97 protein-coding genes and 2 pseudogenes (2 of these 99 cut by a window edge) are annotated in these 115,343 nt (G+C 41.7%); 46 read left to right on the forward strand and 53 right to left on the reverse strand.

The genetic code is table 11. The features are described from left to right. Nucleotides 1–2,012 carry the 5' portion of a prolyl oligopeptidase family protein gene (locus H5123_RS01765; RefSeq protein WP_182696820.1) on the reverse strand. It extends 82 nt beyond the left edge of the window, so the window shows 2,012 of its 2,094 coding nt (coding positions 1–2,012); it begins with the start codon at nt 2,010–2,012; the stop codon falls past the left edge of the window. A 332-nt stretch (nt 2,013–2,344) separates the two neighbouring features. Here H5123_RS01765 and H5123_RS01770 point away from each other — a divergent pair, with 332 nt between their 5' ends. Continuing rightward, nucleotides 2,345–2,623, forward strand: a complete 279-nt coding sequence (locus tag H5123_RS01770) for a peptidylprolyl isomerase (RefSeq protein ID WP_182696821.1) — start codon at nt 2,345–2,347, stop codon at nt 2,621–2,623. Nucleotides 2,624–2,755: 132 nt separating this feature from the next. Here the strand turns inward: H5123_RS01770 and H5123_RS01775 are convergent, their stop codons facing one another. Further along, nucleotides 2,756–3,478 carry an arginine N-succinyltransferase gene (locus H5123_RS01775; protein ID WP_182696822.1) on the reverse strand — a complete coding sequence of 241 codons (723 nt, stop codon included), beginning with the start codon at nt 3,476–3,478 and terminating at the stop codon, nt 2,756–2,758. Nucleotides 3,479–3,846: 368 nt separating this feature from the next. Here H5123_RS01775 and H5123_RS01780 point away from each other — a divergent pair, with 368 nt between their 5' ends. Continuing rightward, the gene (locus H5123_RS01780; RefSeq protein WP_182696823.1) at nt 3,847–5,418 is read left to right on the forward strand and encodes a S41 family peptidase; all 1,572 of its coding nucleotides are present in this window, start codon (nt 3,847–3,849) and stop codon (nt 5,416–5,418) included. After that, nucleotides 5,418–5,804: a hypothetical protein gene (locus H5123_RS01785; protein ID WP_182696824.1), complete on the forward strand. Its 387-nt coding sequence runs from the start codon at nt 5,418–5,420 to the stop codon at nt 5,802–5,804. Before H5123_RS01780 ends, H5123_RS01785 begins: the two co-directional genes overlap by 1 nt. Before the next feature lie 148 nt (nt 5,805–5,952). Here H5123_RS01785 and H5123_RS01790 read toward each other — a convergent pair whose 3' ends face one another. Continuing rightward, on the reverse strand, nt 5,953–6,690 hold the full coding sequence (locus H5123_RS01790; RefSeq protein ID WP_124015224.1) for a hypothetical protein: 738 nt from the start codon (nt 6,688–6,690) through the stop codon (nt 5,953–5,955). Nucleotides 6,691–6,969: 279 nt separating this feature from the next. Here H5123_RS01790 and H5123_RS01795 point away from each other — a divergent pair, with 279 nt between their 5' ends. After that, complete coding sequence (locus tag H5123_RS01795) at nt 6,970–7,221, forward strand: DUF2999 family protein (protein ID WP_124015225.1); 252 nt, start codon at nt 6,970–6,972, stop codon at nt 7,219–7,221. Nucleotides 7,222–7,778: 557 nt separating this feature from the next. Here the strand turns inward: H5123_RS01795 and H5123_RS01800 are convergent. Further along, on the reverse strand, nt 7,779–10,838 hold the full coding sequence (locus tag H5123_RS01800; protein ID WP_182696825.1) for a putative Ig domain-containing protein: 3,060 nt from the start codon (nt 10,836–10,838) through the stop codon (nt 7,779–7,781). 660 nt (nt 10,839–11,498) lie between these two features. Further along, a complete protein-coding gene (locus H5123_RS01805) occupies nt 11,499–11,987 on the reverse strand; it encodes a MarR family winged helix-turn-helix transcriptional regulator (protein ID WP_124015226.1) in 489 nt (162 codons plus the stop codon). Between the two features lie 145 nt (nt 11,988–12,132). Here H5123_RS01805 and H5123_RS01810 point away from each other — a divergent pair, with 145 nt between their 5' ends. After that, nucleotides 12,133–13,092, forward strand: coding sequence for a DMT family transporter (locus tag H5123_RS01810; RefSeq protein ID WP_259395567.1), 960 nt, complete (start codon nt 12,133–12,135; stop codon nt 13,090–13,092). Nucleotides 13,093–13,206: 114 nt separating this feature from the next. Here H5123_RS01810 and H5123_RS01815 read toward each other — a convergent pair whose 3' ends face one another. The 3 genes from H5123_RS01815 to H5123_RS01825 form a co-directional block, all read right to left on the reverse strand. Continuing rightward, nucleotides 13,207–13,728 (reverse strand): DUF1993 family protein, encoded by a 522-nt coding sequence (locus H5123_RS01815; RefSeq protein ID WP_182696826.1) that lies wholly within the window; start codon nt 13,726–13,728, stop codon nt 13,207–13,209. Nucleotides 13,729–14,038: 310 nt separating this feature from the next. After that, nucleotides 14,039–14,554: a hypothetical protein gene (locus tag H5123_RS01820; protein WP_182696827.1), complete on the reverse strand. Its 516-nt coding sequence runs from the start codon at nt 14,552–14,554 to the stop codon at nt 14,039–14,041. A 111-nt stretch (nt 14,555–14,665) separates the two neighbouring features. Next, nucleotides 14,666–15,052, reverse strand: coding sequence for a carboxymuconolactone decarboxylase family protein (locus H5123_RS01825; protein WP_182696828.1), 387 nt, complete (start codon nt 15,050–15,052; stop codon nt 14,666–14,668). A gap of 307 nt (nt 15,053–15,359) precedes the next feature. Here H5123_RS01825 and H5123_RS01830 point away from each other — a divergent pair, with 307 nt between their 5' ends. Beyond that, nucleotides 15,360–15,974 carry an excalibur calcium-binding domain-containing protein gene (locus H5123_RS01830; RefSeq protein ID WP_182696829.1) on the forward strand — a complete coding sequence of 205 codons (615 nt, stop codon included), beginning with the start codon at nt 15,360–15,362 and terminating at the stop codon, nt 15,972–15,974. 140 nt (nt 15,975–16,114) lie between these two features. On the opposite strand, the gene H5123_RS01835 is transcribed toward H5123_RS01830, so the two are convergent. Then, complete coding sequence (locus H5123_RS01835; RefSeq protein ID WP_182696830.1) at nt 16,115–17,122, reverse strand: AraC family transcriptional regulator; 1,008 nt, start codon at nt 17,120–17,122, stop codon at nt 16,115–16,117. Between the two features lie 176 nt (nt 17,123–17,298). On the opposite strand from H5123_RS01835, the gene H5123_RS01840 reads away from it, so the two are divergent. The 5 genes from H5123_RS01840 to H5123_RS01860 all read left to right on the forward strand — a co-directional run bounded on the left by H5123_RS01840 (nt 17,299) and on the right by H5123_RS01860 (nt 22,412). Continuing rightward, nucleotides 17,299–18,765 (forward strand): NAD(P)/FAD-dependent oxidoreductase, encoded by a 1,467-nt coding sequence (locus tag H5123_RS01840; protein ID WP_182696831.1) that lies wholly within the window; start codon nt 17,299–17,301, stop codon nt 18,763–18,765. Nucleotides 18,766–18,827: 62 nt separating this feature from the next. Continuing rightward, complete coding sequence (locus H5123_RS01845) at nt 18,828–19,598, forward strand: SDR family oxidoreductase (protein ID WP_182696832.1); 771 nt, start codon at nt 18,828–18,830, stop codon at nt 19,596–19,598. Between the two features lie 44 nt (nt 19,599–19,642). Continuing rightward, complete coding sequence (locus H5123_RS01850; protein ID WP_182696833.1) at nt 19,643–20,695, forward strand: alpha/beta hydrolase; 1,053 nt, start codon at nt 19,643–19,645, stop codon at nt 20,693–20,695. A 194-nt stretch (nt 20,696–20,889) separates the two neighbouring features. Then, nucleotides 20,890–21,168 (forward strand): DNA polymerase III subunit epsilon, encoded by a 279-nt coding sequence (locus tag H5123_RS01855; protein WP_124015235.1) that lies wholly within the window; start codon nt 20,890–20,892, stop codon nt 21,166–21,168. 362 nt (nt 21,169–21,530) lie between these two features. After that, nucleotides 21,531–22,412, forward strand: coding sequence for a hypothetical protein (locus H5123_RS01860; RefSeq protein WP_182696834.1), 882 nt, complete (start codon nt 21,531–21,533; stop codon nt 22,410–22,412). A 142-nt stretch (nt 22,413–22,554) separates the two neighbouring features. Here the strand turns inward: H5123_RS01860 and H5123_RS01865 are convergent, their stop codons facing one another. Continuing rightward, nucleotides 22,555–23,307: a class I SAM-dependent methyltransferase gene (locus H5123_RS01865; RefSeq protein WP_182696835.1), complete on the reverse strand. Its 753-nt coding sequence runs from the start codon at nt 23,305–23,307 to the stop codon at nt 22,555–22,557. Nucleotides 23,308–23,522: 215 nt separating this feature from the next. Here H5123_RS01865 and H5123_RS01870 point away from each other — a divergent pair, with 215 nt between their 5' ends. Together H5123_RS01870 and H5123_RS01875 are read left to right on the forward strand one after the other, a co-directional pair. Beyond that, nucleotides 23,523–23,996, forward strand: coding sequence for a hypothetical protein (locus H5123_RS01870; protein ID WP_182696836.1), 474 nt, complete (start codon nt 23,523–23,525; stop codon nt 23,994–23,996). 2 nt (nt 23,997–23,998) lie between these two features. Continuing rightward, nucleotides 23,999–24,508, forward strand: coding sequence for a hypothetical protein (locus H5123_RS01875; protein ID WP_182696837.1), 510 nt, complete (start codon nt 23,999–24,001; stop codon nt 24,506–24,508). A gap of 360 nt (nt 24,509–24,868) precedes the next feature. Here H5123_RS01875 and H5123_RS01880 read toward each other — a convergent pair whose 3' ends face one another. From H5123_RS01880 to H5123_RS01890, 3 genes are all read right to left on the reverse strand, one after another. After that, nucleotides 24,869–25,180 (reverse strand): hypothetical protein, encoded by a 312-nt coding sequence (locus H5123_RS01880; RefSeq protein WP_235781721.1) that lies wholly within the window; start codon nt 25,178–25,180, stop codon nt 24,869–24,871. A gap of 413 nt (nt 25,181–25,593) precedes the next feature. Then, nucleotides 25,594–26,955, reverse strand: a complete 1,362-nt coding sequence (locus tag H5123_RS01885; protein ID WP_182696838.1) for a malectin domain-containing carbohydrate-binding protein — start codon at nt 26,953–26,955, stop codon at nt 25,594–25,596. Nucleotides 26,956–27,209: 254 nt separating this feature from the next. Further along, nucleotides 27,210–27,635: a hypothetical protein gene (locus H5123_RS01890; RefSeq protein WP_124015239.1), complete on the reverse strand. Its 426-nt coding sequence runs from the start codon at nt 27,633–27,635 to the stop codon at nt 27,210–27,212. 435 nt (nt 27,636–28,070) lie between these two features. Here H5123_RS01890 and H5123_RS01895 point away from each other — a divergent pair, with 435 nt between their 5' ends. Continuing rightward, nucleotides 28,071–28,559, forward strand: coding sequence for a TIGR00645 family protein (locus tag H5123_RS01895; RefSeq protein WP_124015240.1), 489 nt, complete (start codon nt 28,071–28,073; stop codon nt 28,557–28,559). A 64-nt stretch (nt 28,560–28,623) separates the two neighbouring features. Here H5123_RS01895 and H5123_RS01900 read toward each other — a convergent pair whose 3' ends face one another. Beyond that, the gene (locus tag H5123_RS01900; RefSeq protein ID WP_182696839.1) at nt 28,624–28,860 is read right to left on the reverse strand and encodes a helix-turn-helix domain-containing protein; all 237 of its coding nucleotides are present in this window, start codon (nt 28,858–28,860) and stop codon (nt 28,624–28,626) included. A 289-nt stretch (nt 28,861–29,149) separates the two neighbouring features. Between H5123_RS01900 and H5123_RS01905 the strand changes: the two genes are divergently transcribed. The 5 genes and pseudogenes from H5123_RS01905 to H5123_RS20550 form a co-directional block, all read left to right on the forward strand. Then, entirely contained in the window at nt 29,150–30,199 is a 1,050-nt protein-coding gene (locus H5123_RS01905) for a nuclease-related domain-containing protein (RefSeq protein WP_182696840.1), read from the forward strand. A 34-nt stretch (nt 30,200–30,233) separates the two neighbouring features. Further along, nucleotides 30,234–30,962, forward strand: coding sequence for an NYN domain-containing protein (locus tag H5123_RS01910; RefSeq protein WP_182696841.1), 729 nt, complete (start codon nt 30,234–30,236; stop codon nt 30,960–30,962). A gap of 546 nt (nt 30,963–31,508) precedes the next feature. Beyond that, a pseudogene (locus tag H5123_RS20820) lies at nt 31,509–31,616 on the forward strand (helix-turn-helix transcriptional regulator); the annotation flags it as partial. Nucleotides 31,617–31,638: 22 nt separating this feature from the next. Continuing rightward, nucleotides 31,639–32,658: an HNH endonuclease signature motif containing protein gene (locus H5123_RS20825; protein ID WP_182696842.1), complete on the forward strand. Its 1,020-nt coding sequence runs from the start codon at nt 31,639–31,641 to the stop codon at nt 32,656–32,658. A gap of 10 nt (nt 32,659–32,668) precedes the next feature. Beyond that, nucleotides 32,669–32,935, forward strand: a pseudogene (locus H5123_RS20550) (IS4 family transposase); the annotation flags it as partial. A 31-nt stretch (nt 32,936–32,966) separates the two neighbouring features. Here the strand turns inward: H5123_RS20550 and H5123_RS20760 are convergent. The 3 genes from H5123_RS20760 to H5123_RS01935 all read right to left on the reverse strand — a co-directional run bounded on the left by H5123_RS20760 (nt 32,967) and on the right by H5123_RS01935 (nt 36,073). After that, nucleotides 32,967–33,683: a DUF1289 domain-containing protein gene (locus H5123_RS20760; protein WP_182696843.1), complete on the reverse strand. Its 717-nt coding sequence runs from the start codon at nt 33,681–33,683 to the stop codon at nt 32,967–32,969. 404 nt (nt 33,684–34,087) lie between these two features. Next, nucleotides 34,088–35,725: a chaperonin GroEL gene (groL, locus tag H5123_RS01930; RefSeq protein WP_124015244.1), complete on the reverse strand. Its 1,638-nt coding sequence runs from the start codon at nt 35,723–35,725 to the stop codon at nt 34,088–34,090. A 57-nt stretch (nt 35,726–35,782) separates the two neighbouring features. Then, nucleotides 35,783–36,073 carry a co-chaperone GroES gene (locus H5123_RS01935; protein WP_124015245.1) on the reverse strand — a complete coding sequence of 97 codons (291 nt, stop codon included), beginning with the start codon at nt 36,071–36,073 and terminating at the stop codon, nt 35,783–35,785. Nucleotides 36,074–36,285: 212 nt separating this feature from the next. On the opposite strand from H5123_RS01935, the gene H5123_RS01940 reads away from it, so the two are divergent. Then, nucleotides 36,286–37,737, forward strand: a complete 1,452-nt coding sequence (locus H5123_RS01940) for an MATE family efflux transporter (protein ID WP_182696844.1) — start codon at nt 36,286–36,288, stop codon at nt 37,735–37,737. 90 nt (nt 37,738–37,827) lie between these two features. Beyond that, nucleotides 37,828–38,187, forward strand: coding sequence for a hypothetical protein (locus H5123_RS01945; RefSeq protein ID WP_124015247.1), 360 nt, complete (start codon nt 37,828–37,830; stop codon nt 38,185–38,187). A gap of 140 nt (nt 38,188–38,327) precedes the next feature. On the opposite strand, the gene H5123_RS01950 is transcribed toward H5123_RS01945, so the two are convergent. After that, nucleotides 38,328–38,975 (reverse strand): FxsA family protein, encoded by a 648-nt coding sequence (locus H5123_RS01950; RefSeq protein WP_182696845.1) that lies wholly within the window; start codon nt 38,973–38,975, stop codon nt 38,328–38,330. 202 nt (nt 38,976–39,177) lie between these two features. Here H5123_RS01950 and cutA point away from each other — a divergent pair, with 202 nt between their 5' ends. From cutA to H5123_RS01980, 6 genes are all read left to right on the forward strand, one after another. Next, nucleotides 39,178–39,504 carry a divalent-cation tolerance protein CutA gene (gene cutA / locus H5123_RS01955; RefSeq protein ID WP_182696846.1) on the forward strand — a complete coding sequence of 109 codons (327 nt, stop codon included), beginning with the start codon at nt 39,178–39,180 and terminating at the stop codon, nt 39,502–39,504. Beyond that, the gene (locus H5123_RS01960) at nt 39,501–41,369 is read left to right on the forward strand and encodes a protein-disulfide reductase DsbD (protein WP_182696847.1); all 1,869 of its coding nucleotides are present in this window, start codon (nt 39,501–39,503) and stop codon (nt 41,367–41,369) included. The genes cutA and H5123_RS01960 overlap by 4 nt, the downstream gene beginning before the upstream one ends. Before the next feature lie 306 nt (nt 41,370–41,675). Further along, nucleotides 41,676–43,346, forward strand: a complete 1,671-nt coding sequence (locus H5123_RS01965; protein WP_182696848.1) for a cation:proton antiporter family protein — start codon at nt 41,676–41,678, stop codon at nt 43,344–43,346. A gap of 184 nt (nt 43,347–43,530) precedes the next feature. After that, nucleotides 43,531–44,673, forward strand: a complete 1,143-nt coding sequence (galK, locus tag H5123_RS01970) for a galactokinase (protein WP_182696849.1) — start codon at nt 43,531–43,533, stop codon at nt 44,671–44,673. 25 nt (nt 44,674–44,698) lie between these two features. Then, nucleotides 44,699–45,733 (forward strand): aldose epimerase family protein, encoded by a 1,035-nt coding sequence (locus H5123_RS01975; protein ID WP_182696850.1) that lies wholly within the window; start codon nt 44,699–44,701, stop codon nt 45,731–45,733. Beyond that, complete coding sequence (locus H5123_RS01980) at nt 45,723–46,136, forward strand: DUF2391 family protein (protein ID WP_124015254.1); 414 nt, start codon at nt 45,723–45,725, stop codon at nt 46,134–46,136. The genes H5123_RS01975 and H5123_RS01980 overlap by 11 nt, the downstream gene beginning before the upstream one ends. Before the next feature lie 118 nt (nt 46,137–46,254). Here the strand turns inward: H5123_RS01980 and H5123_RS01985 are convergent, their stop codons facing one another. Together H5123_RS01985 and H5123_RS01990 are read right to left on the reverse strand one after the other, a co-directional pair. Beyond that, entirely contained in the window at nt 46,255–46,692 is a 438-nt protein-coding gene (locus H5123_RS01985; RefSeq protein WP_124015255.1) for a hypothetical protein, read from the reverse strand. Between the two features lie 371 nt (nt 46,693–47,063). Continuing rightward, nucleotides 47,064–48,068 (reverse strand): NAD(P)H-quinone oxidoreductase, encoded by a 1,005-nt coding sequence (locus H5123_RS01990; protein ID WP_182696851.1) that lies wholly within the window; start codon nt 48,066–48,068, stop codon nt 47,064–47,066. 196 nt (nt 48,069–48,264) lie between these two features. Between H5123_RS01990 and H5123_RS01995 the strand changes: the two genes are divergently transcribed. The 3 genes from H5123_RS01995 (at nt 48,265) to H5123_RS02005 (ending at nt 52,197) form a co-directional block, all read left to right on the forward strand. Then, on the forward strand, nt 48,265–49,056 hold the full coding sequence (locus H5123_RS01995; protein WP_182696852.1) for an ABC transporter substrate-binding protein: 792 nt from the start codon (nt 48,265–48,267) through the stop codon (nt 49,054–49,056). Between the two features lie 169 nt (nt 49,057–49,225). Further along, on the forward strand, nt 49,226–51,682 hold the full coding sequence (locus H5123_RS02000) for a M1 family metallopeptidase (RefSeq protein ID WP_182696853.1): 2,457 nt from the start codon (nt 49,226–49,228) through the stop codon (nt 51,680–51,682). Beyond that, a complete protein-coding gene (locus H5123_RS02005) occupies nt 51,682–52,197 on the forward strand; it encodes a DUF6702 family protein (RefSeq protein WP_124015259.1) in 516 nt (171 codons plus the stop codon). The genes H5123_RS02000 and H5123_RS02005 overlap by 1 nt, the downstream gene beginning before the upstream one ends. Before the next feature lie 63 nt (nt 52,198–52,260). Here H5123_RS02005 and dauA read toward each other — a convergent pair whose 3' ends face one another. From dauA to H5123_RS02065, 12 genes are all read right to left on the reverse strand, one after another. Further along, nucleotides 52,261–53,982, reverse strand: coding sequence for a C4-dicarboxylic acid transporter DauA (gene dauA, locus H5123_RS02010; protein WP_124015260.1), 1,722 nt, complete (start codon nt 53,980–53,982; stop codon nt 52,261–52,263). Nucleotides 53,983–54,252: 270 nt separating this feature from the next. After that, nucleotides 54,253–55,509: a HAMP domain-containing sensor histidine kinase gene (locus H5123_RS02015; protein WP_182696854.1), complete on the reverse strand. Its 1,257-nt coding sequence runs from the start codon at nt 55,507–55,509 to the stop codon at nt 54,253–54,255. Between the two features lie 12 nt (nt 55,510–55,521). Beyond that, the gene (locus H5123_RS02020) at nt 55,522–56,205 is read right to left on the reverse strand and encodes a response regulator transcription factor (protein WP_123883122.1); all 684 of its coding nucleotides are present in this window, start codon (nt 56,203–56,205) and stop codon (nt 55,522–55,524) included. Between the two features lie 17 nt (nt 56,206–56,222). Further along, on the reverse strand, nt 56,223–59,384 hold the full coding sequence (locus tag H5123_RS02025; RefSeq protein WP_182696855.1) for an efflux RND transporter permease subunit: 3,162 nt from the start codon (nt 59,382–59,384) through the stop codon (nt 56,223–56,225). Nucleotides 59,385–59,387: 3 nt separating this feature from the next. Further along, complete coding sequence (locus tag H5123_RS02030; protein ID WP_182696856.1) at nt 59,388–60,596, reverse strand: efflux RND transporter periplasmic adaptor subunit; 1,209 nt, start codon at nt 60,594–60,596, stop codon at nt 59,388–59,390. Further along, the gene (locus H5123_RS02035; protein WP_182696857.1) at nt 60,586–61,989 is read right to left on the reverse strand and encodes a TolC family protein; all 1,404 of its coding nucleotides are present in this window, start codon (nt 61,987–61,989) and stop codon (nt 60,586–60,588) included. Before H5123_RS02035 ends, H5123_RS02030 begins: the two co-directional genes overlap by 11 nt. Nucleotides 61,990–62,190: 201 nt before the next feature. After that, entirely contained in the window at nt 62,191–62,643 is a 453-nt protein-coding gene (locus H5123_RS02040; protein WP_182696858.1) for a hypothetical protein, read from the reverse strand. 10 nt (nt 62,644–62,653) lie between these two features. After that, nucleotides 62,654–63,310, reverse strand: coding sequence for a molecular chaperone (locus H5123_RS02045; protein ID WP_259395568.1), 657 nt, complete (start codon nt 63,308–63,310; stop codon nt 62,654–62,656). Nucleotides 63,311–63,385: 75 nt separating this feature from the next. Further along, nucleotides 63,386–64,063, reverse strand: a complete 678-nt coding sequence (locus tag H5123_RS02050) for a DMSO/selenate family reductase complex B subunit (RefSeq protein WP_162024027.1) — start codon at nt 64,061–64,063, stop codon at nt 63,386–63,388. A gap of 15 nt (nt 64,064–64,078) precedes the next feature. Next, entirely contained in the window at nt 64,079–66,625 is a 2,547-nt protein-coding gene (locus tag H5123_RS02055; RefSeq protein WP_182696860.1) for a DMSO/selenate family reductase complex A subunit, read from the reverse strand. A gap of 32 nt (nt 66,626–66,657) precedes the next feature. Beyond that, a complete protein-coding gene (locus H5123_RS02060; RefSeq protein ID WP_182696861.1) occupies nt 66,658–68,652 on the reverse strand; it encodes an MtrB/PioB family decaheme-associated outer membrane protein in 1,995 nt (664 codons plus the stop codon). A 14-nt stretch (nt 68,653–68,666) separates the two neighbouring features. Next, the gene (locus tag H5123_RS02065) at nt 68,667–69,611 is read right to left on the reverse strand and encodes a DmsE family decaheme c-type cytochrome (RefSeq protein WP_182696862.1); all 945 of its coding nucleotides are present in this window, start codon (nt 69,609–69,611) and stop codon (nt 68,667–68,669) included. Between the two features lie 454 nt (nt 69,612–70,065). On the opposite strand from H5123_RS02065, the gene H5123_RS02070 reads away from it, so the two are divergent. Then, on the forward strand, nt 70,066–70,860 hold the full coding sequence (locus H5123_RS02070; RefSeq protein WP_182696863.1) for a Crp/Fnr family transcriptional regulator: 795 nt from the start codon (nt 70,066–70,068) through the stop codon (nt 70,858–70,860). Nucleotides 70,861–70,990: 130 nt separating this feature from the next. Here H5123_RS02070 and H5123_RS02075 read toward each other — a convergent pair whose 3' ends face one another. Both H5123_RS02075 and H5123_RS02080 read right to left on the reverse strand, forming a co-directional pair. Continuing rightward, nucleotides 70,991–72,370, reverse strand: coding sequence for a sigma-54 dependent transcriptional regulator (locus H5123_RS02075; RefSeq protein WP_182696864.1), 1,380 nt, complete (start codon nt 72,368–72,370; stop codon nt 70,991–70,993). Next, entirely contained in the window at nt 72,367–74,334 is a 1,968-nt protein-coding gene (locus H5123_RS02080) for an ATP-binding protein (protein ID WP_182696865.1), read from the reverse strand. The genes H5123_RS02075 and H5123_RS02080 overlap by 4 nt, the downstream gene beginning before the upstream one ends. A 401-nt stretch (nt 74,335–74,735) precedes the next feature. Between H5123_RS02080 and H5123_RS02085 the strand changes: the two genes are divergently transcribed. After that, nucleotides 74,736–76,526: a flavocytochrome c gene (locus tag H5123_RS02085; RefSeq protein ID WP_182696866.1), complete on the forward strand. Its 1,791-nt coding sequence runs from the start codon at nt 74,736–74,738 to the stop codon at nt 76,524–76,526. A gap of 289 nt (nt 76,527–76,815) precedes the next feature. After that, nucleotides 76,816–77,223, forward strand: a complete 408-nt coding sequence (locus tag H5123_RS02090; protein WP_124015268.1) for a VOC family protein — start codon at nt 76,816–76,818, stop codon at nt 77,221–77,223. A gap of 204 nt (nt 77,224–77,427) precedes the next feature. Here H5123_RS02090 and H5123_RS02095 read toward each other — a convergent pair whose 3' ends face one another. The 3 genes from H5123_RS02095 to H5123_RS02105 all read right to left on the reverse strand — a co-directional run bounded on the left by H5123_RS02095 (nt 77,428) and on the right by H5123_RS02105 (nt 80,817). Continuing rightward, nucleotides 77,428–78,681 carry an OprD family outer membrane porin gene (locus tag H5123_RS02095; protein WP_124015269.1) on the reverse strand — a complete coding sequence of 418 codons (1,254 nt, stop codon included), beginning with the start codon at nt 78,679–78,681 and terminating at the stop codon, nt 77,428–77,430. A gap of 65 nt (nt 78,682–78,746) precedes the next feature. Next, the gene (locus H5123_RS02100) at nt 78,747–79,103 is read right to left on the reverse strand and encodes a cytochrome c3 family protein (RefSeq protein ID WP_124015270.1); all 357 of its coding nucleotides are present in this window, start codon (nt 79,101–79,103) and stop codon (nt 78,747–78,749) included. Nucleotides 79,104–79,170: 67 nt separating this feature from the next. Further along, nucleotides 79,171–80,817, reverse strand: coding sequence for an FAD-binding protein (locus tag H5123_RS02105; protein ID WP_182696910.1), 1,647 nt, complete (start codon nt 80,815–80,817; stop codon nt 79,171–79,173). Between the two features lie 512 nt (nt 80,818–81,329). On the opposite strand from H5123_RS02105, the gene H5123_RS02110 reads away from it, so the two are divergent. Further along, complete coding sequence (locus tag H5123_RS02110) at nt 81,330–82,049, forward strand: FadR/GntR family transcriptional regulator (RefSeq protein ID WP_310736127.1); 720 nt, start codon at nt 81,330–81,332, stop codon at nt 82,047–82,049. 335 nt (nt 82,050–82,384) lie between these two features. After that, nucleotides 82,385–84,121, forward strand: a complete 1,737-nt coding sequence (locus H5123_RS02115) for a tannase/feruloyl esterase family alpha/beta hydrolase (protein WP_182696867.1) — start codon at nt 82,385–82,387, stop codon at nt 84,119–84,121. Between the two features lie 144 nt (nt 84,122–84,265). Here the strand turns inward: H5123_RS02115 and H5123_RS02120 are convergent, their stop codons facing one another. After that, entirely contained in the window at nt 84,266–85,012 is a 747-nt protein-coding gene (locus tag H5123_RS02120) for a DUF1499 domain-containing protein (RefSeq protein WP_235781718.1), read from the reverse strand. A 150-nt stretch (nt 85,013–85,162) separates the two neighbouring features. After that, nucleotides 85,163–86,743 carry a nitric oxide reductase transcriptional regulator NorR gene (norR, locus tag H5123_RS02125; RefSeq protein WP_182696868.1) on the reverse strand — a complete coding sequence of 527 codons (1,581 nt, stop codon included), beginning with the start codon at nt 86,741–86,743 and terminating at the stop codon, nt 85,163–85,165. 186 nt (nt 86,744–86,929) lie between these two features. Between norR and hmpA the strand changes: the two genes are divergently transcribed. Then, a complete protein-coding gene (gene hmpA, locus H5123_RS02130; RefSeq protein ID WP_182696869.1) occupies nt 86,930–88,111 on the forward strand; it encodes an NO-inducible flavohemoprotein in 1,182 nt (393 codons plus the stop codon). A 158-nt stretch (nt 88,112–88,269) separates the two neighbouring features. Here the strand turns inward: hmpA and H5123_RS02135 are convergent, their stop codons facing one another. From H5123_RS02135 to H5123_RS02175, 9 genes are all read right to left on the reverse strand, one after another. Further along, a complete protein-coding gene (locus H5123_RS02135; RefSeq protein ID WP_182696870.1) occupies nt 88,270–89,427 on the reverse strand; it encodes a PP2C family protein-serine/threonine phosphatase in 1,158 nt (385 codons plus the stop codon). A 10-nt stretch (nt 89,428–89,437) separates the two neighbouring features. Then, nucleotides 89,438–90,013, reverse strand: a complete 576-nt coding sequence (locus tag H5123_RS02140; protein ID WP_182696871.1) for a phospholipid-binding protein MlaC — start codon at nt 90,011–90,013, stop codon at nt 89,438–89,440. Then, the gene (gene mlaD, locus H5123_RS02145; protein WP_124015279.1) at nt 90,013–90,462 is read right to left on the reverse strand and encodes an outer membrane lipid asymmetry maintenance protein MlaD; all 450 of its coding nucleotides are present in this window, start codon (nt 90,460–90,462) and stop codon (nt 90,013–90,015) included. The genes H5123_RS02140 and mlaD overlap by 1 nt, the downstream gene beginning before the upstream one ends. A gap of 12 nt (nt 90,463–90,474) precedes the next feature. Beyond that, nucleotides 90,475–91,269: an ABC transporter permease gene (locus H5123_RS02150; protein ID WP_182696872.1), complete on the reverse strand. Its 795-nt coding sequence runs from the start codon at nt 91,267–91,269 to the stop codon at nt 90,475–90,477. Beyond that, entirely contained in the window at nt 91,269–92,066 is a 798-nt protein-coding gene (locus tag H5123_RS02155) for an ABC transporter ATP-binding protein (protein ID WP_182696873.1), read from the reverse strand. Before H5123_RS02155 ends, H5123_RS02150 begins: the two co-directional genes overlap by 1 nt. Beyond that, nucleotides 92,059–92,388, reverse strand: a complete 330-nt coding sequence (locus tag H5123_RS02160) for an STAS domain-containing protein (RefSeq protein WP_124015282.1) — start codon at nt 92,386–92,388, stop codon at nt 92,059–92,061. Before H5123_RS02160 ends, H5123_RS02155 begins: the two co-directional genes overlap by 8 nt. A gap of 6 nt (nt 92,389–92,394) precedes the next feature. Next, the gene (locus tag H5123_RS02165) at nt 92,395–92,796 is read right to left on the reverse strand and encodes an ATP-binding protein (protein WP_124015283.1); all 402 of its coding nucleotides are present in this window, start codon (nt 92,794–92,796) and stop codon (nt 92,395–92,397) included. A gap of 3 nt (nt 92,797–92,799) precedes the next feature. Then, complete coding sequence (locus H5123_RS02170) at nt 92,800–93,573, reverse strand: VacJ family lipoprotein (RefSeq protein ID WP_182696874.1); 774 nt, start codon at nt 93,571–93,573, stop codon at nt 92,800–92,802. Nucleotides 93,574–93,867: 294 nt separating this feature from the next. After that, entirely contained in the window at nt 93,868–94,086 is a 219-nt protein-coding gene (locus H5123_RS02175) for a DUF6500 family protein (protein WP_182696875.1), read from the reverse strand. A gap of 317 nt (nt 94,087–94,403) precedes the next feature. On the opposite strand from H5123_RS02175, the gene H5123_RS02180 reads away from it, so the two are divergent. Further along, nucleotides 94,404–95,150 (forward strand): phosphatase, encoded by a 747-nt coding sequence (locus H5123_RS02180; RefSeq protein WP_182696876.1) that lies wholly within the window; start codon nt 94,404–94,406, stop codon nt 95,148–95,150. 114 nt (nt 95,151–95,264) lie between these two features. Here H5123_RS02180 and ssb read toward each other — a convergent pair whose 3' ends face one another. After that, entirely contained in the window at nt 95,265–95,975 is a 711-nt protein-coding gene (gene ssb / locus H5123_RS02185) for a single-stranded DNA-binding protein (protein ID WP_182696877.1), read from the reverse strand. Nucleotides 95,976–96,040: 65 nt separating this feature from the next. Then, complete coding sequence (locus H5123_RS02190; RefSeq protein ID WP_124015288.1) at nt 96,041–97,408, reverse strand: MFS transporter; 1,368 nt, start codon at nt 97,406–97,408, stop codon at nt 96,041–96,043. Nucleotides 97,409–97,663: 255 nt separating this feature from the next. Here H5123_RS02190 and uvrA point away from each other — a divergent pair, with 255 nt between their 5' ends. The 4 genes from uvrA (at nt 97,664) to H5123_RS02210 (ending at nt 104,015) form a co-directional block, all read left to right on the forward strand. Beyond that, nucleotides 97,664–100,516, forward strand: a complete 2,853-nt coding sequence (gene uvrA / locus H5123_RS02195) for an excinuclease ABC subunit UvrA (RefSeq protein ID WP_182696878.1) — start codon at nt 97,664–97,666, stop codon at nt 100,514–100,516. Between the two features lie 41 nt (nt 100,517–100,557). Beyond that, nucleotides 100,558–101,541, forward strand: a complete 984-nt coding sequence (locus H5123_RS02200; RefSeq protein WP_182696879.1) for a M20/M25/M40 family metallo-hydrolase — start codon at nt 100,558–100,560, stop codon at nt 101,539–101,541. A 254-nt stretch (nt 101,542–101,795) separates the two neighbouring features. Further along, nucleotides 101,796–103,685, forward strand: a complete 1,890-nt coding sequence (locus H5123_RS02205) for a DEAD/DEAH box helicase (protein WP_124015291.1) — start codon at nt 101,796–101,798, stop codon at nt 103,683–103,685. 168 nt (nt 103,686–103,853) lie between these two features. Further along, nucleotides 103,854–104,015 (forward strand): hypothetical protein, encoded by a 162-nt coding sequence (locus H5123_RS02210; RefSeq protein WP_182696880.1) that lies wholly within the window; start codon nt 103,854–103,856, stop codon nt 104,013–104,015. Between the two features lie 14 nt (nt 104,016–104,029). Here the strand turns inward: H5123_RS02210 and H5123_RS02215 are convergent, their stop codons facing one another. Then, nucleotides 104,030–104,998 (reverse strand): DMT family transporter, encoded by a 969-nt coding sequence (locus tag H5123_RS02215; RefSeq protein ID WP_182696881.1) that lies wholly within the window; start codon nt 104,996–104,998, stop codon nt 104,030–104,032. 210 nt (nt 104,999–105,208) lie between these two features. Between H5123_RS02215 and H5123_RS02220 the strand changes: the two genes are divergently transcribed. Beyond that, complete coding sequence (locus H5123_RS02220) at nt 105,209–106,318, forward strand: phosphoribosylaminoimidazolesuccinocarboxamide synthase (protein ID WP_182696882.1); 1,110 nt, start codon at nt 105,209–105,211, stop codon at nt 106,316–106,318. Between the two features lie 171 nt (nt 106,319–106,489). Here the strand turns inward: H5123_RS02220 and exeM are convergent, their stop codons facing one another. Beyond that, on the reverse strand, nt 106,490–109,105 hold the full coding sequence (exeM, locus tag H5123_RS02225) for an extracellular exonuclease ExeM (protein WP_182696883.1): 2,616 nt from the start codon (nt 109,103–109,105) through the stop codon (nt 106,490–106,492). A gap of 461 nt (nt 109,106–109,566) precedes the next feature. On the opposite strand from exeM, the gene H5123_RS02230 reads away from it, so the two are divergent. Together H5123_RS02230 and rimO are read left to right on the forward strand one after the other, a co-directional pair. Beyond that, nucleotides 109,567–111,117 (forward strand): methyl-accepting chemotaxis protein, encoded by a 1,551-nt coding sequence (locus H5123_RS02230; RefSeq protein ID WP_259395570.1) that lies wholly within the window; start codon nt 109,567–109,569, stop codon nt 111,115–111,117. Between the two features lie 241 nt (nt 111,118–111,358). Further along, nucleotides 111,359–112,765, forward strand: a complete 1,407-nt coding sequence (rimO, locus tag H5123_RS02235; RefSeq protein ID WP_182696885.1) for a 30S ribosomal protein S12 methylthiotransferase RimO — start codon at nt 111,359–111,361, stop codon at nt 112,763–112,765. A gap of 379 nt (nt 112,766–113,144) precedes the next feature. Here the strand turns inward: rimO and pmbA are convergent, their stop codons facing one another. After that, nucleotides 113,145–114,524, reverse strand: coding sequence for a metalloprotease PmbA (pmbA, locus tag H5123_RS02240; RefSeq protein ID WP_182696886.1), 1,380 nt, complete (start codon nt 114,522–114,524; stop codon nt 113,145–113,147). A gap of 159 nt (nt 114,525–114,683) precedes the next feature. Here pmbA and yjgA point away from each other — a divergent pair, with 159 nt between their 5' ends. Together yjgA and H5123_RS02250 are read left to right on the forward strand one after the other, a co-directional pair. Next, nucleotides 114,684–115,217 carry a ribosome biogenesis factor YjgA gene (gene yjgA, locus H5123_RS02245; protein ID WP_182696887.1) on the forward strand — a complete coding sequence of 178 codons (534 nt, stop codon included), beginning with the start codon at nt 114,684–114,686 and terminating at the stop codon, nt 115,215–115,217. 45 nt (nt 115,218–115,262) lie between these two features. Beyond that, a protein-coding gene (locus H5123_RS02250; protein WP_182696888.1) for an Ig-like domain-containing protein crosses the window boundary here: on the forward strand, nt 115,263–115,343 show its 5' portion. It continues 2,397 nt past the right edge of the window; only the first 81 of its 2,478 coding nucleotides appear in the window; the start codon lies at nt 115,263–115,265; the stop codon falls past the right edge of the window.

The raw sequence follows: 115,343 nt of genomic DNA on the forward strand, positions 1-115,343 counted from the left end.
CCGCCTTCAATATTTTCGTAGTACAACACATCTATACCCATATCTTCCATTTTTGCGACCATTTTACGCGCATGTCCAGGATGAACCCGATCGTCGCGAGTTGAGGTGGTAAAAAACACTTTAGGGTATTTAACCCCTTGTTTTAAATTATGATATGGAGAATAGGTTTTAATGTATGCCCACTCTTCAGGAATATCAGGATTACCATATTCGCCCATCCAACTAGCACCGGCCAGTAATTTGTTATAACGCTTCATGTCTAATAACGGCACTTGGCACACGACTGCGTTATAGAGCTCAGGACGACGGGTAAAGGCCGCTCCCATTAACAAACCACCATTACTGCCACCTTGAATACCAAGATGTTTGCTTGAAGTAATCTTGCGAGCAATTAAGTCTTCGGCAATGGCTTCAAAATCTTCATACGCTTTATGACGATTTTGCTTCAATGCTGCTTGGTGCCAAGCAGGACCATATTCACCACCACCACGAATGTTAGCCAGTACATAAACACCGCCCTGCTCTAACCAGTTTTTACCAATAGTGGCCGAATAGGCTGGCAAACGCGACACTTCAAAACCGCCATAACCGTAAAGTAATGTAGGGTTACTGCTATCGAGTTTGATGTCTTTAGCCATCACCACAAAATAAGGTACATTAGTGCCGTCTTTTGACTTAACAAAGTACTGCTGGGTGACAAATTTATTAGCGTCAAATTGTTGCGGCATGGCTTTAATTTTATCGGCTTTTAAGCTCGCGCCATTTAAGCGATATAAACTGGCGGGTTCTAAAAAGCTGGTGTAATTAACAAAAAAGTCATCACTATCGCGTTCTACATCAAACACACTTAAGGTGCCATTGGCTTCAAATGGCACCGGCTTGCTTTGCCACTCACCTTTATCGTTTTGCATGTATCGGACGAGTTTACTTTTTACATCATCCAGCCAAGTCACAAAAATAGCATTCTGACTAAATGCTACTTGTGAAATTGAAGCGTGCGCAGTTGGCGATACCAGTTCACTAAACTCAGGTTTTTGCGCAATGAGCTTATCAACTGGCGTATAAACAATGGCACCTTGTTTGAACGTACCCTTTGAGGTGACTAAATCGCTTTTTAGCTCAATATATAGCTGACCTTTAAAGTAACCTTTCAAATCGGCATCTTCAGGAATAGGCAGCGACACTAACTGACTATCTTGATAGACATAATGTTTAGCGGTGTAGAAGGTTAAGCTTTCTGTGACGATATTGAGTGGGATTTTATCATCGAACATCACATAACCCGACACGGCTACTGACTTTTTATCCCCTCTAAAGACCAGTTTAGCGGCAGATAAAGGAGTGCCGCGCTTCCACAATTTAACCACACTTGGGTAGCCAGAGTCGGTCATGCTTTGCGCATCGCCAAAATCAGTACCAACAAACACAGTGTCTTTATCAATCCAGCTTAGCATCGACTTTGCTTCGGCCAACAAAAATGGCTTTTGAGCACTATCGACAAAGGCTTTCGTTGTTAAATCAAATTCGCGCACTTCAGCAGCGTCAGCACCACCACGAGATAATGAAACAAAACAGCGCTCGTTCTGTGGATATTGGCATTCAATACCCTTGAAAACCCAATTAACGTCCTCAGCTTTACCCAGGGCATCGATATCGAGTACGGTTTCCCACTTAGGTTCGGCTTTAGCATATTCTGCTAACGTAGTTCGCCGATAAATGCCACGCTCGTGGGTTTCATCTTTCCAAAAGTTATACAAATAATCGCCAATACGAGTTGCATAAGGAATACGGGCTTTATCGTTTAAAATATCTAAGCTGTTGGCGACTAATTTATCAAAACCTGGATAAGCCTTAATATGGGTAGCAGATAAGCTATTTTGCTGCTTAACCCATTCCATTGGCTTAGCGCCTTCAACATCTTCTAACCAAATATATTTATCTTCTTCTGCATGAACAGGTATTGCCATAGTTATCGCACTCGCTATACATAAGGGTATGATTCGCTTAAGCATTAAAATTTCCTTTTTGTTATGTGCTCGTCGTTTTTTACCAACTGATCAATACTGTAATCCATGTAATACTCAATTAGCTAATTTTCTGGCCACTCAGCGTCAGTTCAACGTGTTGTAGCTATAACATAATGAAAGACATCATTATTAGCATCATTAATATCAGCAAATTACAGTAATAAAACCTCAAGATTTAGGCATTAACAGGTCCAAACCTTACAATATTTGCCTATATTGGGATTGAATAGATCCATTAGTGCAAGGATCTACTGCCAATTTAGCTAATGAAACAGGTATAATAATCTGCTAATCACAGAGAAACTAAGACCGATATCATGGCCAAAACTGCAGCAGCATTACATATATTAGTGAAACACCAAACCCAAGCTGAAGACATCATCAAGCAGCTCAATAAAGGCGCCAAGTTTGATGTGCTAGCCAAAAAACATTCTAGCTGCCCATCAGCCAAAAATGGTGGCAACTTAGGTGAGTTCAAAAAAGGTCAAATGGTGCCCCCTTTTGATAAAGTCTGTTTCAATGGCGAGCTAATAACACCGCACCTAGTCAAAACAAAGTTTGGTTGGCATGTGGTAAAAGTACTATACAGAACATAATGTTAGCTGTGATAAGTATTCGCGTCACTCAACATGAGTGGGCTGAAAAAACGGTCAATAAACAATGAGCTTGATATTCAGGCTCACTGCTAACACCATACTTATAACATTGCTTTCAAACCGATATAGCATTTACTTTCGCAGTTTAATCGACAGTTCGCCATCACGAATCTGAATATTATCCACACCATCGGCAAAGGTATTCCAAAAACCACGGTCGCCAAACTCACTCACTAGATTGACGTTTTTCATGTTACCCAACCATGCATTGGGAATAGGCACACCCATTAAGCTCACGCCAACTAAAGCAACTACTGGGCGACCATTGGTATCTAAATGAATGTCCAACCCAGTATTAACCCGTAAGATTTCTCCAGCCATCAGTGGAAAGTCCTTAGGAATTGAAATCAGCAAGGTTGCACTGGCCAAATTGTCTGAAAAATCTATCGCAACCCGCTGCGCAAAATCAGGATTACGGCCAATCATTGAATTAACTTCTTTTTCGCTAAAAGTCACCAGGCGGTCGGCATCAAATTCGCGATATGCCTGCGGGGTTAGCTCTGCGTTGTTATTACCACGATTACTTGGTTCGCGTGAATTAGGTGATTGGCTCACTTGGCGACTAGGTTCAACTTGCCAACCAAGCTGGGTCAGTTTTTGATCCAGCTTTTGCTCTTCTTGGGCATTTAACGTTACAGGCGTTAATGGCGACGGAAAAATATAAGTGCGAATAATAAAAAACGTTAATCCAATTGTGACCAGCATAGTCACTAAAATAATTAACAGTAGTTTGATGCCAGATGCGCCATATTGCCGCTGGCGGGATACAGATAAATGCATAAGTGAAATTAGCATTGACCCGCCTTTTTTACTTTATATTTGTCGAACATAGTAATGATATCTCTGGTTAGGGCCGTTGAACTTTCAAAATGAAGTTGGCAGCCGCTTGTGGCAATTTTATACAAATGGAGCTTTTGACATCTAGTATATCTACATGAGTAAGCAATAAAACAGTAGCAAGAAACCACAAACACAGTACTAAGGTTGAACTGAACATTACAACCAGTAGCCGCGTATAGAAATATCATTACACTTCAAATAGCATGGTTTATCAATCTTAGTATTGCTCAAGAAACCGAGTTACAAATTAGGTCAATTGTAATAAAGTTGTCAATTGTAAGATTAAACATTAACCACGATATTTGAGTATATAAAGGATTATTATGCAGTTACTCTCAAGCAACACTCTCGCCCCATTCATTATCAGCGCCAGCCTGTTACTAACAGCCTGTGGCGGTGGCGGCTCATCAAGCGGCGATAACAATAGCAATACTGGCTCAACGTCACCTCAATGGGTTGCTGGTCAATTTGCTAACTACTCGACATTAGCCAATCAGTGCAGTGTCCCCTTAACACAAAAATTGTGGTTGCGGTCGTGGAGCGATGACACTTACCTTTGGTATGACGAAATTATTGATCGCGATCCGGCACCATATAGCGTTGCCGAGTATTTTGAACTACTTAAAACCGACGAATTGTCAGACACAGGCAACCTCAAAGATAACTTTCACTTTTCTATGCCGACAGCAGAATGGGAATTACTCAATGGATCTGGGGCCTCTGTTGGTTATGGCATGACGCTAAATTTACGTAATGCATCGGCAGGTGTGTCACGACAAGTGACTGTGGCCTTCAACGAGCCAAACACGCCGGCAAGCAATGCAGGTATTAGTCGTGGTGCCATTATTGTATCGGTGGACGGTGTTAGCGTAGCAAATGCCAATGATAGCGACAGTATCGATACTTTAAATGCAGGTTTATTTCCCGATGCCACTGGTAAACAAACTGTGTTTACCGTGCGAGATTTAAATGCCCAAACCGACCGCACAGTGACATTATCGGCAGGCACAATCGTATCAACGCCAGTGCAAAATACTAAAACCATTCAAACGACTAATGGCAAAGTGGGTTATCTACAATTTAACTCTCACATCGCGACGGCCGAAAAAGGCTTATACGATGCCATGACGTTACTGAGCAACGCACAAGTAGACGACTTAGTATTGGATATTCGCTATAACGGCGGTGGATTATTAGCACTTGCCAGCCAACTGGGCTACATGATTGCGGGTGATAACGCCACAACTAACCGGGTGTTTGAACAAACTAGCTTTAACAACAAGTACCCCAACATTAACCCAGTAACGCGTGAAGCACTCTCGCCGATGCCGTTTATTTCAGAATCAATCGGCTTTAACACTTCATTACTGCGCAGTGGATTATCGCTGCCCACGCTAAACCTTAAGCGAGTATTTGTATTAACAACCCCTGGCACCTGTTCTGCCAGCGAAGCCTTAATGAATGCCCTTCGCGGCATTAATATTGAGGTAATTCAATTGGGTGATACAACCTGCGGTAAGCCTTATGGCTTTTACCCAACCAGTAACTGTGCCACAACCTACTTTACCATTCAGTTTAAAGGGGTTAATGACAAAGGCTTTGGTGAGTATTCTGACGGATTTATACCATCAGCCAATCCTACCCTAGACAGTGAAGTGCCAGGTTGTGTTCTAGAAGATGATCTTGGACATGCTTTGGGTGATACCAACGAAAGACTTCTCAGTGCAGCATTGTTTTATCGCAATAATAACCGCTGCCCAGCGACGGCTTCAGCTGTAGCACGCGCGCCAGCTCGAGAATCCTTTGTCGATCCAGGCTTTATGTTGCAAGACACGCGCAACCAAAATGTACTGAAAAACAACCGTATTCTCACGCCATTGGCTTTGGAGCAATAATGCAAAAGCAATTCATTGGTATTCTGGCAGTATTGACAGTGAGCGGCTGTGGGGCGACAGCAAAAGAGGCGCCATTACCGTTACAAGCGGCAATGCTGACAAACCCTAGCAGCCAAACCCACGCTGAATTACAACAAGCGATAGCAAGCTTACTGGACGCCAGCAATGTATTAATCGCCGATAAGGCTTTTACTCAATACAGCCAAGAAGTGATTGAGCGTGCTCAGCATAAAGATGCTAACGGCTTATTGATCATGGGGCGCAGCACTGAAATTCCGGACGCAGTGCAACTGTTAAAACAAGGCGATAATTGCCTATTACGTCATGTACAAACCGGCAAGACGGTCAAATTATCGCAAGTACGTTGTCAGGTCGAGAAACCATAGCAGGTTGCTTATTGTACAAAGTTGATGGCTAATACCATTGATTAAAACTAACTAAAAAAGCCAGAACACATCTACATATGTGTTCTGGCTTTTTTTTTGGGACTATCGACTCTAGTTAATAACATGCAGCCTATCGATCATGCCGCAGTTAACTCATCAAGCTGTAAAGCCAATACCCGCCTTTTATCATGATGGCTAAGCTAGCCCCCATCATAAATAGATAACTAAATATAAAAGTCACCGAACCACTTGAAGGACCGGTATCATCCAAGCGAATAATGGCGACACTCATATAAAATAAGATAAAAAAGTTTATCACTATGCTCAAGATAAAATAGTCACCCACCATAGGTAACACGCCACCAACAACACTGCTGATAAACAACAACAAACTACTGAGATTATCCTTTGTGAAATATTTTTTCTCTATAATACGGACAAAAAACACTCCCAGCATAATCAAGAAGTAATACAGTGAACTGGTTAATGCTGAATAACCCCCTTGCGTGATATCAGTCAGCGCTATTGTATCGTCAACCTCAGTACTGCTTGAGTCGGGGAAGAAACCTGCAATCCAATGACCTATACCAAATATAATCAACCAAGCAAGCATAAATGAAACCAGCCCGCCGTAATCAATCGGATGACTGGCTTTACGATCCACTATCATTGCCAATAACAAACCGAGCAATGCTACGCCAACCAGCAAACTGAGTGCATACCAATATTGGTCTAAATAAAAGAAGGCAAAACTAGGAGAAATTACCAAAAAAGATTGATTAAACTCATTATCTTTGGTGGTTACGCCAGTATTTTTATAAAAGGCATAATATACAACAAGGGGTTGGAGCAGCACTAACACAGTGCAGAGGGTTTCAATATCCATATCAACGTCCGTAACAAATCCATATAAAAAGTAGTCTTAAATCAGCAAAGCAACACGCTAAAACGAGAACAGTATAAACACCGGAGTAGTAAACTCAATCATTTATCGAATGATGTAACGTATAAACGACACTCAGTTCAATCTTGCTAAGAGACTAACCAAAGTCAAAACCTGCTGAATCATTTTGTCAGTAAGATTGTGCAATCGCTATCTTGCCCTCTACAGACTAAATCATGATAAAATCACAGCTTACTCAATTAACATTTACAAGGTAACGCAATGAATCCTATTATTGCCATCTTCAAAGAACACAATATCAGTGACGTACAAATTAATGAGCTGTTCCAGACGTTAACTGAAAACCCATTTGCAGCAATGGCAACTATTGGTCAATTAGGCATTCCTGCGGAAAAGCTACAACAGCTAATGGGCATGGTGATGCAAAACCCAGCTTTAATCAAAGAAGCAGTTGTAGAACTTGGCTTAGATTTTTCTAAAGTTGAAGCGGCAAAAGCACAGCTACAACCATAAGCGCTAAGCTATTACAAAACGCATAAACAAAAACGGCCAGTATCTTAAGATGCTGGCCGTTTTTTGCTTTCATCGGTTTGTTACTAACGCGCTGCATAAACAGTTTGAATTGTCTTTTTATTTCAGAGTTCGAGAAATCGTAACTATTAAGTTCTTTTTCTATCGCTCTATAAGTTGGTGGGCTTCTATTAACTGCGGAAGTGAATTAGTTCAGCAGCAGATTCATATTGCCGTTTAACGAAACCCGACTTAACTTACTACCTTGCTCTGTGGAGTTGATTAATTATTGGAGCTTAGGAACGAGCGATTCCTTAGTTATACTTTCCAAACTATTCATTGTGATAGAGTGAATAAACCGCATTTTTATAATATCGAGAGTAGTGTTGGACCACACCGTCAACTTAACCTTAAACAACACCTTAGTTATTAAATAATCCCCCTATATGGAGGATTATTTACGGTATCACCAGTCACTATGTTTATCGCCTGTGATTCAAGCTTAAAAAATCGCTTAAAATAGATCGACTATTGACCAGTAAAATTATTGATAAAAGTACTTAATAAAATTTCCGACGTAGTGCTAAAGGTAAAAGTAATAACGCAATATACCCCAAACTACCGCCACCAGAATCCCCATCTGTTACATTAATGACAAGTATCGCATTACTGCTTAGCCCCATTGAATCCGTCGCTGTCACCAAAGCGGTCATCTTACCGCTTGTAGTAGTACTTCCCGTTACATTGCCTTCCGGACTGATACTAATCCCAACAGGTAACCCTTCAGCAGTGAAACTCATAATATGGCCATCAGCATCGGTAAATGAACTCGCAACATCTAGAATAACTGCTTCAGCAGTCTTGATAGAAAGAGGACTCAAGCTGATGGACTTAGGTGCCGAATTGACTTGAACTATGGCAGACAAAGATGCCTTAGCCCCAAGACTATCTGTCACTGTCGCCAGCACCTTGTGTTCGCCGGCAGCGATCAATTTCCCATAAACCAAACCATAGGGATTAACCTCAAGCTCGGAGCCATCATCTTTAGCAAAAGTGAAGCTCTGCCCTTCAGGATCGGTAACTGAACCAGCGAGATCCAAAACAATATTTTCGCCAGGATTAACCCAGTACTTATCGATGGTCCCTATAAGAGGCGCAGTGTTAGCATAGAAAGGCACTAATATTGTCAATGTCATATCTCTGCTGTCAGTCACCAAGATATTTAAATCACCTGAGTCACTACTTTTGGTTTCAAGGGTAAGCAGACCCGTCTCACTCAACATTGCATCAGCGGGAAGACTAGTAGGGCTATAAGTAAGTACATCATCACTATCAGCGTCAAAAACAAAATCGGCGATATTCAGCTCAACCTTTTCTCCCTCGTTTGCCAATACAGGCATTATAGCGGCCTTCAATACTGGACTTGAGGAGAAGTCGGCAATCATAAATCCAACGGCTGAGTCGCCCGCTTGTGCACCAAAAATAGCTTTCTGCTTCAAGCCATCGGCATAAAATACGTTATAGTTCTGAAAATATGATATTCCATAATCGCTGGCTGGAGTAGTTGCAAGTAACTTCCAACTACCGCTCTCTCTGTCCACCGCATATGTATAAAGAGCATAATAATCGGTACTTACCACATAGTCCTGTGAGACAAACACCAAATTATGGTTATTAATGCCTGAAATAAAAGAAACCGACATAAATGACAAGCTAAAATCAGTATTAACCTTATAACTGCTTATCGCGTCACGACTAACGAAATAGATGTTGCCCTCATTTGCCAATACCGATGACTCAGTAGGAACTGAACCAGAAAGGTCAATGACTTCTTCTACATCAACATCCTTATTAGCGAGGTCTAAATCGATCCAGTAAAGTTTCGATGCACTTCTGTCCCACACATACGGCTTGCCACCAACAAAGCCTACCTGACGATAATAGCTATTCCCTAAAAGAGAGGTATCAAGTACATCAATCAAGGTAGCATTGTTATCCGCATCAATACTAACGAAGATATAATTGTTATCTTCGTTACTGAATATTGCTAAATTATTAGCTTTGTTAAATACGGCATTATCTGTGTAATATAATGGATTACCTGATGATATAAGAGACTTAAGTCCACCTGAAACAGTTCCATCGACAGCCACTTTCAATGCTATATACTTATTATTTTCCCAATAGTTGTTATCGGAAAAGTTACGTCCCGCGATGAATATCTCATCACCATGAACAGATAGGCTCTGAATATCAGGCGTAACATTCTGCCCAATACCAAACTGGGTCCAATTTGCAGAAAATAACGATGTCTTTGCCGCTGGATCAGCACTAATCGACGTAATACCATCTGCATCTATGACAACTATAATCCCCAACGACTCAATAAACACATTACGGCTATAGCCATTGGCCAAGTGAGGTAAATTTTGCTGGCCATCTTTTATGCTACTTACTTTGCTGTAATCATAAAAATTATCAGCAGATGCATAGAGCTCAACTTTCTCATTGTTTAGTCTCCAGCCAAGTTTATCTCCTCGACTAAGAGAACTAAGTAACACATTTGTTGCCACCGTTTTATCCAACGTAAAAGAGGGTGATACACCATCGTTGAAGTTATAAAGCTTGCCTGTATTACTAGTTCTTTGAACTAACAATTTACTACCAACCAGAGAAAGTGATGCTGAAGAAATATATGAATTTGTATTGAAAGCAATGTATGAATTAGCATTATACTTGAGTGTCAATGTCTCTCCTGCCACATCTAGACGATATACCGTAATTTCATTATTGTCTGAAGTAAATATATTACCTGTAGACTGGTCATACAATATATTTGAAATTGATTGATAACTGCTATTCCGTGAGACTCGAGAAATTTCCGCAACGGTATTGTCAATAGGATTTAATTGATAAGCAACGAGAGGATCTGTCGAATTGTAATCTCGGCCTTCACCAGATAGTAATAAAATATTATTACTATCATCAAATTCAATATCATCTATCTGTGATGGAATATTATCGCTATCACCTAGTAATTTTACTGCAACAAGTTCGCCAGTGGCAGCGTCTCGTTTTGTTATCGAAACATACCGTTCATATTGGTTTCTGATAAATAGATAATTACCACTTTCTGATATTTCAATAACATCATTATTTGTAATAGTTTGTCCATTTAGCGCACTATAGCTGAACTGCTCAACCCAATATTTTGTATCGACATCGAACTTCATTACAGTCAATTGATAAGATGAGTCAATTATAGATATTACATACAAAAACTTGCCATCCGGGCTCAACGTAATATTAATACCGTAGTAATTATCATCAGTAACCAGAGCTTGCTTACCATAATAACTAATAGTGTTATCACTATTTGCCAAGAAGTTATGAATATATTTTGATTCTGTTCCAACCGCAATCCTGCCAGCAGAATAAACTTTATTGATATTATGAATACGGCCTTCTTCAACCAAACCAATATTAGAAACAGATATGCTATGCTGCATTTTATCTTTAATAACATTTGTTTGCGCTTCGTCAAAGACAACGCCATAAGATTTTATTGATACAAGAAGACCGAACATTGCCAGCCAAGCACTAGATTTAGTTTTAAACATTTATAACATCCATTTATTTTTAATAACTACCAGCAATGCTGCCACTGGCATTGCTTAGAGACAAAATCATTACCGACTTTTCAACTATAAATACAAGCCGACACAATGTTCGTCATAATTAATACGTTTGTCTAAATAAAAGACTCAGCATTATGCAATAATGTAGAGGAAAAATACAGATACAGAAACAAGAATGCAACATAAATAACTGCGGTTCATTAACTTATGAGTTTATTGGTAAACGACTCATTCATTAACCTCTAGCTGTTGGTTATATTTACATAACCTTTGTATATATCTAAAACCTATAAAGCCAATGAACAGAATAGCTAACAATCATCAACGGCTTTTTAAAATGTAAAGTGGCTAAAGCGCAATACAGCATTTCAGAATGCACTGACAAAAAATACCAGCATCTTAAGAAGCTGACTGTTTAACCCAAATTAGGGTTAAGGGGTGGGATAAATAAGCTAAAATCAGAATATTTGACCAATTTCATATCAAAATTGCTATTTGTTTTGCTAACAAGGCATCTCCAAATATTAATAACTGTATTAATAGCGGATCGATGACAAGTCAATACAACGAAGTTAGCAGCACAAAGGGCTGTGTGATAATCGTTTATTCTCCCAATCTGGGGTTATCTGATCACAGCCGCTATTAATTGCCCTCAAAGCCAGCTAACCAAGTTTTGAGTAATTGGTTGAGCTCGGGCAGTTCAGAATCTGAAAGGTTTGCCACCAACTGATGTTGAATGCGGACATGTGCCTCAATCGCTTCATCTATAGTGGCAAGTCCTTTTTCAGTCAAAGCTACGGATACGCTACGCCTGTCTTCAGTGCTGTGTACACGTGCAATTAAATCTTTAGATTCTAGTTTATCTAAGCGATTTGTCATCGCGCCAGAGGTTAACATCATAGATGACAAAAGCACTGAAGGGGTTAAGGTATAAGGCAGGCCTGCACGTCGTAATGTAGCCAGTACATCAAATTCCCCCATGGTCAGGCCAAACAATTTATGACAAGTGGATATTTCAGCTTCAATGTGTTTTTGTAAACGCAAAAAACGCCCAAGTATTGCCATTGGTGCAGTATCTAAATGCGGCTTCTGTTCACCCCACTGCGCCACAACTCTATCGATATCCTCCATTTAACACCCTTAATCTTAACGATTGAATCATTTACAAAATACTTAACATAAAGATACTTCATAAAAAGATACTTTACAAAGATAACTTAGCAGTCCAGAATTGACACTTATCTTTATATGAAGATATTTAATGCTAAGGTAGTTTATGAATATTTTACTCGCCATGATCCCAGCCTTTTTTTGGGGTACCACTTATGCGATGACCCAGCTCACTTTACCTGACTGGCCAGCGTTATTGCTCGGTGCTCTGCGTGCATTGCCTGCTGGACTCATTTTATTGGCAATCAAACCGACTAAGCCCCAACAAGCCGACTGGTCTATTTTAATAAAACTCGGTGCGATTAATATTGCGGTGTTTTTCAGTTTGATATTTATTATGGCACTAACACTTCCGTCGGCCATCTCTGGTATAGGGATGATTTCAGTGCCCGTTTTCGCGATGCTATTTCATTGGGTAAGCAGTAAAAAACGCCCTAATCTGCCGCAAGCCTTTTGTGGCGCGATCTTAATTGCTCTAGCGTGGATGCTATTTGACCCCAGCACTATTAGTTTAAATCCTATTGGGTTAATGGCGATGCTGGCGGCTATTAGCTGTATTATTATCGGCAGCACGATCACTAAAGCACTGGGATCACGCATTCATTGGTGGACCATACTCACCTGGCAGCTCATTATCGGCGGAGCATTATTATTGGTTGCCGCAGGCATTCAGGCACTATTTTCACCTGAACAATACCTCAATGTGGTCAAGCAATTTAGTCTGACTAATGGCTTCGGCATAAGCTGGATAATATTACTCAACACTGTACTCGGTTACAGTATGTATGTGTGGTTATTGCAACGTATGTCGGTTGTCGACTTCACTTTTGGCGGCATAGCCAACCCAATAGCAGGTATTGCCTGTGGTTTTGTATTAATGGGTGAATCATACACACCACATCAATATTTATTGATGTGTGGCATGATTTTAGCCTCTATTGCGCCAACCTTGATTCAGTTGCTACGCCAAAAAATTACCGCATCAAATGCAAGTAAACAATTGATTATTGAGCAGAGTAATAGCGAATTAAATCATCTGAGTGAAACAAAAATGCCCAAAAGCTAGTGTAAAAAAGCAAATCAATACGTGGCTTAGACAGTGGCTTCTGGGAGCAGCTATTAAAGGATACAAACGCTACATTAGTGGATGTATCCTCAATAGCCGATAACGAGTACTTTACTAAATAACAGGGACTTTATAAGGCATATCACCTAAGTAGTCTTTCTTACCCACTTCAACACCGTTGTGGCGCAATATTGAGTAGGCCGTAGTGACATGAAAATAGAGATTAGGAATGGCATGTTCAATAGCAAATTCATAGCCTGTTAGATATTTACCTGCCCAGCGAGGTTGTGACACATGGATAGTGGCAGCGTGAGCGAAGTCGGCTTCGCTAAAACCATTAATATACTCAATGACTGAAGCAATGCGTTGACGCAACTCTTCAAGTGTCGTTTCAGTATCATCATGCTTAGGCATAGTCTCTAAATTACCGGTTAATCTGGCAACACCAACTTTAGCCGTGTCACAGGCTATCTGAATCTGGCGAGTAAGATTAAATTGATCTGCCGCTAAGCGAGAGTTAAGCAATACTGCCATATCGACCTTTTTAAAGGCGGCAAATACCTCGGCCTTATCAAGAATATTATTTAAGTTATTCAGCATTTTGCTGAATTGCACTACAGTCAAATCGTACAGCATGGCAAAGTCCTCAATTGAGAGCTGCAAACTTAGCAGCGCTTAGATAATTAGTGATAACCGATAAGATTACAACCCAGTCGAAGATATTTAGGCCTCATTAGCCTCATTTAACGCTGACCAGAGACTTTTATGAGCAAAACTCCAACGATACAAACTCAATAAAATATTTAGCAAATCATCACGGCCATCATATTGTTGATATTGATCAGGTCATATTTTATCAAGATGTCACTTACTGGCCTCAAATATGACAGTAAAGAGGCTGATATAATTGATATCTCGATCGATTTATACACTACCTTTTGCGCAATTAAAGCAAGGCTCTTAACTGATTAAGTGCATCAACAGAGAAGCCTTGGTCATAAAAGTAAATCACTTTACCTTGGCCATCTAATAGCACCACTCGCGCATTGTTTGGTTTTTCATTACCAGTAAATGCTTGTACTTTTTCACCATCTTTATAGACAGTAACAACACCTTTCCAAAGTGGCTTAGGGATGCCTGCACGCATACCACTGTCTATAAAGGTGCTGAACATTCTAGGAAACAACCCCTGTATGGTTGGCACTTCAAATACCGATACTTGCGTTTCGGTCATGTCTAAGCCAATTAACCAGCGATCAATATCAAACTGTGAATCTTGTTTATAACCGATCAGTAATAGCACAGTTTCACCTTTTAAATCATCAGGCAAGGCCATAGATTGCCCTTCAAGATTTTGGCCTGACACCGATGGAAAAGTTTGCCCAGTAATGGCCTGATTTGGATAACTCGTGCTGCAAGCGCTGAGCAGTAATAAGCCTGCAATAATCATTAAATAACGCATTTTAAGTCCTTTTGGATAAGTATTAGATCCTGTTATACGTAACAATCTAAAAAAAGATTAGTGCTTTTACACACAATCATTTGGGCTAAAAAGTTAATAGATAACTCAGTGCTAGCTATTTTCTATAGCCCATTCTTCTATCGCTTCTTTTGCAGCCCGAAAGGCTTCAATTCCCGCTGGCATGCCGCAATAGACTGTTGAATGCAGTAATACCTCCTGAATTTCAGCAATGGAACACCCATTACGTAATGCCCCTCTAACATGACCTTTTAATTCAGTTGGAGCTTTTAAAGCCGCCAGTGTGGCAATAGTGATAAGACTGCGAGTTTGCTTAGAAATAGCATCACGAACCCAGACTTCTCCCCAACAATTTGCGGTCACTAAGTCTTGCAGTGGCTTGGTAAAATCAGTGACATTGCTGAGCGCTTTATCGACATAAGCATCCCCCATCACCTTGCGACGTACCTCAAGTCCTTTTTGGTATTGCTCATCATTCATCAGTAGCCCCCTCTATTGTTGCGTTGGTCAATTCATTAAAAATAATCCCGTCTATATACACGTTAAACTTAATCTTAAATAACACCACGTTTTTGTTGTAGCAAGTTGATACATTGCCCAAGTCGATATCAATTCATTTTTCCCTGAGTAGGTAAACATATCGACTATGTTTTATCGACCGATCAGAAAGCCCAATCAAATAACTGGCTAAAACACTGTGATTGTAGGTATTATGTTACTGATTTAAAAGCATGATTCTAAAGTATGATTTTTTAATAACTGAATGACCATCAAGGAAAGAATCGCCATGGAAAGAGGCACGATCGTTCGTTGGAATACCGAAAAAGGCTTTGGTTTTATCAAGCCAGAAACCGGTGATAATCAAGATGTCTTTATTCACATTTCAACCTTAAAACACATGGCCAGAAAGCCCATTGTTGGCGATGAGATCCTATTTCATCGTGAGAACCAGCCCGACGGTAAAGTCAAAGCCGTAAAAGCCAGTATAGAAGGCGTCGCAGTGGTGTCCAACAGCATTCGTCCAGCGTCTCACACCAGTCAACATCATCGAAAAAGCCCATCTCATCATGACGACAACTACCGCTCAAGCCCAGTAATTGGCCGCGTAATCATGCTTATTATCCTGCTTGGGGTTGGTATTTTCGGTTATAAACAATATCAAAAAATGACCGCTACGCCAGTGCTGACCAATGAAGATGTTGAGCAGATGCAGTGGACACCAACCGTATCAAAACCAAGCTCAATCAATCTACAACCACAATTCAGATGCGAAGCTGGTAAAACCCACTGCAGCCAAATGCGCTCATGTGCTGAAGCGACATTTTATATCAACAACTGTCTGGGTACGGAAATGGATGGTGATAATGACGGAATCCCCTGTGAAAGGCAGTTCTGTAATTAAACATGAGGTGATGCAGTCATAGAAAGCAGGTTCTGGCTAACCGCCACTTGTTCTAGGTTCTAGGTAAGAGTCTTTAGATTTGAGGTCTAAAGTCTAAGGCTTGAGATTCTAGCTAGCCTTTAGCTATGAAGAACAGCTGACTATCGCTGTTTTGTTGCCTGCTTGCGATACTGGCTTGGGGTAATGTTTTTGCAGCGCTTAAAGCTGTGGCTAAAATTAGCCCCATCACTAAAACCAAGTCGCTCAGCAATTTCATCAAGTTGCATCGGCTTTAGCAGCAGTTCCTCAGCGATGCCAAAACGCACATCATCACGTACTTGGCGCCAACTGGTTTGTTCTAGTTTGAGTTGACGATGTAAAGTGCGAGTCGTACGGGCTAAATGCTGGGCGATGTCTTCCATTGATGCTGTTAAGCCTAAGTGCACTAAGGTGTCTTTAACCAACTTGGCGACAGGTTTCCAGTTTTGTTTTTGTTGCAGTAATTGGCTGCATTGCGCTTCACATAATCTGGCGGTAGCTTCATTGGCTTTTACCAAGGGCAAATCCAATAGCGGGGCTAGTCCAGAAAAGCCATTATAACTGGCATTAAATTGGATCTCAGCTCCGAGTTTTTGCTTTATACCTTCTAAGCACAAGCCTACTGGCTGAGGCGACATAAACTGCAATTTTATCGGTAAGCCGTTACGTTCAAATACTTCTCGTTGGATCATCGCCGCACCCAACATGTCTCTTACTAATACGAGCTCACCTAACTTACCTGCAATGTCGCACGAGAACCTTAAGGATAAATCGTCGTTAAGCTCAGTTAATGTTATCTGAGAAAAAACATAGGTTAAATCTAGATACCGCAAGCCAAATTCAATCGCCTTTCTCGCAGTACTGCTGGCCAACAGGGCATACCCCATAATGCCATAACTGGTCAGGTGATAACGGCAGCCTAATTCCATTCCTACTTTAACTGGGCATTCAGTAGTAAGCATTAGGTTATTTAACACCTGTAACTCTTGCTTATCTTCAATCAGCCGCTCATGGTCAGCTAATTGAGCACTGGTTAAACCCGACCCTTGCAGTAAAACATTCTCATCAATACCCAGCTCAATGCCATGGGCAACGATAATCTGCACACTGGTAATACTGCGAAATGTCATAATTGATGGCCGTAATGTCTTAAAATCACAAATATACGTCTATTTAGACGCTAGATCAATCAAGCCCAATTTCCTATGCTGGACAGATAACATCATTGGTTAACAATCTTTGAATGATCGTATAGCGAAATAGCCATTCAAAGTCATAATTAAAAATAACAATCATTGAGGTCCGCATGACCCAAGTTAAACGAAACCCTGCGGTGGTGATCATTGGTGCAGGTATGACGGGCATTTTAATGGCCATCAAACTGCGTCAAGCTGGTATTACTGACATTGTAGTACTGGAGAAAAAAGGCTCTGTGGGCGGAACGTGGCGCGAAAATACCTATCCAGGTGCGGCCTGTGATGTACCCGCTCACATGTATACCTATTCATTTGAACCCAATCCAAATTGGAGCCGATTTTTCGCCCATGGACCAGAGATTAAACAATATTTTGAGCAGGTGGCAGATAAGTATGAGGTTAAACGAGACATACGCTTTAACGAAGCGGTTACCGATGCACACTATGCCAATGGCAAATGGACAGTAAAAACCAGCCAACAACAAACCTATATCGCCGATTTTATTGTTTGCGCCACGGGCATTTTGCACCATCCGCAATTTCCAGACATTCCTGGATTAGCTGATTTTAAAGGCACCACATTTCATACCGCCCAATGGAACCACGACGTCGATATATCAGCCTCAACTCGGGTTGGGGTAATCGGTACTGGGTCAACGGCGGCACAAGCCATTCCTGAATTGATTAATACTGGTGCTAAGGTCTCGGTTTTTCAGCGCACACCACAATGGTTAATGCACTTACCCGATTTTACCTTTTCAAAAACCAGCCGCAAACTGATGGCTCGCTTTCCCATCATTACCAAAATCCACCGAAATACTGGTAAGTTTTTTCTAGAACATTTTTTTACCAAAGCGGTAACTGGACACTTTATCCAAAAACATGTGTTAAATTTTTTGTGTAAAGCCAACTTAAGATTAAGCATTAAAGACCAAACTTTACGCGAAAAGCTGCGACCTCATTATCAAGTAGGCTGCAAACGGGTCATTATCAACACCACTTTTTATAAAGCCATTCAAAAACCCAATGCTGAGTTAATAACAGAGGCCATTGAACGCATAACTGCAACAGGCATTATCACTAAAGACGGTACACACCATGACCTCGATGTATTGGTGCTGTCGACAGGGTTTAATGCATTTAATTTTATGCGCCCAATGAATCTAATTGGCCGCAACAATTTGCACATTGATAAGGCGTGGGCTCATAAAATTAAAGCATATCGGTCAATGTTACTCAGCGACTACCCTAACTTCTTTTTAATGCTCGGCCCCAACACACCTATTGGTAACTTTTCGGTTATCGCCATGAGCGAGGTTCAAACTGACTACGTGATTAAATTGATCGATAAATGGCGTGAGCATCAATTTGATGAGTTTGAAGCCAAACAACAAGCCATTGACGATTTTAATGCCTACGTAAAAGAAGGGTTAAAGGGCACTAGCTGGGTTGGAGGATGCCAAAGCTGGTATTTAGATGCCGATGGTGACCCTATTTTATGGCCCTACACTTGGCAGCGCTGGGTTGATGAAATGAAACAGCCGCAGATGGAACACCTTAATACCCGGTCATTCTAATTGGCTTAGCCACCTTTTCACTTGTACTGATTCACTCGTACTAAAAGCAACCAGGTTTTATCATGAATAACAACACGATATTTATTACCGGCGCGGCTTCTGGAATTGGCTTAGCCGCTGCTCGGCACTTTCATAAAAAAGGCTATTGGGTCGGTATGGCCGACATCAATTTAGCGCAATTAACACAAGCCACCGAAATATGGGATAGAACTCGAATACGCTTGTTTCAGCTGGATGTCACTGATGTTTCACAAGTACAACACGCTATGGCTAAATTTTGTGCGGAACATAATCATTGCTTGGCGGTATTACTTAACAATGCCGGCATATTGGAAATTGGTCCATTTGAAGACATCTCTATAGAACATCATCAGCGTACATTAAGTGTCAATGTCATCGGGGTCATGAATCTGTGTCATGCTGCATGGCCATATCTAAAAAATACTGGCACGAGTACTATTATCAATATGTCATCAGCCAGTAGCGATTATGGCGTACCAGAATTAGCCAGCTATTCGGCGAGTAAGTTTGCCGTAAAAGCGCTTACCGAGGCGCTGGAACTTGAGTGGCAAAAGTACGGCATAAGAGTATGTGATGTCATGCCGCCTTTTGTGGCAACCAATATGCTTAAGGCACAGAAACACACCGCCAAAGTCATGCAACGACTCGGTGTGAACATTACTGCTGAACACGAAGTCGCTGTGATTGATAAACAAGTGAAACACCCTAAAACCCATAGAACGGTCAGTGTTTTTTATGGCTTATTGCATCGATTAAGTAACGTATCACCTACGTTTATCAATCGCTTGGTGATGAAGTGGTTAAGTCGATAAACATGTGGTTCTAATCAGTTCACAATAATAAAAAGGCCATAGAAATGGATAACCTTAATCAACCAACATCATCACTAAACGAACCGCTACAAGGCAAACCACTGCAAGCATCCCAGCTTGAAGCTAAACAATTAATGGTCGCCAAGTGGTTATCATTAGCGCCGTTATACAAGTTGCCAGTAACATTATTCAGGTATGTATTTCTAGCGATGGACCGAGTACTTGGGCTGACTAAAATTGAAATGGATAAGATTGTCGAGTTAGTCATTCCAGTGAGCACGAATCATCGCGGCGATACCACAGACACAGCTGATAACCTGCACATCAATAACACCATCAAGCTACGCATTTACTGTCCTAGCGCTAACAAGCCTCAAAAAACCTTAGTGTACTTTCATGGTGGCGGCGGCGTTATTGGCAGTATTAACACCCACGATCACTTTTGCCGCTATCTGGCTAAACACGGCAAGATGAACATCATCTCAGTTGGTTATCGACTGGCCCCAGAACATAAATTCCCAATCCCGATTTGTGATGCCATCGAGGCGTGGAACTATATCAATGACAATCATCAACAACTGAATATCAATTCACAATATATCGGTGTGGGTGGTGATAGCGCAGGCGGATATCTGGCTTGTATTATCGGCTTAAATTCATTGCAAACGTCACTACCAGTACAGGCAAAAGTAACTCCTGCATTTCAGTTTTTGATCTACCCAATGGTCGACTTGCAAGGTTTGACCGAGTCTTATCGCCGTTTCAATAAGCAGTTAATACTCACCCGCGATTTAATGGATTATTTCAGGCTGCATTATTTGAATTCTCTCGACGAAGTCACACTGCCATTAGTGAGCCCACTACAGGCAAAAGACATCAGCGAATCGCCAAAAAGCTACATATTAACCCTAGGTTACGATCCATTAAGAGACGATGGCATTGCATATGCCCAGCGCCTAAAAGCAGCAGGCATCAATACACAACACCAGCATTATGACGATTGCATGCATGGCTTTATTTCAATCACAAAACTCAGTGCGCGCGCTAAACAAGCGACTCATGATATCGCGATGGCCTTAAACAGCTTTAATGATTGAACGTTACAGGTAACAGATAGCTGAACCGCCTCTAGAAGCCACCAACAGATGATAAAGTTTACTCAGACGCCATGTATTACAGGCTAACAAGCCAACTTATGCTAAAATGCGCCGATCAGCTTTATGAATGTGCATCTCATTTATTTGACTGAGCGTAGTGAAGCCTACCGTGATTAACTAATGAGGATACACCAATGAGTAAGTTAAATGCCGAAGAGCGCAAAGCTCGAGATAACGATCGTTTTTCAAAACGAGTGGATGAACGCAGAGTAAAAGGCGAAGATGTCGTTGCGTATGCACTTGCCAATGAAAAAGCGTTTAAGTTTCTAACCAAAGATGAGAAACACAGCCTTAAACAAAGACAAGCGGCACTAGTAGAAGAAGTCAGCATTAAAAAACAGCAACAAACTGAGCTTAAAAACCAGCAAGAATTAGACAAGGTTCAAGCAGAATTTACTGATACCGCACAGTAATTCCTCATCAACAGCCATTGTTACTGATGATGGCTGGCCATATTCAAATACCTATTTTTATACACTTAAGCCAATATAAATAGGTACTTGAAACTGGTGAAGTTTGCTAGCGAACAGCCTTATAACCATAAAACACTACAGCACTTAATCCGCAACTCACTTCAATAAGCATTTTACATAAAACAAATCTTGTTAACTAAACAACAATCTGCTTATCTTGAACCCGTTTAAAAAATATCCCCTTCTTTATCCATTCCAAATCATTGTTAAAAAGCTTAATCTGTCCACTTATTAACTCTGACCGACAGCTCTCGTTGTTTGCTTTATTATAGTTTTACTATAGATAAATAAGGATTTTGTAGATGAAATGGATGTTATTTAAGCTTTGTATCGCACTACTCGCGTGTGGATTATCTACAGATGTTTTCGCAAGCGTTAAGACATTGGTTTGTAACGATTGCTCAGAATTATCTATGAGTCAAACCGCCCTAAAAGGGGCTGTAGAGTTTACGCTGCCTTACATCATAGTGGTTGATATTAAAAATAAGGCCGCTCAAAAATATCGAGTTGAACAAAATCGCCATGCAACACCTATTGTTCATCCCATCGACATGTCGACGATTGAACAACGCGAAGTGAATTCACTTTATTCATATACAGATGAATTAGTCAGTATCATCAAAAAAGCTGAACGGAAAAATCAATTACAACTGGCTAGGATTCAGTCCACCTCAATCGCTAAAACAACTACAGCTGATGCTGAAAAGCACCTTGTTTATGCTGGTCATATTGACGGCAATGGCAGTATTTATGACTTCCTGCGGACAAGTTATTTGCGTAATGATCTTTATGATGTTTATTTCAAAGAGTATATTCCAGCATTAAAATCAGCAAGTTCCATGGCATTAAAGGCAATACAAATCCCTAGTATGAATGATTTGGGAGTGTTCTTAACGATTGATTTCAATTCAACTGAGGAACTTAATCAGCCACAGAATAGCTTCTTGAATGTATCGCTTAATATTGTCACCAGTTCGTTTGTGATTCACGAGGGCCGAGATGGTTTTAACAACTCAATACCCATGACGAGCAAATCTGCGACAGGTGTTTTTCATTTTGCTGATATGGATGAAAAAGATAAGTTTGAAGCGTACATCCGAACACTTGCTAGCGGTGATTGCGCCTTTGTTATGTCTGAAAAGCAGCTTGATGATAAATACATTTATCAGTATATCTGTCACTAAAATATCTATTTAGCATCAAGGTTATGCTCAAAAATTACCGGGCAAAAACCACAGGGCTCTCGTCCATCAAATAGCAATATCATGGCATAAAAATCTGCATTCCGGCTCACTAGCAATAGCGAATGACCGCTAAAAACCTTAGCTACTCAATCTCACGTTTCGTACACACAAACAAGGCGTTGCCTGAAGCTAAATCCCACGGGATAATTTTGTCGTAATCGTGTTCAAAAATTTGCACCTCGAAATACGGGCTTAACAAGGCTTCGAGTTCAGTAAAACTGGTGGCGACCATCGCATGGGAATCTTGCCATTGCTGAGTCTTATCAGCATCAGTTTTGGCAATGCTGACATTAAGAGACTGCATTTCACCCTCCCCCTGATAATGCCAGCCAGATTCAAACACAAACTGGCTGCCCGCAAACTCGGCGCTGTGGCGCACTGACGCCTTGTTATTGATTTTATGTTTATCAACTGTGTTGAAACAAAACAGGCCACCAGTATTTAATGCTTTATGTACACTCGCAATGCAGGCTTTAAGCGCCTCGGTACCTGGTGAGTAATGAATGGAATACAAAAAACAGGTAATCAAATCGAGTTTTTGGTCAACATAAAACTCAGTCATATTTTGCAAACTAAACTGCGCTTCAGGACAACGACGCATCGCAATATCGAGCATAGGTTGATTGATATCCAGACCACTGCTTTGAAACCCTAAATCGATGAAATGCCTCACGTGCGGCCCAGTGCCACAGGCTAAATCTAAATGTTGTTTACCGCTGTTACCCAAAAACTGATGCAAGCGCACTATGCTATTGCTTTGCTGCTGATAGTTAATGTCACAGCACATTAAATCGTAATAACCGGACAAATCGGTATAAAGGGCATTGGTAGACATATAAAGGGATCGGCGACATAGGCAAATTTAGGGTGGCGCATCATATATCAAATCGCACGATTGAGAAATAAGGAATCGCTGAACCTAGAAGCAAGCTTATACACAGTCACTTTGTTCGACTGGATTAAATACATCCTTTGTAAGGATAGTTTAACAACACCTAGGTTGTTAAAATGTTTAATTTTATACGGAAGTTTTGAATTATATGGAGATAGATGATCATAAATAAAAGTGTACACCTTAAACAGTTTGATAATGACGAGCTTCTTTTTGATGAAAATGAAACCGTCATTATTCTAAAGTTTATATTTATGAATCAACATGAATTGATCGATGAATTGATTATTACCGATGCTGTGCGTGGTTTTGCTCAAGGATTGTTACTGGAAGCTGTAGACTCCTCATATGCAATGGGGTTTCTTGATGCTTTATTTGGGTCATTGATGAATCCTACCGCTGGAGTTAAAAAAGTGATTGTTAAGTTTGGAAGAAAGTCACTCAAACATTGGTTTAGCCATGCATCAACTAACGACTTAATGCGTATTCAAATTTACGACATAGTACGTAATCAGCTATCAATTAGTTTTTTGAGCGTATTAAAAATGCATGCTAACGGCGTCGCGAAGACGGATACTCCCCACTTTGGAATACTGGCTCTTCATGGTAATAATAAGATTGTATGGGGTTAAAAATGAAGGCTAAAACTTTATTCATTGGTATTGTGACACTTACTGTAGTTTATGCCATTGGTGCTAGTTACACATTATCGAACAGGAAGATTGAAGATGTCATTCTATGCGGTGCCGGTGAAGATGGTCTGTATATTCCTCATGCAGTTTGTCATACTTTTTTAATGAATTTTAGACTAATGAATTCTGACATCAAAGAGTTAGAATCGAGAGGAGGCATCGCAACCCTATTTGGGATTAGGAATGAAGATAAAAAGTACCTCTACTTAGACAGTTTTATTGAAAATGGGGCTTCGGTGAACGCACCGAGTACGATTAGTCGTCTACCACCACTTCATGCAGCGTTATTGCTTAATGATAGTAAACTAGTCAATTTTTTGATCCTTCGCGGCGCAGACCCTAAACAAAAAAATACCCAGTTCGACATGAATGCATATGACTTTGTTATTAATTTACAAGCGAAGAAACCTTCGATAGATCGAAGTGACATTTTGAAAGCTCTCTCTCACTAAAGCAACAACTTATAACCAGTGCACATACGAGTGAGGTCGGAATCAAATTTAAAAAATGACTATAAATACGATGAACTTAGTACACTCTACCAATACCCAAAAGCCTCGATACCATTAAATATCAAAACTTTTTCATATTTAAATTTCAGTTTATTAATCCTAAATCAGCTTAGTCGTTCAAGCTAGTCATATATATAACGCAGGATAAATCATGTTAGGACAAGGTAATTTTCTACGACGTTTAGCTTGATAAAAAGAGCGCTAAAGCAATAGAGTTATCACCGATGCAGGCTAGATAAAAAGTAGACTCATCCCCACTTAATCTCTCAATTAATCACTGATAACTATTACGCTAAATGACTAACGTACCCACAGCATGAGCTCATTCGCACCTATCACCGCAGCTTGTCTTTTAATTAGGACTCCTGCTGAGTCAAAGAGTAATAGCTCATTAGGTCTCGCTCGGTATTTAGCGATGAACGCCTCTCCCTCAGGAGTCGCCTCTCTGGCAAGCAGAAAAAACACGTTATCACCAAGATGAGAGCGAGCTTCATTCATCTGTTCAGTCTGAGTAGTACTCGACACAAGGTTAGGATTATAAACAAAGACTACCGCAGGCTTACCCGTACCGATTTGCTCGTGAGTACCTTTAAAACCCTTGGGCATCAGCATGAGCAAGAGTCCAAGCAGCAAGGCTATGGATGCAATGACACTTATCCCAACCCAAGGTATTTTACGAGCTGCGTGTAAATTATGTTTATCCATAACGATAAGTCCTTCTTTTAAAGTTAAAAATACATCATTAAGTAACAAGTGTACTCAACCAACCTGAGGCCTAGATTAAAAATGGCTGCGATAATCAGCAGATTATTTAAATAGCTATAACGTTTACCCTGACGGATCTCTTCTTAATGGTAAAGGTATCGATTATTCGATGTGTCTATTAATAACTTCGCTCAATTTTATCGCTAGTCTCTATCTAACACTTTTTCGATGTGCCTATCTAATTGCATTGAATTAATGCCACTTTATCTGTTGAGGTTTTGCTAAAGAGCACTCAAAATATCAATCGGTCCGAGTTCAGGTTAGTGACTTTTTTGATACAAACGTACGTAATCAATTAGCATTTGTTTCGGCCAGATATCGTCAGCAACCCCTTTAATACCACCCCATCCACCGCCTACGGCAATATTAAGAATGACATGAAACGGTTTATCAAACGGCCATGACTGCCAGCCTTGGTGATCATTGATATACGAAAAATATAGAGTGTCATCGATAAACACATCTATGCGCTCTGGGCTCCATTCCATCGCATACAGATGAAAGTTATGGGTAACATCCGGCTCATAAAGCGCGCCTTTGCGTTGCTTAAAGTTTTTCCAGAAAAAGGCTTTATTGTGCATAGTAGAATGTATGCGCCCCTCATCAAAACCAACGTGTTCCAAAATGTCTATCTCGCCAGAATTGGGCCAGCTATTACACAGTTTTTGCTCATCGGTAGGATCTTCACAGGGTTCGGCATAAGCATCAAAATCACTTGGCATCATCCAAATCGCAGGCCAAGTGCCTAAGCCCTCAGGCAGTTTAGCCCTCACTTCCACTCGCCCATAAAGTAAATCGCCTTTACCGGCTGAAGTAATGCGCGCCGACGAGTATTCATCACCTTGAAAGAAATCACGTCGCGCTTCAATGATCAAATTTCCGCCTTGTTGACGCACGTTTTCGCTGCGATCAGTATAGCGTTGCAGTTCTTCATTAACGCGTTTGGGTGCCCACAGCTCATAGTTCCACTTAGTCTCATCGACTCGGCCATCCTGATTAAACTCATCTTGCCACACCAGGTGCCAGTCTTTATCTACCTGATAAGGTTTACGAACCACAATGACACTAATGCTGGCGTTGCCGGTTACGGCTTTGAAATCAATATTCAATTGACCATCTGCAAGCTCAACATTTGGCACACTGATGTCATAGGAGGTCATATTACGCCCGTCGCGATCGTTAACGACATCAATAACAGGAATACGCTGCTGGCCCTCAATCCACACCGAGAATTGTCTTTTGCCTTCCTGGGTCCATTGGTCTTCGGCAAAGCGTAACGTCACACTGTAAGTACCATTCGCTAGTGGCTGCTGGTAAGCAATGGTTTCACCCTGGCGAGAAGACAAATACAAGTTTGGATCTTGAGTGCCAAGTATCGTCCCCTTGGCGATAACAACATGACTCGCATCGCCACTAGTCATTTTTATAGCGTCAGCCTGATATTGAATCCCGTCTGAAGAAAGATAGGCATCGCCGCCACTATTAATAGCCCAGACTATTTGGTCCGAAGGATTAGCTTGATGATGTTGAGTTTGAGCTTCAGGTATTTTGAACGTGTGTTGACTGCAGGCAGCTAACAGAAGAGAGGTGCTGGCGACCAGCAGCATTTTGCGATATTCCATTATGTTATTCCATAAATACGTCAGCGAATACCGATGATAAACGCAACACCTTATGTAAACAATATGTAACTGGCTGCACTTGAACGGAGAACATAAACAAAATATCCGAGCCGAATTACAGGTCATTAATGAGAAAACATTAAATGGAGCAATTAAATATTTAGGAGTAAAACAGAATAAATGAGGATGGCGCAATACCGTTTACGCTTGCCGATTACACTCTGTCACATACGTCAGGCTCTAACGCCAGTAAATTATTTCTGCGCTTCTTTTTGTATTTTAAATAAGGAAATGAGCTGTGTATTAAGCATAGTAATTTGATGATCTAACACTTTTCGCTGCAATTCAGCTTCTTCTGAATTGTCACCAATCAACTCTCGACGTTGCGCTTGTAACTCTTTAATATCTTCTTTTAACTGATCAATTTTCTTTTCTATTTCAGTGCGCGTATCGACTTGCTTTGTCTGCGGTGATGTTGCACCACGTGCATTATTACGCATTGTAGAACTTAATTCAGAAGACAGCTTTTTTTGCGCCTCATTTGAAATAGACACCTTATCTGTCACTTCAACTTGAGTGTTCAATGTCCCCTGTGGTGCAATAGTAGACCGTAATCTAACTGACACTTTTTGCAGGTTATCTGTCACCGAAGTCGTTGAGTTTACGCCTAAAATATTCAATGGTTGCTCCTTGCATAGCAGGCTAATATTTATATCGACTTTGATGCTAAAACCTTTAGAAAACAGGGGGGAAAGACGGATTTAGTTAACGGTACCAATACTCGTTAATATATTGGTTTTATTCGCTTTAGCTAAATCAACAGGGGGGTATAAATACACAAACAACCGTTATCGACATCGAATAACTCACATTACCCATATCAAGCTCTTATAAGGTTTGCGGCCAAAAAATGACTTCCCCCTAGACTCACACCCACAAAAACCTAACGTCTACAGACATTATGAAATACACTATGCATCGCGCAAAGTGTATAGATGACACCTCAACATGCTTGCTACAGTATGCAAGCACAGCTAAAGTTCATCATGTTATTGTTTTACCATGAGTGGTTCGATTGATTTCTAGCGTATTTTATCTGAAGGGTTAAATTTTTTATGGAAAAAGTGTTTGAAAGATTGATGTATGCATCGCGCTGGATCATGGCGCCTATTTATTTAGGATTAAGCTTAGTCTTACTCGCCTTAGGCATAAAGTTCTTTCAAGAGATCTTTCACATCATACCCATTATTTTCACCATCGCAGAAGTTGATTTGGTGTTGATCACCCTATCACTCATCGACATCACCTTAGTCGGAGGCCTGCTCATCATGGTGATGTTTTCAGGTTATGAAAACTTCGTATCACAGCTTGATGTGGGCGAAAACAGTGAAAAGCTCAGCTGGCTAGGCAAGATGGATTCAGGTTCACTTAAAAACAAGGTGGCTGCCTCTATTGTGGCGATTTCATCGATTCACCTACTCAAAGTATTTATGAATGCCGAAAACATCGAAAACGACAAGATCATGTGGTATCTACTCATCCACATCACCTTCGTGTTATCGGCCTTCGCCATGGGATATCTGGATAAGATTACGCGGAAATAACCATCCATCTCCAAATAAAAAGCCCTGATACATAACAGCATCAGGGCTTTTTATTGACTATCGATTAGTACCAAACTTTAGGTTCAGCATTATGATTCTGAGCTGCATCAATACTAATACCCAATCCATCAAGAATTTTGAACACTGTCGAGATATAAACATCATTGCCTTTCTCAACACGGATTAACGTCTTTTTGGTCACGCCACACAGCATCGCCGCCACATCTTGAGTCAGTGCTGCATTTTTTCTGGTTTCTTTAATGAGTAAACCCAAGGATTGTTGATTGAGTGCAGGTGTCATAACGTTAGTTCAAAGTGTACTTTGCTACACTTTAGCTCTGAATGCTTGATATTTCAAAAGAAAAGTGTAACAACCTACACTTTATTATAATCTCCCCTGTCAAGATCAACAAAAGTATAGTTAAGTACACTTTTTAATTATCTAAGTCGCCAAACGAATTATAAGTGTAGGTTGTTACACTATCGAATCGATTAAGCCCTACGTTTAAAATTAACAGTGGCTTTTTTATCAGCATCATAGATATTATGAGCTTGATTATTATCAAGTTATGAATGGATGCTGTTGGTAAATGATTCTTAAAACTAAAACACTACAAATGACCAAAACGCCGCAAACGATTGCGGGTCAAAAACAGGAACAGGATGTAGCTTTCTTCTTACGCCGTGCATTTAAAGATCATCCTGAAGTACTGGTTATTAACGACTTCAAATTTAGCTTTAATGATGAAACGGCTCAAATCGATCACTTGATTGTGTATACCTATGGCTTTGTGCTAATTGAATCAAAAAGCATTAAAGGTCACGTTAAAGTGAACAACCAAGGCGAATGGACACGCAGTTATAACAACCAATGGTCAGGTATGTCTTCGCCCATCAAGCAAGTTGAGCTGCAACAAGCCTTGTTGCAAGAAATGCTCAAGCATCATAAGAATGACATATTAGGTAAGTTACTGGGTATAAAGCAGCAAGGCTTCAATGGACGCTGCTGGCATTATTTATGTGCGGTATCCAGTAATGCTGTGATCGACCGAAAAACCATGCCCAAAGAGATTTCGGACAAACTGTATAAAACTGAATTTTTGGTCGATGAGCTCAAAAATATCATGAACCTTAAACACAAACTGATCCGCTTGGTCAGTGTCACCGACACTCGACCAGACTTTAGCCAACGAGAACTCGATTCAATTGGCCAATTTCTTATTCGCCAACATATCGATTCAAATACTCAGCAAGTTGACGCTGCTCAAGTTCAACTAAAGCAAATCCAGCCGATATCAAATACACCAGAGTTTACACCAGAGCTTGAGCAAGGGCCTAAACCAGCATCAGCGCCCACTCATCATCTAGTTCAATCTACTGTCGCAATACTTGCACCTGTAGCAGCATTCGCGCCTGAGCAACACCCCATAATAAGCTGCAAACATTGCGGTGAATCAACACAATATACACCGATGTATGGCAAATTCGGTTACTACATCAACTGTAACCAATGCAGCAAAAATACATCGATGAAATTACCATGCCCACAATGCATGAGTAAAAATACCAAAGTCACTAAGCGCAAAGAAACCTACACATTGAATTGTGTGGATTGTGGATTTGAAAAACGAATTATTTAATCATTAACTCTGATCCTCAGACTAGGACGTCAACATGAAAGATAAGGATAAAATCGCAGTATTTATTGATGCTGATAATGCTCCTGCTAAGAAAATTGATAAAGTGTTATCAGAACTTGCTCGCTATGGTGTGGTAAATATACGTAAGGCTTACGGTAATTGGAAAAACGCTAATTTAAAAACTTGGGAAGATGTGCTGCATGAGTATGCAATTCAACCCATCCAGCAATTCGATTTAACTAAAGGTAAAAACGCCACAGACATGGCACTGGTTATTGATGTTATGGATGTTTTATATACAAAAGATGTAGATGTTATTTGTTTAGTCTCATCAGATTGCGATTTTACCCCCTTAGTCACTAGAGCACTGGCTGATGGTAAAACCATCATCGGGTTTGGAGAGCGCAAAGCTCCTATGCCATTTGTGAATAGTTGTTCTCGATTTTTATTTCTCGATGATGACCCAAGTGAAGATATTCCATTACCTACAGCCACTAAAAGCTTAAACAAGAACACAAAGCTCATCAGTTTATTGAGGCAAGCTATTGAAGCTGTAGAGGAAGATGACGGATGGGCAATGTTAGGACCTATAGGTACTCATATTTCTAATCATGCCTCCTTTGATCAACGTAATTATGGCTTCAAGAAGCTGAGTGATTTATTCGCATCTATAGATCTTTTTGATATGAAAAAAACCAACGGCTCAGTCATTTGGGTAAAAGACAAAAAAAGGCATAAAACGGCAAACGGTAAGGGGAAATAACTATTATTGTCTCGAGATAATTTAGTAATAGTTTACAACGATAATTTCGTAACGAATTGACTACTATGACAGGCTCACCATGACATTCACTCACCGACACGCCGTAAACTCATCCATGAGGGCTCGAACATCCCGTCCATGGGATGGACGGTCGTCTCACAAATGCTGATGGTTCACCTTTTCAGAATCAGCCTAAGCTACTACTTTTAACACTTACGCCCAAGATTTAAGTATGGCAGCATAGTTAAATGCTTTTAAGCAATAGAAGATATTAATCACCCAGATACTATAAATAGTGAGGTAAAAAGTTTGATCTGACCCCACTTGTTTAAAATATCGCGAATGACAAAATCATGTGGTATCTACTCATCCACATCACTTTTGTGTTGTCGGCCTTCGCCATGGGATATCTGGATAAGATTACTAGGAAGTAATAACTGAATTTCGTCGTAGAAATAGCATAGACAATATCGTGGGGCAGAAAGTTTACTCTGACCCCAATAAATGAAATGCTGTAAATGAAATGCTGGGTGATCAAGGACAACTCTTTCGCGTCTAGAGCGTGCTGGAAAATTTCCTGCTCGTGTTGCTCTAACAGCTGGTAGTATTGGCTGGCGGTTAACTGAGATACAAGAGTGGATTCGTAAGTGTTGAATTACTTTATAAGGATATAAAAATGAATAAAATTTCAAAATGTATAAATAGCTTTATTAAGAGCCATGAAGGGTATCGCTCTGATAATGACACTCGTTCCAATGAAGATATTCAAGGTTTATATCAATCATTAGAAAAAGTGATAACTGAAACAGGAGTTTTAAAAAAGTACCCCCATATTAGAATCAAGCCCTCTCTAGGTTCGGGGCGAGTTCCAGTTAAGCCTATTATTTACTTTTTTGATTCAAGAGAAACTATTACTGGAACGAAAGGCGTTTATGTAGCGATGATTCTTCCACAATTGCAGGAAGAAAAAATCAGTAAAATACTTAAAAAGGGACTATCTAACCCCTTTTTGACTATTACTCTAACCCAAGGAGAAAGAACTCTTGAGAAAGAACTAAGCAGTAAAAAAGATGCATTGGCAGCATTATCTGAGAATGCTATCTCATTGGCCGATACTTATAACCAACTACTTAACGATTCAGCGTATAGCTTGGCAAGTCGTAATTCTCAAATGAAAATAAGGATTGCCGAAAGGGTTTATTCAACATCTAGGGGGGCGAGTGATAAGTCAATTGCCAAAGCTATTGATAATATGTTGACAGTGTTATCTGTTTATTGTGAACATAATAAAGAAATAAATAATCTTTCAGAAGATAAAAAGCGCTGGGTTCAGCAACAGTCTAGGCAGGGACAGTCAAAATTCAAAAGCCTCCTACTATTAAGTAGAAAAAAATGTATGGTTACCGGAGCAACAACTGCTTCAATATTAGATGCTTGTCACGTCATACCTCATTCTATTCGAGTTAATTACAGCTATGAAAATGGTTTATTATTAAGAAAAGATATTCACAAGTTGTATGATGATAAATTAATCGGTTTTGATGCTAACGGATTAATTAATATATCATCTAAAGTTTGTAAAGACGATATTATGTATACTCAGTATGATGGGAAAAAGTTGAGCGGAGATATTTGCGAACAGCTTTCATGCAACTTAGATCAAAAGTATAAAGAATATTTAGAATTTAATTCTTAAGCTATTTCTAAGTAACACTAAAATCAATTTAGACATACTCCTGCTCATAGCTTGCTTATCACAATTTATACTTTACCTGCTTGGTTTGGCAGTAAAATTAGCTGATAAGCACAGGCAATATCAAGTTAACTCAATAAAGCATTTTAACATGCTCCCAAACCAATTTATTGGCTTAAGAGCTTACAAATATTGGAGCTTGAAATAGCTAAAATCACATTGGCAGTCAGCTATTAAGATGCTGCAGAATTTAGTTTGGAAACCGCAAGCATCTTATTAAATTGGTGGATTTCCCTCAGACTCTGCACCCACTAAATTCTAGCCACTTTAATAAATACAACATAACGCCTAAAAACCCAACCAGAATATAATACGTCATCTTTCATAGATCTCACATACAACCAGTCATTCCCCATATCATCAATAACTTCAATAGTTTCTCCTATTTCAAGTTGTCGAATGATTGGAGCTGTTAAAGTAGGTCCTTCTCGAAAGTTAAGATTTTTTGCTGTAACGATAGCCCAATCACCCACTTTAATATCTAAAATAACCTTACTGGCTATATCTTTAATCTCTTCAGTTTCATACACATTTACAAAATAAGACGCTATTAATTCTCTATTTTCCATGAAGGTTGTTGCAATACAAGATATGAGAAATGGAAAGAATAAGGTATTCAGAAACCACCAAAATAAATCAAGTTTTTCTGGCGAAAGCTTATCTATAAGATCAGGATTTTGAATAATTGATGAAAATGAGTCTTCCGATTCAGCATCAAATAAAGAATTTTCCTTACTAGCTTTCTCATACAACTCTTGAAATTCATTTGCTTTAAATAATGAAAACTGCCTTCTACGCTTTCGTTGCAACGCCAATTTAATAACTTCAGATTTTTGGCCATCAGATAGCGAAATCCAATTAAATCGCTCATTTCTACTCCTTAAGCAACCAATACAGTAACCTTTTTCATCTGATTGACAAACACCTATGCAGGGACTCGGTATGGAAAAAAAATTTAATTGCTCCACGTAATACCCTTAGATTTTAATATAAATAATTTACAACCTAACACTGTTAACTTAAGTATATTCATGATTAAACTATTTGATATTACGAGGTGCTCTGGATAAATAAAAGCGTTTCCCAAGTTTAATCAAATTGTAGTGCAAAGAAATAATACTTACACCTGAATTGAAGGAGGGGGAAGTCTGACGAATCCCAAATAACCAATAACAAAAAAGCCCCGATGCTGTTAAGTATCGGGGCTTTCATATTCTTTTACAAGAAGTTTGGCTTTAAGCTTTTAGGCTTGAAACAACAAATGATCTAGCGCAGGATAAATCGGGTTAGAACAAGGCGCTTTACCACGACGTTTAGCTTTCTTAAACGAGTGGTGAAGCAACGCAGTTATCACCGATTTAGACAAGCTAGATTACATCATGCCGCCCATTCCGCCCATACCACCCATTCCGCCCATATCTGGCGCAGAATCTTGTGGTACTTCAGCAATCATCGCTTCTGTTGTGATCATAAGACCAGCAATAGATGCGGCAAACTGTAGCGCGCTACGAGTCACTTTAGTTGGGTCCAGGATACCCATTTCTAACATGTCACCGTAGGTGTCGTTACCCGCGTTGTAACCGAAGTTACCTTCACCGTTTTTAACAGTGTTAGCAACAACTGATGCTTCTTGACCAGCGTTAGTTGCGATTTGACGTAATGGCGCTTCCATAGCACGTAGTGCAATCACTACACCGTGCTTTTGGTCTTCGTTCAATACTTCAACATCTTTAATTTTGCTTGCTACGCGAACAAGGGCAACACCACCACCGGCAACCACACCTTCTTCAACCGCTGCGCGAGTTGCATGTAATGCATCTTCTACGCGCGCTTTTTTCTCTTTCATTTCAACTTCGGTTGCTGCGCCAACTTTGATGACTGCAACACCGCCAGCTAACTTAGCCATACGCTCTTGAAGCTTTTCTTTGTCGTAGTCTGAAGTTGACTCTTCAACTTGTTGTTTGATTTGCGAAACACGTGCAGAAATTTGCACTTGGTCGCCACTACCGTCGATGATAGTAGTGTTATCTTTAGTGATGATGACGCGCTTAGCTGTACCTAAATCTTCTAGAGTCGCTTTTTCAAGTTCTAGACCGATTTCTTCAGCGATAACAGTACCGCCAGTTAAGATTGCAACGTCTTGTAGCATTGCTTTACGACGGTCGCCAAAACCAGGTGCTTTAACAGCAGCAACTTTAACGATGCCACGCATGTTGTTCACAACGAGTGTGGCTAATGCTTCGCCTTCAACGTCTTCTGCAACGATAAGCAATGGCTTACCTGTTTTAGCTAGACCTTCAAGGATTGGTAGCAATTCACGGATATTAGAGACTTTTTTGTCTACTAATAAAATGAATGGGCTGTCTAATTCAATGCTGCCAGTTTCTGGCTTGTTGATGAAGTATGGTGATAGGTAACCACGGTCAAACTGCATACCTTCAACAACGTCTAATTCGTTTTCAAGCGCTTGGCCTTCTTCAACTGTGATAACGCCTTCTTTACCGACTTTTTCCATTGCGGTGGCAATGATGTCGCCGATTGACTCGTCAGAGTTAGCAGAAATGGTACCTACTTGAGCAATGGCTTTAGTGTCTGAACACTCTTGAGAAAGTAGTTTAAGTTCAGCAACGGCTGCGATAACCGCTTTGTCGATACCGCGCTTAAGGTCCATTGGGTTCATACCCGCTGCAACTGCTTTTAGGCCTTCAACAACAATAGCTTGTGCTAATACTGTTGCAGTAGTGGTACCGTCACCGGCAGCATCATTGGCTTTAGAAGCAACTTCTTTGACCATTTGTGCGCCCATGTTTTCGAACTTGTCTGTTAGTTCGATTTCTTTAGCCACTGACACACCATCTTTGGTGATCATTGGCGAACCAAAGCTTTTATCTAAAACAACGTTACGACCTTTAGGGCCTAAGGTTACTTTAACTGCGTTGGCTAGGATGTTAACGCCTGCAAGCATTTTTACGCGTGCGTCGTTACCAAATAAGACTTCTTTTGCTGCCATTTTTTGATGTTCCTTTAAATTTAATGATTAAGTGGAAAGTCGATTGATGCGTGAGGCTTAGCCTACTACTGCCATCAGGTCAGCTTCTGACAGGATTAAGACTTCTTCACCGTCAATTTTTTCTTTCTTAACGCCGTAACCTTCATTGAAGATCACTACGTCGCCCACTTTAACGTCAAGTGGAGTAACTGTGCCATTTTCTGAAATACGACCGTTGCCTACAGCAAGGATTTCACCGCGAGTTGATTTTTCTGCTGCGCTGCCTGTAAGCACGATGCCACCTGCAGATTTAGATTCAACTTCTAAACGTTTAACGATAACGCGGTCATGTAATGGACGAATATTCATCTATGAACTCTCCTAATGATTTGATGCCCAAAAAGCGAGGCTATTGACTAACAAATAAGGGTTTTCCCCTTGATGCATGTGATATGGGGGTGGTTAGTCGCAGATCCAAGGGGAATTTTAAAAAAAACTCTACTTTTTTTAAGTCTGTTTTATTAAAGTAACGCTAATCCTGATAGAATTCGGCTCCGTTAAAATATCAAAGCTGAGAATTGATGAAAGACAGACACGGGTTGCTCACAGCGCCAATTGGTCGTGTGCTGCTTAACATGACCTTACCGAACCTGATTGGGATTATGACCATTCTTGGTGGCAGTCTGGTAGACATCTTTTTTATCAGTCAGTTAGGCACAGAATCGCTCGCGGCAGTCAGCTTTACCTTCCCGATAACCTTAGTCATTTCCAGTATTGGTATTGGCATTGGCGCTGGCGTGTCGACCAATTTAGGTCGCTTGATTGGTTCTGGGCATGCGCCCGAATCCAGAGTGTTTTTATATGACGCCTTGTGTATGACCTTTGTGATTATTTGGGGCTTATCGATTCTCGGTTGCATCTTTATAGAACCCGTTTTCAGTTTACTGGGTGCTAATAGCGCCAGTTTGCCGCTCATTAATGACTACATGTGGTACTGGTATTTAGGCGCTCCAGCGCTGGTGTTATTAATGGTGGGTAATCAAGCATTACGCGCCACGGGTGACACTCATTCTCCAGCTAAAATTATGATGTTAGCCGCGATTGTTAATTTGATCCTCGACCCGCTACTTATCTTCGGTATTGGGCCTTTTCCACGACTTGAAATCCAAGGAGCAGCGATTGCGACAACACTGTCTTGGGTGGTGGCCATGTCGCTGTCGGGCTACCTGATCATTGTTAAACGTAAACTGGTGCAGTTTGCAGACTTTGATGTTGGCCGGTTAATTTTACACTGGAAAGTCTTATCGCATATTGCCCGCCCGGCAGCATTAATGAATGTGATTAATCCGATTGCCAACGGCATTATTATGGCGATGCTGGCCCGAATTGATCATGCTGGTGTGGCCGCATTTGGTGCCGGTATTCGCCTAGAATCGGTATTATTGATTGTGGTGATGGCGCTGTCGTCGAGTTTAATGCCGTTTATTGCGCAAAACTTAGGTGCTGGTCAACATGATCGCGCGAAAAAAGCCTTATTGATGTCATTGCGGTTTGCATTTGTGTTTCAAACGTTATTGTTTATTCCGCTGTATTTTTATGCTGAGTCTATTGCCGGGCTATTCACTCATGACCCACTGGTTATCGAATGGCTGAGTTTTTATATTATGATATTGCCTGTCTCTTATGGGCCGCTTGCCATTGTGATTATGGTTGCCACTAGCTTAAATGCTTATCATAGACCCTTGAGTTCACTGGTAATTAACTTATGCCGCTTAATGTTATTGATGCTACCGCTGGCGGCGCTAGGCTCTTATATTGGTGGCGTGAAAGGGATTTTATTGGCACTCCCAATCGCCAATACGTTAATGGGTATAGCTTGTTATTATCTGGCGACTAAAATTAGCGAACCCGAAAAGATTAAGCATGCTGTGCCTTGCCCAGATAACGCTAATCACACCGCATCTGACGATGCTGCTACATCGGACGAACAAGTCGATACAACCAAGCCAAGCACTCGCCTCAGTGAATATTAAACTGTGTTAATAATGGCCGCCGAACTTGCTTTTTAATCGCGCTAAGGTGATTAATAAGCTTATATTTGAACGCAATAAATCTGGTTTATGATGAAAAAGTCCATTTATGCTGCCATGCTCTCAGGCATTATTTGCCCTGGCAGTGGCCAACTCTGGTTAGGGAAAAAGCTACTCGGCTGGGGGTTTATCAGTGTCAGTTTGCTGTGCGTATTGGTGATTATGAACCAGATAATTAGCCGCGCCCAAGTGATTGCTGAGCAAATTTTGGCAGGTGAGATTGGCAATGATTTAAGCTCCATTTATGCAGCTGTCTCTGGAGCGGCACTCGACACTGCAGGTGCCAGCATGTCGGCCTTAACTTGGGTGTTTTTAGCCAACTGGGGCTTAAGCATTATTAGTGCATTTTGGTTAGGCGCGCAGCAAGATAAGCAGCTTCAGCTACAAAAATAAAAACCGCAATAAACATAAAAACAGCCGAGTAATGCATCTGCATCAATCGGCTGCTTATTCTTATCAGTCATCAAAACGCAGTATTTCGTCAACCAACGCTGCAGATCACTTTGATCAAAGATTAAATTCGCTTAGTGCGATTAAGACGGTTTGTGGTCGTCTTTTGGCTTAATCGGCTCAACATCAATAATATCGTCATCCTTATTGTGATCCGTTTTGGTATGCTTATCTTGAGGCGGGTTTTCACTCACATCAACATCATGTTGCTCATGCTCAATTTGATGGCTACGTGGGCGATCATTTTTATGTTCAAAATCACCGTCGAAGGTATTACCCTGTTGATCAAATGGCTTTTGCCCCGCAAAAGGACCCGATTGTCCGAAAGGACTTTGGCCACCAAAACCAGGTTTAAAACCACCATTGGCGACCACACGCAATTGCATACGCTTATATAAAAACGCGGCAATGGGAGAGCGGGTTAATGGGGTTAATAGAATTAAACCAATAAAGTCGGTCACAAAACCTGGAATAAGCAATAACACCCCGGCGGCGGCAAGCATCATACCTTCAACAATTTCTTGTCCGGGTGCTTCACCACGAGCTAATTTTTGTTGCACGCTCATTAACGTGCTTAACCCTTGGCTACGTACCAATGACACACCAACAACGGCAGTAAAAAGTACCAAGGCGACGGTAGTCCATGAGCCAATTGAACTGGCAACTTCAATGAGTACATTGAGCTCTATAACGGGTACTAAAACAAATATTAACAATAAAATAAAAAACATATTGGCCTCTAATGATCGCTTTTTGATAGAGTGGCGACCGATAAAATAACTGTTGCCGATGAAACTTAAATGGGGGTGAACGGGTCTATTTTCAAGACGCGTCACGAATATCATCTCAGTTTAATGAAAATGATGCTAAAACATCGTACTGTAATGCGTTGCAGTATAACGCCTTTAACTTAAGTAAACTTTAAGACAACTTATGTATAAACCTGAACAGCTACTTATTTTAACCTCTTGCCCAAATGCTGAGGTTGCTGCAGGTATTGCGACAAAATTAATCGAAGCGAAATTGGCAGCATGCGTACAAATAGGCCAAGCCGTTGAGTCAATTTATCGCTGGGACAATAAAATTTGTCAGTCAAGTGAAGTACCAATACAAATAAAATGTATGGCATCTGATTATCATTCAATTGAACAACTCGTGATCAAAATGCATCCTTATGAAGTACCAGAATTCATTGCCACTCCGATTATCGGTGGTTTTGGCCCTTATTTACAATGGATAAAAGACAACTCACCATCATGAAAAAAATCGTCGCACTATGCCTAACATCTCTGTTAATGATGTCATCAATCCTCCTCGCGCCAGTGGCACACAGCGCGAATGCCTTGGGGAATAAATTCAGCTTTTTAAGCAGTGAACCTGAATTAATGAAGGTCAACGATGCTTTTGTGTTTGACTACCAGCAACAAGGTAATCAGCTCAAAATCAACTTTGTGATTGCTGAGGGTTATTATCTATACCGCGACAAGCTGCAGTTTTCTGTCGATGGTGCAGTTATTGGTGATATTGAATTACCTCATGGTAAAAACCACCATGACGAATATTTTGGCGACCAAGAGGTGTTTTACTCGTTCGTTGAAATTCCGATTGCATTTAAAGAAGCCCAAGAAGGTGCGGTGTTTCATGTCACCTTTATGGGTTGTGCTGAAGGTACTTTGTGTTACCCACCGACCAAGCGTGATGTGACCTTATCAGCCATTGAAGCGAATGATGGCAAGATAGTCAGCAAAAAAGTGATTGGCGCCCCTGATGACACGCAATCAGCAAACCTAACCAATGCAACTGATGCTCCTGCAACCCCTATCACTGAGCAAGACACGTTAAACCAAATGCTGCAAAACGATAGCCTGTTGTGGACCTTAGTGATTTTCTTTGGTTTAGGTATCGGCTTAGCATTAACACCATGCGTGTTCCCTATGTACCCTATTTTATCGGGCATTATTGTTGGCCAAGGCCAAAAATTGTCAACGGCCAAAGCCTTCACCCTCTCAATGGCCTATGTACAAGGCATGGCGATTACTTACTCCTTACTTGGACTAGTTGTTGCCTCTGCTGGACTTAAGTTTCAAGCAGCCTTGCAACACCCTGCAATTTTGATTTTCTTAGCAGTGATGTTTGTATTGCTGAGTTTGTCGATGTTTGGCATGTACGATTTAAAACTGCCATCTAAATGGCAGGAAAAAATGAACTCAATGTCGAACAACCAAAAAGGTGGCAACCTGATTGGCGTGTTCATGATGGGCGTGATTTCAGGCTTAGTCGCCTCACCTTGCACCACAGCGCCATTATCTGGCGTGCTTATTTACGTGGCGCAGTCTGGCGACCTGCTACAAGGCTTTTTAGCTCTATATGTACTGAGTATGGGCATGGGCTTACCGTTATTAGTTATTGGCACTTCCGGTGGTAAAATTTTACCTCGCGCAGGGGCTTGGATGGACATTATTAAAACCATCTTTGGCTTCTTGCTGATTTCAGTGTCTATTGTGATGATTGGCCGTATTTGGCCAGGTTTAGTATCCGATTTACTCTGGTCTGTATGGGCAATCAGCTTAATTGCTTACTTAATGCATCAAAATAGATTGTCAGAGTTTAACTGGAAACAAAGCACCCGTGGAGTACTGCTATTGTTGGCGTTAATGGCAAGCTTCTCTTATGGTTTCCAAGCAATGATGGCTGGCTTTGGCCATACCTCTGTGCAGATGAACCAAGCGGGTGTTGAAGGTAAAACCAAAACCGAAGCGAATCACTTTATCCGCATTAAATCGCTAGACGATTTAGAAGTAGAATTAGATAAGGCCAGTATTAGCGGCAAAACGGTAATGTTAGATTTATATGCCGACTGGTGTGTGGCTTGTAAAGAGTTTGAAGCTATTACCTTTAAAAATGCTGATGTAGAAGCACGGATGAAGCAAATGGTGTTATTACAAGCGGACGTGACTGCCAGTGATGATATTGATATTGAGCTGCTAGAGCATTATGGCGTATTGGGTTTACCGACATTATTAATGTTCAATACCGACGGCAAACAACGTGAAGATTTACGGGTAACCGGATTTATGGGACCAAAAGACTTTGCAGCCCATTTAGATATCCTTTTAGCAAAATAAATCGCCTGAGTAATATCGCGCATTAACGCAATGCGCGATATCTACACGGCAAATATAATGCATTCACTTTATTGACTAAATAAGTTACCTAACAGGCTATGTTGCTCATCATACTTAGCTGTAAGTAGGGTATTAAGTGCAGTTATAAAGACAATCTGTTAGTAAAATCTTTGCCTAGAACACAATATAAAACAGTATCTTTAATCACTAAAGATGCTGTTTTTTGCTTTTGTGGTATTAAAGTCACCGTAAGTTAACCTTTTTCTTATACAATATAATTTTTATATTCCTCATCTAAGGAGTTTTATGGAACCCGCTATCCTTATTATCACTCTGCTTTGCGGTATGTTGGTTAGCCGTGTTGGTTTACCGCCACTCATAGGTTATCTTGCTGCTGGTTTTGTATTATTTACCTTAGGAATTAAAGACACTAGCTTGCCTATTTTGCAACAGCTTGCCGACCTAGGCGTTACCTTACTGCTGTTTTCCATTGGCCTTAAACTTGATCTAAAGAGTCTTTTTAAAGCCGAAGTATGGGCTGGTTCAAGTTTGCATTTAATCGGTTCAATTCTGTTTTTTGTGCCTGTACTTAAGGTATTAGGCTTTTTAGGCATTGAGCAACTAGATGGATTTAGCTTTAATCAACTGATGCTAGTAGCGTTTGCTCTGAGTTTTTCAAGTACTGTATTTGCGGTAAAAGTACTTGAAGACAGCGGTGATATGCAGTCTCTATATGGTCGAGTAGCGATTGGTATCTTAATTATGCAAGATATCTTCGCGGTAATATTTTTAACCATTTCCAAAGGTAACATTCCATCTGTTTGGGCCTTTGCCTTGTTGTTACTCCCATTAGCAAAGCCACTGATATACAAAGTGTTTGACCGAGTAGGCCACGGTGAAATGTTAGTGTTATTTGGCCTAGTCATGGCCTTAGTTGTGGGCGCATGGCTATTTGAAGCCGTAGGTTTAAAGCCAGATTTAGGCGCTCTAATTGTGGGGATTTTACTCGCAGGACATGCTAAATCATCTGAATTAGCTAAATCGATTTATTTCTTTAAAGAGCTATTCTTAGTCGCATTTTTCTTAACCATTGGTTTAAACGGTTTGCCGACACTGGCAGATATCGGCTTAGCCGCTATTTTAGTGGTGTTAATCCCGGTTAAGATTGTTATGTTTATCTACTTGCTAACCCGCTTTAAATTACGTTCGCGCACCTCGTTATTAGCCTCATTTAACTTAGGTAACTACAGTGAGTTTGGTTTAATTGTAGCTGCTGTTGCGGCGCAAAAAGGTTGGTTACCACCGCAATGGCTGATTATTATTGCGGTCGCCTTAAGCATTAGTTTCTTATTTGCAGCACCGCTGAATAACAGCGTCGCGAAGATTTATTTACGTTATCAAACCAGACTAATGAAACTAGAACGCCATCCTTTGCACCCTGAAGATCGCCAGATCCCAATTGGTAATCCACGCTTCTTAATTTTAGGTATGGGCCGAATTGGTTCAGGTGCTTATGATGAATTACGTTCAAAATACATAGGCGAAATATTAGGTATTGAGCATAAACAAGAGCTGGTCGACTTTCATCGCAATCAAGGTCGTAATGTTGTTCAAGGGGATGCTGGCGATACCGATTTTTGGGAAAAACTCGAACGGGCTCCTAATTTAGAGTTGGTTTTACTGGCAATGCCAAATCACGTCGGTAACTTGTTTGCCGTTCAACAACTGAAAAGATTAAATTACGAAGGTAAAATCAGTGCCATTGTACAATACACAGAAGACGCCGATTCGTTAAAAGACTCAGGTGTGAATACTGTGTACAACTTGTATGAAGCAGCAGGTAGAGGTTTTGTTGACCATGTGATTAAAGAGCTACTTGATTCGCCATCAGTCATCGTATCTGAATCCGCCAGCGAAATAACCAATGAGAATCACGCTATAGCAGCAGATGAGCAGCCCGTTAAGTCAACATCATAAAATCTGTCCCTAAGTTGCGATCCATTTAAAACGCCTAGAAATATCTCTAGGCGTTTTTGTTTTCCACAACGTATTTTCAATTTTGCGTCGGATAAACAAATCACAGTTACAGATCGAGTAAAGTCATGCTATAACTCCACTAATAAGACTTTTTCTTGTCACCCTTTGTTGGATTTTTTGAAGTATGTCAAACCCTGCTCAACGCGCGACTAAATTATTCGTGCAAACTTTTGGCACTAAGCCCGATGATTTATACCAAGCGCCCGGGCGAGTTAACATTATGGGCGAACATACCGACTATAACGAAGGCCTCGCATTACCTGCCGCCATTAATTTTCATACTGTTATTGCTGTAAAGCATCGCGATGATGATTTATTTCGCGCGGTCAGTACCGCTTTTCCGGGGCACATTAAACAATGGTACTTTGGCGAAGAAGGAACCTTAGCTGCTGGCGATGATTGGAGCCATTACTTAAAGGGCGTTACAGCCGCAATGAACCAATCAGGTTTACAGGCAAAAGGCTTAGACTTAGCGATTGTCGGTGATGTGCCGCTTGGGGCAGGTTTATCATCTTCAGCAGCACTGGAAATCGCGTTTGGTACTGCTATCAGTAATGCCAGCCAATTACATTTATCACCTATTGCTATTGCCCAATTAGCACAGCGCGGTGAAAGCCAATTTATGCAATTAAATTGCGGCATGATGGACCAAATTATCAGTGCGATGGCAGAGCCCGATCATGCCTTATTGATTGATTGCTTAGAACTAGAAAGCGAAGCTGTGCTATTGCCTGAAGAATTAAGCTTGATTGTGATTGATATAAAACAAGATCGTCATGTTTTTACACAGCAGTTTGAACAGCGCAAACAAGAATGCAGTCAGATCACTGCGATACTTGGCCTCGATTCTCTTCGGGATTTATCACTCGCCCAACTGAATCTAAATAAAGAGGTATTGAGTGATGAGCAGTTTCGCCGTGCTCGCCATGTGATCACTGAAAACCAACGCACCAGTAATGCAGCCCGAGCATTACAACAGATTAATATTGCTCGTTTTAGTGAGTTAATGGCGCAGTCTCAAGTTTCAATGCGTGATGATTTTGAGATTATTACCCCTGAAATCGATTGCTTGGTGACTATGGTTGCATCGCTGATCGGCGAACAAGGCGGTGTGCGGATGAGCGATGGCTGTGTATTAGCTCTGGTTAATCATGATCTCACCGATGAGGTGATTAATGTGGTTGAAAAGCAATATTTTAAGCAAACAGGTATCGAAGCAACAATATACTTGTGTTCAGCAAGTGGCGGTGCAGGACGCATCAGTTAATATTTTACAAAAGTGGGAAGCATAAATGGTACGTTTTAGTGTATTGGAACCTTGGCAAGATCCCCGTGGTGGAGAGATTGAACGGGTAAGAATCGATAATGGCATCATCGCACTCGAAGTATTAAGTTTAGGCGGCATTATTCGATCATTATGGACTCCCGATCGCAATGGTGAACGTAAAAATATTGTCTTAGGTTGCGACAGCGCCGAAGATTATTTAGCCCAACAAGCACATTTAGGTGCGATTGCAGGACGTTATAGCAATCGTATTGCCAATGGTAAAACTCAATATAATGGCCAACAATACTCACTGAGTATTAACCAAGCGACTAACTGTTTACATGGTGGCGCGGAGGGTTTTAATCGCAAATTATGGCAGCTTGGGCCATTAAGTGATGGCATGCGTTTAACCTTAAAAAGCCCTGACGGCGACATGGGCTTTCCAGGTAATTGCACCGTACAGCTCGATTACCGCTTAGCGGGTAACAATGTGTACATTGAAATGCTGGCCAGCACAGATAAAGCCTGCCCCATTAGTTTAACCCAGCATAGCTACTTTAATTTAGACGGTAATCGTAGCGACACCAATGCTCAACATACTCTACAAGTGGATGCTAAACATTACCTCACAATGAATGATGTTGGCATACCAACATCAATGCAAGCTACTGCAGGCAGCGATTTAGACATGGCTGTACCTACACCAATGTCGGTGCAGACCGAGCGCGCAACATTAGCCGCCACTAAAGGTTTTGATCATTGTTATGTGTTAGATAACCCAGGGGCAGACTTGCAACGTTTTGGTTGCTTAGCCAGCCCAAATAGCGGCCGCAGTATGACGGTTTATACTAACCAACCCGGCGTACAAGTTTACGGCGCTAATTTTTTGCAAGGCACTATTGGTAAAAAACAACGTCCACTTTGCGATCACCAAGCCGTGTGTATTGAACCGCAGATGCTACCTGATTCACCTAATCAACCAGACTTAGCTGGTGATGTGTGGGTAAAACCGGGACACGTTTATCATCACATCACTCGATATCAGTTTGATGCAGAATAATCCGCCTGTTAAATCTAATTTTAATGCTGAAGACATTGGCCAAATTGCCATAGGGGCTTTTGCCCTGTCGGTGCCGATTGCATTTTCTGAAGAAGCTTGGCATTTATCAGCCAGCTTACCAAGCTTAAATTTGGTCTTGATCGTGGTACTGTCGCTAGCGTTTATTGCCTTATTTGCCTACCAGAGTGTATTTCAGGCCAATATCATTAAGCGCAGACAAGCATTTCTATTACGAGTTGTTGCTGCCTATATATTGACGTTATTAGTCGTGGGAATAGTGCTTTTAGCATTAGATAAATTGCCGTTATGGGACGATCCCATTTTAGCATTTAAGCGGATGATATTAATTGCGATGCCCGCATCGATGGGCGCAATTATTGTTGATAGTTTTGACAAAGAATAAACGTCATAAGCAATAAAAAATTATTGCTTATGACGTTGTCAATCTATGACCAATATAAACCAGTAATGCGGCTAATCACACAATACATTAAGTCTAAAACTTAATGTATTGCACAGAATTAATCGTCTATGCTATCACCTATTTCATCAAAGCTGTCATCGTCATCATCTGAGTCATCAAATTCTGGAATGTCATCATCTGAATCAATAACTTCATCTGGTTCTGGCACTGGTTTAGCCTTACGAGGAGGCGCTGTGTCTGGTACTTTTGACAAGTCGATACGTGATTGATGCTTTAACATAAACTCAGCACGTGCCGCTTTCCAAGCATCATTAAACTCAGCGATTGCCGCTTTTGTTTGCTCATCATCTAAGTCATGTAAATTCACTTTAACGATGTCTTCTACATACTCAACAATCGTATTACGAATTGTATTGTAAAAGTAGATGCGCCCTGGAGACGCTTGTGGCAGTTGGTTATCATGAACAACAATAGTATTACCTTTTGATGTTCTTAATTCACCAAACCAAACCTGTTTTTTTGCTGTGTTATACATATATGCTAACGCCCTTAAATCAACACATATCCTAAAAATGATGCAGCTTGATGGCTAATAAAACAGCCAATCTACAACACGATTATTTGTTCTGTATTTACGTGGGTATTTAAACAGAATATTTCTGAGAATCAATGCCTAAAACGATGATTTTTTCAAGTAATCGCATAAAAATGTCCGTCGTAGTCTATTTTTAACACTTTACTGTCTTTTTTCTCACAAAATAATCGTCCACAAAGGCAATTAGCCGCTTTTAGGCTAACCACTTTGTCTTGACGACTTTAGCTTAAAAAAATCAAGCTTCAAGTTTTTTAGCAAAATATATGCTGATAAATATTCCGAATGGATCGGCACACACATAACGCCGCGGCTTAGGCTTGTAGATTTAATACAATCTTGCCTTTATGTTGCCCAGATTCCATACGCTTATGTGCCTCGACGACTTGAGCAAAAGCAAATACGCTATCTACAGGAATACTCATTTCACCACTGTTTAATAATGGCCATACATATTGCGCTAAGCCTTGAGCAATTTGCGCTTTATTTTGCACGCTTTGTGGTCGTAATGTTGAACCTGTCCACACTACCCGTTTTGCCATAATGCGGAAAATATCTACATTTGCCTGAGGACCCCGTTGCATCGCGACGGACACCATACGCCCATCAGTGGCTATGGCTTTGAGATTTTCATTAATAAAGTCGCCACCAGCAATGTCCATAATCACATTGACCCCTAAGCCATCCGTTGCCGCTAAGATAGGTTCGACAAAATGCTCTTCATTATAATTAATGGCCACACTGGCCCCTTGCTCCAAACAATATTGGCATTTTTCAGCGCTACCAGAAGTCGCAAATACCTTAGCACCTAAGCGACTGGCCATTTGGATTGCGGTCGTGCCGATACCGCCAGATCCACCATGGATCAGTACGGTTTCACCTGCTTTAAGCCCGCCACGAATAAATAAGTTACCCCACACGGTAAAAAAGGTTTCTGGCAGAGCTGCCGCTTGTACGTAACTGTAACCGGTAGGAATAGGTAAACAATGGGCGGCATAAGTGTTAACCAGCTCGGCATAACCACCACCAGGCACTAACGCACACACTTTGTCGCCGACCTGCCACTGAGTTACATCATCTGCCACGGCAACAATTTTACCGGCCACTTCTAAACCTAGGATTGGACTAGCATCTGCTGGCGGTGGATAAGCCCCCACACGCTGTTTAATGTCTGGGCCATTCACTCCAGCAGCATGTACCTTAATCGTCACTTGACCCGCGGATGGCATCGCAAGTGTTGATTGTACCATGGTCATCACGCTAGGTTCGCCGGGTTGCTCAACCATCACATGAGTAAATTGTCTATCTAATGTCGCCATAAAAATGTTCTCCCGGTTAATTGCAGTTAAAAAGTAACCAATGTTAACTATCTGTTATTGGCACACTGTAGCTGTTCACAATATGAACATATTTGTTAGTAAATACTTAAATAGTATCTTTTTTAATCAAAAAAAGATTGCCTCTTCACTTTAAACAATTACTATACGCGCCCGTTCATCCCATGGAGCACAATACTTGCTAAAGTACCTGTTCATTTTACTGTCTGTTTTCAGTATTCACGCCCATGCCGCGCCAATTCGTATTGCCTCAGATATTTGGTGCCCATATGCCTGTGATACTAACACTGGTTATGTTGTGGAATTGACTCGTCGCGCTTTTGAAATTCAAAATCAACCTGTTGAATTTATGATAGCCCCTTTTAAACGAGTCATGCTTGAACTTCAAAGGAACAATGTCGATGCTGTCATTGGATTGTCTAAAAAAGCGATAGGCAACTATCAATTACTGAGTAATGACGTGATTGTGGGCTATAAAAGTAACGACTTTTATACTCTAGTTGACAGCACTGAGTCATTTGAGCAAATATCCGACCTCAATAATACCCAACAGGTTGCCGTTGTCACTGGCTACCAATATGGCAAAGAACTGGATACATGGCTTAACTCCCACCCGAGCACCTATTTTGCCTCGGGTAATGACCCTATCGCGATGAACATTATTCGCCTTATAAAAGGCCGCCACTCGGTGATTATCGACAACAAAAATGTCATTGAGTACACCGCAAGTCAACTAAACTTAAATCAACAACTTCGTTATGCAGGCACTATAGGTAAACCGGTTCCTTTATATATTGGTTTTAACCCGCAAAATAAAGCCTATGTGAGCGCTTTTGACCGCGGCATACAGATGCTAAAAGCCAATGGCGAATATAAGCAAATTATGGATAAATACAAAATATTACCGGAAGTCACCTCAGCCGACGCCCGCTATAAAAACCTGCAAAAGTTTTTACCTATCCTTGATTAAACTCGCTGTTTTTATGCCAGAGGGAATTGGCATCAGCAAGGTGCAAAACTTAGTAACACTCTTCTCACTGCATAACCTTGTCATTTTCGTTACACTGCGCCAACAAAAAAATAATAAATCATCATTTTGGGATTAATGGCATCAGCTTGCTGAAGTCATAGGAGTATTTATGCGCGTGTATCTTCACCTGCTGATATTGGCATTGAGCAGTTCAGCAATCTTCACCAGTTCGGCTTCAGAAATTGTCCAAAGTAAAGGTCGGTTCGACGACAAATTTCGTCAACTTGAAGAGAGCCTTCCCACACCAAATGATTATCGCAATGCTGCTGGCGAACCAGGTAAAGAATATTGGCAACAACAAGTAGATTATAAAATCAATGTCACATTAGATGAACAAAAGCGTGCTATTCAAGGTGAGCAAGTCATTACCTATCATAATAATTCTCCGTATACGCTTAAATATTTGTGGTTCCAATTAGAACAAAATCGTTTTAAATCTGACTCGATTGCTGAACGAAGCAGCGCCTTTTATGGGGTTGATGGGAGCGTTAGGGCTGAGAACACTTATGGCGATAGCGCATTTGCAAAGATCAGCCTGCAAGATCTTCGTCGCCAACAATTTTTAGCCGACAACAATTTGGGTTACCAAATTGCGGCGGTAACCGGTGCCAATAAAAAACCACTAAAATACACCATAGTTGGCGCTCAAATGCGGGTCGATTTACCGACGCCCCTAAACAGCAAGCAATCGACGCAACTGCGCATTAATTACGGCTACAATATTTTAGAAGAAGATGCCGTAGGTGCACGCTCTGGATATGAGCATTTTCCAGACGATAATCGTGAAGGTGGCAATGACATCTTCTTATTAGCGCAGTGGTTTCCGCGAGTCGCCAGTTATTCAGATTACGAAGCATGGCATAACAAAGAATTCTTAGGCAGCGGCGAGTTTACGCTCGAGTTTGGTAATTACGATGTGAGCATGACAGTACCTAGTGACCATATTGTGGCCGCTACCGGCGTGCTCCAAAACAGTAAAAGCGTGCTGTCATCTGAACAACTCAAGCGTTTAGATAGCGCAAAAAAAGCTGACAAACCTGTATTTATTGTCTCTAAAGACGAAGCTCTAGCCAATGAATCGAGTACAGCCAAAGGCACTAAAACTTGGCATTTTAAAGCCGAAAATGTGCGCGACTTTGCTTGGGCATCATCACGTAAATTTATCTGGGACGCCCAAGGCTACCAACAAAAAAACAGCCAAAACCCACATGTAATGGCGATGTCGTTTTATCCTAAAGAGGGTGGCGAACTGTGGCAGCAATATTCAACAGCGGCAGTGATTCATACACTTGAAGTCTATTCACGCTTTACCTTCGATTATCCCTACCCTGCAGCGATCAGTGTTAATGGTCCCGTTGGCGGCATGGAATACCCGATGATCAGCTTTAATGGCCCACGTACTATTTGGCATGAAGATGGCAGTCGCACATACACCTTGGCTGAAAAACAATTCTTAATCGGCGTGGTGATCCACGAAGTCGGTCATAACTATTTTCCGATGATAGTCAACTCAGACGAGCGTCAATGGACTTGGATGGATGAAGGCATAAACAGCTTTTTAGACGGCATTGCCACCCGCGAATGGGACCCTAATTTATCTTGGGGACGTGAGCCAACTGATGTTATTGAATACATGAAGTCTAATGTCCAAGTTCCGATTATGACTCAGTCAGACAGTGTGTTGCAGCTTGGTCCTAATGCCTACATTAAACCTGCTGTTGCATTAAACATTTTGCGTGAAGTGATATTAGGCCGTGAGCTATTTGATTTTGCCTTTCAAGAATACAGCCGTCGTTGGATGAATAAGCGCCCGACACCAAGCGACTTTTTCCGCACCATGGAAGAAGCCTCTGGGGTTGATTTAGATTGGTTTTTCCGTGGCTGGTTTTACACCACAGATCATGTCGATATCTCGCTAGATCGTATTTATAAACTGCGCTTAGACAGCAATAATCCTGATATTGATTTTGATCGTCGTCGCCAAGATTATAACGATAAACCTATGCCTTATTCGGTTGAACGTAATCAACAAAGTGGCCAAAAAACTTGGGTAGAACTTAATCCAGGTAATACTGATTATCATGACCAACATGATCAATTCAGCGTCACCAATAAAGATCGTAATAAGTACAACAAAAAACACGCCGAACTGGATCCGTGGGAGCAACAAGTCTTGGCGCGGGCATTGAAAGAAGATAAAAACTACTATGTGTTTAACTTCTCCAATCTTGGTGGTTTAGTGATGCCAATTCTACTCGAACTCACGTTTGAAAATGGTGATACCGAGTCATTGGTGCTGCCAGCTGAAATTTGGCGCCGCTCGCCGTTTGAAGTCAGTAAACTGATTGTGACCGACAAAGACAATGTATTAGTGTCTGCTGTGGTTGATCGTCGCGGCGAAACTGCCGATGTGGATATTGAAAATAACTATTATCCTCGTCAAATTATCCCATCACGCATTGAAGCCTTTAAAGAAGAAGAGCGTAAGGGTAATAAGTATCGCGATATCATGCATGACAATAAAGAAGCCCTGAAAGATCCTGAAATTAAAGTGAAGAAAAAGTAATGCGTCAATTGGTTCTAATATTACTGAGTGTTATTGGCTTAAGTTTATTGGCTGGCCAAGCCCATGGCCACCAGCAAAAAGAAGCCTACACCAGTATTGTGTTTAATCAGCGCAGCGGTATGCTGGAAATTCAGCATCGATTTTACTTACACGACGCTGAGCATGCTGCTCAACAAGTAATAGATAGCAATGCCGATTTGATTAGCGATCCCGTGAGTCGTGAAGCTTTTGCATATTACGCTATATCGACATTTTCGATGCAGGATCAGCAGCAACATCCGTTAACCCTGACCTATGTGGGCACTGAGTTACAGGGTAAGTATTTGTGGGTTTATCAGGAAACACCGATCACCACGAATATGGAGGGTTTTTATCTTAAGATGACGACCCTACAAGAATTGTGGTCAGAACAAACTAACCACATTAATGTTGAGCGCAATAAACACGTAACCTCAGCAAGACTGCATATTGCAGATTCTTGGCATTACATTGAAGTGGCAAAAGCCAGCGAATAAACACTGAAAGCTCGAGCCAATATCCAGCGCCCTATTGATGTTCAGTAGGGCGCTTTTTTATTTCTATCTGACCACATCATCGAGTGCATCGGCCAAGGTTGAGTAAGTAACACACTGCACGCCATCTGGCTTAAAGCCTGCTTTAGCTAAGGTTTTAAGTGGCTGAAATTGAAAATCCGCGAGCAATACTCGGGTATTGTGGTGCTTACATTTCGCAATATACTTATACAATGCAGAAACACCACCAGAATCTAAGATAGACACCCCATCGAAATACAACACCACCCCATCTTGATCAGCGCTCAAATGCGCCAACTCACCAAAGACACTGTCGGCGGCGGCAAAAAATAACGGACCATTTATTTTAAAGACTTTCCAACGCGGCGGTAATTCAACATGAATATGCTTTTTCTGCTCGCTAATGTCTTGCACCTTGGTCATATCAGCCACTTGTTTCATGAACAACAACGACGCCAAAATGATCCCCGCACTGATCGCAATCACCATGTCGAAGAAGATGGTCAATAACAAGCACACCAGCAATACCAGCACCTCGCTTGCGGGCGCTTTTTTTATAAGATGCACAATCTTAGGGGCTTCGCTCATGTTCCAAGCCACCATAATGAGTAATGCCGACATGCCCGCCATGGGGATATACGCCAAAATAGTACTCAGCGATAACAAAGACACTAATACCACCAGTGCATGGATCATCGCTGCTACCGGACTCACCGCGCCAGCTTTATAATTAGCCGCTGAACGAGCAATGGCTGCTGTAGCAGTAATACCGCCAAAAAATGGCGCGATAATGTTACCGATACCTTGGCCGAGCAATTCGCTATTAGCGCTGTGCTTTTTACCCGACATGCCGTCGAGCACCACAGCACACAGTAATGATTCAATTGCCCCCAACATGGCAATCGCAAATGCCGCAGATAATAAATCGCTAGCCAATTGCCAACTGAGTTCAATAGGTAATTCGCCCGACTGGGTCCGCAGCCAAGGCCATTGAAAATCAGGCAACATGGATGGAATACCGGCGCCAATTGAACCATCGGCGAAAGTAAAACTAAAAGTAGAACCAATCGTCGCAACAGGAAAGCCTTGCTGATTGAGCACTAGCGCCACCAGACTGGCAACCACCACAGCCGGAAGATGTGCTGGCACAGGTAACTTGAGCTTAGGCCACAAAATAAACATCACTAACGCACTTAACCCCACCACCAGTGTAGGCAATGACAATGTCGGTAATTCTTGCGTTAATACGGCAACTTTACCGACAAAATTTTCAGGCATGTCACTGATGCTTAAACCAAAAAAATCTTTAACTTGCAGCACAGCAATCACTACCGCAATACCGCCGGTAAACCCTAAGGTGACTGACTCGGGGATATATTGGATATAGCGACCCAGGCGTAACAACGCCATAGCGATGAGTATCACTCCAGACAAAATACTCGCAAGTAATAGTCCAGACAGACCATATTGATGCACTATGGGGTAAAGGATCACCACAAACGCCGCAGTAGGACCAGATACACTATAACGTGAGCCACCGGTCAGCGGGATAATAAACCCGGCAATAATGGCGGTATATAATCCGTATTGCGGTGCAACACCAATAGCAATTGCCAGTGCCATCGCCAGTGGAATGGCAATAATGCCAACCGTTAAACCAGCTAATAAATCTTTAGAGAATGCATTGGCTTTGTAGGGAGCGTCTTTTAACGACTCCCTGAGCGCATGCCCAATACGAAGAGAAAATAAATGTGTGAGGTATTTCATTGCAGCGATCCCATAACCTAGTACGGCGTCAAGATACCCCTCATTATAGGCCGATTACTTTGCAGTACAATCGAATTAAGTTAACACCTAATGATAATATAATTATAATCACATTATAACGATTGGTTTTATCTGAATTGACGTAATCACAAATGACCCGCAAAAAAGCCAGCGATGGTGTCGCTGGCTTTGGCTAGGTAGATATTCATAGTGATTGGTAGTGTAAACAATGGCTATCTTTACCCTGTAGCCTAATGTTAAAAAGCAATTTTAACGGCTAAAATCGATAGACACTTTGTGGCCGCGATTAGTATCTAGATTTTGATAATCCCAGTCATATTGCGTAATGAGTCTAGTGGTTAACTCAAGCCCTAAACCAAAACCGAGCTCTTCAAAGCTATCAGCATAAGAGTCACACTGATTAGCGATACTCACCAATGTGGACGATTGACGAATGGTTACGCTGCCCTCAATGGTGTGCTGTAAAGCATTACGGATTATGTTGGTGATAATAATTCGACAGAGAGTATCAGGCAGTTGATGAGTAGAGTCATCGGTTTCAATACTAATTTCAATATTCTTGCCGTGGATTAAATACCTTAACTCTTGCACAAGCTGACGAATAAGCTGACCCAGATTAACGTCGTTCAAGGGTAAGCTTTTACCTTCGCGCCGGGTTAACCACAATAAGGTTTCGGTGAGATCTGTCATGGTGAGCCCTGCACGTTCAATACGGTTAAGCACTTGGGCTTGCTTTTCAGCGCTACCACCTTTGCTTATCAGCTTTTGCAGTAATTCAGTATTAGTCCGAATAACCGCTATTGGGGTGCGTAACTCATGGCTGGCATAGCCTAAAAATTGTTGCTCACGATCTAAGCTTTCCTGCACAGTGCCTAAACTCGTTTTAACAATATCGGCTAAGGTATTTAATTCGCTAAAATGAAAGTCGGGTATTGGCTGAGCTAATTGCTGGCTATTTAATCCTTTTGCCCAAGTTCTTAAACGCTTCATTGGCCGCGCCACTTTTCGCATCATTAACATCAACACGATAGTAAACATCACAATACCTAAAATTGCAGTCGCTAATATCACCACAAAAAAGGGAATGCCTTTAGGAGGAGACATAGTGCCAGCTTGACTGTCAAAGGTACTGGAGACATATCGCACCTCATTGCCTTTAAGCACTTTTATAACAAAAAAGCCTTTTACAGGAGGCGTGATGGGCGAGCCGCCAATAATGTTTTTATACAAGACGTTAAACTCGCTAGGCTCAGACTTAATATTTTGTTGGATCTCTTCGGGTAGGTCTTGCCAACGTGAAGCCACCGTAAAAAAATGTGATGTTTTTGGCTGACCATCGATAACCTGTTGATCTTGTGCTTGAGCGTACATGGTAGATTGTAGGATTTGGTCCATACCAGAAATAAAATAGTGCACACTGAGCATCGATAAAATTAAAATGGTACTAGTACCAGTAAACAACATGACCAGTAGTACAAAAATTCGCAGGCTCGGGGTTAATTTCATGTAATGGCTATCCTACTGGTTATCTTTAATGGCAAAACCATGACCACTAACGGTATGCAGCAACTTGAGTTCCTGGTTGCCATCAAGGTGTTTACGTAAATTAAACATGTGTACTTTTAAACTATTACTGTCTGGTTGGTCATCTCCCCACACACTTTGCATCAGTTTTTCACGCGACACAGGGTTAGGGCTCGCTCGTATTAACACGTCTAAAATTTTAAACGCTGTCGGCGATAGCTTTAAGCCTACTCCATTGCGAAATGCCTGCTTCTGCTGCAAATCGAGGACCAAATCGGCCACGGTCAGGCGCATAGCTTGACCACTTCGGCGACGGGATAATACTCGAATGCGTACAATGAGCTCTTCCATTGCAAACGGCTTAATGAGGTAATCATCAGCACCTTTGGCAAAGCCGTCGAGCTTATCGTTAAGCGTGTCGCGCGCGGTAAGCATGAGTACTGGTACATCGATACCTTGCAGCCGCAAAGATTCACACACTTGCAAACCGTTCATTTTAGGTAAGTTCAAATCCAATATCACTGCATCATAGCGATTGAGTAAAATCAGATTCAGCCCTGCACTGCCATTGGCAGAATGGTCACAAAGAATACCTTCTAGCTCTAGGTACTCGATCACCGCCGTAGCTAAATCAAGATCGTCTTCAACCAATAACAACTGCAATTTGTCGGTGAACATCGAATATATTCCTCGGTTTACGACACCACTGAGCTTGTCGTATGGTGATTTGGGCGCAGTTTAGCCATAACGTGATTGATAAATGCTTTCGACTCACATTGAATGAGCAACAAAGATGGCGTCAAAATCAAGGTGATGACGGTAGCAAATAAAATACCATAACCCAGCGCTGCCGCAGCAGGTATTAAAAACTGTGCTTGTGACGAGGTTTCGCCTAACAAAGGTGCTAAACCAGCAAAGGTCGTCACTGAGGTAAGCAATACCGCACGAAGGCGGCTGGTACATGACTCAACAATAGCATCGTGTACCGACAAACCCTCTTCTTTAATCAACTCGTTATAGCGCGATACCAGCAATAGACTGTCGTTTACCACCACGCCACTTAAGGCCAAAATACCATTTAACGATAAAATACTAATGGTTAAGTCATTCCACCAATGGCCTAAAATGGCGCCAACAATACCAAACGGAATCGCGGTCATGATAATCACCGGTTGTATGTATGATTTTAACGGGATGGCTAGCAAGGCATAAATGGCAATTAACGCCAGTACAAACATCGACCCTATCGAGCTTGTGGTTTCAGCTTGTTGCTCAGCTTCACCGGCAAAATTGAAACTCACACCGGGGTATTGCACTGCTAACTGCGGCACTAACGTCTGCTTTAGCTGACTAACAAGCTCGTTTGAGGCAATTTTATCTTTGTCTAGTACAGCACTGATGTATACCGCCCGTTGACTGTCAATACGGGTAATGTTCGACGGTTGGTAATCATTAAAAATCTGCGCCACGTGGCTTAAAGGCACAATAGTACCGTCGCTAGTTCGAACATTGGCAAGCTTAATATCTTCGATGGTTTGACGATCTTCATCAGGGTAACGTACTCGAACTTTTACCTCATCTTTACCACGTTGAAAACGCTGTACTACACCGCCGCCAAATGACTGCAATATCTGGCTCGATAAGGTTTCGGTGTCAAATCCTAGAGCACGACCTTGCGCGGTTAATTCAAAACGATATTGCGGCTCGCCTATGTCTAAATTGTTATCGATACCACTGACGCCATCCATGGTTTCTAGCTGCGCTTTTATCGCTTGGCCAACAGCAAAGACGGAATCGGTATCGCTGGCTTTAATTTCCACTTTAAAATTATCAAGCATTTCTTGCTTCGATAATATTTTAAGCTTTTTTATGCCTTCCATTTGGCCAACAAGCTCAAGCCATTTTTGGCTAAATTCTTTGAGGCTATAAGGACTGTCTGGCGCTAACTCAACCTGAACTTGGCCCGAGTCACTGCTGCTTGCCATAACATGCAAACTGGTTAAATAGCTGTCCTTATTATGCTGTTGTTCGGCCACCAGCTGAGCATCGACTTGTTTTGCAGCAGTTTCTAAGGTCATTAAATTTTTATAGGTCTGGCCAAAACTGGCGTCATTTTGCATCGAAAAGTCAGCAACTACAGTGTCGCCAGCAATATCAGGAAAAAATGCCACTCGCACGCTGCCCGTTATCGGCATACCTGCAACCACAATAAGCAGTGCGATAAACAGCAATACCACCGCATAACGAAACCGTAATGCAAACTCAATAAGTGGCTGATAAATCACTCGACTAAACCACTGCAAACCACTATCGGCAGCATGTTGGATATGATTAAACCATGACTTTTTGGCACTTTTTTGAGTATTAATATGTGCTAAATGCGACGGTAGAATAAATTTAGATTCAACCAACGACAACATCAAACAAATGGCGACGACAGTACCAAACTGGGCATAAATCTGCCCTAAATTACCTTCAACATTAGCTAAGGCAACAAAAGCGACTACTGTGGTTAACACACCAAATATCGTTGGGGTTGCCACTTTTAAAGTACCTTTGATAGTGTTGTCGATGTTGTCGCCGTATTTTTGCCGAGTGCTATAAACACTCTCGCCCACCACCACTGCATCATCGACGACAATCCCCAGCGCCATAATAAATCCAAAAGTGGTCATTTCATTTAGGCTTAAGCCAGCAAAAGTATTGCTCATAAAAAACAAGGTGCCGAAGAACACAAACGGTAACCCTGCAGCAACCCAAAACGCCACTCGCAAGTTTAAAAATAACGCTAAAATAATGAATACCAAAGCGATACCACTCAAGGCATTTTTAACCAATAAGCTTAAGCGTTCGATAATCAGCGTGCTTTTGTCATGCCAAGTAGCAATACTGACGTTGTCGGGTAATACATTAGAACTGCGCCATTTTTCGACGACTTGCTTAGCTTGCTCGACAATATCAACAATATCGCCATTTTCGTCCATCACAATTTCAATCGCGCTTGAGTTAGCCTGGTTATAACGCGACAACACAAAGGTATCGTCGGCAAAACCGTCTTTAATAGTCGCAATATCACCTAAGGTTATCAGCGAACCTTGACTGTTGGTGATCACCGGAATCGCCATAAAATCGTCTAATTGGTAAGCTTGCTGTGATACTTTTAGCCGCACGGTTTTGTCGTCGTTATATAGGCTAGTCGAAATGGATGCTGACGATTCGGCATTCACAGCACTGGCCACAGAGGCAAACGTCAGTCCATAGGCTTGCAACTTAGCTTCATCAATTTCTATAGAAATCATCGGCTCGGCTTTGGCTTTAATCTCGAGATCGTGAATGGCTGACTGACTTAATAAATCCGATTTAAGCTGTTCGGCTAATGCCTGCAACGTCGCGCGGTCAGCATCGCCGTAGATCTCAATCCACAAGGCATGATCTTGCATGCGCATTTTATCAATAACGGGTTTTTCAGCTTCACTAGGAAAGTTATAAATCGCATCGACATTGGTTTTAATGTCAGTGAGTAAAGTGTCTAAATCATAAGCGCTGGTTTTCTCAATTATCACACTACTGCCATTGGCGTTGGATGTTGACGTTATCCGTTTTATGCCCGGCACGGTTTCTAATGCATCTTCAATTTTAATTGCTATGCCTTCTTCAGCCAGCACTGGGTCGCCACTGTCGTAAGTCACCGACACGGTCACCCTGTCGGGTTCTAAACTCGGAAAGGCCTCTTTGCGTAAGCTGCCTAAGGAGAAAAGACCCACGATTATCATAGCAATTAACAGCAAGTTAGCCGCTACTGAATTTCTAGCAAACCAGGCTATCGCCCCTGAGTGTGTAGATTGAGATCCCGACATGGCTTAAACCTCTAACTTAGCAAGCACCTTAGTGCCCACTTTAAAGCTGCTTAAAGGGCGCTTAACAATTTGGATTAAGCTCGGCCGACCTCTTTGCTCACTAACAATAGGCAATACATACACAAAACCGTCTTTTTCAAAGGCGATATTGGCAGCTGATTTAGCCAATTGACTGCTATCATTGATAAACCAAATATCACCTTGTTGTGAAATAGCCGACGACGGTAATTGCCATAAATCACTTAATGATTTGCCGTTGATTTGTGCTTTAACAAAGGTGCCCGGATACAAGTGAGTTTGTTGCGTGAGTGGATTGTCGACCACCACAATTAATGAACGTTGACGACTAGTTTGGGTTAAATGTTGTTCAACACGCTCAATATAACCTTGCCACTGGTTACGGCCATCGGCGCTGTACAAGGTGACATCCCAAGGGGTTTTAGCAAGCTGTGCATTGTCAAACTCTGGCAGGTTTTGCCACTGTAAATCTGACAATGGCACATTAATTTCAACGTCTGCAACGCTGTATAAAGTGCCCAGTTGGGTGCCGGTTTGTACATAACTTCCGGGCTGAATATCACGACTCACCACTAGCGCATCAAATGGCGCAGTAATCTTGGTATAGGCCACATCTTGCTTAGCTTTTTTAAGGGTTAACTTGGCATTTTCTAATGCGGCAGTCGCTTGGGCCAATTGTGGTGTTCTGAGCACTAACGGTGATTCAGGCTCACCAGAAAAACCTGAACGTAACCATTCTGATTTTGCTTGTTCACCTTGGCGTTGTTCCTCGAGTAAATCGAGCTCAGCCTGGGCGACATCGGTTTGCGCTTGCGTTAATGCTTGCTGATAACTGATATCATTAATTTGGCCTAATACTGTGCCTTTTTTAATTACCTGACCGGATTCAAACTGACGATGAACACTGTCAATCTTACCGCTTACTTCGGCGTTTAGCGTGAGTTCATAACGTGGTCTTGCTTCACCAAAACCGATGACTTCTGCTTGATATTGTTGTCCGTTGACAGCCACTACCCCCACTTGAGGTAATAATGAGATTGCTGCTGTATTCGCCACTGGGTTAATAGGTTGCTCTGTAGCAGATGCTTGTTGGTTAGGCGCAGGCGGTAATTGCGAGACGGTATAACCTAAGGCAGCAAAAATACTGCCCAATGATAATACGGTGACAATAACGTTTAGACGATTAAGCTTCATGTAATACCCCTAAGCCCAACGCTAGGCCTAAATCAATACGGTTTATAAGACGGTTATAAATGGTGTTAGCAAGTTGCGCTTCAACATCAAAGGTTTGCTGTTGCACGGTTAGTAAATCAAAAATGTCGACTAAGCCTTGACGATACTTTTGCTCGTAACTGACAAAACTGCGCTCGGCGCTGAGTTGCGCTTCGATTAAATGCTGTTGTTGTTTGGCGAGGGAGTATTCTTGGCCCACAGTGTTTTCCACTTCGTTAACCGCATTTAATAGGGTTTCTTGATAGACCCAATAGCGCTGCTCTGTGGTTAATTGGGCTAACTCAGCTTGTGATGATAATTTGCCACCTTGGAACAAGGGCGCAGATAATTGCCCCAGCACACTCCATAAAGGTCCGGTGAGTAATGCTTCTGTTGGCGACTGCGCCATGTCGGTCAAACTGGCTGATAAACTGATCGACGGCAGCATAGCCTTATAGGCGGCATCGGTACGTAATGCTTCGGCTTCAATATTGTAAAATGCAGTTTTAATATCAGGACGTTGACTTAGATTTTGTTGCCCTAGTGAGTTAATGGGATTCAACACAGCAGGAAATTCCGCAGTAATGGTTACCGCTAAATCGTTGCCAGTCCATTGCCCTGTAAGCAAGGTCAAATCACGCTTGCTTTGGGCAAGCTGTTGTTGATAATCGGCTAAGGTAGCTTGTGTACTGGCGACACTAGTATTGGCATTATCGAGATCTTCTAAGCTGCCTAAGCCAACACGATAACGCGCTAAAATAAGTGCTTTATTGTTGTCTAATACCGTTAAACGCTGGGTTTCAATCGCCACAAGTTGTTGCTTAAGGCTAATGTCTAACCAACTGCGCATCACGTTGGCGGCGACTAAGTCTTGCGCGCTTTGTAGACTGGCTTGCGTGCTGGCAATGTCTTTTAATGCAGCGTTGCTGCTGTCAGCAATTTTTTGCCATAAATCCAGCTCCCAACTCACGGTAATATCAGTGGTATAACTGTCATCGCTGTCTTCGGTTGAAGTGCCGCTAAAGCTGGCATCTACTGACGGCAAACGGCTAGCAGAAGTAATACCGTGTTGGGCATAGGCCATTTTCAATGCCACTACGCTTTGTTGCAAACTAGGGTTATTCTGCAAAGCAGCAGATATAAAGCTTTGCAACTCAGGCACATTAACTAAGTCAGTTAAACGCGCTATCGATTGTGTCGGCACATCTTGTGTCTTTGAGGCCAGCAGCAACTGCTCAATTAAACGCTGGCTAGTATTCGCCTCAGCCTGACTGGCTCGGTCAGCGTAATTGACATTATCGACACTGCTGCAGCCCAACAGGCTCGTCACCATCAGTGCCAGCATCGCTTTTCGTAGCGCCGGTTTTACCATCATCAACTGCATCCCCAAACCTGTGTATTACACAATAATGGCACCAGCATACTGATGGAGGGGTTAAGGCGAGGTTAAGGTGTGGGGGGGATGGAACTTGGGGATAATATTGAAAGCGGATAAATAAAACCAAACAGACAATATAAAGATTTATCTTCATTGTCATCTCTGCCAATAAAATTAACGCTGCTATCTGGTTACCTTCTATTTCATATTTTTAATCGTATTTCTACTTTCTAGCTCAATTGAATACACCTGACTATAAATTTTTTTAATTAGATCAATCAAATCACCACTACTTTGACCATCTCGTTTTTGACTAACCCATACATTAGACAAGGTAAGAATGAGTCTTTCCGCTTGGTTTAAACTACTTTTTTGAGATACTTTTATAAATAAAAGTTGGCAACTGATAATTAAACATTTAACAACCAACTCATTTTCTAGTGGACTTTCAGTATCTTGTTTTTCTTTTGTTAACCATTGAGGTTCACCCTCACTGTACACTAACGCAGCAATCAAGTTAGCCACAGTCTTTATATCTGTGGCACCATTAAACAACTGCATTATTTCATCTGAGCGTTGAAAACTTAATAATAAGCTATAACCAAGATCGGCCTTATGCCACTGCTGTACTAATGCTTGAAGAAATGCCATAGATATTAACCTATCGATAAATTGCTATTCGTTTGGGGTTAAGTTCGAATGTTTGTTCCAGATACAAAAGGTATTCTTTAGCCAAAATAGAGAACGCTTTGTAATAATCTGTTTCAGCATGGGAATAGGCTAGATCCAAACATCGGTAAGCCCAAGGAAGTAAATGCTTTTCTAACAGCTCATTAATTGTTTTTTGATAAAGTGGATTTGTTGGATCTTCAGCCGCCTTGTTTAATAAGAAAGATAATACCGCAAATATTAACCCAATATGATCTAGAGGTTCGTTGGTTCTCATGTCTATATTGATGTCATTAACTGCATAAAACTGTTTTAACGTAACGGTACTAAAGTCATTAAGTAACTGTGAAGAGCTGGTATAAGCAGACCCCCACGGTGCAGCAAAAGGTGTTCCTGGGCCGTAAAAAAGCATGCCGTAGTCTAGCTTAAGCCTAATCAACTCAGCTTCATCACCGGTCCATTGAGCAAGATAAGCTTTTAGGTGCGTTAATCCTTTAATGTTGGTATCGGTTACTAACAGCTGAGGCCAATTTTCAACAATATCTTGATCTTTAAAGGTATTGATCAAATCCAACTCAGGATAAATAGTCAGTACAGAATGCAATACATTGGCAATGGCTTGTAAATCTTGAAGCTTTTCAATGTTCATATCGTTCATATTTGCTTATAAATTTAAGTAGGATGGAAGGGTGTAATACGCTGATTACACCCTCTATTCAATAATTTATACTTCTCGAACGTTTAAGATCCGCCCCGTACTTGCACCAACAGGTTGGGCCTTCTTTGACGCTTTAACAATTAAGTTAGGCGAGGTAATCGATTCAGAAGGAAGTGGCGCAAAGTGACCATCACCGTTACCGTATTTAGCTCGTAGGTTTTCCATCGTATCAAAGTCCAACGCTCGTAAAGGGCATGACTCTACACAAATCGGTTTCTTACCTTCTGCTAATCTATCGAAACAACCGTCACACTTGGTCATGACTTTGCGTTCAATATCAATCTGCGGCGCATCATATGGGCAAGCTCTTGAACAGCTTTCACAGCCAATACATAACGACTCTTGAACCAGTACCAGTCCGTCTTCTTTTCTTTTATGCATAGCGCCAGTCGGACAAGCTTTGACACACACAGGTTCATTACAATGGTTACAACCAACAGAGGCATAATAAGCAAATACATTTTGATTATAACTTTCGTCGCCATTTTGATCCCATGAACCACCACCGTATTCATAAACCCGACGCCATAACATACCAGGCATTGCCGATACGCCTTGATTAGTGACATCATCCTTACTGCGTGTTTTGCCAACCATTCGATCTTTACAGGCTATATGGCAGGTTTTACAGCCAGTGCATTTGCTGCTATCGAAATAAAATCCTAATTGAGTTTCTTGTGTCATTTTAATTTACCCCTATCAAGCCTTGACTACCTGAACACGATTGGTGTGCTGTGGATTTCCCTTTGATACTGGAGAAGGATGATATTTTGTCAGTGTATTAATACAGCCTCCAATATCCACAACATGGCCAGATGGACCCACTTTGCCACTCGCATCTGGTTTATACCAAGCACCTTGCCCTAAAGAGCACACACCAGGAGTAACTCTAGGAGTGAGTTTTACAGGCAGTTCAATTGTTCCTCTACCGTTATAAACATGAACCATATCGCCATCAGCTAATCCACGAGAAGAGGCATCTTTCGGGTTCATCCAAACTGCATCTTCTACGGCTTCCCGTAACCATGGGACATTATGGTAACTTGAGTGAGTTCGACCTTTAGTGTGGTAACCACATAACTGTAATGGGTAGCCAGCATCGATAGTGTCTTGATCTTGATAGCCGTCCCAAGTCACCACATATTGCGGTAATGGAGTAATTTGGTCTCCAGTAGGCAAAGACCAAGTGGCCGCTTTACGTGCAAGTGATAATGAGAAAATCTCAAATTTTCCAGAAATTGTCGGTCTAGGGTTCGCTATTGGATCTTGAATATAAGACTCAAATGCAACCACTGATGAAGACATGTATTTACGGAAAACCCCAATTTTCTGTGCCTCCTCATAGGTATCGGGCATATCAACATCGGCATTCATCGCCTTGGTTTGTTGATAAAGCTTTTCACACCATTGTTGGCCGTTAAGCCCTTCGGTGTATTCAGCTCCATAACCCATAGCATTCGCAATCCCAGCACAAATTTCATACATAGATTGTGATTCGCCTAGTGGCTTCAATGAGGTGCTCATGAAGGTTGCATACGCCATTTGACCCGATGCATATGAATCGTTGGCATAATCGACTGATTCTAACCATGTACTGTCTGGCAATAAGTAATCGGCAAACTTAGCAGAAGGTGTCATCCAACAATCACTGACAATAATCAGTTCACACATACTGTCATCTTGGAGGATTTGCGCGGTGCCATTACTGTCTGAATGTTGATTGACTAAAGCATTACCGGCACAGTTAATAATTGCCTTAATGTTGGTGCCCAATGTAGCAGGATTATTATCGACTCGTTCTTGACTGCCGCTAGAAGTGAAACGAACACCATCAGTAGTTCCACTGAACTCTTCACCACGAACAACGGCATCTGACCATGTGAAAACAGGGATAGTAACCTCTACAGGGTTACTACCAGTAGGCATACCCGAAACACCAAAACTATAACTTGACGGCATGGCACCGCTATTTACACCCGCACGGCCTATTTTTCCGGTCATAATGGCTAGGGTATACACGGCGCGAGTCGCTTGATCGCCATTTGCATGACGACTAATACCCGCACCAGCAGAAATATATGGCGCTTCAGCGGCCATAATAGCAGTAGCTAGTTGTTCTATTTTATTCGCTGGAACGCCACAGACTACGGCAGCCCAAGCTGGCGTTTTCGCACCTTCTTGCTCAAATATGCCTTGGCCCATAATATAATCATGGTAGTTTTGTGCTGGGTCGATAAATTCAGCGTGTGAAGCAATAAACGGATCAGCATTTAGCGTAACAGACGCCTTAGTGTTCACTAACGATGCTTCGTCATAACCCACTGCATATTTGTCTAAAAATGGTTTGGCATGTTGATCAACCCAACCACTATTTATCATTTGATAAATAACCGCTTCAATTAATGCGGCGTCAGTACCAGGACGAATAGCAAGCCACTCATCTTCATTACCCCGCATTGAATCTGTGTATCTGGGTTCAACCATCCACACTTTAATATTCTTTTTATTACTTTCTAAAGATTTAACAAAGTCATAGCCTTCGCCACTACCACTCATGCGTATCTCATTTGGATTAAAACCAAACCCAATAAATAAATCTGAGTTAACGATTTCGCTTAACGAACTACCACCAATGCTATCCCATTGATCGCCATAAGTGGCCATACACGCTGGATACACACCGGCCCATGAATAATCCCAATGGTGGTCTAGAAAACCGCCATTTAAATTCAATAGGCGACCCCAAGTAGCGGTATTCGATGAGAAACCATAATAAGCACCTGTACCGTAATGCATGTAAATTGATTCAGGGCCGTAGTTATCTTTAATAGCTTGTAATTTCGTGCCTATTTCTGAATAAGCTTGTTCCCAACTGATAGGGACAAATTTTGCCTCACCTCTTTTGCCGACTCGTTTCATTGGAGAACGTAGTCGATCAGTTGCATAGGTTCTTTGACGAAGTGAGCGTCCACGAGGACATGCTCGAGCTTGATGGTTTACACCATATTCATCAGTTGTTTCATGGTCAGTTTCAATTCGGGTGATAACACCATCTTTACTGAATACTTTAATAGGGCAATTTGAACCGCAATTGACTAAGCATGCAGACCAGTTAAGCTGTTCAAGCGAACTTTCAGGTACTTCTGGCGGTACTACATTGATTTCTTTCGCACTATCTTCACACCCAGTGATAGTTGCTGCAGCGCCAATTGCTGCACTCATTTTTAAGAAATTTCTACGTTCCATTTCTATATCCTCGCGTAGTATTTACGATACGTTTAATGCAATTTGTAGCTAAATGACAACATCACTTGGTGTGCGTTATAGTCATGGTTTATATCTTGAAGTGTTATTAGTCCGGGTATACTTACAATCCCAGTAGATGCAGCATCAGTATCGTAATAGCGTTCGTATCGATAGCTGAGTTTGAGTGCCATTTGTGAGTTTAATGCATAATCAGCATAGACACTGGCACTGTGGTTATAACTGTAATAGTCACCGTATGGTTGACTATCATCAACAATCACATTGGTATTACTGGTTGAATTAGCAAATAGATAATCCATACCTATAATTAATTTATCTTGCATTAAGCCACTATAATTAAGCCCTGCACCAATATTAATAAACTCATCTTCTATATCTGAGTACCAATATGAATTGCCAACTTGACTACCGGCTTGCGATGAGTTAATCCATTGCTGCCCAATAAATCCATAAGTATCAATATACTGATTAATATGAAAACTGACATTGACATCATAACCATAATCTTCTGAATCTAATAAACCGACATCCGTATCTTTATATTCATCCTTGGCATATCGAGAGGTAATATCGACATTAATCCAATCATTAGGTGTATGCGTTAACTTTAATTCATAGGCATTACGGGTTCGATCTGCCAAATAATACTTTCTTAACACTGCATTATCTTCTGAGGCTGTTAATATATCTGACTCATATTTAGAACCATCTCTACTAGCATACTCAGACTTTACATTAATATTAAACATTTCAAACTTACGGATATTTAATTTCGCCCATAAGGTGTCATCTTGAGTTGTTTCACGTTCACTATAATTGCGAGTGATGTCTTTACTGTCATAACCTGCCTGTAAACGATAACCACTGGCAATTCGATAGCTCGCATTTATGCCATAATTTTTACGTTCGTAATCTAAAGGGGTATTTTGTCTAAATGCACCCGTTAAACTATTAAAGTTATATTGAGCAAACTCTGCAGTCGAACTCTGATTATCTCGCTTGTTATAATCGATGTTGCCACCTAAGCGAAGTCGATTATTCATCATTGATGTCACTGCAAAACGGCCATCAGTGGTATTAACCTGACCGTCCCAGCTTTGCAGTGGATTACCACTCATTTGAATTAAGTTTTCATCTTGGATCATGCGACCCATTGCAACTCGTCCACTCATCACGGTCTGATCAAAGCGGTAATTGCCAGAAAGTGATATTTGATGCGCTTGGCTGTCTGGAGAGGCGGCATAAACATCGTTTAAATAAGGCAGACTTAAGTCGCTTATTTTATTATTGTAAATGCTTCCTGAATAACTCAATTCGCTCATCCAATTATCGCCATTAAGACCTATCCCAGCATCCCATTGAGAAGTCGTCGCGTTCACCGGCAAGCCAATATTGATAGGGCTAGGCGTCACGATACTGCTTGAGCTGTGACCAGTTTTCTCTTCTTGGCTGTAACTGACAAAGCTATTGTAAGCATCTTGGCTAAATACCACGCCAATGCCTAATTTCTCTCGTTCTAGCGCTAAGTTAAACGTATTAACATCAGTACTTGGAGTCAGCATTCCATCGTTATGCCACAACTGACTATTTACATCATCAGCTTTAATCGTTTTGATTGCAGCGTAATCTAATACCACCTCATATAAGCCTGAATCCCCAATTTGTAAACTAGCAAAGCTATTATCGAAACCCAATTGGTGAGCAGTTATTTGGGCTTGATAGCCAGATTTGTTCAGGAACAAAATATCACTGCTTAACGAACCAATAGCGCCATCTTCTGAAGTGCCTAATGCGTTACCGGCATGCATATCATCAATGTCGTTATAGCCAAAAGCCACATCGATCTTACCGCTATAATCTGTATTCTCGCCACAACGGTTACATTCATAATTACTGGTTTTTACATGACTAGTATTAGCATTACTCACCCCAAAATTCGCTGCGAAACTGTGTCCAGATACCGCCACTAATATCGATACAGTAATAAGATTGATTTTAAATGACATAATCTTGCTCTCCATTAGCGTTGCAGCAAGCTGCCTGAGGGATGATTTGAACCATGTATTTGACTGTGGCAATTCAAACAACTTTTACCGCCGCCAAAAGCATCAATACCTGACTCAGCGACTACTCGACTAGCGTGTCCATCATTGGCATGACATTGCTGACACAATTGCGGAGCGCGTTGCTTAACGAGAGATTCATTGACACTGCCATGAGGGTTATGACAAGTGACACAATTTTCTGTTACTGGTGCATGTTCCCATAAGAAAGGCCCACGTTTTTCAGCATGACAGCTATAACAAGTATCATTAACTGTGGGGTTAACTAACGCATTTTCACTCATTGAACCATGAGCTGAGTGGCAATCAACACATGTCATGCTGTTCCACTTTAACGGGTGTGAAGAGCGCTTATTCATGTCGCCTTTTTGGCTGGTATGGCAGCTAACACAAGTGTCATTAACTGTGAGCTTATCCATAACAGGATCTTTGGCTGCATGGATTTTGTGACAATCTACACAGGCAACTTCTTCAAGATTATGGGTACTGTTGTGCCAGCTCATCTGCTGTGCATCGTTATGACACCCTTCACAAACACTGTTTTGAGAACTTACCGGCAACTTACTTTTTGCACCAAAAGCAATCATCGGCTCCTTACCACCTCGATTATGATTGCCTTGTGGACCATGACATGCTTCACATTGCAAGCCTGCCATCGGAGATGCGTCTGAAATGACTTTGCCGTGCGTACCCTTAAATAAGTCCATCACCTGTTCATTTTTCTTATGACACATAAGGCAAGAATCTGCCCCTTTAGGAGAATAATTTCCGTCAGTAAATTTTTGTTGCAGTGTAGTGTCTAATTGTTCTGCGGTTAAATCGTCCCACGGTAATGCAAGAGCACTTTGCATTACTAAGAGTCCACAACCAATGAGCATGGCAAGTTGATAGAGAGATCTCATTGTTAAATACCTCCTTAAATCTGAATTTTTTACTTTCATGTCACTACCTGTGAAATAATTACTTTTTAACGTCAGTTACTATGTTTGTTCTAGAAAATATAATCGAAAGCTTATTTGTTGTTATCAAGGTTTAAACCAAACAACACTAACTGGCTGGCCCCTACTTAACATTCCGTTATCATCTGCGAACTTCTTGAGCTAATTTAATCAAACCATCCGCCTAAATACCTACATATAGGTATAAACAATCGTAAGTAACATGTGATTGACTTAACAGAAAATAAAACTAATTTAAATTACCAACATTCATCACAACTTAAAAAAAGATGTGAGAAATATCGCATAATATAAATATGCATAGAATTGAAACTAGTTAATTTATATTTCGGTTTATACTGTCAGATATTCGATTAGTAAATCATGTAATGAAAATTAAACGTTAAGGTATGTTGGTATGGCTCTAGTTATGTCTTTAAGTTCTGAAATGAAAGGGAAATCTACTATATTCTTTCCAGATGCAGTTAAACCCGACATAATGAGTTTTATTAAAGAAAATGGCGAGAAAAAAACCTTAAGTAAAGGTGAGCTAATACCTAAAAGTATTTTGCTTAATAATTTTATTTATTTAAACACCGGACTATTATTTTATATAAAAAGAACAAACAACTATACCAAACCTAAATTTGTTAATGTCATCATCCCGAATAGACTAACTGATTATCATTTACTATTAGAAAACAATTGTACTTGTTGTAAAAGTATTAAAGTAGCTCGAGATAGTGAGATAATAGTTGTCGATAAATCTTTGATTAAAAACTTAATAAAGAATGACATTGAGCTCTTTACACGTTTTATGTTTGATGCCAACTATTTTACCGAAAGACAAACCGCATTGGCTATTTTCTTATTAACATCGTCACCTGAAGATAAACTCATTAAGTTTCTATTCGATATTTTGGTCGCTTTTAAGACAGAGTTTTCATCAATGTGGCTTACTATTGATATTAAACTAACACGAGAAGAGATTGCTGACATACTGCATATTAGCGTCATAAAGCTAGACTTGATGCTGGGGAGCCTAAAGAAAAAAGGCATGCTAGCCAAAGAAAAAGGAATGTTTAGTATTAATACAGCATTATTTAATGAACTTTCTCCTTGTCCTTTAGGTAGAGAAGACGCCCAAGGATGCAAATCGAATAACATGCTAAAATTTAAAACAAAGAATATGATTGAAATCAATAATCAATAGCGAGACGCTAGAATTCAGTGATTCGAAACGTCGAGTGCAGCGTTAACACAAAAGTTTCGACTAGAAACACATTAACAAGACCTGCACTCAGTCGCCGCTATATATTAACTAAACTACATAATGTTCAGCTTTAATGTCCCTTCAACCGCCTGCTTAATGCACTTTGACTAATACCCAGTATTTGCGCTGCTGCGGTTTGGTTATTGGCAGTGCGGCTCATGGCTTCGTCCATTAATGCTTGGTTCATCTGCGCTATGGTGGGCAGTTGTTTGGGAAAAATAATGCGATCTTGCGGCGCTGCCGTTAATGACTTGTGTTCATTAATCGCTTCCATAAAAGCAGAGGTATTAAGCGCTATGCCATCACTTCTGCTCACAGCATCAAAAACCATGCCTTTGAGTTCATGAAGGTTACCAGGAAAATCATAACTGGCGAGCTTGGGCGCTAAATCGGGAGGCTGAATAGGCGCAGGTAGATTCATTTCAGCGGCAGCAAGAGCGATGAAATGATTGATTAACATAGCAATGTCTAACTGCCGTTCTGCTAACGGTGGTAATTTAATTTTATGAGCCCGTAAGCGGTAGAGTAAATCGCTTCTAAGCTCACCTGCTTGGTGTAGTTTGAGTAAGTCATCTTGAGTCGATACCACAAACTTACATTTAACCGGATAAGCGGTGTCGCTGCCTAAAGGGTAATATTGTTTAGTTTCTAACAGCGCTAATAGCTTAACTTGTGCATCCAGAGGCAACGCGCCTATTTCATTCAAATACAGCACCCCACTTCCTACTTGATGCAATAGGCCTGCAACCGCTTCAAGCTCGCCATTATGGTGATGATACAGCTGGCCATTCATTTTTTGCTCAAAGGACTCGCTACTAATACCGGCAAGATTAATGCTAATAAAAGGTTCATTCGGGTTATAAAGCGCATGGCAAGATTTGGCGAACTCGCTTTTGCCAGTGCCGCTTTCACCATAAATTAGCAAGGGTTCAGGGCTACAAGATACGGCTTCAAGATAACGAAATTGATCTAATAACTGTGGCTCGCAAGTTAAAATATTATTGAACGCTTGCGGGTTATCTAAAGTACGACTTAAGAATTTTTCTTTGATATACAGGTAGTTTCTTTCAAGCCCAACCACTTCTAGCGCTCGGCGTACCGTACGCGCGAGATTATCGACATTGTCTGTTTTGATGAAGTAGTCATAAGCGCCATTTTTAATACAGCGCACTGCAGTATCAACCTCATTCACCCCAGTCACAATAATCACCCTGGTATTGGGAAAGTCACTGCGGATCATCGCTAATAGCTCTTCGCCAGAGTGAAATGGCATAGTAAGATCGACCAGTACTAGCGCATAATCACCCACTTGTAAGCGGCTGTGTACTTGACGGCTGTCTAGACAAGTATCTATGTCAGCCTCAGGAACGAGACGGTTAAGGGTTATCGCGAGTGTGCGTAACCAGGCGGCTTCGTCGTCGATTAACAGAATATTTCTGGCCAGTTTCATGTGTGTTGTTCCAATGCAAAAATCAGACTAATTTGCGCGCCTTTACCTAAACTCGACTGCATCTGCATTTCGCCTTGATGCTCTTTAATTATTTTGCTGCATACCGATAAACCCAAACCACTACCGCCTTCGTTGCGACGGGTGGTAAAAAAGGGCTCGGTAATACGTTTGAGCGTGGCGCTACTCATGCCGCAACCGTTATCGATAATGCTCAATATTGCCGTATTGCCAGCAATGCGAGTTTCTATAATAATCTCGCCATGTTGTTCAGTGCAGGCATGACAAGCATTTTGAATAAGGTTGATTAATACCTGATGTAACTGTTGCGCATCGCCCTTAATTATAGGGCTAGGTTGACATAACCTCATGCTGATCTGATGGACCTTGGTTTGATTAGCGGTAAGACGCTGGGCAACTTGAACCACGTCATTTAGGCATACTCGAGCATATTGATCGGCAATATGCGGCATGGCATAACGTTTTAAGTCATTAACAATTCGGCTGATACGTTTGGCGCCCTCTTCAATAGAGCCGCAACTGTACTGAAGCTCTTCGATGGCTACATTTGGGGGTAATCCTGCAATAAGCCAAAAAGGATTTTGTTGCTGATAGTGCCTTGCTGCTGGGGTTAAGTCTTTTAAGGCCGCGGTAAATAATGATACCGCATGCACAATCAGGCCGGTTGGATTATTGATTTCATGAGCAATTCCCGCAGACAACTCCCCTAGTGACGCTAAGCGGCTAACTTCTTCATTTGCTTGCCTCAATCTATGCTGCTCAGTGGTTTCCTCAAGTAGAATCACCACTTGTTTTTCTGCAATAGGATGGATTTGTAATTGCCAAAACTGCTGTTGATAGCGCATTTCTGCAATCAAGGGGGTTTGGCTAGAGAGTACCTCGAGCACCGCCGTTTTAAGAACAAATGCATGGTTGTCGATATAGTAAAATGCTGCTGAATCTAACAAATGAATATTGTTATCGTTACTCCATAAATGCTGCAAGTCTTGGTTTACTATGGTTACGCCATTGGGGATGCCATCGAGAACAGATTGGAACTGTTTAGATAATTCAGATATCTCAGCTTCAATGCGCCTGCGCTGAATGAGTTCGGCATCAAGGGCTTTAGTATGACGGCGTAAACTAGCGCTTATCAATCCGGTGAAAATCATCCCGATAGCAGAAATAATCGCCACTAAAATGGCTAGAGCAAACATGCGCTTTTCAGAAGAGGTTAAATCCACTTTTTCACGCCCGGTACCAAACCATTTATTAACCAGTCGGTCGTATTCGCCTGATAATTTTAACTGCCTAAGCGCTTCATTAATTTGATACATGAGTTCAGTTTTCGACTCATTAGCGACAAAATTAAACGCGCCATAAATGAGGGCATCACTCGAACTGCGCACCGATGGATACAACGGAAGTAAACGCCGCGCAACAAAGCTTTCAGCAATCACCACGTCGACTTGATTTTTAATCAGTAATTGAAAACCGGTTTCATACAAATCAACATCCACGCGGTCGAAATTTTGCAAATGGTCAGATAAAAAAACATCAACAAAAGCGCCTTTTTTAATGGCCACCCGCTTACCAATTAAATCTGCCCAACTGTTAATTAACCCCTTACCCTGCAAAGTATAAGCTTTAGCGTGGGTGGCATAGATAGGATCAGATTGAGCTAACTTGCGATCCATGTTCACCGGGCTCACCACCACAATCACGTCAATATCACTGTTAGGGTTATACACATCTTGAACTAATTGCTGAAAACTCTTACGCCGCACAAGAATGCGCTTGTTAGTAAGCTGACCAATTCTATCCATCAACTCAATGTTAAATCCTTGATCCACTCCGTTATTACGCCACTCTAATGGCGCTGTTTTTGAATGCACACCTAGCACAATGCTGTCTTGCGCGAATGCAGGAAAAGTGAGGGTAATAAGTAATAGTAATAGGATCTTCATACTGCGATGTTAACTATTTCGCTCATTTGAAACTGTGCCGCATTCCGCGAATTAGTAAATCATTATGTACCTTTTACCTAAATATTAATTCGATGTGATCTAGCGCCACATAAGCTATGCAAAAGTGCATACACGCCCTTATAGCTATGCATCTTTGCATAGCACCTTTTCATGCTTGTGATTGAGTTGTCATTTCTGTCACTGCTGGTGTTTATCTTATTGCTGGTTTTAGTGGCATGGATAAAGATTAAGGTAAGCAGAAGTAACCGCTGAACAACTTAACACCTAATTTTAGACCGAACTTTTAAAGTGAAGTGATCTCACTTCAGCCACACTAAAACAATAACTGGCTTTTATACCTAATCAACTAAGCATCATTAGGTTTAGAAGGAGGAGCAAAAATGAAAAAAATGAAACTTGCAGTCTGCCTTGCCACGCTAATGGGCACAGCAGGCCTAATGGGCAACGCTGTTGCGGCTGATAACTTAGCTGAATTCCATGAGCAAAACCAAGAGTGTGATAGCTGTCATACTCCAGATGGCGAGCTATCAAACGACAGCTTAACCTATGAAAATGCCCAATGTGTTTCTTGCCATGGCACTTTAGCTGAAGTGGCTGAAACCACAAAACATGAACATTACAATGCCCATGCTTCACATTTTCCCGGTGAAGTGGCTTGTACCTCATGTCACAGCGCGCACGAAAAATCGATGGTGTACTGTGATTCTTGCCACAGCTTCGATTTCAATATGCCATATGCTAAAAAATGGAAACGTGACGAACCCACTATTGCTGAACTGGCCAAAGATAAAACAGAACGTCAGGCTGCTCTTGCTAGTGCACCTCACGATACGGTTGATGTAGTGGTTGTCGGTTCTGGTGGCGCAGGTTTCTCTGCGGCAATATCGGCAACAGATAATGGTGCGAAAGTCATTCTGATTGAAAAAGAGCCTGTTATCGGCGGTAACGCTAAATTGGCTGCAGGTGGTATGAACGCTGCTTGGACTGATCAACAAAAAGCCAAAGAAATTAAAGATAGCCCTGAGCTAATGTTCAAAGACACCATGAAAGGCGGCCGTGATATAAACGATCCAGCATTAGTTGAAGTCTTAAGCTCACACTCTAAAGGCTCAGTTGATTGGATGACCAAAATGGGCGCCGATTTAACCGATGTTGGCATGATGGGTGGTGCATCGGTTAAGCGTGCACACCGTCCAACTGGTGGCGCAGGTGTGGGTGCTCATGTTGTTCAAGTGCTTTATGATAATGCCGTAAAACGCAATATCGACTTACGCATGAACACTCGTGGCATTGAAGTACTTAAAGATGACAGCGGCAAAGTGAAAGGTATTCTGGTTAAGGGAATGTATAAAGGTTACTACTGGGTGAAAGCCGATGCAGTCATCTTAGCAACGGGTGGTTTTGCTAAAAATAACGAACGTGTCGCTAAGCTTGATCCTTCATTAAAAGGCTTTATCTCTACTAACCAACCTGGTGCTGTAGGTGATGGTCTGGATGTGGCTGAAAATGCCGGTGGCGCTTTGAAAGACATGGAATACATCCAAGCTCATCCAACACTATCAGTAAAAGGTGGCGTAATGGTCACTGAAGCGGTACGTGGTAATGGTGCGATTTTGGTTAACCGTGAAGGTAAGCGTTTCGTCAACGAAATTACCACTCGTGATAAAGCCTCTGCGGCAATCTTAGCGCAAACGGGTAAATCAGCTTATTTGATTTTTGATGACTCTGTACGTAAATCACTGTCTAAAATCGATAAGTATATTGGTTTAGGTGTTGCACCATCGGCAGACAGCTTAGTGAAATTAGGCAAGATGGAAGGTATTGACGGTAAAGCGTTAACCGAAACAGTTGCACGTTATAATAGCTTAGTGAGCAGCGGTAAAGACACTGATTTTGAGCGTCCAAATCTACCTCGTGCACTAAACGAAGGTAACTACTATGCAATCGAAGTGACACCTGGGGTTCACCACACTATGGGTGGCGTGATGATCGACACTAAAACTGAAGTCATGAATGCTCAGAAACAGGTTATACCTGGCTTGTATGGCGCTGGTGAAGTCACTGGTGGTGTTCATGGTGCTAACCGCTTAGGTGGCAATGCAATTTCAGGCATCATCACCTTCGGTCGCTTAGCAGGTGAAGAAGCGGCAAAATATTCTAAAAAGAACTAATCGATTTAGAATTAACTGACTCGCTAGTATCAGTAAGCCACAGTTCATTACTGTGGCTTTTTTTATGCGTCAAGATCACCAAACCTGACCAATTAACGCGTCAATAGCGGGCCTGTTGCAAGTCTTCTCATGTAAAAAATAACGCAGTTAGCAAGGCAAAGGGCTGTTTGCGAGATATTTGTTATCCCGAGTTCAGATTAATTAATGCATAATCGATGGCACAGTAAATTTTGCATTAACTCACTAGCTAATATACAACGCTAACTTACAAAGCTATCAAAGGATAATAATGAAACAGTCTATAGTTCACATCGCGCTAGTGGTGAATGATTACGATGAAGCCATCGATTTTTATGTCAATAAATTGAAGTTTGAATTGATTGAAGACACCTATCAAGCAGAACAAGACAAACGCTGGGTTGTAGTCGCACCTCCGGGTTCAAACGGGGTATCTTTGCTGTTAGCGCGGGCATCCAAACCAGAGCAACATGATTTTATTGGTAACCAAGCTGGCGGACGGGTATTTCTTTTTTTGAATACCGATGACTTTTGGCGCGACTATAACCGCATGCAACTTGATGGGATTAAGTTTGTGCGCCCGCCTCAAGAGCAAGACTATGGCACTGTGGCGGTATTTGAAGATCTTTATGGCAATCTTTGGGATTTACTGCAGTTAAATGATAAACATCCGAAATAGATAATTAATCCATTCATAATTCCAGCAAAATTATAACGACACACTTGAGTCCTACACCGAGGGAATCAGCGTCGTTCACTTTATGCTGACAACCTAAACCACATATTGTTCAAGCTAACTGACATAAAAAAGCCAGTTGGATATTCCAACTGGCTTAACAAAACGTCACTCTATTTTAGAGCTAGTCTATATGCTGTAACCCAATTACAAAGCAAATTTATAGTAGACGTAAAAACGAGTGTCAGTTAGGTCATCGCCTGTAGAGTAATTAACAATGGCATGACGTGCGCGTACACTTAGACCATTTACAAACTGTGAAAGATCATAAGTAACAGACAAGTCGGTTTCATCAATGTCTTTGCTTGAATCACCATCTATTTGATAACTAGCCCAGTTAAGATATGTGCTCACACCACTGAGAGCTGAGTCAGGTGCAAAGTTGTATGCTAACTGAGCACCGTAACCTTCTTCATTAGCACGCGAAGACTGAACCACCTGCTGAATGATCACTTTTTCATCACCAAATGGGGCAACAACATCGCCATCACCGGTTTTTGCGTACTTAATCGTGGCATCAAACCCACTCCATTTCATCCCTAAATGGAACCCAGCCTGGTAAGTATCAAACTGTGCAGCGCTCTGATCTAGCTTACCTGTAGAGTCTTGTTTTAAATAAGACGGAATGAAGTACCAGTTGGCAGCGCCCATTTTACCGCTCATGTCCAATTTAACATGATACTGATTGTAAACGTCTTCCATGGAGTAGTACCACAGACTGGTTTTGGCTTTGACCGCATTCAACGGCAGATTGTAATCCAAACCTAAGGCGTAAATAGGATTGTCTTCAACATCGATGAAAACGCCCTTACGTGCAAATTCACCCCGGATACCATCAGCCACACTAGCAAACTCTTCGTTGGTCCAGCCCATGTAATCAGTGATATACAGCGCTGACACGCCCAAGTTCTCAATTGAGGTATTCTTAATACTGGCACCGCGATAGGTGAACGGGATTGCTCTTAATGGGAACGGGTTCATCATGGGAGTACGTAACTCTTGCGCACCAACCACTATTTTAGTGTCGTACCAGTTGCCGCTAACAAAGTACTCTTGCAAACGGTTAACAGATGTACGTTCAACCTTAGAGCCAGGCGCTCCACCACCAACAAGGCCATACAGACCATCATCGTTTGCATCCCAAATTGGGTTAGCTGAAGCAAATGAACTGCCAAAGCTTATACCGTTAGCTTCTCCGGATCGCAGGTAGAAAAGACCACCGAATGATGTATCACGTCGATCAGTACTATCGCCATCAAAGTTACGTTGGAAGTCAAATAATTGAAATTGACCATTTACACTGCCGTCATTAAATAAATTGGCCATTGGCTCGGCCGCAAAGGCTGGGCTTGCTGCTAGGCATGCCACAACCAAAGGTAGTAGTTTTGTTTTCATCATCATTTTTCTCATCCTAATTATTGTTAAGTTTTCTTATGGTCGAGATATTAAGGTGCCAAATGGCCGACTTATGGCACAACAAAGTCAAAACGAAGGTGGCAACTGCCACAGTAGTTCTCTGACTTTTGGTGTACGCTGTGACATTTAAGGCAGTCAGTTTCAGTGCCAAAATGACGATTTTCATGTGGATTTGTAGGTTTCACATTCTTGGTTTTGGCTGCTAGCTTTTGGGTGTTATGACATGTCACGCATTTAGACATAGTCACAGGTTCACGAATTTCAGCTTTACCGTGGCAGCTAGCACATTTGAGTCCTTTAGCCGCATGAGTTTGATCCAATAAGGTGTTATTGTTTGCCATTGCACCGCTTGCGAAAAAGCTCAATGCAAGACAAAGCATGATGTTGCGCAGTGTTAATTTCTTCATTGTGTTATTCCATTATTCATTGGGAAGGTTGCCAAGTGTCAGGCATCCATTTAACTGGGTGTTCGTTTTATAGCTTGGCCACATACCTACCTGCTAAGTAGCCAAACGTATAACAACGTCCTAGTGACAATCCGAATACAGTCAGTGGGTAATCAACGCCACCATAGAAGCCACCACCTAAGTTACCGATAACGAATAAGCCGCCAATTTTGTTGCCATCAGCATCAAGCGCTTGATGATTTTTATCGACTAGCATTCCTGAACAAAGGGTTGAGATACGCATGCGGCGGTGAATGCCATAGAAAGGGGCTTTAACAACAGGAAGCATTTTTGATGAAGGCTTACCAAAATCGTCATCTTTACCGGTTTTGCAAAGCTCGTTATAGCGCTTAACATTGGCAACGAAGGTTTTAGGGTCACATTCCAGTTTTACTGCAAGCTCTTCCAAGGTATTGGCTGAGTAGGTATTTGTCTGAGATGCAAACACGCCGACCTTAGGCGCTGGATCTTCAGGCATATAGATTTTCATTTCTTCAGGTGAGTACAGTTTTCCAGGCCAGTTAGCAGCTTGGTCCATGTAGTTAGAATCAAAGACTTGAGAGTAGTTACCCGCATTTTCTGCATCACGTAGGTAGTTATTCATCAATGACATTTCAACCGTTTCATTGACGAAACGATTACCTTTGCGGTTAACAGCAAGGAATGGCATATCACACATTGAAGCTGGACCGGCGTCAAAATCGTGCAACATTTTGGTATGACCGATAGGTTCGATTACGCCACCGGCCCAGTAAGCCATAGAGAAACCATCGCCAGTACGATCCATTTGCTTGCGTTCAAAATGCTTCAAATCAGGAATGAAGAAGTTACACATTGCTTCGTTATTCTGATAATCACCAGACGACAAAATCACACCTTTTTTAGCAAGGTATTTGTGGTATTTGCCATCACGGTCTTTGGCAATAACACCAATAACTTTGCCAGATTCATCTTGGATTAGTTGTTGTGCAGGCATGTTGAAGAAGAATTTAACACCCGCTTTTTCAGCTACTTTAGCTAAATCACGCATGCCGTCACCTGTGGTATATGGCTTAGGGCCACAAAATGAGGTCACAAAATTGAGCTTATGTTCAGTGACACCACGGATACCATGTTGCACTTTAGTGCCTTGGTCTACGATTTGCGCGCCACCTTTTTTAGCACGATCGATAACCCAAGAAACTGCCTCACCAGAGTTATACGCCCATTCTCTAACAAGTTCAGGGTGACAACGATGAGCACTGTCGCTCATTAAACGGCTAACCATGGCTTCGACACCAGCCTTATCGCTGTTGGCCAAATCAATACCAGAACCTGTGTTACCTTGAGAAACGACAATCGCTTGTTTTTGTAATACCGCAACTTTAGCGCCATTCTCCGCCGCTGATAGTGCTGCAGGAACACCTGAAGCACCCGCACCAACCACAACCACGTCGAACGTTTGTGTCGATACGATCAGTCTGTCAGAAATCGGTTTCGGCTTAGGCATAAACTCTAACGTTGCGCCGCCATCTGAACTTTTAGCTGCGTTTTGGCAGGCGTCATCTGTTGCAGCAGAAGCCATTCCGCCACTTAGGCCGGTAAATGCAACTGCGCCAGTACCTACTGCAGCACGAGTTAAAAAGCTACGTCGTGAAATACCATTTTGCAGGACATTCGCGGTGTATTGATCGATTGCTTCCGGCTTCTTTGAATCATTTACTCATTGTCATACTCCTTTTGCCCTCACTGTCACAATGGGTCCAACAGCATTAACTGCGATATTGAACCCGCTCATAACCGTACAGAGCTACTGTGTTCTACTTGCATCAAAAGTAGGGTTCGCTCAGAAAGTGGGGAAAAGTCTTAATATGATAATAGTTAATGTTAACCCCAAACTTGATACGTTAAATGTATGACATATTATATTACCCATAAAGGGATAGTTATTGCATCTTTGGAGTAGCTCTCAAAAAAAAGTGATTTTGTGACTTTCTAACAACAAAAATATAATAGGCATTACCGATGAGAGAAATTCAACAGATGAATATCAACAGAAAGCAAATAATCGAATTTGAGTCATATACTTACAAGCAGTTTTGACGCATAAATAAGAGCGGGAAAACAAGGATATTTCATCAGCATAACTATTAAGCATATGTATGAGCATGATAGAATATAAACCAGAACAAATTTAGGACACTGAACTTGGTTAACTTTACCTCCGTCAAACACATGAAAGCTTCCGATGAAATAGGAAACCAACTAAAGAATGCTATTTTTGAAGGTAAGTATTTAGCTGGTGATAAACTACCATCCGAACGAGAACTCATTGAATTGTTTCAAATAAGTCGCACTGTAGTGCGAGAAGCAATCAAAGGACTTGAAGCGAGTGGCCTTGTAGAAATTAAACAAGGTGCGATGGGTGGCGCTTTCGTAAAACTGATGACATTTGAACGACTGACTAATGTGTGTCAGGAATTGTTCCTCATGGAAAAAATGTCATTCGCCGAAGTCTGCGAGGCAAGATTACAAATTGAGCCTATGGTGGCTAAATTAGCAGCGCAAAATTGCACCCCTGAACTGGCAGAAAAATTACGTGAGGCCTCTCGCTGTGAAGAACACATATTAGACTATTCTGATACCGTTTATTCACGCCAGAAAGTGCATTATATTTTAGCTGATATGTCAGGAAATCGTTTTCTCGCGGCTATCGTCAAATCTCTGTTGCAAGTTATCAGTAATGCAACTTCAAAATTTGAACCTAGCCATGACAAAGTCCATCCAGTAGGCCTGCATGATGCAATTATTGCAGCGGTTATCGCACAAGACGGTCAACAAGCTGAGGCAGAAATGCGCACACACTTACAAGCATTTACCCTAAGGCTCAACGCTGTAGAAAAAGATTATAGAGACACTGAAAAATAAGCATTATTATACTGTACAGTCTTGATTATACGCAGGTTCATGTTTATTCATGAGCCTGTTTTTATACCCATAGTAAAACAAAGCTCAACAAGATTTGCAGCCTCTGTACAAAACACCTCAGCCAACCCAAATGACATTATCACATTGCTAGCAAAGTATTTATCTTAGTTAAAAGCTGTTTAAATTTCAGTTTTGTCAAACCAACTGCGATCTATTTCCCAACAATGTAGAAACTGAGACCCATTAGTCATTAAATTCTTATCAGTATTTACCCTGAAAATCATATGTTATACGTTTAACATATTACCATTCAGGTATAGACAATGAGGATTAATATGAAAACGGAAAATCTATGGATTCCCTTAGCTTTAGCACCTTTGTGTATTGCTCTTTACGGCTGCAATAGTGACTCATCTTCGGAAGGCATTCCACAACTTGAGGCCGCCATACCTGCAAGTATCACCAGTTGTGCCACACTCGCAACTGAGTTCAATTATGCCGACACTACAATTATCAGTGCAGAACTTATCCCCGCGGGTGATGTGGAATATGACGCAGGCGAAATTTACCCGTCTCCTTCACATTGTTTAATCACAGGGAAAATGAACGAAAGAACTGGCATAGGGATGGATGGTGATGCCGAGTACGCTATTGGTTTTGAAATGCGTTTACCGTCAGACTGGAATGGCCGTTTTTATTACCAAGCCAATGGCGGCTTAGATGGTAAAGTGCAAAAAGCCGTTGGTCGTTTCCTTACATCTGCAAGCAAGGATTCTGGTGCGCTAAACAAAGGCTTTGCAGTCATCAGTTCCGACACCGGACACGCATCAGCAACACCCATGTTTGGGCTAGATCCTCAGGCACGCTTAGATTATGGCTACAATGCGGTTGCCGAACTCACGCCAATGGCTAAATCTTTAATTGAAACCGCGTATGGTAAACAGCCTGATCGTTCTTACTTTGGAGGTTGCTCAAATGGTGGACGCCATACCATGGTTGCCGCAACACGCTATGCCGATTTATATGATGGTTTCTTAGTGGGTAACCCAGGGTTCAACTTACCCAAAGCAGCTGTTTCACAGCTTTATGGTATTCAGCAATATTCAAGCCTAGTAGATATTGACGTCGAAAATGTGCTCGCATCTTTACAAAATGGCTTCACCCAAGAAGAGTTTGCACTCGTTGCAAGTAAAGTCGCACAGCAATGTGATGCATTAGATGGTGCAAGCGACGGAATGGTACAAGATACTTATGGTTGCCAAGATGCATTTGATTTAGATCGAGATGTGCCAACCTGTCCAGCTGACCGAGATGGCACATGTTTAACTGCTGCGCAGAAGTCTGTAATGACAAACATTATGTCTGGGCCACGTAATAGCAATACAGATGCGGCCATTTATTCAGACTTCCCCTATGATGCAGGCATGGGCACCAATGATTATTATAACTGGGAATTTTTCATGGCGATGATGAGAGATCCAGGCGCTGTGGCATTTATATTCTCAACCGCACCAACCCCTTATAATGGTTCAACGGAACTCGGTGCATATGAATTTGTGATGCCTTTTGATATGGATACCGATGTTGAGCGTATTTATGCGATTGATGATACTTACACCCAGTCAGGAATGACATTCATGACACCACCAAATCCAACTGATCTAACTGTATTGAGAGATCGAGGCGCTAAGATAATGGTCGTTCATGGTACTTCTGACGCAGTATTTTCACCTAACGATACAGTTAACTGGTACAAAGGCTTGCAAAACGTCAATGAAAATCAAGCCGACGAGTTTGCTCGCTTATATTTAGTCCCTGGTATGAACCATTGCGGTAAGGGGTTAGCTACAGACCGCTTTGATATGCTTGACTCTCTCGTTGCATGGGTAGAACAAGGGCAAGCACCTGAGAGCATAAATGCTTCTGTTCGTTCTGAAAATACTGAGTTACCCGCTAACTGGTCTAAAACACGGACAAGACCATTATGCCCTTTCCCACAAGTGGCAACCTATAGCGGTACAGGTAACATGGAAGATGCAGTTAACTTTATCTGCGTGACTCCTGAGCAATAGAAACAATAAGCAACATAATGACGCACTAGATTGTGGAACAAGATATCCATCACTGTAACGCATTTGGGCACCTCTTTATTTAATAGCTAACAAGTAAAAGGAGCATTCTATGCTCCTTTTACTTGTTAAAACCTGCGACTTAATTTATTCAGCAAACCGCAGGCTAAATTCTTGAATGCGTTGTGCATTGACACCGCGATCGCCGATTCCAACCCGCGATACACTGCGTAAATCAATACGGCTACCCTGCTCTAATACAGACACGACCACAACAATATCGTCTGCGAAGTTAAAAAATGGGGTTCTTGAGGTACTTTCAAAACGACGTGCCTTTGGGTCTTGAGCGACAATAGTCCAACCCATTGACTCCGCAACCATAAGTGCCTTTTGATAAGCCGCATCAGCGGTTAAGTCTGACACTATAGGGTTAATATTAGGAAAAGCTTGCAGTTGCTGCGCAGCGATTTCGGGTCCACCATAAACTAAGCTGTTTTTAGCGCCTTCACGGCTGTCAGTTAAAAATTCAAATTGCGGTGGCGATTGGGTATTAGTGGTTATATCGTGAATAGGTGGGTATTTAACTGGCTCAATAACCAATGCCACAATACTCGGCGCCAATATGCCTAATCCAAGCACTAATGCTATGGTCGAATTGATAAGCCCTCTACCCTTAGCACGACTGTTTTGCTTAATGGTAAAGCTGGTAATTAATGCAACTAACCCAATCACGACGACAACATATCCCAGCAAGTTATTGTAATTACGGCTGGCCATGAAGCCGACTATGGGATCCCATAATCCTATTGTCGATCCAAATACCATTAATACGGCAAGTGCTACTGCAACCAATGCCACCACTAACGCAATATTACTTAAACTGCTTTTTTGCATCACATTCATCCTTTAGGTAATCCTAATTTATCTCACTCAACTTACATTGACCTGAATTTGTGCTAATAAATTTCTCAAACAACAAAAAAATATTCTGACTCAATAAGATAAGCTCGAACCGTTTACTGACTTAACCAGTGTTGTTTCGCTTTACTCACCCGTATTAGGATCAAGCGCTAAACGACGCATGGTACGAATTAAATTACTTCTATCTAGCTTTAAGGACCTTGCAACTGCAGCTAAGTTACCTCGCTCAGTCACGAATACTGTTTGTATGACTTGCCGCTGATACTCATCGGTGGCATCACGCAGTCCTTGGGTTATCACTTGGGATAACCTAGCCGTTGAATCATTGGTGGATTGATTCTCCATCGCGGTTTGCTGTGGTGCTTCAGAATGACTCGCCATAAACTCTGACCCCAGATGCACAGGGCTAATACTAATAATACTAGCATGACGACCTTGTTCACTAATGGCCCTTAAGGCAGCGCGACTAAGCAAGTGCTCTAACTCACGCACATTGCCAGGCCAATGATATTGGGCTAATTGATTAATCGCGCTTTGTTGCAACCTCAGTTTCGCGACCCCAAGTTGATGTTGGCTTTTTTCTAAAAAATAGCCTGCCAATAAAATAACGTCTTTACCGCGATCTCGTAATGCTGGCACAGGCAGTGGATAAACACTTAAACGATGATACAAGTCAGCTCTAAACCTACCTTCTTTAACTTCTAGCTGCAAATTACGATTAGTTGCAGCAATAATTCTGACATCCACCACAATAATATTGTCGCTACCAACACGCTGAATTTCACCATTTTGCAATGCACGCAATAACTTAGCTTGTACCGCTAACGGTAATTCACCCACTTCATCTAAAAATAATGTGCCGCCATCGGCCAGCTCAAAGCGGCCCCGACGATCGCTTACCGCACCAGAATAGGCACCTTTTACATGACCAAAGAGTTCACTTTCAACGATGCTTTCTGGCAGTGCTGCACAGTTAATTTGTACTAACGGTTGCTCGCTACGACGTGATTGTTGATGAATGCTTTTGGCAACCAACTCTTTACCCACACCAGTTTCCCCGGTAATTAATACCGATAGATCGCTGGCGGCAACAGTATTTATCTCTGACAATAAATCCGTAATTGCGCCACTGTTACCAATAATGCTCGACGGCCCTGCAGTCGCTAACATGCACTGTGCCACTTGATGATTACGTTCAACTTGAATTTCTAACGCTTCAATATGTTCACTGGTACTAATCGCAGCGGCCACAGCAGCAATATAAGCACGGGTTTCGGTTGGATTAAGCGAATCAAAACTACCTGCTTGCATAGCGTCTAAGGTTAAAACGCCCCAGGCTTTACCATCGATATAAATGGTGCTACCCATGCAGTCATGCACGTGCAATTGTTCACTGCCATCATCGACTAAACCGTCATAGGGATCGGGCAGTGTTGAGTCGGCATCGAAGCGGGTAACGTGTGGGTTAGCTAAAATTTGCTGCAAGCGTGGATGGTGGTTAATCGAAAATTGTCGCGCTAACGCTTCTTGCTTTAAGCCCACCACAGCTACAGGCACCAAATGATCCTGTTTAAGCTTCAGTAAGGCTACAACATCGCACGGAATGGCGCGTTGAATCGCTAAAATCAGCCGCAAGTAACGCTCCGATTTTATCAAGTCACGATTTAAGTCTTCTACAATGTCGATAAAGGGAACAATATTCATAATAAGTCAAATAAACCTAATTTAGGTTAATTTGACACACTTACCGATCTAGGTCAATTTAACCTTTATTAAATTTATATGTTTAAAATCAGTGTGATAAATGTTGGCACGTTCTGTGTAATGTCTAGGTATACAAGGTAATTGATTGAAGCTTATCGCTATTTACTCCCCAAAAAGGAATCATGAATGTTAGACACTGCAACTGTTCAAATTATTAAGGCCACTGTCCCCGCGTTACAACTTTACGCCAATGACATTACCAGCCATTTCTATCCATTACTGTTTGCCCAGCATCCTGAAGTATTGCCTTATTTCAATCAAACTAACCAAGCTAAAGGCACTCAACCTAAAGCACTGGCTAACGCTGTGATTGCTTATGGTGCCAATATTGATGAACTAGGTAATTTAAGCGCTGCGGTCAGTAAAATTGTCCAAAAGCATACCGCACTAGGTATATTGCCGCACCAATATGATGCGGTTGGCAGCTGTTTATTACAGGCCATTAAAGCCGTACTCGGCGATGCTGCAACAGACGAAGTGATTGATGCTTGGGCCAAAGCTTACGGTCAGTTAGCCAACATATTAATTGCGGCTGAAGAGTCAATTTATACACAGAACGAACAGAAAACTGGTGGCTGGCGCGGCGATCGTGAGTTTATTTTAATAAAACGTGTAGATGAAAGTTCAGTGATTACCTCATTCTACTTTCAACCATTTGATGATAAAGGTTTGCCAAGCTTTGAAGCCGGTCAATTTCTAACCTTAGTATTTGATGATATCGATGGCGTATCAATGCGTCGTAACTACAGTTTATCTGACGCGGCAGGCAAAGATTACTTAAGAATTAGCGTCAAGCGTGAACCTAATGGTGTGGTATCAAATCACTTACATAACCACATTCAGTTAGGTGATAAAGTCAAATTACGTGCCCCCAGTGGCGATTTTACTTTACGTAAAAATACCAAACCATTAATTTTACTCACCGGCGGTGTGGGCATTACGCCTGCGATTAGTATGCTCAATACTGAAGCTGGTTCAGGCCGCGATATTCGCTTTATTCATGCGGCTCTTAATAGTGATGTCCATGCGTTTAAACACCATGTTGATCAACTTGCCTCAATCCATGATCACATCAAGCCGCTGTATGTTTACAGCCAACCAGAACAATATTGCCAACCTCATGCGACAGGCTTCATTGATGCATCATTGATTGCAGAGCAACTGCCTGCAGACCGCGATGTAGAATTTTACCTACTTGGCCCTACTGGCTTTATGAAAGCAGCATTAGCTATCGCCACCAGCTTAGGTATACCAGAAAACCAAATTCATTATGAATTCTTTGGCCCAACTGAAGCATTAAGCGCTTAATCACCCAATAAACCCGTAAGATAGAAAAAGCCCTGAGTGTTAACTCAGGGCTTTTTAGTTATTGATAAAAAACGATTAAACCTATGGCTGGAGATGTCCTAAAACGGGATATCGTCATCCCAATCTTCATCTTCTCAATGATTAAATACTCTATTAACTTAAATAAACTGGATAGCACACATGGTTAAGTCATCCTGAAATTCTGAAAAACCGCAAAATAGTTTCATTTGCTGTTCAAGATACTCCAGCATAGCTTCGGGTTCATCGGGGGCGGCACTAATGGCTTTTTCTAAGCGATCAAAGCCAAATAGCTCTTTTTGGGCATTTTGAGTTTCGATGACAACATCAGTATAAACAAACAAGATATCACCAACATCCACGCTAACCCTGTAGGTATCCCAATTTTGCTCACGCAATACACCTATCGGTATCCCGCCCTGATCTAGAGCAACCAGTCGATTGGCTTTTTTCAAGTACGCATGCGGATGGCCAGCATTGGCATAAATGAGTTCTTTGTCTTTACAATTATAACGAAGCACTGTGGCGGTTAAAAAACTGCCGCGGGGCTTTTTAGTGAAAAAGTGTTGATTGATATAATTGAGTACTTCTGAAGAGCTACTGGATAAGTTCTTCGGCTCAAAGGTGCGTAAAATCGCATCTATCATTGCTGTCTCTACGGCAGCGGCTGGGCCATGCCCCGATACGTCGGCAATAATCATTCCTATATCACCTTGAATGTCAGGACGACTTTTACCGAGATCGACAATATCTAAATAATCGCCACCAGCGCCTTTCATTGCTTTGTAGGTGTAGGCCATTTTAACGGAGCTTAGTTCAATACCTTTGTCTGGCAACATTAGCTGTTGTAAGCGGGTAATCTCTTCTATCTCATCGCGGATCCATACTTGAGCGGCATTGAGCTGTGAAGATGCTTCAGAGAATTGAAAACTTTTTAGCTGATATAAAAGCTTGAAATACAATGCACTAACATGATGCGACTCTACATTGGCAGGCAAATCGAGCAAAATGATACAGTCAAATAAGCTCGAATCTTTACCAAAAGGCAGTGCCCAAGACGTCTTGCCATCATCATTTAATGGCAATATCTCAATGGTACTGTGCTGTAACGACAATGCTTGAAACTGTTTATACAGGTTAGTGTAATGTTGATCACACAAGGATGAAAAATTACAGCTAATTTGGCCATTTTTCTTAATGAGATAATAATTAAACTCAGTTAACGTGAGCGCCAAGGTGGTTTTAAACCACAAGGTTTCATCAATGATATTATTAGCTAATGCTCTGTCTATACTCAAAGGGAAGACCTTACTTTTGGGCTAATTTAGCAGCAAGGGCTTCATTTAAACCAGAAACACCACTTTTCTTTAAGGTACTTTGATAGTCTTTACTAAAGGTACGGATCATTGATAAACCTTCCGCTACAAAGTCGTAAATTTTCCATTCATCATTGCGCTGATAAAGCTGGTAAGAAACTGGAATGATATTGTCTTTGGTATGTATGTCGGTATCTACCGTTGCATAGACTTTTTTCTTGATGGTCTCGCCAGTGTAAGCAACGGTTTCATTATCATATTTTTCTAACAATACAATATAAGTATCGACTAAAACGCCTTTTAACAACACCATAAATTGACGCTTTTCGCTGTCGCTGGCTTCTCTCCAATACTTACCTAATACGCGTTGCGCAGACGCTTGAATATCCACATGCTTTTCAATCACATCACTGAGCAATTGTTTTTTTTGTTCAACCGACAAAGCACTATCAGAAGCAATACTAATGATATCTGACACACCCAATTTAACCCGATCTGTCGGTCCTTGTGCTGCTAAAGCTACAGACGGCATCACTAACATTATGATTAAAGCTATTATCGATTTCATTATTTATCCTGACTAAACATATATTTACTAACTAATTCTTCGATGCTAATTGATGATTCTGTATCAATAAACTCATCACCATCTTCCATATTGATGTCTGATCCACCGCTGGATATTTTAAGAAACCTGTCACCGATAATCCCAGATGTACGAATAGACGCGACGGAATCATCTGGCACAGTAATGCTGTTGTCTAATGACACTGTAACCACAGATTCATACGCTTTAGGGTCGTACTTAATCGATTTAATTAACCCAACCCTTACACCGGACATTTCAACAAAAGCCCCCTCTTTTAAACCTGAAGAGTTTTCAAATTTAGCGACTAAAGTATATTGACCGCTATTAGAAATAGATGCCCCGCCAATGGTAACAGACATAAATACCAAGGCTCCAATCCCGCACAGCACAAACAGGCCGACGAGAAAATTGACGTAATTGTTTTTCATTGTTACCTCGAGTTATAGCGCTAATGAGCTAACGATGTAGTCACTAAATAGCATAATAATTGCACTCATTACCACTGCCTGAGTGGTGCCATTACTGACGCCTTCAGCGCCCATATTTTTTTGATTCAGGTGTAAGTAAAAGCCGTAATACAAAGGTATCCACATAATAAATAAACCAAATACCAACGACTTTATTTGACCAACCAGCACATCTTTAAAGCTAATCGTATCCAGCACACCTTGAATATATGCACCGGGGTTTTCGCCTTGGATGTGAACGCCAACGATATAACCACCGCTTATCCCAACCAGGTCGAACACTGCCGTTAGAATAGGCACACAAATTAACGCAGCAAGTAAACGTGGCAACATTACATAGCGATAGCTGTTAATCGCCATGCAATCAAGCGCATCAAACTGCTGCTCATTGCGCATAATACCAATTTCAGAGCAGGTAGCAGAGCCTACTCGCGCAATCAGCATCAATGCAGTCATTACCGGGCCCAGTTCTTTAATCAAACTCAAGGCCACTGCCGAACCCAACAAATCCACCGATCCAAAGCGCACTAAGGTGTCGTAAAATTGCAGCGCCACCACCATGCCAGTAAATAATGCTGCGACAATAATGACGATTAAAGACCGATTACCGATAAAGTATATTTGCTTGAGCACTTGTTTAAATGACACCAGCCCAGTAAATAGGCTGCTGACAATGCGCAGTAAAAACATTGTCGCTAGGCCTAAACTGTCGATATTTTTTCGTGTTGCGGCGCCCAGATTACTGATCGCATTAAATAAGGCGGTCATTAAATATTGTCCTTATCTAACAGTCGATTGAAGTAAACCTCGCCATCGTCTCGGTAAGTATTAGGTTGGCGGTTAATCATATTTTGAATACGTTCATCTGGCGAATTTTTAATCTCGTCAACCGTGCCATTTGCCACGACTTCGCCGTTAAACAAAACCACCACACGATCGGCAATTTTAAACACACTTTCAAGCTCATGAGTCACCACCACTATGGTCATGTTCATAGCATCTCTTAAGGTTAAAATAAGCTCATCCAACTCTACTGCGGTAGTCGGATCTAGTCCTGCCGACGGTTCATCAAAAAATAGTAACTTAGGGTCCATGATAACCGCTCTAGCTAAGCCGGCACGCTTTAACATGCCACCCGATAATTCAGAGGGCATCATATGACCAGTGCCGGCCATATTCATGAGTTCAAGCTTCATCCGCACCATAATATCGATAGTTTGGGTGTCTAAAGAAGTATTCTGCTCTAAGGGTAACCTGACATTATCGGCCACAGTCAACGAGCTCAGCAGTGCGCCACCTTGAAAAGCGACACCCATTTTTTGACGTAAATGACGTAATTGTTTACTTTTAGCCGTAAAAATATTCACACCATCAATCATGATAGTGCCAGAAACCGGTGTTTTAAGCCCAAGAATATGATTGAGTAAAGTACTTTTACCTGAGCCAGAACCGCCCATCACCACCAGAATCTCTCCGGGGTTGACCTCTAAATTGACATCCTTAAGTACTTGGGTGTCACCATACTGGGCAAACAAATGCTCTACGGTAATAATAGGCTTAACCATTGTGAGTTACAGCACCTACTGAATCCGCTAAGTTAAACACTGTGTTTAAGCGGGTTAATTGCAATACTTGAAGCGGCGAACCATTAGCACCAACAATATGAAACTCAGTATGGTTTTCTTTGGCCTCATTAAACGCCTCAACTAATGACGCCATTCCTGAGCTATCGATATATTGCAGATGGGTAAAATCGACAATAACGTTATTTTTACTCTTAATTAATTTGATGATGTCGAGTTTAATGCTGCGTGAATTGCTCAGATCGACTTCACCATAAAGCTTAACGACTTGATAATTATTTTGTTGCTCAATTTCAATATTCATTTCATATCACTCAAATTTAACCGTCAATTCTAACCAATTACCTTTACCTTTATGTGGGAGCAATCTTACGGTTTCTGCCACATAATGGATCAAGCAAAGGCCTAGGCCACCCGGTTCACATAAATTATTTTCTGGCGGTATTAATTGTTTATCAGTAATCTGCGAACACACATCTTTAATCACAAATCGCGCGTGTTCATGGTCACTGCTGATCTCTATCTCTAAACAGCCTTTTTTCGACATGTGGTAACCATGGCGAATCACATTGGCGCAAGCCTCATCAACGGCTAATACGATTTCATTAACTTTATCTTCGCGAAAGGGAAAGTCTTGGCAAGCATGTTCCACAAATTGGCGAATATTTTTTAATTCACTTGTACAAGATGAAAACGTTTTGATGTTTGACATGGGCTAGTCCGTATTTTTTATATCAGTTTGATCGCCTATTTTTTTATCTACTGGAGCTTCATCTAATAGCTCATCATCTAATAGTTCGTCATCGAACTCTAGATCAAATTCTTCTGTATCAGCCTCATCTACTTTTCCGTCACTGACTAAGTGCGCATCTCGCTGTAGATAGACATCTTTAACATAGCCATAAGGATCTAATGACTTATCTAAGATAGGTTCATATTGCTGAAATTCAATCCTACTGTCTAACCCTTCAAGAACAAATTTCCCCGCTCTTTGCTCAAATGTCAGAATAGACAAGGGATAGACAAAAATATCAACAAAATCACCGACGGTATTACGTGCCGTGCTGGCCCCATAAACAGGCCACATAATGAATGGTCCATTACCTATCCCCCAAACACCAAAGGTTTGTGCGAATGTTTCTTCTTTTTTAGCCAGTCCCATGTCTGTAGCAGGATCAAAAATACCGACTAAGCCGATTGTTGTGTTGACGACAAAACGTAACACACTACTGCCACTGTCAGTCACTTTCCATTGCAAGAGGTTATTTAATGCGTAAAGCGGTTCACTGAGATTTGATAAAAGGTTAGTCACACCTTGTCGGATAGGCTGAGGAACGTTTTCATAGCCTTGGGCTGCTGGTTTTAACGCATATTTATCCATAACCTGGTAATTAAAATCCCAGCTTTTTCGATTAACCGCTTCGAACGGATCGCCCGGTGTTGAGGTACTAGCACACCCACTTAACAAGAGTAAAGTGCCTATAATCACAACTAATCGCCCCATCAATTCCACTCATAACTCCAGCTTTTAAATTGAAAAAATCTGCTACCTATATTGGTAGTGAGCATTATATTTAGCTCAGCTAATTGTGCTCAAGATTGAAAATATAACATTAAAACCATGCAAACGATAAATACAATTTGATTGATCGTTCAAAAATAATTTATTCGATCATTGAGTTCACAATATGCAACCGCTCATCAATCAAGGCATCAGTAGGCTTACTATCGAGATGGCTTATTGAATTAATGATGACCCATAGCGTATAAGTGCTGCAGATGATTACAAGCCATTATTCACCATATGTTTAATTTTATGGGCTTTGACAAAATGGTCTAATTGATGGGTTTCAATCCACCATGTTGCCGCTTCCATCAATAGTGCCGGATTATCATTTTCATTAGCAAAGAAAGCGTAAAATGACAAACCGACGTTATCGCCTTTCAAGGCCATTTTCTTATCACACACTTCGATGATTTTTGCTCTTAGTTCGGCTCTCATTATGTCCTCTTCACTTAAAATTAACTGACTAAAAATAGCCTATATCTTATTAATATCTGATACACAGATAGTGCTATGTTTAGCACATCGCCTTAGAGTAACCAATACAATAATCAACAGAACTATGCTAAAAAAGTAATCAACGCTAAACAATAAATAAACTGTTAAATCATCGTTATACTTGTCGTCGAAGTATTAATATAACGTTTCATTTAATGAGAGGGTTTACTATTTTAGCTGGAGTGATCATAGAGAACAGTCACGTAACGGAGTAGACTGAATGTCTACATTCTTTAATTTGGACAATGAGACTCGCCATGAAATTCCTTGTTGATACTCACGCTCATACTATAGCGTCGTCTCACGCCTATAGTACCTTATACGATTACCTGTCTGTTGCGAAAACCAAAGGGCTTAAGTTATTCGCCATTACCGATCATGGTCCAGATATGGCTGACGCTCCCCATTTTTGGCACTTTGTGAATATGAAAGTGTTACCTCGAATTGTTGATGGCATTGGTGTACTGCGCGGCATTGAAGCTAATATCAAAAATGAGCATGGCGAAATTGACTTTTTTGGCGATTATTTAAAAGAACTCGATATTGTATTGGCAGGTTTTCATGAACCCGTTTTTCCGCCATCAACCAAAGAGGCTCACACCACGGCGCTAATCAATGCGATTGCAAGCGGTAATGTCGACATCATTACTCATCCTGGCAATCCCGCGTATCCCATCGATATTCAGCGTGTTGCCGCGGCCGCAGCAAAATATAACGTGGCACTAGAGATAAATAACTCCTCTTTTTTAGCCTCTAGAAAAGGCAGTGCACCAAATTGTATTGAAATTGCTAATGCCGTAAAAGAAGCCGGTGGACTGCTGGTTATGGGCTCTGATTCTCATGTCGCGTTTAGCTTAGGCGAGTTTGAAAAAGCTGTTGAGGTCATTGAAACAGTCGCGTTTCCAATTGAACGCTTACTAAACCGAAGCCCTGAAGCGTTGTTGAACTTTCTGACGGCTAGAGGTCATAAGTCACTTGACGAATACTCTGCTTTAATCGACTAGTTGATCCTATCCCAAACGGCACTGTGACAGGCACAGCGATCTTAGTTATCTGACATAAAAAAGGCCTGCAAAAGCAGGCCTTAAAGGTTTAGTTAACACGATAAATCATGTGTCCTAGAACGGGATATCGTCATCCCAACCTTCATCTAAATCTGGGGTGAAATTTTGCTGTGGCTGTGGAGCTGGACGCTGTGCAGGGGCATTTTGTGATTGGAAATTACCCTGTGGTGCCGCTGGCTTTGGTGCGTAAGCTGGTGCAGCTTGTTGTGCTGGCGCAGCCTGTTGCTGATAACCGCCTTGCTGACCGGCATTTGGCTGAGCTTGGTAAGCTGCATTACCTGTGGCAGGTGCTGCTTGATTGTATTGTGCCTGTGGCGGACGAGCTTGAGGAGCCGGTGCAGGACGAGACTGTTGTTGTCCCATGTTTTGTCCCGAGCTTTGACCTTGTCCCTGATATTGACCACCACCGCTGTTATCACCAGAGTTGCGGCTGTCTAACATTTGCATTTCCATGGCGTTAATTTCAGTCTTGTAACGGTCTTGACCGGTAGCCTGATCTTGCCATTTACTGGTTTGCAATTTGCCTTCTAAATAAACTTTAGAGCCTTTTTTTAAGTACTCGCCAGCAATTTCTGCAAGACGGCGATACATCACAATGTTATGCCACTCAGTACGTTCTTGCATTTGACCTTGCTGGTCTTTCCACGACTCACTTGTCGCTATAGTAAAGTTGGCTACGGCGTTGCCGTTTGGCATGTAACGAACCTCAGGATCTTTACCTAAGTTACCTACCAAAATTACTTTATTCACACCACGACTGGCCATCGAAATCTCCTGAGATTTTTATCTGTTTACTTTATCTGAATACTAAGCTGTACGATCAACACGATCTAATTCACAGAGCCTAACACAGCTCGCGCTTCGCTTAAATTGAATTTATCATCGACCTTTAAATAAGCCACTTTATCTTCAAGCACGACTATGGCCTCGACAACACCGATTAGCTGCGACAAACTACTGGCCATATTTTGTGCGTCGGATTTATCTTTTACTGTTGCTTCAAGCGTATAGCTTTTCAATAACACAGGTTTTTGCATGCCTATAGTTAACAATAACCACACGCACATTAGCCCTAATGCGACAAAAAACACCCCAGAAGCGCCAACAAGTTGATAGGCTCCGCCGCCTAACATGCCGCCACAGAATGCACCTAAAAACTGACTGGTTGAATACACGCCCATAGCCGACCCTTTATCGCCGACAGGACAAAACTTAGCAATTAAACTCGGTAATGACGCTTCAAGGTAATTAAAACCGGTAAAAAATAATACCACGGCGCCACTTAACACCCAGAGGTTGTTGGCATAAAGCCCCATCGCCGCCAGTGATACCATCATGATGATCAAAGCGATTTGGAACATGGTTTTAGTATTGTTGCGTTTCACCCCAATAATGATTAATGGCACCATTAAGAAAAAGGCACCAACAAAAGCGGGGAAATATAGCATCCAATGTTTTTCTTTCACTAAGCCGGCATCAACTAAATCGAGCGGCAATGCAACAAACACAGCGGTGAGCACTAAATGCAGAATAAAAATCCCAGCATCTAAGCGAAACAGCTGCGGGTCTTGCAACATACGTTTAAGTTTTGTCGGTGTCGCGACGGTATCGCCTTTAGGCGCATGGCGAATAGGATTAGGCACAAAAAACTGCACTATCAACATCCCCAATACCGCTAACACTGCAGTTAACAAAAATAGCCCAGTTAAGCCCATGTATTGCGCTACAATCGGTCCAACTAATAACGACAAGGCGAATGAAAAACCAATGCACATGCCGATAATGGCCATGACTTTGGTACGTTGTTCGTCTCGGGTTAAGTCGGCAGCAAGTGCTAGCACTGCCGCAGCAATTGCGCCCATACCTTGTACTGCGCGGCCAAACACCACACCGTAAATATGGTCAGACGATGCAGCAATTAAACTCCCAATGGCAAACAAGACTAAACCACCAAGAATAATTGGCTTTCGTCCGTATTTGTCGGACAAAATCCCCATAGGGATCTGTAAAAAAGCTTGAGTTAATCCGTAGGCACCAATGGCAATACCAACCCAAAGCGGCGAGAAACCTTCTAAATGCTGACCATACAGCGCGAAGACAGGCATAATCATAAACAAGCCCATCATGCGTAAGCCAAACACACTGGCTAACGAAAATGCGACCTTTTTCTCCATACCCGACAGTCCATTACTGGCCATGCTGTTGCCCTTCGATAAGTCATTCAACAATATTATAAGATGCGCATATTATCACAGCGTCATAAATTAGCTCAAAAGGAAATCACAGTTTTGTATATAAGGTCTTTTATTTGTACATGTTAAATTTCAGTCCTGAACTTTAGCGCGGTTCGATGCGTACCATAAAATCGACTTAATCAAAATTGATATGAAGTCAGCTAACAAACTATGCGATACTGATCGCTGTTTTATTTACATAAGTCATAGAGTGAAACGATGGATAAAATTGAAATACGCGGTGCCCGAACCCACAATCTTAAAAATATCAATCTAACCATTCCCCGTGACAAACTTATTGTGATAACTGGGTTATCCGGTTCAGGAAAATCATCATTAGCCTTCGATACCTTGTATGCAGAAGGCCAACGTCGCTATGTTGAATCGCTGTCAGCATATGCTCGTCAATTCTTGAGCTTAATGGAAAAACCTGATGTCGATCATATTGAAGGCTTAAGCCCCGCCATTTCAATTGAACAAAAATCCACTTCACATAATCCGCGTTCAACGGTCGGTACTATTACCGAAATCTATGACTACTTACGCTTGTTGTTTGCCCGAGTGGGTGAACCGCGCTGTCCAACACATAATCAGCCTTTGTCGGCGCAAACGGTTAGCCAAATGGTTGATAAAGTGTTGGCCATGCCAGCAGACAGTCGCCAAATGCTGCTCGCGCCTGTGGTTAATGATCGTAAAGGCGAACACGTTAAACTGCTGGAAAGCTTATCAGCACAGGGATATATCCGTGCGCGTATTGATGGCGAGGTGTGTGACTTAACCGATCCACCAACATTAGATTTACACATTAAACACACTATTGAAGTGGTCGTTGACCGCTTCAAAGTACGTGAAGACATGAAACAGCGTTTAGCGGAGTCATTTGAAACCGCATTAGAGCTGTCTGGCGGTATTGCCAAAATAGCCAGTATGGAAGATAGCAGTAAAGAAGAACTGATTTTTTCCGCTAACTTTGCCTGTCCGCACTGTGGCTATTCGATGGCAGAACTTGAGCCGCGGATCTTTTCGTTTAACAATCCCGCTGGGGCGTGCCAAACCTGTGACGGTTTAGGTGTACAGCAGTTTTTTGATCCCGACCGAGTGATCGCTAACGATGAATTATCCTTAGCCGGTGGCGCCATTAGAGGTTGGGACAGACGCAACTTTTATTATTTTCAAATGCTCAGCTCACTCGCCGAGCATTATAAGTTCGACGTTGAAAAACCCTATGCCGAGCTGAGTGACAAAATCAAAAAGATTGTTCTATACGGTTCAGGCAAACAAAGTATTGCCTTTAAATACATCAACGATCGCGGTGATGTGGTGGTGCGTAACCATCCGTTTGAAGGCATTTTAAATAATATGGATCGCCGCTACCGCGAAACCGAAAGTAATTCGGTGCGCGATGAGTTGTCTAAATTTATTAATATGCAACCGTGTAACAGCTGTAGTGGTTCGCGCTTACGTGAAGAAGCCCGTAACGTGTTTATTGGCGAACTCAATCTACCGCAGCTCACCACGTGGTCAATTGGCGAAGCCAAACAGTATTTCGACACGGTAGAGTTTGCAGGGCAACGTGCACAGATTGCCGAAAAAATATTAAAAGAGATCAGCCAACGTTTAGGCTTTTTGGTTAATGTTGGCCTTAACTATTTGAGCTTATCGCGTTCAGCAGAAACCTTATCCGGTGGCGAAGCGCAACGCATTCGCTTAGCCAGCCAAATCGGTGCCGGGCTAGTGGGCGTAATGTACGTGCTGGACGAACCGTCAATCGGCTTGCATCAACGCGATAATGAACGCTTACTGCAAACTCTTATTCACCTGCGTGATTTAGGCAATACCGTCATTGTGGTTGAACACGACGAAGATGCTATTCGCCTTGCAGACCATGTTATTGATATCGGCCCTGGCGCTGGCGTGCATGGCGGCGAAGTCATTTGTGACGGTACCTTAGAAGACATTCTTAACTGTGAAGCATCGGTCACGGGTCAGTATATTTCCGGTAAAAAGCAAATTCACATTAGTGACGAGCGCACGCCGATGAACCCAAAACAAGTGATTGAACTATTTGGCGCATCGGGTAATAACCTAAGAGATGTTGATTTAACCATACCTGTTGGCTTATTTACCTGTATTACCGGGGTATCTGGCTCAGGTAAATCGACACTGATTAACGACACCTTCTTTAAAATAGCCCATAGGATGCTCAATGGCGCTACCGTCGATGAACCTGCGCCTTATAGAAGCATTGAAGGCATGGAGCATTGTGACAAAGTCGTTGATATTGACCAAAGCCCCATTGGTCGCACACCGCGTTCAAACCCTGCTACTTATACCGGTATTTTTACCCCAATCCGTGAGCTGTTTGCTGGCACGCAAGAATCACGTACCCGGGGTTATCAAGTGGGGCGCTTCTCGTTTAACGTCAAAGGCGGTCGTTGTGAAGCCTGCCAAGGTGATGGTTTAATTAAAGTCGAAATGCACTTTCTACCTGATGTTTATGTGCCTTGCGATTCGTGTAAAGGTAAGCGTTATAACCGTGAAACCTTAGAAGTAAAATACAAAGGCAAAAACATTCACGAAGTACTGCAGATGACCGTTGAAGATGCTCGCGTCTATTTTGATGCCATCCCCTCTATTGCACGTAAACTGCAAACCTTAATCGATGTCGGCTTGGCGTATATTCGCTTAGGCCAAAGTGCAACGACCTTGTCTGGTGGTGAAGCTCAGCGAGTAAAACTGGCTAAAGAGTTGTCTAAACGCGATACCGGAAAAACCTTATATATTTTGGATGAACCCACTACAGGGCTGCACTTTGCCGACATTCAACTATTGTTAGATGTACTGCATCGCTTGAAATCTCATGGCAACACTGTGGTAGTGATTGAACATAATTTAGATGTGATAAAAACCGCAGATTGGATTATTGATTTAGGCCCTGAAGGTGGCGCTGGCGGCGGCATGATTTTAGCTGCTGGCACTCCAGAAGATGTAGCTGAACATCCTCAATCGCATACCGCTAGATTTTTAAAGCCAATGTTGGCGCTTCACAAACAACGTGCAGAAATGAAATAACCAAGCCGCCACCTTAAGCAAATAAGAGGAGATAACACCCCATGTTTACTGCTCAAACTTGTTTTAAGGTGGTTAGCTTTGGCTTATGGTGTGGCTTATCAATAGGCTTACTCAGCGGCTGCAGCCAAACACCGCGCCAATGCTCATCAGCTATACTAAGCAGCTGGCCTGATGCTCATCAACAAATCACCCAAGATATCTCAATCTTAACCACTGCAGAATTTCAAGGGCGCAAAACCGCCACGCAAGGTGCTCGCCTCACGCAAGAGTTCTTAATCAAACGCTTTACTGAAATGGGATTACAACCCTGGCAAGCAACATTTGCCGTACCGTTTAGCTATGATTATCAATTTTCGACCGCCTCAGGAGTCAATATCATTGCCACTATTGCAGCAAAAACCAATTCCAACCGATGGCGAGTCATTACTGCCCACTACGATCACTTAGGTCAAACAGCCAGTAAACGCTATCCAGGAGCCGATGATAATGCATCAGGTATTGCAGGAATGATGGCGATTGCAGCCCAATGGCAAGGTGATCCGCCGTTAGATGATGTGAACTTAATACTAGTGGCTACTGACGCAGAAGAGCCCGGCCTATATGGTAGCTATGCTTTAGTTGCCTTATTACAACAATATCCACAAATGGAAATTGAACTGAGCATCAATTTAGACATGATAGGTCATCCCGATCGTCGCAAAGCCATTTACATGGAAGGCCAGAAAAACCTAGTTGATTTTGAATCGATTGAGCAAGAATTAATGCAAAAAACTCAATTATGCATTAAGACTCATCGCAGCAATTTGTTAAGTGGAAGGATGAATAAAACCGACTGGCTTAGGGCATCTGATCATTATCCATTTCACCAAGCGGGTTATCCTTGGGTGTACTTTGGGGTGCCACCGCATGCTCAATACCATACACCCGAAGACACAATCGATACTTTAGACATAGACTTTATCGTGGCGGTTGCTGAAACAGTGTATCAAATGATCAGTATCGATAAGCTGACCAAAGCCCCATAAATCGCTTAACCTGCGACAACAAGTGTTCACTTTTCAACCAATTAACAGATTTTAAAAATCAAGAATCAGGCCAATCTTCAACTTTAATGGCCAAATTAATGTTTATTTTCAGTTTTTACGTGGTCAACTTGCAATCTTGCTGCTATAATACGCCCCCTTATCGGCGCGGGAAATCGACACGGGGTTGATTTTCTGTCTGTGAAACTTTAGCACGAGCTTCCGAACTTCGTGCGCATCCACAAGGCTACAACTCAATGTCATCTGAAAGAACTTTCCGCGAACTCGGCCTGTCTGAGTCTTTGTTGCGTTCGCTTGACGAGTTAGGTTATGAAAACCCAACTCCAATTCAAGCTGCGAGTATCGACCCGCTTATGGCTGGTAAAGATATTATCGGTCAAGCACAAACTGGTACTGGTAAAACAGGCGCATTTGCCCTGCCTTTACTAAACAAAATCGACATGAAAATCAATGCTCCACAGATTTTGGTGTTAGCTCCAACCCGCGAATTAGCGGTTCAAGTTGCCGAAGCATTTGGTAGTTATGCCAAATTCATGAAAGGCTTCCACGTACTACCGATTTACGGTGGTCAAAGCATGCAACAACAATTAAACGCCCTTAAGCGTGGACCACAAGTGATTGTTGGTACTCCAGGTCGTGTAATGGATCACATGCGTCGTGGCACATTAAAACTAGATAGCTTAAAAGCATTAGTATTAGACGAAGCCGATGAAATGCTAAAAATGGGCTTCATCGACGATATCGAATGGGTATTAGAGCACAAGCCTGCTGATAGCCAACTTGCATTATTCTCAGCGACTATGCCTGAGCAAATTAAGCGCGTTGCAGCTAAGCACTTATCTAACCCAGTGAATATCAGCATAGCGTCTAGCCAGACAACGGTTGAGTCTATTGACCAACGTTATGTGCAAGTATCACAACACAATAAACTAGAAGCGTTAGTACGTGTTTTAGAAGTTGAAAATACTGAAGGTATTATCATCTTCGTTCGTACCCGTAACAGCTGTGTTGAATTAGCAGAAAAATTAGAAGCCCGTGGTTATGCTTCATCGCCATTACATGGTGACATGAATCAGCAAGCTCGTGAGCGTGCTGTAGAGCAGCTTAAGCGCGGCAAGTTAGATATTTTAATCGCGACTGACGTTGCGGCACGTGGTCTAGACGTTGAACGTATTGGTCACGTAGTAAACTACGATATTCCTTATGATTCAGAGGCCTATGTACACCGTATCGGTCGTACTGGTCGTGCTGGTCGTACTGGTATGGCAATTCTATTTGTAACCAATCGTGAAATGCGCATGTTACGCACTATCGAACGTGCTACAAACAGCCGTATTTCACCAATGAAAGTACCTAGCCCTGAATCAGTTGCAGAGCGTCGTTTATCTCGTTTAGGCGAGCAAATCCAAGAAACCATCAACGGTGACTTAGATTTCATGAAAAACGCTGTAGCAGAATTATGTCAACAACTTGAAGTTGATACCGATTTACTGGCTGCTGCTTTGTTGCAACAAGTACAGCAAGAACGTCCACTACAGTTACCGACTATTACCGAGCGTCAACGTGATTCACGTGACGAACGTGGTAGTAGCGACCGTGGTGACCGCAATAGCGACCGTGGCGATCGTCCACGTCGTGAACGCAGTGACCGTGGCGAGCGTAGCAGCCGTCCAGCGCCAAACAGCTTTGGTGATGCAGAAGGCTTAAAAGATAACCCAGACGTGAAAATGAATCGTTATGTTATCGATGTAGGTCGTGAAAATGGTGTTGGTGTAGGTAACATCGTTGGCGCTATCGCTAACGAAGCAAACATCGACAGCCGTTTCATTGGTCAAATCCAATTGTTTGATCAAGTCACAACAGTTGATTTACCAGACGGAATGCCTAAAGACATCCTTTCACACCTAAGAAAAGTGCGTGTTTGTGGTCGTCCTTTAAACATTCGTGAAGCGGGTGATGAAGTTTTCGCTGACACGACTCGCGGCGCAGGCGCTCCACGTCGTCCACGTAGTGATCGTGCTCGTAGTGACCGTCCACGTACTGACCGCCCAGCGGGTGATCGTCCGGCTAGTGACCGCCCTGCAAGTGCAGAACGTCGTCCACGTAAGCCACGTGACAACGGTTAATCATTCAGTTGAATGACACAAAAAATGGAGCCTAAGGGCTCCATTTTTGTTTTCTACAACATAGTCTTGGTTCAAAAAAACTAACAGTTAACACTAATTAATTTGGCTACAACAGGAATGTAGGCAATATTATCATTCTCGAATGAATTAACCCGATAGGTAATCTAAATGGATTTTTTACTCGTCGTTGCACAGATATTTGGCTCGACATTCCTTGACGCTACAAAATCAGCCAAGCAAGATAAAACCTTGCTATGGATGATGATAATTGGCGGCACACTATTTAGCGCATTTGGTTTAATGCTTTATTACCTCGCGCAACATAGTTAATGCCTAGCGACTATTTACAGTACAGTCCTGAACGCTTTGGCCTGCTTACGCTTTTGATACAAGGGTACAATTTGCACGGCAAACACCGAACACACAATCATAACGATGCCAGCAAATGACAACACATCAATATCGGCACCGGCAAATACCCCGCTCCACCAACCAAGATTGACCACAACTTCTGTCGCAGTAAAACTCAATACCGGTGTTAATGCCAACATGGCACTGACTTGTGCCGTGGGCCAATATTGCATTGCTTGACCAAAACAGCCATATGCAATCAAGGTGTTGGCACCACAAAACAGGACGATCCACCATTGGTTTAATGTCATTGCTTCAAACTGACTAAAATCACTAAATGGCGCCATAAGCACAATGCCTAATGCGTAAATAAATAACAGCACATTACTGGGTGATAACCGCTGACTTACCGATTTCTGCAATAATGCATAACTGGTCCACGACATCACCGAAAATTGCACAATCATAATGCCAATCAATACTTGATGATCGCTGGCTTGGTTTAAATCGAGCTGTGGATGGAAAAACATCAACATCCCCAATCCTAAGGTGGCAAAACAACTCAGTTGAAATGCGTTAAAGCGTTCTTTAAAAAACAGCACCCCGCCAAAGGCTAAAAAAAACGGCGCGGTTTGAAAATTAAGCTGCGCAGTGCCTGGGGCTAAATAGCCCAATGAATACACAAACGATACGTAGTTGCACATCAACAATACCCCAGCTAATACCAATTTCATCCATATCGCTGCCGGCAGTCCTGCAAATTGGCGTAATGCACCTAAGCGCCATTGAATTAACAAGGTCACCACTAATGCCATGACAAACCGAAACCAAGTCAGGGTAACTGGGGTAATAAAACCACCGGATAGCTTTAACGCAATAGGCAAAATACCCCAGAAAAATACCGCAATAGACACGAATATCAGCCCCAAACGGTTATTAATATTTTCTTGTTCGATGTTCAATTGTTGTTATTCCAAACACTATTTAGGAAATGAATTTTGCCTGATTAACCTCACAAAGTCTTGAACAAGATATTGCTAAACTACCCAAAGATTGTTCGCATAACAAAAAAGCCTATTTCAACTCACCCTTTCCCGTGGCAAACCCGTTTAATGCAGGTAAAATAGCCGCCATAAAAACCCTATACACCCTTCAACCTAAGGAACACTCGCATGAGTCTTGCTGATTCCGTTCTTGCAGTTAACAATGATTTACCTATTCGTACCGACAAGCCTGTTCACAGTGGCAAAGTTCGCAGTGTTTACTGGTTAACAGATGCTGATAGCCGCCGCTTAATTCGCGACAAAGGTTACGATGTACCTGAAGATACTCCGCTGGCGATTATGGTGATCAGTGATCGCATTTCTGCATTTGACTGCATTTTTCATGGCGAAGGTAACTTGCAGGGGATCCCGGGTAAAGGAGCAGCACTCAATGCCATTTCTAATCATTGGTTTGGCTTGTTCGCTGAAAATGGTTTAGCCGATAGCCACATTTTAGACATTCCACACCCTTTTGTGTGGATCGTTCAAAAAGCTCGCCCGATTAAAGTGGAAGCGATTTGCCGTCAGTACATAACGGGTTCGATGTGGCGTGCTTATTCAAAAGGTGAAAGAGTCTTTTGTGGCATCACCCTGCCAGAAGGCTTAAGCAAAGATCAAAAACTACCTGAACTGCTAATCACCCCGTCTACCAAAGGTATTTTAACCGGTATTCCTGGTGTGCCAGCACAGGATGACGTCAATATTAGCCGCAGTGATATTGAAGCCAACTACCAAGCATTTGGCTTTGAAAAACCACAAGATATCGACCTGTATGAAGTCCTGCTCAAGCAAGGCTTTAAGGTAATATCTGATGCGCTAGCCAAGCTTGACCAAGTGTTTGTCGATACTAAGTTTGAGTTTGGCTATGTCAACGATAAAGACGGCAACGCTAAACTCATTTACATGGATGAAGTTGGCACCCCTGATTCATCACGTATTTGGGATGGCGCAGCTTATCGCGAAGGTAAGATTGTTGAAAATTCCAAAGAAGGTTTCCGTCAATTCTTGTTAAACCATTTTGACGATGCCGACATTTTATTAAACAAAGACAGAATGCCAGAACGTGAAGCGCTTGCCCGTGACAACGACTTGCCGTTAGAGGCTATGATGAGCGTATCACGCACTTATATTGGTGTAGCTGAAAAAGTAACTGGAGCCACGATTCCATTACCTGCGAATCCAAAAGCTGACATTATTAAAGTGTTACGTGAACAGTATGATTTAATTGAATCAATCTAAGTTTGCTTAACAAAAAGGCGCTTAGGCGCCTTTTTTTATGTGTGCGAATCTGCACATAGTACGCAATAGTAGTAACGGGTTTATACACCATGGCTCATAAAAAAAGGATGACAGCTGTCATCCTTTTTTATGTATCATCAATTAACTACGATACCGATTAACACATCATCATTAACTACGACGGCGTAAGCCAAGTGCACCTAATAACATCAATGCGAAGTAACCTAAACTACCACCGTCACTGTCTTGAACAGGCTCTGGTGTTGGCGTAGGCGTTGGTGTTACTGGCGCAGGGTAGCTTAGTGCAATGATCACAGGGTCATGGTCAGAAGCTGAGAATGCACTTTCAGACTTAACCAAATCACCAGTGTATTTACTACCATATTCAAACAGGTTTGATTCAACTGAGTTGATGTGCCAGTCGTCAATTTCGACTAACTTAGCTGCTAAGCTCGCATTACCTAGTGCATGGTCTAAGTTACCTAACTCACCGTTGTAGCTGTATGAGTAAGTCGTTGCACCATGAGCTTGAGTGTTTAAGTTAATTAACCCATAACCTTTATCAATGACACTGCCTTCACGCTCGTACACTTTACCGTTTAAAGTGGTCCAAGACGCGGTGCGGATAACATGATCTGTGGTTGACGCATCATAGTCAGTCAATACTGCAACTGGATCTTCTTTGCCATAAGCATTTAAATCACCAATAACCAGTATATCGCCTTCGACATCTTTTAATGACTCACCCAATACTTTAGCCGCTGATACACGAAAAGCATTACACTTGCCTTGCATGTCTGCTGGCTCAGCATTTTCATTAAACTCAGCCCAGTCTTCGATACAACCTGAACCTTTCGATTTTAGGTGGTTAACAACGACGGTCAGTTTTTCATCATTAATACTAAACGTTTGCACTAAGCTGTGACGTTGGAACTTATCAGAACTAGGGCTTTTCTCAACCACACCATCTTTCTCGCGAGTTTGAGCGCCTTCTGCAGCATGTTGCTCAGGCGTTGCAATAACTTTTGCAGCACCGTCTAAAGTGATGCGCGCTGGGCGATATAACATACCAACGGTAATGGCATCAGTACCAATAAACTTACCGTCGTATTTGTCCGCATCTGCAATTTCGATAAAGCGATATGCTTGCTCATCGGTTAATTCAGCATTCAGTGCATCAACTAAATTTTGCACTGCACTTAGCTCACCAAAGCCATTGTTAGCAATTTCCATTAAGCCAACAACATCAGCATTCATGGCCACTAGCGCAGACACAATCTTAGTGCGTTGCAGAACCATCTCCTCTTCCGTTAGCGCGCCACGGTTACTGTTTGATGGATTGGCATCACCGCCAACAGCATCGTTAAAGAAATTCAATACGTTAAAGCTAGCGACGCGAATATCACCCATGTCTGCCACAGTCGGCGCATCAGTGCGATCATTTACACGGATAAAATCACCCGCTGTAATGGTGTTGGTCGCTAAAATTCGGTATGAGTTGTAGCTATAACCAATCACACCTTCAAGGTTTGTGAGCTGATCGCCCACACGGATATAACCGGTCTCAGCATTAAAGTCAGGGAAGTAAGGCACTTCACCGTCTTTTGCTTTGAAGTCAGATTCTACAAATAACTGATTTACCGCATTGGCTTTACCGAGTGCAATTGCATCGGCCGAATTCGGTTCAAACACTTGAGTAGGCTTCATTAATGGCGCTTTATGAGACAACATCATATTGTTGCGGTATGAATCATAATCGAAACTGAAGGTACGAGAAATTTTCATCTCGCTACCAGCATCTAGCTTCACTTTCATGCCTTCAACACGTTCTAATGCTTGTGCAAGCGTTTCACCATCGGCAACATAAAATGCACTGGCAGCAGGTACGTCACCCATTGCTCCCACTTCAAATTTTTGATCGTCTTTAATGTCTATCTGAGTTGAGCCGTAATACTCGCTGACTTTACCTTGCACACACACTTCAGCGCCGGGCTGAATCGTGTCTGGTGCCGCTTGGTTCATGAAAACAAAAATACCGTCAGAAGTATAAGGTGAGTTATCACCTTGCATGTCTTGAATAAAGAAACCTTTGTATAAACTGTCACTTCTGGCAGTAACTATCCCTTTTACGGTTACTTCGTTAGCGGATGAAAAACTCCCCTCGGCAAGTAAAGGACTTGCATCTCCAGCACCTTGAACGTCATAAATATTAGTTAGCGTTGCACCATTACAGGTAAATGTAGATGGCTCTGGCGCAACCGCAGCATCAAGCGAACCTAAACCACTGAAAGTGTCTTTTTCTAATTCAACCCACTGGGTAGCATCATAGGTAGTGTTAGCCGTTAAGTTATCTAAATTACGTTGGAAGGTGGCATCTAACCCCCAGCCACTTGGCGTTGGAATTTCACCAATTACATCAACTAACACACCGTCTTTTAATAGACCAACAGCATCGCCACCATTAAAGTACAAGTTGCCAGTCATAGAGTCTGTGGCTGCCGGTAAGGTAATCGCTGCACTTGGGTGCAAAATCACTTTGACACTTTTTGCGGCTATCGAATCGGTTAACTCAACCATATCTAGCGCTGCTGTATCGCCGTCTTTATAACGAACTAATTTGTAACCTGTTAAATCAACCGCAACATCACTGTTGTTGTACAGTTCAATCGCTTTATTATTTGCACTACCCTCAACGTATTCACTTATCAATACATCTGCATTTGCCATCATAGGCAATGCTGCAGCAACTGCGAGTGAAACCGCCGTTAGTTTAGTCAGTCCTTTCATTTTGTAACCCCATATTTTGTAATATAAATGCTATTTTTTTGTAATATGCGGCGCGATTGTCCCAAAGTTTGTTTACAGAAAAAAGAACATAGATCACATTAATGAGGTAAATAAATTTGATATCTGATTGATTAACAAGTAATTTTATCCTTGTAGAAAAACGGCATTAAAGAATAAAAGAAATACATCAAATAAAACAATAACTAGACTCAGAACACGGTCAGGTATAATGACAACTTAACAAGATAAGTTTTGTAACAATTCTGTTGAAAAGAAAATTAAAAATAGAATTATTTGTTTCATATTAGATTTTTTGGCGTAACATCAGCTTGAAAATGTAAGGCTTTTAGCTAACTATTACGCTAATATTGGCTGATTGACATGGCAGATACCGGATGAGCTGTCGACATAGATAATTCATTTAAGTTATTCGTGTTATTGTCGATATTGAACATGAACCAATGCCATATTGGTCACAAAAAAATACTGCCACGCTGACTATTAGTATCAAAACACTAACGGCTCATCTAGTATTCAAATTTATTGTATTTACAGGTTTAGGTACTAAAACCATGAAAGAAGTTGATTTCAGAAATATCGATAAACTCTTCATCAAAATGTCCATTAACGATAAGTTTTGGACGATCTTCGGACTATTCCTCATCATTTTATCAAGCGTATCGTTTAGCAGTTACTTTAGTAAAATAGACAACATTGAGCAGCAATCTCTGCATGTTTTAGAGCAAAAAACGGCCGCTACAGTACAGGCACTTGAGGCGACCAATCAGCTAGATCAAGCCTCAAATCTCGGCTTACAAGTATCGGGTCGTTTGCAAACCAGCTCACGCCAACAAGATACTGTTACTGCCGTTTATACATTAAATAACCAATATTATGCGATGAGTGAATCAGTCTATGGCCAAGAAGCTACGGCTAAGCAAGCAGCATTAGTTTCGTTATTGCTATCATTCTTGTGGGTGTTACCGTTTGCATTGGTGATTTACTGGAATGCCACCTTTATTGGTGGTGCCCTATGGGTGTTGTGGAGTACCACAGAAAAAATTGCCAAAGGTGATTTAACCTCTCGTTTAGGTTTCCATCCTGGCCGTGATGAGTTCGGTACCATTGGCTGCGCACTAGACAAAGCCATGGACACATTAACTGAACTTGTCGTTGCTGTGAAAAAAAGTGCCGGAACATTGCAAACCACTTCCAGCTCATTTGCCAATGATGCAGTACAAAGTGCTGAACAAATTGACTTACAGTATGCTTCACTCGACTCAGTCGCTACGGCAATGGAAGAAATGACCGCATCTGCGGCAGAAGTGTCGAATATTGCCCGTAATTCGACCCAAAGAGTGGAACAAGATTCAGAATACACACGCCAGAGTTATGACCGAGCAAAACGTGCCATTAATGAGATTAAGCAGTTATCTAGCTACATTGAACAAACTTCAAACTCGGTCACGACCTTAAAAGTCAATGCCACCAATATTAATGAAGTCATTACCACGATTAATGCCATTTCAGATCAAACCAACTTACTGGCATTAAACGCAGCCATTGAAGCGGCGCGCGCTGGTGAAATGGGTCGTGGTTTTGCTGTGGTTGCAGACGAAGTAAGAACCCTTGCCGGTCGTACTCAAGCAGCAACGGTTGAAATTCATAAAATGATCGAATTACTGCAAAGTGAAACACTCAATATCGACAGTATTACTCGCGATACCGTCAAGCAAGCACAGACCAGTAGCGATCTAATTGCCAATATTGGTACCGATATTAATGCCATTTCTGAATCATCGAAATCGATTATGGACATGAGCTTCCAAATTTCAACGTCGTCAGAAGAACAAAGTGCCGTAGCCAATGATATTGCTAAAGAACTGACTGAAATAAGACAGAAATCAAATATTATTAGAGGTTTATCGCAACAGTCTTCAAGTGGTGTTAAAGAACTATCAAAAGCATCAAGTGATTTAGGTAAGATTTTAAGCCAATACCGCACAAATTAACTTATTTACAAATAGGTTTACTCCTATATCTATGCAAGATTAAAAACGACGGGTAATGGTTAACATTATCCGTCGTTTTTGTATTCTGCCATCAGCTAACGTCCGCTATCACCTATACTTTACATACTGTTTATGAGTATACTTTTCACGCTAAATGGATCTATACCTTTTAGCCCGTTCAGGTATAATCCGCCCACTTTGACATCCCCACCAATATCGTTAACTTTATGTGTGAGATCATATGACAGTTGAAACTTTTAAACCCAAGCAAACCACCACGTTAGACATTCCGGTAAAAACACTTAAGGCCAATAGCCTGAACACAGAAACCACCGGTAATCGTATTGGATTTGTTTCATTGGGTTGTCCCAAAAACCTTGTCGACTCTGAACGGATCCTGACACAGTTGCGCACTGAAGGTTATGATGTCACCAACAGTTACGATGATGCCGATCTGGTAATTGTCAATACATGTGGCTTTATCGATAGTGCAGTACAAGAGTCTTTAGAGACCATAGGTGAAGCATTAGCGGCAAACGGTAAAGTGTTAGTGACGGGTTGTTTAGGGGTAAAGAAAGACGAAATTATCGAACTTCATCCTAATGTTTTAGGGGTGACTGGCCCTCATGCTTATGATGAAGTGTTAAAGCAAGTTCACCTGCATGTTGAGAAACCAAAACATAATCCATTAATTGATTTAGTGCCTGATCACGGCATCAAACTGACTCCTAAACATTACGCCTATTTGAAAATATCCGAAGGCTGTAATCACCGCTGTACTTTCTGCATTATCCCTTCAATGCGCGGTGATCTAGACTCTCGCCCTATTGGTGACGTATTAGGTGAAGCACAACGTCTCGTGAATGCTGGCGTGAAAGAATTACTGATTATTTCACAAGATACCTCTGCTTATGGCGTTGATGTAAAACATAAAACCGCTTTTTGGGATGGTATGCCAGTTAAAACCCATATGCAGCAGCTTTGTGAGCAGTTAGCCAAACAAGGTGTGTGGGTACGTTTGCATTATGTTTACCCTTACCCACATGTGGATGACATCATTCCATTAATGGCACAAGGTAGTATTTTACCGTATTTAGACATTCCGTTTCAGCATGCCAATAAACGCATACTGAAACTAATGAAACGTCCTGGTAGTTCAGACAAAGTATTAGAACGCATTGCTAAATGGCGCGAGATTTGCCCAGAATTAGTGATTCGTTCAACCTTTATTGTTGGCTTCCCGGGTGAAACTGAAGCAGAGTTTGAAGAGTTACTCGACTTTTTAGAAGCCGCACAACTTGATCGCGTCGGTTGTTTTAAATACTCGCCGGTTAAAGGTGCCAAGGCCAACGACTTACCAGACCATGTCCCTGATGATGTTATGGAAGACAGATTACAGCGCTTTATGGCTGTGCAAGCACAAATTAGTGCCGACAAATTGCAAGCTCGAATTGGGCAAGAATATCTCATTCTAATTGATGAAGTAAACACCGAAGGCGCAGTCGGCCGCTCATACATGGACGCGCCAGAAATTGACGGAAAGGTCTATTTAACCGACGAGTTTGACGTCCAGCCAGGTGATCAAGTATGGGTACAGATTATTCATGCTGATGAGCACGACGTGTGGGGCGTAAAAGTCGAAGATTAATCCTCCTCAGTTGTAATGCATGCTCTACATAAAAGCCGATATCATTGATATCGGCTTTTTGTTTGAGCTTATTTATTGATCAAGCAACATCATCACTACTCTCTTCACTGTCTAATCCACAGCCTAATATCAAGGCTCCCATTGCAGACATTATCATCAATCGACTTATTTTTTGTGAAACATATTTACTCCATTAACCATCTAGTTACATTTGCAAGAGTTATGACACCCCTTGCCTGTAAACGACTATCAGGAAAGGTAAAGTAGAGTGATAAAGCTCAAGAGCCAAATTAAAGCTAAAAAAAGCCTCTCAATCAATTAGATAAGAGGCTTTCATTGTTTGCATTTAAACCATAAATGCGTTGATCAGCAAAAGGGGTTAATTCCCCGCGATTTTCATCTCGCTCAGTAAAATTCCGCCGGTACGGATTGATGAACGTAAATCGCGATCTTTACCTACACCTTGTATTCCCATAAACATGTCTTTTAAATTACCCGCTATGGTGATCTCTTCTACTGGGTATAGCACTTCGCCATTTTCAACATAGAAGCCAGCCGCGCCGCGAGAATAATCACCCGTAACGCCATTAACGCCTTGGCCCATTACTTCGGTAACAATTAAGCCAGTATTCATGGTTTTGACCAAGTCATCAAATGTTTGGTTTGAATGGCTTAAGGTCCAGTTATAAATACCACCAGCATGACCAGTATTGGTCATACCTAGCTTACGTGCAGAATAACTGGTTAATAAGTAAGTTGCTAATTGGCCGCGATCAATAATACGCCGATCTTGGGTAGCGACACCTTCGCTGTCATAATTAGCGCTGGCTAAAGCACCTAACAAATGTGGCTGCTCTTCGATGCTAAACCAGTCTGGGAATATTTGGGTATTCAATGCCTCCATTAAGAAGCTCGACTTGCGGTAAATACTGCTGCCACTGATCGCACCAATTAAATGGCCCATCAGGCCGGTAGCAATTTCTGGCGCAAATAGCACCGGCATTTTCGCGGTGGCAATTTTACGTGCATCTAAACGGCTTAAAGTTTTGTTTGCCGCTTGCAAACCAACGGCTTCTGGAGACAATAAATCACTGTACTTACGCGCAACGGTATAGTCATAGTCACGCTGTAAATTGCCATCAGACTCTTCGCCTATCACCACACAGCTCAAACTGTAGCGAGAGCTGCAATAGCCATTAAGAAACCCATGGCTATTGCCATACACTCTGGCAGCTGTATGCGCATTAGCGCTGGCGCCGTCTGAATTTCGGATACGACTATCAACTGATAAACTGGCTTCTTCAGCGCGAATAGCCAGCTGTGCCAGCTCTTCTGCATCGATATCGTGTGGATGGTATAACTCTAAATCGCGAATATCTTGCGCCATCAAAGCGGGATCAGCCAAGCCACTAAAAGGATCCTCTGAGGTATATTTTGCAATACCATCGGCGGCTTTTACCGCTTGGCGAATCGCCTCTGGGCTTAAGTCCGAGGTTGATGAGCTGCCTTTGCGACCATCGCGGTAAATGGTAATGCCTAACGCACCGTCTTTATTAAACTCAACGGTTTCAACTTCTTTTTCACGGGTAGAAACCGACAAACCTTGCTGCTTACTAATAGCCACTTCAGCGGCCGAAGTGCCTAACACTTTTGCGTATTCTAACGCGACAGCGACAGCATCTTTTAACGCAGATAATTCAGAATCAATTCTAGGTGTTGGTTCAGTTGCGCTAGGCGCTGAAGAAGGATGAGAAGCCACAAAATTACTCTTTGATTAGTCTAGTTGCCGTTAGCATATCAAATTCAATTGGCGATTGATAACCGTGCATTTATATCGCTCACTATCATCAATAAATTCTGCATATTCTAGGCCAAATAAATGCTATCATTAACGCATATTGACTTGAGGTTTATGACTATGAAAATTGTTGGCGATTCTGAACTGTTTCAGCAGCCCTATGATAATGATGACAACTATGTCAGCAGAACAGGCGTTAAAAAAGAAAGTGAGGATGCTCAAGCACTTGGCATGCGTTTAGTGGCCCTGAGCAAAACTCAATTAGACAAAATGGGTTTAGATGAATTCTTATATGATGCGATTCTAAAATCAAAACTGATTAAGCAAAAAACCGAAGCCTATCGCCGCCATTTGCAATACATTGGTAAATTGATGCGTGGATACGAGCATGAACCTATTGAAGCAGCACTCGATAAAGTGTTGAACAAAAACAATAATGAAGCTGCTCAAATACAGATTTTTGAAAAGATGCGCGAGCGTTTATTAGCAAATGGTGATGACGAGGTTCAAGTACTTCTGGATTTACATCCACAACTTGATCGTCAAAAACTGCGTCAACTGATCCGCCAAGCGAATAAAGAACTGGCTAAAGGCCCAGAATCAAAATCGTCTAAAGAGCTATATAAGTATTTAAGAGCTGAAATCAGAGACTAGGGCCATTTCAAAAATAGTCTGTTTAATAGAATAAGGATATTGCTAATGCGGCTAAAAATGATGACTCGCACACTAATGTTACTATTAACTTCAGTGTTGCTATTTACAGGTTGCAACGGTGCTGCG

Source organism: Shewanella sp. SR43-4 (genome assembly GCF_014163845.1).
Lineage (GTDB): Bacteria > Pseudomonadota > Gammaproteobacteria > Enterobacterales > Shewanellaceae > Shewanella > Shewanella vesiculosa.

Bases quoted from the DNA above. Each gene is read 5' to 3' on its own strand.
- H5123_RS01960 (WP_182696847.1), top strand. From the start codon at position 39,501: ATGAAAAAAATCGTCGCACTATGCCTAACATCTCTGTTAATGATGTCA.
- H5123_RS02205 (WP_124015291.1), top strand. From the start codon at position 101,796: ATGTCATCTGAAAGAACTTTCCGCGAACTCGGCCTGTCTGAGTCTTTG.
- H5123_RS02075 (WP_182696864.1), bottom strand. From the start codon at position 72,370: ATGAAACTGGCCAGAAATATTCTGTTAATCGACGACGAAGCCGCCTGG.
- H5123_RS01800 (WP_182696825.1), bottom strand. From the start codon at position 10,838: ATGTTTAAAACTAAATCTAGTGCTTGGCTGGCAATGTTCGGTCTTCTT.
- H5123_RS01845 (WP_182696832.1), top strand. From the start codon at position 18,828: ATGAATAACAACACGATATTTATTACCGGCGCGGCTTCTGGAATTGGC.
- H5123_RS01850 (WP_182696833.1), top strand. From the start codon at position 19,643: ATGGATAACCTTAATCAACCAACATCATCACTAAACGAACCGCTACAA.
- H5123_RS01875 (WP_182696837.1), top strand. From the start codon at position 23,999: ATGAAGGCTAAAACTTTATTCATTGGTATTGTGACACTTACTGTAGTT.
- H5123_RS01990 (WP_182696851.1), bottom strand. From the start codon at position 48,068: ATGGCGACATTAGATAGACAATTTACTCATGTGATGGTTGAGCAACCC.
- H5123_RS02085 (WP_182696866.1), top strand. From the start codon at position 74,736: ATGAAAAAAATGAAACTTGCAGTCTGCCTTGCCACGCTAATGGGCACA.
- H5123_RS02160 (WP_124015282.1), bottom strand. From the start codon at position 92,388: ATGAATATTGAAATTGAGCAACAAAATAATTATCAAGTCGTTAAGCTT.
- H5123_RS01790 (WP_124015224.1), bottom strand. From the start codon at position 6,690: ATGGATATTGAAACCCTCTGCACTGTGTTAGTGCTGCTCCAACCCCTT.
- H5123_RS02050 (WP_162024027.1), bottom strand. From the start codon at position 64,063: ATGACACAAGAAACTCAATTAGGATTTTATTTCGATAGCAGCAAATGC.
- H5123_RS20825 (WP_182696842.1), top strand. From the start codon at position 31,639: ATGAATAAAATTTCAAAATGTATAAATAGCTTTATTAAGAGCCATGAA.
- rimO (WP_182696885.1), top strand. From the start codon at position 111,359: ATGACAGTTGAAACTTTTAAACCCAAGCAAACCACCACGTTAGACATT.
- H5123_RS01770 (WP_182696821.1), top strand. From the start codon at position 2,345: ATGGCCAAAACTGCAGCAGCATTACATATATTAGTGAAACACCAAACC.
- H5123_RS01855 (WP_124015235.1), top strand. From the start codon at position 20,890: ATGAGTAAGTTAAATGCCGAAGAGCGCAAAGCTCGAGATAACGATCGT.
- H5123_RS01860 (WP_182696834.1), top strand. From the start codon at position 21,531: ATGAAATGGATGTTATTTAAGCTTTGTATCGCACTACTCGCGTGTGGA.
- H5123_RS01900 (WP_182696839.1), bottom strand. From the start codon at position 28,860: ATGACACCTGCACTCAATCAACAATCCTTGGGTTTACTCATTAAAGAA.
- groL (WP_124015244.1), bottom strand. From the start codon at position 35,725: ATGGCAGCAAAAGAAGTCTTATTTGGTAACGACGCACGCGTAAAAATG.
- ssb (WP_182696877.1), bottom strand. From the start codon at position 95,975: ATGGCCAGTCGTGGTGTGAATAAAGTAATTTTGGTAGGTAACTTAGGT.
- H5123_RS01865 (WP_182696835.1), bottom strand. From the start codon at position 23,307: ATGTCTACCAATGCCCTTTATACCGATTTGTCCGGTTATTACGATTTA.
- H5123_RS01775 (WP_182696822.1), bottom strand. From the start codon at position 3,478: ATGCTAATTTCACTTATGCATTTATCTGTATCCCGCCAGCGGCAATAT.
- H5123_RS01905 (WP_182696840.1), top strand. From the start codon at position 29,150: ATGATTCTTAAAACTAAAACACTACAAATGACCAAAACGCCGCAAACG.
- H5123_RS01820 (WP_182696827.1), bottom strand. From the start codon at position 14,554: ATGCGTTATTTAATGATTATTGCAGGCTTATTACTGCTCAGCGCTTGC.
- H5123_RS02200 (WP_182696879.1), top strand. From the start codon at position 100,558: ATGTTTACTGCTCAAACTTGTTTTAAGGTGGTTAGCTTTGGCTTATGG.
- H5123_RS01785 (WP_182696824.1), top strand. From the start codon at position 5,418: ATGCAAAAGCAATTCATTGGTATTCTGGCAGTATTGACAGTGAGCGGC.
- H5123_RS02150 (WP_182696872.1), bottom strand. From the start codon at position 91,269: ATGACCGCCTTATTTAATGCGATCAGTAATCTGGGCGCCGCAACACGA.
- H5123_RS02230 (WP_259395570.1), top strand. From the start codon at position 109,567: ATGCCATATTGGTCACAAAAAAATACTGCCACGCTGACTATTAGTATC.
- H5123_RS01880 (WP_235781721.1), bottom strand. From the start codon at position 25,180: ATGCTGATGCCCAAGGGTTTTAAAGGTACTCACGAGCAAATCGGTACG.
- H5123_RS02065 (WP_182696862.1), bottom strand. From the start codon at position 69,611: ATGAGATCTCTCTATCAACTTGCCATGCTCATTGGTTGTGGACTCTTA.
- H5123_RS02095 (WP_124015269.1), bottom strand. From the start codon at position 78,681: ATGATGATGAAAACAAAACTACTACCTTTGGTTGTGGCATGCCTAGCA.
- H5123_RS01895 (WP_124015240.1), top strand. From the start codon at position 28,071: ATGGAAAAAGTGTTTGAAAGATTGATGTATGCATCGCGCTGGATCATG.
- H5123_RS01965 (WP_182696848.1), top strand. From the start codon at position 41,676: ATGGAACCCGCTATCCTTATTATCACTCTGCTTTGCGGTATGTTGGTT.
- H5123_RS02020 (WP_123883122.1), bottom strand. From the start codon at position 56,205: ATGTTCACCGACAAATTGCAGTTGTTATTGGTTGAAGACGATCTTGAT.
- H5123_RS01795 (WP_124015225.1), top strand. From the start codon at position 6,970: ATGAATCCTATTATTGCCATCTTCAAAGAACACAATATCAGTGACGTA.
- H5123_RS01840 (WP_182696831.1), top strand. From the start codon at position 17,299: ATGACCCAAGTTAAACGAAACCCTGCGGTGGTGATCATTGGTGCAGGT.
- H5123_RS01825 (WP_182696828.1), bottom strand. From the start codon at position 15,052: ATGAATGATGAGCAATACCAAAAAGGACTTGAGGTACGTCGCAAGGTG.
- H5123_RS02175 (WP_182696875.1), bottom strand. From the start codon at position 94,086: ATGAGAGCCGAACTAAGAGCAAAAATCATCGAAGTGTGTGATAAGAAA.
- H5123_RS02155 (WP_182696873.1), bottom strand. From the start codon at position 92,066: ATGGTTAAGCCTATTATTACCGTAGAGCATTTGTTTGCCCAGTATGGT.
- H5123_RS01945 (WP_124015247.1), top strand. From the start codon at position 37,828: ATGAAAAAGTCCATTTATGCTGCCATGCTCTCAGGCATTATTTGCCCT.
- H5123_RS02005 (WP_124015259.1), top strand. From the start codon at position 51,682: ATGCGTCAATTGGTTCTAATATTACTGAGTGTTATTGGCTTAAGTTTA.
- H5123_RS02080 (WP_182696865.1), bottom strand. From the start codon at position 74,334: ATGAAGATCCTATTACTATTACTTATTACCCTCACTTTTCCTGCATTC.
- H5123_RS01885 (WP_182696838.1), bottom strand. From the start codon at position 26,955: ATGGAATATCGCAAAATGCTGCTGGTCGCCAGCACCTCTCTTCTGTTA.
- H5123_RS02040 (WP_182696858.1), bottom strand. From the start codon at position 62,643: ATGGCATTTCTTCAAGCATTAGTACAGCAGTGGCATAAGGCCGATCTT.
- H5123_RS02000 (WP_182696853.1), top strand. From the start codon at position 49,226: ATGCGCGTGTATCTTCACCTGCTGATATTGGCATTGAGCAGTTCAGCA.
- galK (WP_182696849.1), top strand. From the start codon at position 43,531: ATGTCAAACCCTGCTCAACGCGCGACTAAATTATTCGTGCAAACTTTT.
- H5123_RS01815 (WP_182696826.1), bottom strand. From the start codon at position 13,728: ATGCTGTACGATTTGACTGTAGTGCAATTCAGCAAAATGCTGAATAAC.
- mlaD (WP_124015279.1), bottom strand. From the start codon at position 90,462: ATGAAAAACAATTACGTCAATTTTCTCGTCGGCCTGTTTGTGCTGTGC.
- H5123_RS01835 (WP_182696830.1), bottom strand. From the start codon at position 17,122: ATGACATTTCGCAGTATTACCAGTGTGCAGATTATCGTTGCCCATGGC.
- H5123_RS02025 (WP_182696855.1), bottom strand. From the start codon at position 59,384: ATGTCGGGATCTCAATCTACACACTCAGGGGCGATAGCCTGGTTTGCT.
- H5123_RS02100 (WP_124015270.1), bottom strand. From the start codon at position 79,103: ATGAAGAAATTAACACTGCGCAACATCATGCTTTGTCTTGCATTGAGC.
- hmpA (WP_182696869.1), top strand. From the start codon at position 86,930: ATGTTAGACACTGCAACTGTTCAAATTATTAAGGCCACTGTCCCCGCG.
- H5123_RS02090 (WP_124015268.1), top strand. From the start codon at position 76,816: ATGAAACAGTCTATAGTTCACATCGCGCTAGTGGTGAATGATTACGAT.
- yjgA (WP_182696887.1), top strand. From the start codon at position 114,684: ATGAAAATTGTTGGCGATTCTGAACTGTTTCAGCAGCCCTATGATAAT.
- H5123_RS02220 (WP_182696882.1), top strand. From the start codon at position 105,209: ATGAGTCTTGCTGATTCCGTTCTTGCAGTTAACAATGATTTACCTATT.
- H5123_RS02190 (WP_124015288.1), bottom strand. From the start codon at position 97,408: ATGGCCAGTAATGGACTGTCGGGTATGGAGAAAAAGGTCGCATTTTCG.
- H5123_RS01940 (WP_182696844.1), top strand. From the start codon at position 36,286: ATGAAAGACAGACACGGGTTGCTCACAGCGCCAATTGGTCGTGTGCTG.
- H5123_RS01780 (WP_182696823.1), top strand. From the start codon at position 3,847: ATGCAGTTACTCTCAAGCAACACTCTCGCCCCATTCATTATCAGCGCC.
- H5123_RS01935 (WP_124015245.1), bottom strand. From the start codon at position 36,073: ATGAATATTCGTCCATTACATGACCGCGTTATCGTTAAACGTTTAGAA.
- cutA (WP_182696846.1), top strand. From the start codon at position 39,178: ATGTATAAACCTGAACAGCTACTTATTTTAACCTCTTGCCCAAATGCT.
- H5123_RS02115 (WP_182696867.1), top strand. From the start codon at position 82,385: ATGAAAACGGAAAATCTATGGATTCCCTTAGCTTTAGCACCTTTGTGT.
- norR (WP_182696868.1), bottom strand. From the start codon at position 86,743: ATGAATATTGTTCCCTTTATCGACATTGTAGAAGACTTAAATCGTGAC.
- H5123_RS02015 (WP_182696854.1), bottom strand. From the start codon at position 55,509: ATGAAATTAACCCCGAGCCTGCGAATTTTTGTACTACTGGTCATGTTG.
- H5123_RS02070 (WP_182696863.1), top strand. From the start codon at position 70,066: ATGGCTCTAGTTATGTCTTTAAGTTCTGAAATGAAAGGGAAATCTACT.
- H5123_RS01910 (WP_182696841.1), top strand. From the start codon at position 30,234: ATGAAAGATAAGGATAAAATCGCAGTATTTATTGATGCTGATAATGCT.
- H5123_RS02165 (WP_124015283.1), bottom strand. From the start codon at position 92,796: ATGTCAAACATCAAAACGTTTTCATCTTGTACAAGTGAATTAAAAAAT.
- H5123_RS01810 (WP_259395567.1), top strand. From the start codon at position 12,133: ATGAATATTTTACTCGCCATGATCCCAGCCTTTTTTTGGGGTACCACT.
- H5123_RS02030 (WP_182696856.1), bottom strand. From the start codon at position 60,596: ATGAAGCTTAATCGTCTAAACGTTATTGTCACCGTATTATCATTGGGC.
- H5123_RS01805 (WP_124015226.1), bottom strand. From the start codon at position 11,987: ATGGAGGATATCGATAGAGTTGTGGCGCAGTGGGGTGAACAGAAGCCG.
- H5123_RS02045 (WP_259395568.1), bottom strand. From the start codon at position 63,310: ATGAACATTGAAAAGCTTCAAGATTTACAAGCCATTGCCAATGTATTG.
- H5123_RS02120 (WP_235781718.1), bottom strand. From the start codon at position 85,012: ATGCAAAAAAGCAGTTTAAGTAATATTGCGTTAGTGGTGGCATTGGTT.
- H5123_RS01975 (WP_182696850.1), top strand. From the start codon at position 44,699: ATGGTACGTTTTAGTGTATTGGAACCTTGGCAAGATCCCCGTGGTGGA.
- H5123_RS02060 (WP_182696861.1), bottom strand. From the start codon at position 68,652: ATGTCATTTAAAATCAATCTTATTACTGTATCGATATTAGTGGCGGTA.
- H5123_RS01980 (WP_124015254.1), top strand. From the start codon at position 45,723: ATGCAGAATAATCCGCCTGTTAAATCTAATTTTAATGCTGAAGACATT.
- H5123_RS01985 (WP_124015255.1), bottom strand. From the start codon at position 46,692: ATGTATAACACAGCAAAAAAACAGGTTTGGTTTGGTGAATTAAGAACA.
- H5123_RS02035 (WP_182696857.1), bottom strand. From the start codon at position 61,989: ATGATGGTAAAACCGGCGCTACGAAAAGCGATGCTGGCACTGATGGTG.
- H5123_RS02180 (WP_182696876.1), top strand. From the start codon at position 94,404: ATGAAATTCCTTGTTGATACTCACGCTCATACTATAGCGTCGTCTCAC.
- H5123_RS01950 (WP_182696845.1), bottom strand. From the start codon at position 38,975: ATGTTTTTTATTTTATTGTTAATATTTGTTTTAGTACCCGTTATAGAG.
- uvrA (WP_182696878.1), top strand. From the start codon at position 97,664: ATGGATAAAATTGAAATACGCGGTGCCCGAACCCACAATCTTAAAAAT.
- dauA (WP_124015260.1), bottom strand. From the start codon at position 53,982: ATGAAATACCTCACACATTTATTTTCTCTTCGTATTGGGCATGCGCTC.
- H5123_RS02140 (WP_182696871.1), bottom strand. From the start codon at position 90,013: ATGAAATCGATAATAGCTTTAATCATAATGTTAGTGATGCCGTCTGTA.
- exeM (WP_182696883.1), bottom strand. From the start codon at position 109,105: ATGAAAGGACTGACTAAACTAACGGCGGTTTCACTCGCAGTTGCTGCA.
- H5123_RS01830 (WP_182696829.1), top strand. From the start codon at position 15,360: ATGGAAAGAGGCACGATCGTTCGTTGGAATACCGAAAAAGGCTTTGGT.
- H5123_RS02055 (WP_182696860.1), bottom strand. From the start codon at position 66,625: ATGGAACGTAGAAATTTCTTAAAAATGAGTGCAGCAATTGGCGCTGCA.
- H5123_RS01870 (WP_182696836.1), top strand. From the start codon at position 23,523: ATGATCATAAATAAAAGTGTACACCTTAAACAGTTTGATAATGACGAG.
- H5123_RS02210 (WP_182696880.1), top strand. From the start codon at position 103,854: ATGGATTTTTTACTCGTCGTTGCACAGATATTTGGCTCGACATTCCTT.